Source organism: Gordonia sp. SCSIO 19800, from assembly GCF_018132775.1.
GTDB classification, from domain to species: Bacteria; Actinomycetota; Actinomycetes; order Mycobacteriales; family Mycobacteriaceae; genus Gordonia; species Gordonia hongkongensis.
On the sequence record NZ_JAGRQM010000008.1, the window covers coordinates 1 to 115,343 of the forward strand.

Consider the following 115,343-nt stretch of genomic DNA (forward strand, 5'->3'; position numbering starts at 1 on the left):
AAGAAAGAAATCATCCGATGCCTCAAACGCTACGTCGCCCGCGAACTCTACAAAGCCTTCACCACCGACCTCGGAGCACTTGACAATCTATAGGACCATCTCGTCGCTACCGCTCCTCGCACCTCAGGGAGCAGGGGGTCGACTCCCTCGCACCTCAGGGAGCAGGGGGTCGACTCCCTCGCACCTCAGGGTCCGGGGGTTATGCGGTTCTTTCGGATCAGGGAGCAGGGCGGAGCGGCGATCAGGTCCCGAGGATCTTCGCTTTCTGCGCGGCGAACTCGGCTTCGGTGAGAATGCCCTGCTGGTACAGGGCTCCGAGCTCCTTCAGCGCCGAGATCGTGTCCGTCGGACTCGATGCGGGCGCTTGCGGCTGAGGTGGCTGGGCGTACTGGGGTTGTACGTACTGCTGTTGCGGCTGTGGGTCCTGGGCGGCGGCACCCTGCTGGGCCCACCGGCTCGCCTGGCGCCGGGACACCCGATTGCTCACCGCTGTCGCGGTTCCGGAGATGACAGCGGTGCGTGCGACACCGCGGAGAAGTCCTGGCATGTCGGTCCTTTCAGGATTCGATTCGGTTGTCGGCGGCATCGAGCTGCTCCAGTAACGCGTCCACCGGAATCCGGCCCGATGCGACGAGCTGTCCACCGCCGTTACGGACGGCTGTGGCGAACGGCGCGGCCCAGGCGTTCTCCCAGACGACAACGGCCGCACTGGAGCCCGGGTCGATGATCGCGGCTGCCTCCGCGAGATCGGAATCGTCGAGCAACGAGGTCGCCGCGCCGTCGAAGATCGCGAAATCAGCGCCGAGCGAGTTGATCTCGAGCCGGGCGACCGTACCGTCGGCGTCCTTGGTGATGAAGACGATGTCGATCAGTCGCACGATCCCGCGGTCGATCAGATCGATGAGGTGTGGAAGTGCCTCACCGGTCGGCTGCTTGCCCGTCCACTCGACCACGATGTAGTCGATGGGTCCGAGTTCGCGGTCAGCCGTCTGGTCGACACCTGCTTGGTCGTCCAATTCCTTCTCCCTGTCTCGTGCCGGCGATGTGACCGTCTGCAACGAGCCCCGGTCACGACCTCAGATCCACCACCGAACGTCCCGGTTGCGCCTCGTACAGTTCGCCGATCTCACTGGCGTACTTGGTCGCAATCGGCTTGCGGCGCAACTTCATCGTGGGGGTGAGCTCGTCGCCGCCGGGATCCCAGGCAGTCGGCACGATGGTAAATCGTTTGACCTGCTCCACGCGGGACAGTGACCGATTTCCGGCACGGATTGCCACCGCCACCTCGTCCACCACATCGGGGTGCGAGGACAACTCGGTCAGGTCGGCACCGGACAGGTCGAGTCGCTTGGCTCGCGCGGCCGCCGCATCCGGGTCGAGAACCACGAGCGCGGACACATAGGGCCGGCCGTCGCCGATCGCCGCGACCTGACCGATCAGCGACGACGCCGCCTTCATCGCGTTCTCGATGTTGTTGGGCGACATGTTCTTCCCGGACTCGTTGATCATCAGTTCCTTCTTGCGGTCGACGATGGTCACGTTGCCGTCACCGTCGATCGTCGCGATGTCACCGGTCGACAGCCAGCCGTCGGCATCGATCGTCTCGGCCGTCTTGTCGGGCTGTTTGCGGTAACCGCGCATCACGACCGGTCCGCGGACGAGGAGCTCTCCGTCGTCGGCCAGTCGCACCTCCATGCCGCGCACCGGTTTGCCGACGGTGCCGATCCGGAGGTTGTCGCTGGTCGTCATCGTCGAGACGCCAGTCGTCTCCGACATCCCCCCAGACCTCGAGAACCGGAATACCGAGTCCCAGGAAGAACTTCAGCACCTCCGGTGGGATCGCGGCCGCACCCGATCCGGCGAAGGAGACCTGATCGAGGCCCAGCGCGGAACGGACCTTGTGCAGCACAAGGCGATCGGCGAGACCGTGTGTGAGACCGCCGGAGCCCTTGCCGTCGATCTGGGCCTGCGCCGCCGAGGCCCCGGCGCGGAACGCCCAGTCGGCGAGCGCCTTCTTGACCGGGCTGGACTCCTCGGCGAGCTTCGCCTCGATCCCCGCTCGGATCTTCTGCCACACCCGCGGCACCCCGAAGAAGAACGTCGGGTGCACGTCGGGAAGGGCCGCGGCGATCTCCCGGGGATCAGGCACCGTGGTGATCTGGATGCCGCGCATCATGTTCGCGGCGTGGGAGGAGACCCGGTCGGCGATGTGCGCTGCCGGTAGATACGAGATGGCCCGGTCGTCGAAGCCCGCCTGAACGATCTCGGCGAGCGCCGTCATCTCGGCGACGATGTTGCGATGGGTGATCTCGACGCCCTTCGGCGGGCCGGTGGTGCCCGAGGTGTAGATCAGGGTCGCGAGGTCCTCGGGTTCCACCGCCTGCCACGTCGCGGTGAAGTCGAATCCGGCCGGCGGCGGGGACTGTTCGAGATCGGCCAGCGACAACGCGCCCGTCGCGACGCCGTCGACGACGATCCTGGTGGACACCCCGGTCGCCGCGGCGGTGATCGCGGGCAGGAACACCTGCTCGGTGACGACGACGGAGTTCTCCGCTTTGCCGAAGAGGTACTCGATCTGTTGGGGCGAACTGGTGTTGTAGATCGAGAAGGGAACCGCGCCGAGGTGCAGCGCCGCGGCGTCGACGAGGTGGAACTCGGGGCGGTTCGTCAGCATGATCCCGACGGTGTCACCGCGCTTGACCCCCAGGGCCGCGAGCCCACCGGCGATGGCTTCGACGCGCGCGGCGTACTCCGCCCACGTGATCTCCTGCAGCCCGCCGACCGTACGGATGGCGACGGCGTCGGGCCGTACGGTGACCGTCTGCTGGAACGCGGCGGGCAGTGTCGCCACTGCGACACCGGTCTGATGGGGGAACGTGATGGTCTCTGCAGCGGTCATGACAGTCCTCGACTGGCCGGAGTGATGTGTTGCACGTCACATTAGCCAGTCCGGGCGTGTGTCACGGCCGGTTCCGGTGAATGGTGAACGGTTGACAAAAACCCCAGATCAGGACGGTTTGTCGAGCGAAGGACGCTCGGTCAGCGACTCGAGATTCCAGGCGCCGCCACCGGTCAGTTCGAGCAGGTCGGTGTGATGCTGGTCGGTGGTGCTCCGGTGACTCACCGACACCAGGATCGTCTCCGGCAGCTCCGTGCGGATGAGCGAGTACAGCGAGTACTCCAGCCCCTCGTCCACGGCCGAGGTCGCCTCGTCCATGAACACGGCCTGCGGCCGGGTCAACAGGATGCGCGCGAAGGCGACGCGCTGCTGCTCGCCCGGGGAGAGCACCTTGACCCAGTCCTCCTCGTCGTGGAGCCGGTCGACCAGATGCGGGAGGAAGACCTTCTCGAGCGCCGCCTTGATGGCCTCGTCGCCGACGTCGTCGGGCAGTGCCGGGTAGGCGACCGCCGTGCGCAGATCCCCCAGCGGGATATAGGGCATCTGCGACAGGAACAGGGTGTGCTCTCCCGGCGGTCGGGTGAACTCGCCGTCGATGAAGGGCCACAGTCCGGCGAGGCCGCGGAGCAGTGTCGTCTTGCCCGAGCCCGACCGCCCTTTGACGACGAGAGCGGCCCCGGGTACCAGGGAGAGGTTGAGCCCGCTGATGAGTTCGTCGCCGCTCGGGGTCTTCACGTCGACGTCCGAGAGGGCAACGGCGCGTTCCCGATCCACGGTCGTGACCTGGGCCATGGTCCGCGACCGTGCATCGGCGTCGGCGAGACCGTCGAGACGGATGATCGACGCGCGAAGAGCGGTGAAATCGTCGTAGGCGTTCCGGAAGAACGAGAGTGCGTCGTGCATCTCGCCGAAGGCGCGGGCGGTCTGCGTCATGTCACCGAGCTTGATCTGACCGTCGAAGAACCGCGGTGCCTGCACGAGAAGTGGGAACACCACCGCGAGCTGCGACGCGCTGAAGTTCCATCCGACGAACGCCAGCTGCACATGGATGATCTGCCAGAAGTTCTTCACGACCGCACGGAATCGAGTCATCAGGTTGTTGTGTTCGACGCGCTCGCCGCTGTAGAAGGCGACGTTCTCCGCGCTGTCACGGACGCGGACGAGTGCGTAGCGGAAGTTCGCGGTGAGGCGTTCGCGCCAGAAGTTCAGTCGGATCAGCGGGCGTCCGATGGCGAACGCGACCACGCTGGCGACGAGAACGTAGACCAGGACCAGCCACATCATCATGCGCGGGATCTCGACCCCGAACAGCGTGACCGGCCCGGACAGGTCCCAGAGCACGACCGAGAACGACACGATGGACGCACACGCCGGGAGCACACCGTTCGTCGAGACCCCACCGCCGCCCCAGAACAACGACGAGCCGACGGTGGCGATGTTGGTGATGTCGGCCTCGATACGCTGGTCCGGGTTGTCGACCCCGGGGTGGATGTCGACGGCCCGTCGCTGCGGATCCGACTTACCGCGCCCGAATCGTCTGCGCCGTAACAGTCCCGCGCTGAGGTCGACGAACCGGTTGCGGTAGAAGGCACGGCCGGACATCCAGTCGGCGGTCGCCCCTTCGGTCAGCCAGTAGCGGAGCCGGATCTCGAAAGCCGCACCGACATAGATCTCGACCATGGTGCGGACGACGTGAGTGGCGGCGAGGATGCCGAAGATCGTAATCGAGTGCCAGAACGCGTCTTTGCCGATCTGGAGCATCTCCGCCCCCTGTGGCCCGCCCGTCGCGATGCCCTCGGCCGCGGTCTGCAGAGACGTGTACAGGTCGTTGCTCCAGTAGCTGAACAGGACGCTCAGCCGCACACCGAGCAACGAGAGCAGGGTGAGGACGACGACCAGCGCCCACGCCCAGACCCGAGTTCTCGGGTCGGTGAAGAACCCCCCGATCACCCGCCACAGCGGGCCGCCCCACCGGCTGAACCGCGACAGCAGGTAGCCGATCACCAGGATGGCCACGGCCGAGATCGCGAACGCGATCGCCAACCACTCCAGACTGGCCCACACCTCGTTGCCCCAGTCGATGCTGTACTCCACGCACACTCCTCGCGTCGGATGGCCCGGCGGCGGGCATCACGGTCGACAAACCCCGGTCGATCGCAGCGAGGACCCCGTCGCCACAACGGGTCCGGGCCTCAACGATGATCCGGCGCAGTTTAACCCGGCGTTCACCCGGTGTCCGGGCAACCGCGTCGACGGAGCGCCGACCGGTCGCCGGGAGCGCGGAATGTCGGTTTTGCCGAGCGGTTCTGGTGACGTCAGCCCAGCGGGCGCAGCACCGCACCCTGCTGGAGCGCCGCGGTCGAGACCGACTCCGAGAAGCGACCGTCGGCATCGCCGACGCTGACGAGATAGCCCGCGTCGGTGTACTCCACGCCGCTCACCTCGAAAGTGAGTTGGCACCCGTCGTCGCCGCGGAGGAACACCGACAGCGTGGTGGTCGCCACATCGCCACCGGCCGCGTCGTAGAGGACGACCGGTGCGCCGCGGGCGAGGGTGCCGCCCCCGGGCAGGGTGGCGACCTCGGTCAGACAATCCGCAACGACCCCGCCCTTGGCGGTGAACGTGGGCGCGGTCAGGAGTCCGGCGACGACCGCGACGCCCACGATGACCGCGAAGACGATCATCGCGGCGGCGGTCGCGACGATGACCGGGACCCGCGTGCGCCGCTGCCATGTCCGGCGCGGCAGCGGCGGGCCGGGGTCCAGCCACATCTCGGGTGCGGGGCCGTACCCCGGGGTCATCGACCCGCCCGTGCCGCGATCCATCAGCTTCCCCTGCAGACCCGTGCGGTCACTTCTTGGGCGGGAAGTACTTGATGAGCGCTTCTTGCACGACCGACGTCGCGAGAGTGCCGTCGCGCATCCAGAACCGGCCCGATCCCATCCCGCGTGACCCGGTGGCAACCGGTGACCGCGTGGCGTACAGCAGCCAGTCGTCGAACCGGAACTCGCGGTGGAACCACATCGAGTGATTGACGGTCGCGGCGAACAACCGGTCCATGCCCCAGGAGAGGCCGTGGGTGGTGATGATCGAGTCCAGTACCGTGGTGTCGGAGGCGTAACACATTGCGGCGACGTGCATCACGGGGTCGTCGGGCATCGTGCCGTCGGCCTTCATCCACACCCGGTTGTCGGTCAGCTTCTCCCCCGCCTCCTTCGCCTTCCAGCTCGGATCGTTCGCGAAACGGATGTCGATGGGGTGCAACGCATTCACGAAGGCCGCGATACGGTCCTCGTAGCCCTTGAAATGCTCACCGAGAGTGGGTAATTCCTCCGGATAGGGCACCTGGGGGATCTCCACCGCGTGCTCGAGCCCAGAAGTGTTGTCCTGGAACGCGACCAGCATCGTGAAGATCTCTTCGCCGTCCTGCTTGGCAGTCACCTGACGATTGGCGAACGACCTGCCGTCGCGGAACCGGTCGACGTGGTACTCCAACGGTTTGGTGACATCACCGCCACGGATGAAGTGCGCGTGCAGCGCGTGGATCGGCGGGTTGCCCCGACTCAGACTCCGGGCCGCCGCGACGACCCCCTGGCCGAGCAACTGACCGCCGAACGTCCGGGCGGTGACCTGCTCGGGATGGTGCCCGATGAACAGGTCGTCACCCTGACGTTCGACGTCGAGCAATGCGAGCAGCTTGCCGAGATCCCCGGCCTGGTCCACGGTCATGCCTCACACCCTAGAACCCGGACGCGGCTGCGTCGTGCACCGGCCCGAGCAGGAGCGGACGCGGTCAGTGGTCCTGCTCGCCGATCCGGTGCACGTGGATCAGGTTGGTCGAACCCACCGTCCCGGGCGGGGCCCCGGCCACGATCACCACGACGTCACCCTCACTGAGGCGCCCGATACGCAGCAGCTGATGGTCGACCTGGTCGATCATGTGGTCGGTCGTGTCCACGTGGTCGACGATGAACGTCTCGGTTCCCCAGCTCAACGCGAGCTGGCTGCGGACAGCCTGGGTCGGCGTGAACGCCAGCAACGGGAGGCGCGAGTGCAGACGGGCCAGTCGACGCACGGTGTCCCCGGATTGGGTGAACGCGACCAGCGCCTTCACCTCGAGGCGCTCGCCGATGTCGCGGGCCGCGTAGGAGATGACACCGCGCTTGGTACGGGGCACGTGGGACAGCGGCGGCACGTCGCGGGGGCCGGTCTCGACCGCCCGGCAGATCCGGTCCATGGTCCGCACCGTCTCGAGCGGGTACTTGCCCACCGACGTCTCGCCGGACAGCATGACCGCGTCGGCACCGTCGAGCACCGCGTTCGCAACATCGGAGGCCTCGGCCCGGGTCGGCCGCGAGTTCTCGATCATCGAGTCGAGCATCTGCGTCGCCACGATCACCGGCTTCGCGTTCTCGCGGGCCATCTGGATGGCCCGCTTCTGGACGAGCGGGACCTCTTCGAGCGGGAGTTCGACGCCCAGGTCACCACGGGCGACCATGATCGCGTCGAAGGCCAGCACGATGGCCTCGAGGTTCTCGATCGCCTCGGGCTTCTCGAGCTTCGCGATGACCGGCACCCGGCGGCCGACGCGGTCCATCACCTCGTGGACCAGTTCGATGTCGGACGGGCTGCGCACGAAGGAGAGCGCCACCATGTCCACGCCCAGTTCGAGGGCGAATTCGAGGTCTGCGATGTCCTTCTCCGACATCGCCGGCACCGAGACACTCATCCCGGGCAGCGACAGCCCTTTGTTGTTGCTGACCGGGCCGCCCTCGGTCACGGTGCAGAGCACGTCGTTGCCCTCGACCGCGGACACGGCGAGGCCGACCTTGCCGTCGTCGACGAGCAGGCGGTCGCCGGGGCTCGCGTCCTCGGCGAGCTGCTTGTAGGTGGTCGAGACGCGGTCGTGGTCGCCCACGACGTCGTCGACGGTGATGCGCACCTGCTCGCCGGTCTCCCAGACGGTCGAGCCGTCACAACCGTCGAAACGGCCGAGCCGGATCTTGGGGCCCTGTAGGTCGGCGAGGACGCCGACGGCTTTCTCCGTGGTGTCCGAGGCCTTGCGGACGCGCGCATAGACGGCCGCATGGTCCTCATGCGTGCCGTGGCTGAAGTTCATCCGGGCCACGTCCATGCCGCTTTCGACGAGCTCTTTCAGTCGCTCGTCGCTCGCGGTGGCGGGGCCCAGGGTGCAGACGATTTTGGTTCGGCGTGTCACAAGAACACCTTAGTCCCGTCCATGGTCCATCTCCATGTCGCCGACGACATGTCACCGGCCCGCCACCGGCTGTTACCGCTGGTGGCGAGCCGCTACCGCCGAGTATGAAATTTACTTAACTTGTTGCGGCCGCGTGTGTTCGACCGAGCCCGTCGGGTGGCGACGAGGGCCTGCTCAGCGCACCGACAGGGGCAGGGACGCCGGACGGACCGGAGACGGGAGGTCGGACTCGCCGACCAGGAACTCGTCGACCGCACGCGCGGTCGAGCGACCCTCCGCGATCGCCCACACCACCAACGACGCGCCGCGGTGGGCGTCACCGCAGACGAACACGCCCGGGGCGTCGGTCTGCCAGTCGCTCCCGCAGGAGATCACGCCGCGCCGGTTCGGCTCGATCTCGAGATCGGTCAGCAGCGTCCCACCCCGTACCCCGGCGAACCCGATCGCGAACAGGGCCAGCTCGCAGGGGATCTCGAATTCCTCACTCACCGGCGTGATCTCGCGGCGACCGTCGGCGTCGCGCGTCACCTCGACCTCGGCGAGCACCATCGTCGTGACGTTGCCGTCCTCGTCACCCTCGAATCGCTGCACCGCGACCTGGTGCAACCGTTCGCCGCCTTCGTCGTGTGCGCTCGAGGTCCGCATGATCAACGGCCATGTCGGCCACGGCGACCGTTCGTCGTCGCGCTGCCCGGGCAGTTCCGGGTTGTAGTCGAGTTGCACGACCGAGGCCGCGCCCTGACGGTGCGCCGTACCCAGGCAGTCGGCTCCCGTGTCACCACCGCCGATGATCACCACGTGCTTGCCCGCGGCGGTGATGGGTGACGGCCCGTCGCCCTCGCACTCCTTGTTGGCGGGCACGAGATGCTCCATGGCGAGGTGGATGCCGTTCAGCTCCCGCCCCGGCACCGGGTTGTCGCGTGCCTCCATCGCACCGATGGCCAGGACCACCGCGTCGTGCTTCGCATGTAGATCAGCCACGGACAGGTCGGCCCCCACGTCGCAGTTGGTGACGAAGGTCGTTCCCTCCGCCCGCATCTGGGCGATACGCCGGTCGATGTCGGACTTCTGCAGCTTGTACTCCGGGATGCCGTAGCGCAGCAACCCGCCGAGACGGTCGTCGCGCTCGTAGACGGTGACGTCGTGACCGGCCCGGGTGAGCTGCTGTGCCGCAGCCAGTCCCGCGGGTCCCGAGCCGACGACCCCGACCGACTTGCCGGTCGTGGACTCGGGCGGCTCGGGCCCGATGATGCCTTCGGCCCACGACTCGTAGGCGATGGTCTTCTCGATGCGCTTGATGGTCACGCTGCCGCCGGTCGCCGGTTCGGAGATCGACAGCACGCAGGCGGACTCGCACGGCGCCGGGCACACCATCCCGGTGAACTCCGGGAAGTTGTTGGTCGCGTGCAGCCTGCTGCTCGCGGCATCCCACCGGCCGCGCCGGACGAGGTCGTTCCACTCCGGGATGAGATTGCCCAGTGGGCAACCCGCGGTTCCGGAGTGACAGAACGGGATACCGCAGTCCATACACCGGCGGGCCTGTCCGCTGACCTCGTCGAGAACCTTGATCGGATTGTCGGCGTGTTCGTAGACATCGTCCCAGTCCTGGACGCGTTCGGCGACCGGACGGTACTTAGCCTCTTTCTTCGGGACCTCCAGGAACCCGCGCGGGTCAGCCACGTGCCGCCTCCATGATCGCTGAATCGACGTCGCGCCCTTCGGCTTCGGCCATCCGGGCCGCGTCGAGGACACGCTTGTAATCGGTGGGCATCACCTTGGTGAACGCCAGGCAGCGTCGAGGCCAGTCGGCCAGTATCGACGCGCCGATCGCGGAACCGGTCAATTCCGTGTGCGTGGCGATGGTGTGCTTGAGCCAGGCGAGGTCCTCCGGGTCAGGACGCAGGAGTTCGACCATGGCCATGTTGACCTTCGCGGGATCGAGGTCGTGGACGAACGCGATACCACCCGACATGCCGGCCGCGAGATTGCGTCCCGTCGGTCCGAGGACGACCACCCGGCCACCGGTCATGTACTCGCAGGCGTGGTCGCCCACTCCTTCGACGACCGCCGTCGCACCCGAGTTGCGTACCGAGAAGCGTTCGCCCACTCGGCCTCTGAGGTACACCTCACCGGAGGTCGCCCCGTAGAGGATCGTGTTGCCGGCGATCACCTGGTCCTCGGCGACGAACAGCGAGTCGGGATTCGGCGTGACGACGATCTTGCCGCCGCACAGCCCCTTTCCGACGTAGTCGTTGGTGTCACCGGTCAACCGGATCGTCACGCCCGGCGGCAGGAAGGCTCCGAGCGACTGCCCGGCCGAACCCTCGAGCCTGACCGTGATCGTGTCCTCGGCGAGGCCGTCGGCCCCGTACCGCCGGGTCACCTCCGAACCGAGCAGGGTGCCGACCGTCCGGTTCACGTTGCGCACCGGCAACTCCAGGGTCACCGGGTGTGCGTCCTCGAGTGCACCCTCGGCGAGCTGGATCAGCGTCTGGTCCAGCGCGCGCTCGAGGCCGTGTTCCTGGCCCCGCACCCGACGACTCGGACCCTTGTCCTCGACCTTGCGGAAGATCGGGCTGAGGTCGAGCCCCTTGGACTTCCAGTGCGCGACCGCGGCGTCGGTGTGCAGACGCTGCGACTGCCCGATGGCGTCGTCGAGCGTGCGATAACCCAACTGCGCCAGATACTTCCGGACGTCCTCGGCGATGAAGCGGAAGAAGTTGACCAGATGGTCGACCTGACCGGTGAAGCGGGACCGCAACAGCGGGTTCTGGGTGGCGACGCCGACCGGGCACGTGTCGAGGTGACAGACGCGCATCATGATGCACCCGGCGACGATCAGCGGCGCGGTCGAGAACCCGTATTCCTCGGCGCCCAGCAAGGCCGCGGTGATGACATCGCGCCCGGTGCGCAGCGCCCCGTCGCACTGCACCGTGATGCGGTCGCGCAGGCCGTTCAACATCAGCGTCTGCTGGGCGTCGGCGAGGCCGATCTCCCACGGCGTGCCGGCGTGTTTGAGCGAGGTGAGCGGCGACGCGCCGGTGCCGCCGTCGTGCCCGGAGATGAGGACGACGTCGGCGTGCGCCTTCGACACTCCGGTCGCGACCGTCCCCACGCCCACCGCACTGACCAGCTTCACGTGGATGCGTGCCTGCGAGTTCGCGTTCTTCAGGTCGTGGATCAGCTGGGCTAGGTCCTCGATCGAGTAGATGTCGTGGTGCGGCGGCGGCGAGATCAGCGCGACACCCGGCGTCGAATGCCGGGTCTTCGCGATCCACGGATACACCTTGTAGGCCGGGAGCTGGCCGCCCTCACCGGGTTTGGCACCCTGCGCCATCTTGATCTGAATGTCGGTGGCGTTGATGAGGTAGTCGCTGGTCACGCCGAACCGGCCCGACGCGACCTGCTTGACCGCGCTGCGGCGTTCCGGATCGTACAGACGCTCCACGTCCTCGCCGCCCTCCCCGGAGTTCGAGCGGCCGCCGATCCGGTTCATGGCCATCGCGATGGTCTCGTGGGCCTCCGCGGAGATCGAGCCGTAACTCATCGCGCCGGTGTTGAAGCGCTTCATGATGTCCTCGACCGGCTCCACCTCGTCGAGCGGGATCGGTTCGCGCGCATCGAGATCGAAGTCGAACAGTCCGCGCAGGGTGCCGCCCTCACGCGAGAGCCGGTCGACCTCGTCGGAGTACTGCTGGAAGATCTCGGCCCGGCCGGTCTTGGTGGCGTGCTGCAGCAGGAAGATGGTCTCGGGCGAGAACAGGTGCAATTCGCCCTCGCGGCGGTACTGGTACTCGCCGCCGACCTCGAGCCGACGGTAGACCTGTTCGGTGGGGTTCTCCGGGAAGGCCCGGTGGTGGCGGATGCGCACCTCCTCGGCCAGTTCGTCGAGTCCGACGCCCTCGATCCGCGACACCGTACGGGTGAAGTACTCGCGCACCACCTCCGACGACAATCCCACGGCCTCGAAAGCCTGTGCCGCGGTGTAGGAGCTGATGGTCGAGATGCCCATCTTGCTCATCACCTTCAACACGCCCTTGCCGAGCGCCTCCAGATAGTTGCCGATCGCCTTGGCCCGGGTCACCCCGGTCAGCTCACCCTCGGCGATCAGGTCTTCGATGGTCTCGAGCGCCAGGTAGGGATTGACCGCGGCCGCCCCGAAACCGATCAGGGTGGCGATGTGGTGGACCTCGCGGGCATCGCCGGACTCCACCACCAGCGCGACCCGCGTCCGCTCCTTGGTGCGGACCAGGTGGTGGTGCACCGCCGAGGTGGCCAGCAGCGACGGGATGGGCGCGTGCTCGGCGTCGGTGAGCCGGTCGGAGATCACGAGCGTCGTGTGCCCCTCGGCGATCGCCTGACTGGCGCGCAGCCGGAGGTCCTCGAGCGCCGCGGCGAGACCCGCACCGCCCTCGGACACCTCGTAGAGCGCCCGGAGCACCTTCGCCGACAGACCGGGATTGTCCCCGTCGTCGTTGATGTGGACGAGTTTGGCCAGCTCGGCGTTGTCCAGCACCGGCCAGTGCACCATGATCTGGCGGCACGACGCCGCGGTCGGCCGCAGCAGGTTCTGCTCCGGGCCCATCACGCGGCTCATCGACGTGACGATCTCCTCGCGGATCGCATCCAGCGGCGGATTCGTGACCTGGGCGAACAGCTCGACGAAGTAGTCGTAGAGCAGCCGCGAACGCTGCGACAGCACGGCGACCGGGGTGTCGGTGCCCATCGATCCGAGGGGTTCGTAGCCCGACGCCGCCATCGGGGTCAGGAGTACGCGCAGATCCTCCTCGGTGTAACCGAAGGAGATCTGCCGGCGGACGACGGTGTCGTGGTTGGGCTGGAAGACCGGCCGGTCCGGGAGCGTCGCGATGTCGAGCAATCCGGCGTGCAACCACTCGTCGTACGCCTCGGCGTTCATGAGCTCGCCCTTGAGTTCCTCGTCCGGGATGATCCGGCCCTGCTCGGTGTCGACGAGGAACATGCGGCCGGGTTCGAGCCGGCCCTTGCTGATCACGTCGTCGACCGGGACGTCGAGCACACCGGACTCGGAGGCGAGGATGACCCGGCCGTCGCGTGTCTGCCACCACCGGCCCGGGCGCAGTCCGTTGCGGTCGAGGACCGCGCCGACGACCGTGCCGTCGGTGAACGTGACGCACGCGGGACCGTCCCAGGCCTCCATGATCGAGGAGTTGAACTGCAGGAACGCCCGACGACGGGGATCCATGTCGGGCACGTTCTCCCACGCCTCGGGCACCATCATCATCACCGCGTGGTGGACGTCCCGACCGCCGAGGTGCAGGAGCTCGAGGACCTCGTCGAGCGACGCCGAGTCGGAGGCCTCGGGCGTGCAGATCGGGAACGCGCGCTTGAGATCGCCGGGGATGAGGTCGGTCTCGAGGAGCGCCTCGCGGGCACGCATCCGGTTCCGGTTGCCGCGCACGGTGTTGATCTCGCCGTTGTGCGCCACGAACCGAAAGGGGTGCGCGAGCGGCCACGACGGGAAGGTGTTGGTGGAGAACCGGGAGTGCACGATGGCGATCGCACTGAGGCAGCGATCATCTCGCAGATCCTCGTAGTACAGCGGGAGCTGCATCGTGGTGAGCATGCCCTTGTAGACCATCGTTCGACTCGACAGCGATGGGAAGTACAGCCCGGTGCCGGCTTCGTCGATCTCCAGTGTCACCCGTTCGGCCTGCTTGCGGAACGGGTAGATGAAGCGGTCGAGAGCGAGCCCGGCGATGCGGTCGGCGCCAGGCGCCGGGTCGACGGTGACGAACAGCTGCATCATGTACGGCATGCACGCGACGGCCGTTCCGCCGACGTCGGCGTGTTCGTGGTCGACGGGGAGGTCCCGCCAGCCGAGTACGGTGATGCCCTCGTCGGCGGCGAGGGCCTCGACCCGTTCGATCGCCGCGCGGCGGAGATCGGGGTCCATGGGCAGGAAGCACGTTCCCGCGGCGTAGCTGTTCGATCCGTCCGCGGCGGGCTCGGGAAGGTCGAAGTCGACGGTGTCGCGCAGCAACTCGTCGGGGAGTTGGATCAGAATTCCCGCGCCGTCACCGCTGTTGGTCTCCGCCCCGGCCGCACCGCGATGCTCGAGGTTCTCCAGCGCCAGCAACCCGTCGGCGACGATCGAATGCGAACGGCGACCGTGGATGTCGGTGACCATGGCCACACCACACGAATCGACCTCGGCCTCCGGGTCGTACAGACCCTGCTTGGCCGGCAGCGCAGAAAACAGCATCACTACCTCCACTCGAACCGAGAACCGGCTCGCTGCTGAGTGTCCAATGGGACAGCACTGGCCCGTGGAGCATTGCGCGGCGTACGAATGACCGTGCCGAGATCGGTACCGGGCTGAGTCAGAACCGTTGAGCGCTCACGTGCTCTGGAACGGTCGGTACCGGGCGGAGGGATCGCGCACCGTGAGATCCGATCCTATCCGAACACCCGGGGAGGCGTCGTCACCCGCGACCTGTGACCCTGCCGACGGATCAGCGCGTGGCAGGACCGAACGTCAGGACTTGTCTGCGTCAGACGAACCGGCACCGGCACCCGGTGTGGTGTCGGTGGGGGTGTCCGTCGGGATGTCGGTATCCGACTCCTCAGCGGGATCGGCGGTGTCGGTGACCGCGTCGGCGTCGGTGTCCGGGGCTGCGTCGGGAACCGAGTCGGTGGTCGAGTCGTCCTCGTCGGTCGACTTCTCGACTGCGTCCATGTCGTCGGGCTCGGGGTCCGCGGTCTCGTCGGCAGCCGGTTCGTCCCCCGGCGACGTCGCCGTCTCCGGCTGAGCCGGCTCGTCGACCGCCTCCTCGCCACCGGCCTCGACGGTGTCCTCGCCTGGATCGACCGGACCGTCGGCAACCGGCTGCGGTTCGGTGGACGAGTCGGTGTCCGGTTCGGCGCCCGGCTCCGCATCGCTGCCCGCGGTCACGGGGTGTGCGGCCGCGACCGGGTCATCCGTGTCGGCGGTGTCGTCGGTGGACGGCTCCCCCACCGCGCCCGCCTTCCGACCCTGGTCGTCGGAATCGAAGAGGGATGATCCCGCTGCACCCGTCGCCACCCCGGCGGCGGCCGCCGGACTCGGCTCCGGTTCGATGTCCTCGTCGTACCAGTCGTCGACGTACCCGGCGACACCTTGCTCCGCGAGCTCCGCGGCACGGTCGTCGTGATACATCTCCAGTCCCTGTTCGCGTCCCTTGGGCGCGACCACGAAATAGACGACGGCGGCGAGGAACACCAACGCCGCGGTGAAAAGGTTCGGTCGGATGCCCGCGATGTCGTTGGCGACGGCCGCGCGATCGTCGCGCAGCAACTCGATGAAGAACCGGCCCAGGCAGTAGCCCGCCACGTACAGCGCGAACAACCGGCCGTGCCCGATGCGGAAGTACCGGTCGACGACCACCAGGAGCACGACGACGAGCACGTTCCACAGCAGCTCGTAGAGGAAGGTCGGATGGACCACCGCGACCACGACGCCGTTGGACACGCCGTCGATCAGTCCGGGGTCGGAGTACCCGGCGGCGTTCTCGCGTTCGTAGATCTCGAGGCCCCACGGGAGTGTGGTCTCGCGTCCGTAGAGCTCCTGGTTGAAGTAGTTGCCCAGGCGACCGATGGCCTGTGCCAACAGGATCGGCGGCGCGATGGCGTCGCCGAAGGCCGGTAGTCGGATGCCCCGGCGTCGGGCGCCGATCCACGCGCCCACCGCACCGAGCGCGACCGCGCCCCAAATACCGAGTCCGCCGTCCCAGATCTTCAGTGCGTCGATCGGTTCCTTCAGCGCATCGGCACCGAAGTACGTCTTCCAATCGGTGATGAGATGGTAGAGCCGGCCACCGATGAGGCCGAACGGAACCGCCCAGATCGCGACGTCGAGAACTTCGCCGTCCTGGCCGCCGCGGGCCATCCATCGGCGGTTGCCCCACCAGACCGCGACGATGATGCCGACGATGATGCACAACGCGTACGCGCGTAGCGGGAAGGGTCCGATCTCCCACACGCCCTGAGGCGGACTCGGGAGGTAGGCGAGCATCGTCGAGGTCGGCGCGATCACGCTGTCACCCTAGCCGACCGGATGGGACGTTCGACCTGTCGACCGGGACCCGCCGCGTCGATCACGAGAGCGCATTCGGTTCAGACAGACGCCCGACGCGAGCGGACCCCTTCGGCCAGTTCGGAGACGAGCGAGGCCAACCGGTCCTGGCCCGCGTTCGCCGCGGTCACCAGCGCCGAGCCCACGATGACTCCATCTGCGTACGAGGCGATCTGGGCCGCCTGCTCGCGGTTGCGAACGCCGAGCCCGACGCCGATCGGGATGTCGGAGTACTCGCGAACCCGCGCGCACAGCTCGGGAGCCATGTCCGACACGGCATCTCGCGCACCGGTGACACCCATCGTGGAGGCCGCGTAGACGAAACCCCGGGACGCATCGACGGTGAGGGCGATCCGCTCAGTCGTCGACGACGGGGCGACGAGGTAGATGCGGTCGAGCCCGTGCCGGTCGGCCGCCTCGTGCCACTCCGCGCCCTCTTCGGGGATCAGGTTCGGGGTGATGAGTCCGGCACCGCCGGCCGCCGCCAGATCGCGGGCGAAATTCTCGACGCCGTACTTGAGAACCGGGTTCCAGTAGCTCATGACCACCGCGTTGCCGCCGGCGGAGGTGATGGCCTCGACGGCGGTGAACACGTCACGGACACGCACACCGTTGGTCAGTGCCTGGTCGGCGGCGTCCTGGATCGTCGGGCCGTCCATCACCGGGTCGGAGTAGGGCACGCCGACCTCGATGATGTCGCATCCGGCGTCGACCATCGTCCGGAACGAGGTCAGCGACTCGTCGACGGTCGGGAAACCGACCGGGAGGTAACCGATCAGTGCACTGCGACCCTCGTCCCGGCAGCGGGCGAACACGGGGCCGAGCTTCGACGGGATCGACTGTGTGCTCATGCCTGCTCTCCGGGCTTCTGGACGTCCGACGATTCCGACAGGGTGGCCTCGTCCTGGGACGGCGGGGCGTCGAACAGCCCGAACCAGCGGGCGGCGGTGTCCACGTCCTTGTCGCCGCGGCCGGACAGGCTGACGACGATGATCGCGCCCTCCCCCAGTTCCTGCCCGAGCTTCAGGGCGCCGGCGACCGCATGGGCCGACTCGACCGCGGGGATGATGCCCTCGCGGCGGCTGAGCAACGCGAGGGCGTCCATCGCCTCGGTGTCGGTGATCGGCCGGTACTCCGCCCGTCCGGCGTCCTTGAGATAGGCGTGCTCGGGCCCGACCCCCGGGTAGTCCAGGCCGGCCGAGATCGAATGGGATTCGATGGTCTGACCGTCGTCATCCTGAAGCAGGTAGGAGTACGCGCCCTGGAATGCTCCGGGTGTACCACCGGTGAAAGTTGCTGCGTGGCGGCCGGTCTCGACCCCGTCGCCGGCGGCCTCGAAGCCGACGAGCCGGACGCCCTCGTCGTCGATGAACGGATGGAAGATGCCGATCGCGTTGGAACCACCGCCGACGCAGGCGGTCACCGCGTCGGGCAGGCGTCCGGCCTTCTCCAGGATCTGCACGCGCGCCTCGAGCCCGACGACGCGCTGCAGATCGCGAACCATGACCGGGAACGGGTGCGGCCCGGCCGCGGTACCGAAGCAGTAATACGTGTTGTGCGCGTTGGTGACCCAGTCACGCATGGCCTCGTTGATCGCGTCCTTCAGCGTCGCCGAACCGTTGTCGACGGCGATCACCTCCGCACCGAGGAGTCGCATGCGGGCGACGTTGAGCGCCTGGCGATCTGTGTCGACCCGGCCCATGTAGATCACGCACTCGAGACCGAGGAGCGCGCACGCGGTCGCGGTGGCGACCCCGTGCTGTCCGGCGCCGGTCTCGGCGATGACGCGGTGCTTGCCCATCCGCTGGGCCAGGAGCGCCTGTCCGAGAACGTTGTTGATCTTGTGCGAGCCCGTGTGGTTGAGGTCCTCGCGCTTGAGGAAGATCCGCGCCCCGCCGGCGTGCTCGGACAGGCGTTTCGCCTCGTACAGCGGCGACGGGCGGCCGGCGTAGTCGCGCTGCAGGCGGTCCAGTTCGGCAAGGAAATCGTCGTCGGCGCGGACCTTCTGGAAGGTCGTGGTCACCTCGTCGATGACGGCCATCAGCGCCTCGGGTACATGGCGCCCGCCGTAGACACCGAAGTGCCCGTGCTCGTCGGGTTCGATCGAGGTACGAGTGGTGAGCCCGACGCTCGCGGTGGGCAGCGGAGTCGCCTCGACGGCGTCGGTGCGGACGGAATCAGGATGAGCGGTCACTTCAACTCACAGACGATCGGGCCGACAGGCTCACGCGGACCGATGCCGGCCCGGACGCATTGTCAGCGAACAGGTTTCGGGCACGACGGGTGCGTGCCCGCGGTGACGAGTTCACGGACCGCGGCACGCGGGTCGCCACTCGTGACGAGACCTTCGCCGACGAGGACCGCATCGGCGCCGGCACCGGCGTAGGCCAGCAGATCGGCGGTGCCGCGCACACCCGACTCGGCGATGCGGATGGTCTCCGTGGGCAGACCGGGTGCAATGCGCGAGAAGGTGTCCCGCTCGACCTGCAGGGTCTTGAGATTGCGCGCGTTCACGCCGACGACCGATGCGCCGGCTTCGAGGGCACGGCTGGCCTCCTCCTCGGTGTGCACTTCGACGAGCGCGGTCATTCCCAGGCTCTCGGTGCGGTCGAGGAGTGAGGCGAGCACGTTCTGCTCGAGGGCGGCGACGATCAACAGGATGACGTCGGCGCCATGGGCACGAGCCTCGTGGATCTGATACGTGCCGACGATGAAGTCTTTGCGCAACACCGGGATGTCGACCGCGGCGCGGACGGCGTCGAGGTCGGCGAGCGAGCCGCGGAACCGGCGTTCCTCGGTGAGCACGCTGATGATGCGCGCGCCGCCGTCTTCGTATGCGCGGGCGAGTTCGGCGGGGTCCCCGATGCTGGCGAGTTCGCCTTTCGACGGACTGGCGCGCTTGACCTCGGCGATGACACCGATTCCGGGCTGACGCAGGGCGGCCAGCGCATCCTTGGGGGCGGGAGCCTTGGCGGAGGCCGCTTTGACCGAGGCGAAGTCGACGACGGCCTCACGTGCCGCGACGTCGGCTTTCACTCCCTCGATGATCGATTCGAGAACGTTGGGCACGCTCACAGCGACTTGCTCCCTTCTCCCTCGACGTGTGTTCTCAGGGTAGACGGGCCGTTCGGGCCGGTTGCGTCCGGGTTGGCCGATCTGTGACCTCATCGCGCTGATGCGTCCATCGTCGGAGTCTGCGGCCGGGCGTCGCCGGCGCCGACCCGTCATCGGCTTGAGGTTCAGCGACGGTCGGGGTCGTTCGGGTCGGTCGGGTCGAAGCCGGTGTCGAGCGCGTCCCACATCATCCGCTCGTTCGCTCCGGGCGGCGTCGGATCCGCCGCCGGGCCGGGGTCGTCCGCCCGACCGCTCGTTCCCGGCTTCGCCGAACCGGATCGGGTCGCGCCTGGCTCCGCGGCCGCGGCGTCCTCGTTCTGCTCCGCGGCCTTGCGACGCTCGTAGTCGGCGAAGATCTCGGTCTCGATCTCTTCGCGGCGAGCGGCCGGGGTGGTGTATTTCGACGATCGGGTGGCGCCCTTCGCGACGCGGAGCAGCATGACCGCTGCACCGACCGCACTCAAGGTGCCGGCGAGCACGACCACCGCGGCGAGGGGGTTGGTGTCGACGAAGAGCACGATGTAGCGATCGGGGATGCTGCCCGCCTCGGCGGCGTACGCAGAGTCGGTGCCCCCGGTGATCAGCGAGATCGCCGGGAACGCGGCCAGGAGCCCGCCGACGGCGACCAGTATCGCCACGACGCGCAGCGCCCAGCCGCGCACCGACAACGCGGCGGCGATGCCCGCCAGGTAGACCAATGCGAGCGGGGTCAGCCACGGGCTCCAGTCCGCGCCGCTGACCTCGAACGCCCGCTGCGGGGACAATCCGTCCTCGGCGGAGACGGTGGCCCACGTCAGCCGGCTCGCCCCCCAGAACGCAGCCGCCGCCACCGCCATCAGCAGGGCCGCGACGACCTGGCGGCGCCGGACGGACTTGCGGCGGACCGCCTCGGCGTCAGGACCTGCCGCGGCTCCGTCTTCAGCAGAGGTCATGAGTTCTCACCCACCCGTCGCATCGTCGAGGCGGCCGCGACCGCGTTGAGCACCGCGGTGGCCTTGTTACGCGCCTCGTTGTACTCGTACTCCGGCTCGCTGTCGGCCACCACCCCACCGCCCGCCTGGACGAACGCCTTGCCGCGCGCGAGAAGTGCGGTGCGGATGGCGATGGCGGTGTCGGCGTTGCCGGCGAAGTCGAGGTAGCCGACGATCCCGCCATAAAGCCCGCGGCGGGTCATCTCGTGCTCGTCGATGAGTTCCATCGCCCGCACCTTCGGTGCGCCGGTGAGGGTTCCGGCCGGGAAGCACGCCGTCACGGCGTCGAGGGCATGCTTGTCGTCGCGGAGGGTCCCCGACACGGTCGAGACGAGATGCATGACGTGGCTGTAGCGCTCGATGTGCCGGTAGTCGCTGACCTTGACCGTGCCGGGTACGCAGACACGTCCGAGGTCGTTGCGCCCGAGGTCCACCAGCATCAGGTGCTCGGCGTTCTCCTTCTCGTCCTCGATCAGTCCCTTGCCGAGCAGTTGGTCTTCCTCCTCGGTCGCGCCGCGCCAGCGGGTGCCCGCGATCGGGTGTGTGGTCGCCACCCCGTCGGCCACGGTGACCAGTGCCTCGGGGCTGCTGCCGACGATGGTGAACGGTTTGCGTGCGATCGCGTCGGGCGAGCCGGTGTCGCTGTGCTCCTCGGTGCCGGGCATCCGCAGCAGGTACATGTACGGACTCGGATTGGACGCGCGCAGCACGCGATAGACGTCGAGCGGGTCGGCGTCGGAGTCCATCTCGAAGCGCATCGACGGCACGACCTGGAAGGCCTCGCCGGCCTCGATCTCGCCGACGAGATCGGTGACGATCTCGCTGTACTCCGCGAGCGATCGCTGCGCGGCGAACTCGGGCCGCGGGCGGTCGAAGGTCGACACCGTCGACGGCGCGGGTGCGGCGAGCGCTTCGGTCATCCGGTCCAGCCGGTCGAGTGCGTCGGCGTAGGCGTCCTCGACCCGCTCGTCGGAGCCGTCCCAGTTGACCGCGTTGGCGATGAGCGTGATCGTGCCCTCATGATGGTCGACCGCGGCGAGGTCGGTGGCCAGCACCATCATCATGTCCGGGAGGCCCAGATCGTCGACCGTGGTCTCGGGCAGACGCTCGAGCCGGCGGACCATGTCGTAGGCCATGAAGCCGACGAATCCGCCGGTCAGCGGCGGCATCCCGGGGAGCGGGTCGGTCTGCAGGAGGCGCAACGACTCCGCGAGGACCTCGAGCGCGTCGCCGCCCTCGGGTGCGCCGACGGGCACCGACCCCCACCAGTGCGCCTGTCCGTCGACGACGGTCAGGGCCGACGGTGCGCCCGCGCCGATGAACGACCATCGGGACCAGGACCGCCCGTTCTCGGCGGACTCCAGCAGGAAGGTCCCCGGACGGTCGCCCGCGAGTTTGCGATAGGCCGACAGCGGCGTCTCGGAGTCGGCGAGGACCTTGCGCGTCACCGGTACGACGCGGTGATCGCGCGCGAGGTCGAGGAACTCGGCGAGAGTCGTGGTGTCGGCGGCCCCGCCGGTGGTGGCCGTCATCCGAGCGGCTCGCCGCCGACGCCCCACTGATTTCGCGGAACCTCCGTGATCGTCACCCAGACCGAGTCGGGGTTCTTGCCGGTTGCCTTGGCGTAGGCCTCGGTGACCGCGGCTATCGTCTCGCGCTTGACGCGATCCGACAGTCCCGGCGTCTGCGAGATCTGGATGAGGGGCATGGACGCACCGCCTTTCGAAGGTCTCGAGCTGTGGCGTGTCCCGGGAGTTCGCACCCGGGACTCGTGTCTCGTGGTCTATTCTGCTGGGTCCGGCGAACCCTGCCCGGATTCGGGCCCGGACCCGGACGCCGCGTCGATCCCGAACGCCAGCGACTCGGTGTCGAAGCAACTGTGATTGCCGGTGTGGCAGGCCGCGCCCACCTGATCGACGATCAGCAGCACGGTGTCGCCGTCGCAGTCGATGCGGGCGTCGTGCACATACTGCGTGTGCCCGCTGGTCTCCCCCTTCACCCAGTACTCCTGGCGTGACCGCGAGTAGTAGGTCCCCTTCCGGGTGGCGAGCGTGCGTTCGAGCGCGACGTCGTCCATCCAGGCGACCATCAGCACCGTCCCGGTGCTGCGTTCCTGCGCCACCGCGGTGAACAGGCCGTCGGCGTTGCGTTTGAGGCGGGCGGCGAGAGCGGGATCGAGTGCCATCAGCGACCTTCCGGGTCGGTGCGGGAGGGGACGCGTCGTGTCATCGGACGGTGATCCCGGCGTCGCGCATGGCCGTCTTCACCTCGGCCACGGTGAGTTCGCCGAAGTGGAAGACCGAGGCCGCGAGAACCGCGTCGGCGCCCGCCTGCACCGCCGGCGCGAAATCGTCGATACTGCCGGCGCCGCCGCTGGCGATGACCGGCACCGACACCGCGGCGCGTACGGCCGTCAGCATGCGCAGGTCGAAGCCCTGTTTGGTGCCGTCGGCGTCCATCGAGTTGAGCAGGATCTCGCCGACACCGAGGTCCTGGCCACGGACCGCCCACTCGACCGCGTCGATCCCGGTGCCCTTACGGCCGCCGTGGGTGGTGACCTCCCAGCCCGACGGCGTGGGTTCCGCACCTTCGGGAACGGTCCGGGCGTCGACGGACAGCACGATGCACTGCGAACCGAAGCGCCGGCTCATCTCGGCGAGCACCTCCGGCCGGGCGATGGCCGCGGTGTTGACGCTGACCTTGTCGGCCCCGGCGCGCAGCATGGTGTCGACGTCGTCGACGGTCCGGATGCCCCCGCCGACGGTGAGCGGGATGAACACCTGATCGGCGGTGCGCTTCACCACGTCGATCATCGTCGAGCGCCCCGAGCTCGACGCGGTCACGTCGAGGAAGGTCAGTTCGTCCGCGCCTTCGCGGTCGTAGCGCTCGGCCAGCTCGACCGGGTCGCCGGCGTCGCGCAGGTTGGCGAAGTTGACGCCTTTGACCACGCGGCCGTCGTCGACGTCGAGGCACGGGATGACCCGGGTCGCCAGCGTCATCGTCGGGTCTCCTTCGGGGTGGTGGATTCTGGGGTGATGACGTCTGCCGTCCATTCCGGGATCGTCTCGCCGATGACACGCATCAGACCGGCGTGCACGGTCGGGGTACCGGCGACCAGCGACGGCGACGCCACGGTCCACGGACGGCCGGCGATGTCGGTCGCCACACCGCCGGCGGCCCGGACCAGCGCCGCTCCTGCCGCGTTGTCCCAGGGGTGCCGGCCGAAGGCGATCGCCCCGCCGAACACGCCGGCCGCGGTGAACGCCATGTCCACACCCGTCGACCCGGTCATCCGGATCCGGGCGGCACGCGTGCTGAGTTCGCGCAGGAGGTCGGCCCGGCGCGCGCCCGGGTAGCGGCCACCGCCGCGGGCATCGAACGGACCGAAGGCGATGGCTGCCTCGGCGAGTTCCATGTCGGGGGCCGGCGGGACGGCTACGCCGTTCAGCAGCAGCGGACCGTCGGCGTGTGCGGCGTACCGGCGTCCCACGAGCGGCAGCCAGGTCATCCCGAGCGTGGCCTCGCCGTCGACCACCAGACCGAGGAGGATCCCGGTGAGCGGCATCCCCGCGGAGTAGTTGAAGGTGCCGTCGATCGGGTCGAGCACCCACACCGGACCGTCGACGACGTCGGCGCCGCCGAATTCCTCGCCGTGGACCGGGATCTGGGTCCGGTCGGCGAGCTCGGCCCCGATGTGGCGCTCGAGGTCGAGGTCCACCTGCGTGGCGAAGTCGGTGCCGCCCTTGTTGATCGCACTCGGCGCACCCTGACCGTCGACGAAGCGATCGACGGCGGCGTCGAGGATCGACCCGGCGGTGTCGAGCAGCCGGGGCAGGTCGAGGGTGGAGTCCGCCGCGCTCATCAGACCCCGGCGACCGCGGTCAACGCCTCCGGCAGCGTGAATCGACCCGCATAGAGTGCCTTGCCGACGATGGCGCCCTCCACACCCTGGCCGGTGAGGCCGGCGATCGCGACCAGATCGTCGATGGCCGAGACGCCGCCCGAGGCCACGAGGGGGGCGTCGGTGGCCGCGGCGACCTCGGCGAGGAGATCGAGGTTCGGGCCCTGCAGCGTGCCGTCCTTGGAGACGTCGGTGACCACATAGCGGGCGCATCCGTCTCGATTCAACCGCTCGAGGACCTCCCAGAGATCGCCTCCGTCGGTGACCCAGCCCCGCCCGCGCAACCGGTAGGAACTGCCGTCGCGGATCACGTCCAGACCGACCGCGATGCGGTCCCCGTGCTCGGCGATCGCGCGGGCACACCACTCCGGGTTCTCCAGGGCGGCGGTACCGAGGTTCACGCGCGTGCACCCGGTGGCGAGGGCGGCGGCCAACGAATCGTCGTCGCGGATACCGCCGGACAGTTCGACCTTCACGTCGAGTTCACCGACCACGCCGGCCAGCAGCTCGCGATTGTCGCCGCGGCCGAACGCGGCGTCGAGGTCGACGAGATGGATCCACTCCGCACCGTCCCGCTGCCACGCCAGCGCCGCGTCGCGCGGCGAACCATACGACGTCTCGGTGCCGGCCGCGCCCTGGACCAGGCGGACCGCCTGCCCGTCGGCGACGTCGACGGCGGGAAGGAGTTCGAGGGTGCTACCCATGGGTGAATCTGTCCTGTCTGTTCTGGATCGAGCGCGGTTCTTGATCGAGCGAGTCGGCGGTGGACGTGATCGGGGTGGGGTCAGGCGGGGTGGTGACAGTCGCGCGCCGCGATCAGGTCTGTCCGGGCGCGGTCGACCATGCGGTTGGCAACGGTACCGATCGCGGCGATCATCGCCGCCACCGCCACCAGCGCGGCGACCAGTCCGGCGATCGGCGACCAGTGCGCACACAGCGCGATGATCGGGACGGACACGATCAGGACCAGCACTCCCGCACCGAGAGCGTAGAAGGCGAGCTTGGCGATCGAGAAACCGGAGGACGCCGAGGACGCGCCCGCCGCGTCGGACCCGGACGGTCGCCCGACGGGTCCGTCGCCGTACCCGGCGTCGTCCGGGCGCGGCGTGCCGTCGGTCACGAGAGTCCCCGAACCCAGTTCTCCAGCAGGTGCGCACCGGCGTCGCCGGACTTCTCCGGATGGAACTGGGTCGCCGACAGCGGCCCGTTCTCCACCGCGGCGAGGAACGGTCCACCATGTTCGGCCCAGGTCAGCTTGGGCGCGGTCAACGGCGAACCCTCGTTGTCCATCTCCCAGGTCTGCGCGGCGTAGGAATGCACGAAGTAGAAGCGGGTGTCGGCGTCGAGCCCGTCGAAGAGCACGGTGCCCTCGGGTGCGTCGACCGTGTTCCAGCCCATGTGCGGCAGAACGGGAGCGGGCAACTGGGTCACACTGCCCGGCCACTCCCCGCAGCCCTCCGCCTCGACGCCGAACTCGACGCCGCGCTCGAACAGGATCTGCATGCCCACGCAGATGCCCAGGACCGGGCGGCCGCCCGCCAATCGTCGCCCGACGATCCGGTCGCCCTTGACCGCGCGCAGGCCTTCCATGCAGGCGGCGAACGCGCCGACGCCGGGCACGACGAGGCCGGTGGCGTTCAGGGCCGTGTCGAAGTCGGAGGTGACCGTCACCTGTGCCCCGGTCCGCTCGAGCGCACGCTGCGCGGACCGCAGGTTGCCCGAGCCGTAATCGAGGATCGTGACGTCGGCGACGCTCACAGCGCGCCCTTCGTCGACGGCACACCGGTCACGCGGGCGTCGTATTCCGTCGCCGCGCGCAACGCGCGGGCCACGGCCTTGAACTCCGCCTCGGTGATGTGGTGCTGGTCACGGCCGTAGAGGACCCGCACGTGCAGCGCGATACGGGCGTTGAGCGCGATCGACTCGAACACGTGCCGGTTGATGACGGTCGAGTACGGGACACCCGGGTAGCCACCGATCACGGCGGTCAGCATGTGCTCGGGCTCGCCGGTGTGGACGCAGTACGGGCGGCCCGACACGTCGACGACGGCCTGGGCGAGGGTCTCGTCCATCGGGATCCAGGAATCGCCGAAGCGACGGATGCCCTTCTTGTCACCGAGCGCCTGGCCGAGAGCCTGGCCGAGCACGATCGCGGTGTCCTCGATGGTGTGGTGGCCCTCGACCTCGATGTCGCCCTTCGCCTCGACGGTGAGATCGAAGCTGCCGTGCTGACCGAAGGCGGTGAGCATGTGATCGAAGAACGCGATGCCGGTCGATATGTTCGTCACGCCGGTGCCGTCGAGATTCAGCTCGACGGAGATCGACGACTCCCTGGTGCTCCGTTCGACCTTCGCGACACGGGGCGCGGGGTTGGTCGCAGAGGGGGTGCTCACTGAGTGTTCTCCAGATCTGTGGTGGCGAGCGTGCGGCTGACGTCGAGGAAGGCGTCGTTCTCATGCGCGAGACCGATGGTCACCCGCAGGTGACCGGCTATGCCGACGTCCCGGATGAGGACGCCCTGGTCGAGGTAACGCTGCCACGTTGCCGCAGCATCCCGGAACCGTCCGAACAGCACGAAGTTGGCGTCGGAGTCGATGACGCGGTACCCGAAGGCGGTCAGCGCCGCGACCACGCGCTCGCGTTCGGACCGGATCGCGGCGACACCGGCGAGAGTGTCGTCGCTGTGGCGCAATGCGGCTCGCGCGGCGGCCTGGGTCAGCACGGACAGGTGGTACGGGAGCCGCACCAGCTGGATCGCGTCGACGACGGCGGGTGCTGCGGCGAGGTAACCGAGTCGGCCGCCGGCGAAGGCGAAGGCCTTGCTCATCGTGCGGCTGACGACGACCTTGGCCGGGAACTCGTTTATGAGCTCGACGGCACTCGGAGCCGCCGAGAACTCGGCGTAGGCCTCGTCGACGATCACGATGCCCGGAGCCGCCTCGACGATGCGACGCAGGTCCGCGAGCGGGATCGAACCGCCGGTCGGGTTGTTCGGCGACGTCACGAAGACGACGTCCGGCTCGCGGTTCGCGACTTCGGCGACCGCGTAGTCGGTGTCGAGCGAGAAGTCGCCCGCCCGCGCCGCGACCAGCCAGGTGGTGTCGGTGCCGTCGGAGATGATCGGATGCATCGAATACGACGGCACGAACCCGAGCGCACTGCGGCCGGGACCGCCGAAGGCCTGCAGCAGTTGCTGCAGAACCTCGTTGGAACCGTTTGCCGCCCACAGGTTCTCGACGCCGAGCTGCACACCGGTGGCCCGGGTCAGGTAGGCGGCGAGGTCGACACGGAGGGCGACGGCATCGCGATCGGGATAGCGGTGCAACTCAGCGGCGGCCTCGCGCACCGACGCGGCGACATCGTCGATCAGGGCCGGCGACGGCGCGTGCGGGTTCTCGTTGGTGTTGAGGATCACCGGAACCCTGAGTTGCGGTGCGCCATAAGCGCTCTTGCCACGGAGGTTCTCACGTAGCGGCAGGTCGTCGACGGTGATCGAGCTGCCCGGGGTTGCCGTCACCGGATCGGCGGCCGTCACCGGCCCGCGCTCCCGACGAAGCGCTGCTTCACCGCATCACCGTGACCGGGCAGGTCCTCGGCATCGGCGAGGGTCACCACCTTGTCGGCGACCTCGCGCAGCGCGGCCTCGTCGTAGTCGATGACGTGGACGCCCTTGAGGAAGGTCTGCACCGACAACCCGGAGGCGAAGCGCGCCGAACCCGACGTCGGCAGAACGTGATTGGAGCCCGCACAGTAGTCACCGAGGCTGACCGGCGCGTAGGGCCCGACGAAGATCGCGCCCGCGTTGTGCACCCGATCGGCGACCGCGGCCGCGTCCCGGGTCTGGATCTCGAGGTGTTCGGCCGCATAGGCATCGACGACGGCGAGCCCCGCGTCGAGATCGTCGACGAGGACGACGCCCGACTGCTCCCCCGACAGCGCGGTGGTCACGCGTTCGCGGTGCTTGGTGGCCGCGACCTGCTGCTCGAGAGCCTCGTCGACGGCGTCGGCGAGTTCGGCGCTGTCGGTCACGAGCACCGACGCCGCGAGGACGTCGTGCTCGGCCTGGCTGATGAGGTCGGAGGCGAGGATGCCCGCGTCCGCCGAGTCGTCGGCGAGGATCGCGATCTCAGTGGGTCCGGCCTCGGAGTCGATGCCCACCACGCTGCGGCACAGACGCTTGGCCGCGGTGACGTAGATGTTGCCCGGGCCGGTGATGAGGTCGACAGGGTCGAGAACGGCATTCGGCTCGTCCGCGGATTCCGTGTCGGCGCCACCGTAGGCGAGCAGGGCCACGCCCTGGGCACCGCCGACCGCCCACACCTCGTCGACGCCGAGGAGCGCACAGGCGGCGAGGATGGTCGGGTGCGGCCACCCGCCGAAGTCCTTCTGCGGAGGCGAGGCGACGACCAGCGAGCCGACCCCGGCCTCCTGGGCGGGGACGACGTTCATGATGACCGACGACGGATAGACGGCGTTTCCGCCCGGGACGTACAGGCCGACGCGGCGCACCGGAATCCACTTCTCGCTGACGACGCCGCCGTCGACGACCTGGGTGCGGGTGGTCTCCCGTCGCTGGTCGGCGTGCACCTTGCGGGCGCGGATGATCGACTCGCGCAGCGCCTCGGCGACCTGCGGGTCGAGCCCGGCCAGAGCATCGGCGATGACCCGAGCGGGCACCCGCACCGACGCGGGTCGGACACCGTCGAACTTCTCGCCGTAGTCGAGCGCAGAACTGCTGCCGTTCTCCGCCACCGCATGCACGACCGGTGTCACCGTGTCGAGGACGGCATTGACATCGGTACCCCCGCGGGGCAGCGCACGACGCAACTCGGCGAGTGTCGGCGTGCTACCGCGCAGGTCAATTCGGGCGAGCATGATCTCTCCTGGTGGCTGCTGATTTACCCAACAAGGATACGTGTCGGGTGCCAGCGGGTTTCTGGTGCGGGTTGTCACCCGAGAACGTCGGGGCAGTTCGATCCGGCATGCGGACGAATCTGCCCCCCGTCCTTCAACCGGCCGTTCGCCAGGACCGAGTTGTCCGACGTCGAGGTCCGAACCGGCGACGCGGGGCTGAACCTACGGTGCCGGGATGTCCAGACCGAGGTCCAGGACGGTGACGGAGTGCGTCAGCGCGCCGACGGCCAGGTAGTCGACGCCGGTGCGGGCATAGTCGGCCGCGACGTCGAGCGACAGGCCTCCCGAGCTCTCCAGCTTGGTGCCCGGCGAACGGGTGTTGCGGCGCTGGACGGCCATCTGGGTCTCCCACGGCTCGAAGTTGTCCAGCAGGACCAACTGCGGTTCGAGTCCGAGGACCTCGTCGAGCTGGGCCAGCGAGTCGACCTCGACCTCGACCGGTAGGCCCGGCGCCGCCGCCCGGACCGCCTCCAACGCCGCGGCGACCGAACCCGCGGCGACGACGTGGTTGTCCTTGATGAGGGCGGCGTCGCCGAGCCCCATCCGATGGTTGACTCCCCCGCCGGCACGAACCGCGTACTTCTGCAGATGCCGAAGACCCGGAAGTGTCTTGCGCGAGTCGCGGATTCGGGCGTCCGTACCCTCCACCGCCGCCACCCAGGCCGCGGTGGTCGTGGCGATCCCCGACAGGTGCGAGATCAGGTTGAGCGCCGTGCGTTCCGCGGTCAGCAGCGCTCGCGTCGGGGCGTGGACGGCGAGTACGACAGCGCCTGGTTCGACGCGGGTTCCATCGTCGACGCGCGACGTGATCGTGTACTCGCCAGCGCCGATCACCTCGTCGAAGACCGCCTCGACCACCGGGACGCCCGCGATCACGCCGTGCGCGCGACTGACGATCGCCGCGTCGACGACCGCGTCGGCGGGCACCGTGGACGCGGTCGTGACGTCGGGCCCGTATCGCAGATCCTCGTCGAGCGCGGTCCGGATCAGCGCGCGGACCTCGTCGGTGACCGCGGCGCCGAGTTCACCGCCCGCGGCCTGGCCGACGAAGCCATCGCCCGGCGAGGTCGTCGAGGGAGCCGGGTTGCTCACTCGCCCGATCCGGGGTTGCCGATCGCGATCATGCGCTCGACGCTCTTGCGCGCCTTCTCGGCGACATCGGCGTCGACGAACACCTCGTCGCGACCCTCCCGTAGGCACCGGAGCATGGCCGCCGGGGTGATCATCTTCATGTAGGGGCACGATGCCCGTTCGTTGACCGCCTGGAAGTCGACACCCGGTGCGGCCTTGCGCAACTGGTGCAGCATCCCGACCTCGGTGGCGACGAGCACCTGCTTCGCGCCAGTTTCGCGCGCGGCGTCGAGCATGCCGCCCGTGGACAGGATCTTCACCTTCTCCTCGGGCACGAAACCCTCGCCGGCCAGATACAGCGCCGAGGTCGCGCAACCGCATTCGGGGTGGATGAACAGGTCGGCGTCCGGGTGCGAGTTCGCCTGCGCGGTCAGCTCGTCACCGTTGATGCCGGCGTGCACGTGGCATTCGCCCGCCCAGATGTGGATGTTGTCGCGGCCGGTCTCGCGCTTGACGTGCGCGCCGAGGAACTGGTCCGGCAGGAACAGGACATCGCGGTCGGGATCGATCGACGCGACCACGTCGACCGCGTTCGACGACGTGCAGCAGATGTCGGTGAGGCCCTTCACCTCGGCGGTGGTGTTCACGTAGGACACCACCAGCGCATCGGGGAACTCAGCCTTCCAGGCCCGGAGTTCGTCCGCGGTGATCGAGTCGGCCAGCGAGCATCCGGCGCGCTCGTCGGGGATCAGGACCCGCTTCTCGGGGCTCAGGATCTTGGCGGTCTCGGCCATGAAGTGAACGCCGCAGAAGATGATCTCGTCGGAGTCGACCTCGGCGGCGATCCGCGAGAGGGCAAGGGAGTCGCCGACGTGGTCGGCCACATCCTGGATGGCCGGGAGCTGGTAGTTGTGCGCGAGCAGCGTCGCGTTGCGCGCCTTGGCGAGGCGGCGGACCTCGTCCGCCCACTCCTGCGTCGGCTCCACGCCGGTGTAGCCGCCCGGCGCGTCGTACCACGTCGCATCGACGAGCGCCGAGTCCTCGACTGCGGGCGCGGTCATCGACGTGTGGCGATCACTGGTGATGCTCATCTACCACTCCTCTGGCTACCCGGCGACGAGTTCCGTCCCCGGGACGCTGGTTCCCCAGATCACGGGCCGTGTGTCCGAGGCAGGTTTTCGACTCATGGTCGAAAACACTGTGCATCGTAACATTCGCCACACTCACGGCATTCCCATGACCTCGTCGCCGGCGTTCTCGGCCCGCGATTCAGGCGGACGACGAGTTCAGCCACACATCAGCGCGTCGAGGTAGCGCTCGGTGAATCGCGACTGCGCAACCCGCCCGATCGGCCCACCCAGACGCGTGAACCAACGCCCCGGACGCGAGAAGGCGACGACGTGCCCGACCACGGTGTCGTCGTCGAGCCATTCCACCCAGAAGCGCTCTTCGCCGATCTCGGGATGGCCGGGCAGCGTGCCGTACGCGAAGCCGTGCTCGCGCGGGGCGTCGATCACCTCGACGACCCGGCACCGGGCGGTGATCGCGAGGGGGCCGAGACCGGCACGCAGGTCGACGTCGGCGTCGACAGTGGCCGCCGGCGTCGATTCGTCGACGCCGAAGCCGGCACGACGATGCATGTCCCAGTTCATGATTCGCCGGCCGGCCGTGGAGAAGCAGGCAGCTCCCGAGCCGATGACCCGTGACCGGCGCAGATGGTGATAACCGGGCGGGAGCGTCCCGGCCGTCGCCCCGACCTCGGGATAGGTGAGACCCGATCGGTTCGCGGTCACCCGACTCGTGCCACCTCGGCGTCGAGCACGAGCGCCAGATCGTCGAGTGAGGTACCCAGCGCGCGAGCAAGCGCCGCGATCGTGGCGAAAGCGGGCGTCGGCATGCGTCCGGTCTCGATCTTGCGCAGGGTCTCCGGCGAGATACCCGCGCCCGACGCCACGTCGCCCAGCGGACGATCGCCGCGCAGCTCGCGGAGACGGGCGCCGAGCCGGCGGCCGGCCGCGATCTGTTCCGGGGTCAGGGGGTTACGCACCATGTGGCGATCTTAGCGGGTCCGGTATACAAATACCGAGACGCGGTGGTATTTGTATACCGACCAGCGATCCGAAAGAACGCAATGACCACGAGAGGACGGGAATGGTCGAACTGAAGTCGCCTGCCGAGGTGGCCGCCATGGGAGTGACGGGGGCGTTCATCGCAGATCTCCTCGACGACCTCGCCGGACGCGCCGACGTCGGGGTCAACCTCCTCGAGCTCGAGGAACGCGCGCGGAAGCTCGTCAACGACCGCGGTGCTCAGTCCTGCTACTGGGACTACTCGCCGTCCTTTGGCCGCGGCCCGTTCCGCAATGTGATCTGCCTGTCGGTGAACGACGCTGTCCTGCACGGACTCCCGCACGATTACGTCCTCGCCGACGGAGACCTGCTCTCGATGGACATCGCCGTCGCCATCGACGGCTGGGTGGCCGACTCCGCGCGCAGCGTCATCGTCGGCACCCCACAGCCCGACGATCAGCGCCTCGTCGCGGCCACGGAAGAAGCACTGGCCGCAGCCATCGACGCCGCTCGTCCGGGCGGTCGGCTCGGCGACATCTCGGCCGCGATCGGAGCGGTCGCCGCCGCACACGGGTATCGGGTCAACACCGAGTTCGGCGGACACGGACTCGGCCGCACCATGCACGAGGATCCCCACGTCGCCAACGTGGGCCGGGCCGGACGTGGCATGAAACTACGCCCCGGCCTGACCCTCGCGCTCGAACCGTGGTTCACGCTCGGTTCCGAGCGCATCAAGTTCGACGCCGACGGGTGGACCATCCGGTCGTTCGACGGCTCCCGCGGCGCGCACAGCGAACACACGATCGCCGTCACCGATGGCGAGGCGCTGGTCCTCACGGCGCACGGGGGCGGGTAGTCGAGGTCACCAGGTGGCTTCGACACGGCGCCTCGACCTCGACGCGCTCCTTCGTCGCTTGCTCGGCCCGGCGGCTTCGCTCGGAGCCGGCTCAACCAGCAGGGGGTCGCCGACTCCTCCAGCGGAGGTCACCAGCACAACCAGCATGGGGCGCCGGCTCAACCAGCCGGGTGTCGCCGACACAACCAGCCGGGGCTCGCCAGCACAACCAGCGGGGGGTAACCGGCTCAACCAGCCGGGGGTCACCAGCACGTCCGGCGGGGGCTCTCCAATCTCAACCAGCGGGGGTCACCAGCAGGGCGCACCCTACAATCGGGCGCATGCCATCCGCCGGGTCCGAGCCACCCATCGCCGACGGTGCGACCCTCCGGGTGGAAGTGCTGAGCGTCGTCTTCCAGATCCGCGTACCCCAGACCCGGAACACGCCGGACACCGACGACCCGTCGTTGTGCGTCCTGTTGTCGCGGTCCGCCGACGGCGTGTGGACACTTCCCGGCGGCGGGGTCGGCGCCGAGGAGACGTTGTCGGCGAGCGCACGCCGGCTCGTCGCGGACGCGCTCGACGTCCGTGAGATCGCGCATCTGGAACAACTGTCGGTCTTCTCCGACCCGCACCGGGTGCCCACGGTCCGCACCATCGCGTCGACCTACATGGGCCTCGTGCCCTCCGACGCCGAGGCGACACCCCCCGACGCCGCGGGCTGGTTCGCCGTCGACGGATTACCGCCCCTGGCCTTCGATCACGCCGGGATCGTCGAGGCCGCCCGGCATCGACTCGCGGCCAAACTCTCCTACACGAACATCGCGTTCGCGCTGGCCCCCGCCCGTTTCCCGATGTCGGCGCTGTCGGAGATCTACTGCGCCGCACTGGGTTATCCCGTGGACACGACCAACCTGCTCCGCATCCTGAGCCGGCGCGCGGTGGTGGTCGCCACCGGGACCGTCGGCAAGACCGGCCGTAACGGGGGTCGCCCGCCGGCGCTCTACGCCTTCGCGGAGAAGGAGTTGCGCGTCACGGATGAGTTCGCGACGCTGCGCCCACCGATGTGAACACGCCCGCCGGCAGCTCGTCGGACTCGAGATCTCCGACGCCCAGATCGGCTGTCCGCGAGGACAACACGCAGACGAGGTACACCACGGCGAACGCGAACGGGGCGCAGATGAGCAGCGTCCACGGCTCGCTCGAGCCGGACCGCGTCGCGCCGTCGAGCCACAGCTCCGGCGCGACCCGGTAGACGGCGTCGACCGGCAGCGCGGTCGGATCGTCGTCGAACCGCAGGCCCGCGACCCACATCCCGACCGACGCCGCAAGCGCCGAACCTGCCACCGTCGCGAGGGCGGGCCACACGAATCCGGCGACCCCGCGCCACGTCCGGGCCGCAAACCACACGACGATGGCGGTGACCGCGCCGTAGGCGAACATCGTCAGGGCGAAGGCGCCCACGCCGGCGAAGTCGGCGGGGATGTCCTCGCGACGCAGACCCTCGAACGCGACGCCGGTGGTCGGCGGGGTGAGGAGCGCCCAGACCACCCCGGCGACCACGCCGATCAGGGCCACGCCGACGGCGACCGCGGCCAGTCGCGAGACCGTGCGGACCGGCGGTTTCACCGGCGACCCAGCTCCGACGAGTCAACCGTCCCGTGCCTCGAGCAGCGGGCATCCCATCCGTCGGGCCGCACCTGGACCACCATCCGGCGACCGCACTGCCCACAGAAGCGAGGGGGTTCGAGACCCAACCGGGCGGCCGGCGGCACGGCGTCGGGAGCCTGCAGTTCCAGTTCGAGTCCGGTGAACACACCGAACCGGCACGGCTCGGCGAGAGGACCCGGGACGGTGTCGATCATGAGAACACGCTACCCATCGCTGCGACGAACCCGTCAGATCGTGTCGTTCAACGACTTGATCGGCATGGACAGATCACTGAGCAGATCGAGGTCGTCCTCGGCGGGCCGGCCGAGGGTCGTCAGGTAGTTGCCGACGATGACGGCGTTGATGCCGCCGAGGATGCCCTGTTTGGCCCCCAGGTCGCCGAGCGTGATCTCACGACCGCCCGCGAAGCGCAGGATGGTGCGCGGCAGCGCCAGACGGAAGGCGGCCACCGACTTGAGGGCCTCCGCGGCGGGGAGCACGTCGAGATCGCCGAACGGGGTGCCGGGCCGCGGGTTCAGGAAGTTCAGCGGCACCTCGTCGGGCTCGAGCGTCGCCAGTTCGGCGGCGAACTCGGCCCGTTGCTCCAGGGACTCGCCCATACCGAGGATGCCGCCGCAGCAGACCTCCATGCCCGCCTCCCGGACCATGCGCAGGGTGTCCCAGCGCTCCTCCCACGTGTGGGTCGTCACCACGTTCGGGAAGTGGCTGCGCGCGGTCTCGAGATTGTGGTTGTAACGGTGCACGCCCATGTCGCGGAGCTGGTCGACCTGCTCCTGGGTGAGCATGCCCAGGCTGCACGCGATCTGGATGTCGACCTCGTTGCGGATAGCCTCGATACCTGCCGCGACCTGACTGAGCAGCCGCTTGTCGGGACCGCGGACCGCCGCGACGATGCAGAACTCGGTCGCACCGGTCTTCGCGGTCTGCTTGGCCGCCTCGACGAGGGAGGGGATGTCGATCCACGCACTTCGTACCGGCGAGGCGAAAAGTCCGGACTGGGAACAGAAATGGCAGTCTTCCGGGCACCCGCCGGTCTTCAGCGAGATGATGCCCTCGACCTCGACCTCGGGCCCGCACCAGCGCATCCGCACATCGTGGGCGAGCTGGAGCAGTTCGGTCAGACGGTCGTCGGGCAACCGCAGAACCCGGTGAACCTGCTCCTGATCGAGCGGCTCGCCGCGGTCGAGCACCTGGTCACGGGCGATGGCGAGGATGTCGTCCGACGCCGGTGCCGAGGTGGCGGCGTCGACTGTTGCCTGGGTCACTGGTGATACTCCTTGGATGATTGTTCCGCTGCGGGAACGTGTTTCGGCGTCCGGACGAGCTGTTCCGGATGGCTGGGAGAAAGGGTCGCGAGCCACTCGTCGTCGAACCACGACGCTGCGTGGCGGCGGAACTCGTCGGGTTCGAGGTGCGCGGCGCCGGCGGGCAGGACCCCGACGACCGGCACCCCGGTCACCCGTGGGAGATCGGTGCGGTTGCACCGCATCGCGAGGTCGGGATCGTCCGGCCACCAACCGATCACGAGCCCGGCGGGACGCAGACCGCGCGCCCGCACCGCGTTCACGGTGAGTTCGGCGTGATTCAGCGCGCCCAGCCCCGGCGCCACCACGACCAGCACACCGTCGACGGTGTCGGGAACGAGAGTGGCCGCGGCGATGTCGAGGATCGTGGCCGACTCCCCCAGTCGCACCAGCACTCCGCCGGCGCCCTCGACGAGGGTCAGGTCGTGTGACGCGGCCAGATCGTCCACGGCGCGGACGATCACCGCCGGATCGGCCAGTGGCATCCCGGCGCGGCGCGCGGCGGTGTCGGGCGCGAGGGGTTCCGGGTAGCGGTAGAGCTCGACCGCGGTGACGTCGCCCGCCAGGCGTTGCACCTCGGCGAGGTCGCCGGGTTCGTTCGGACCGACGCCGGTCTGGACGGGTTTGCAGACTGCGACGCGCCCTTCGTGGCTCGTCGCTATCGCTCCTCGCACCTCAGGGAGCAGAGGATGGGCAGACGCTTGCGCTCCTCGCACCTCAGGGAGCAGAGGATGGGCAGACGCTTGCGCTCCTCGCACCTCAGGGAGCAGAGGGTGGGCAGACGCTAACGCTCCTCGCACCTCAGGGAGCAGGGGGTCGGCCACCTCAGGGAGCAGAGGATCGGCCACCTCAGGGAGCAGGCAGGCAGCGGCGAGTGCCGCGGTCACGACGGTCTTCCCGACGTCGGTCGAGGTCCCGGTGACGGCGAGGACCCTGCCGCGGCGTGCGGCGATCACCGCGCACCGACTTCGCGCAGCGCGGCGTCGACGACGGCGGCCACGTGGTCGAGGGCAGCGGCATCGAGGTCGGCGCGCACCGTGATCCGCAGCCTCGAAGTCCCGACCGGGACCGAGGGCGGACGGAAACACCCGACGAGGACGCCACGGTCCCGGCACGCGGCAGCAGCCGCCACCGCGCGTTGCGGATCCCCGACGACGATCGAGATGACCGCCGCGGCGGGCTCTTCGACGCCACACGCGAGCGCCAGGCGACGGGCGTTGTCGCGCAGTCGGTCCGGCAACCCGGGTTGCGCCCGCAGGATCGCCAGGGCGGCATGCGCGGCGCCGACCGCGGCCGGGTTCAGGCCGGTGTCGAATATGAAGGTGCGGGCGCAGTCGACGAGGTGCGAGCGCAGCAGCTCTGACCCGAGGACCACACCGCCCTGCGCGCCGAGCGATTTCGACAGCACGGTCGTGACGACGAGATCGGGAGCACCCGAAAGTCCCTGTTCGGCGACGAGTCCGCGACCACCCGGACCACGTACCCCGAGAGCGTGGGCCTCGTCCACGAGCAGGACGGCCCCGTGCGCGCGTGCCGCGGCATACAGATCCGCGACCGGCGCCGGTTCACCGTCGATGCTGTACACCGAATCGGTGACGACGAGCGCCCGGGCCTCGGTACGTTCGGCGAGGGCCCGCCGGACCGCCTCGTGATCGCCGCGGTCGACGACCACAACCCGAGCACGCGACAACCGGCAACCGTCGATCAGCGACGCATGGGTGCCGGTGTCGCTGACGATCAGGTCGCCGCGCGTCGCCAGCGCGGTGATCGCACCGACATTCGCCAGGTAACCGGACGAGAAGACGAGTGCCGCATCGAATCCGAGGAAGTCGGCGAGATCGTGCTCGAGATCGATGTGTGCCTGGGTGGTGCCGACGACGAGGCGCGACGCCGTCGAGCCACCTCCCCACCGTTCCGCGGCGGCCCGCGCACCGGCGATCACCGCGGGGTGGGTCGACAACCCGAGGTAGTCGTTGGAACCGAGGTTGATCTCGTCGCCGGCCGCCCTGCGGACGTGTGGGCTGCGATGCAGGCCGGCCTCGGCGCGCGCACGGGCGGCGCCGGCCAGCCACGCCAGACCGATCTCTCCCCCGCCGCTGACCCGCGCATCGCCGTCGACCCTCGAATCCGGCTGCACCTGAATCGAAGTCATAACCGCACCACTGCCGGCTCGCGATCGCCGACCGTGGCGTGCACGGCAGCGGACACTCCGCGCACGATCACCCCGATGTCCTCGGGTGTGCAGATGAACGGCGGCATCGTGTAGACGAGATTGCGGAACGGCCGCAGCCATGCCCCGGCCTCGACGGCCGCGTCGGTGGCCGCCACCATGTCGACCGGGCGATCGAGTTCGACGACGCCGATCGCGCCGAGGACCCGCACATCGACGACGCCGTGGCGATCACGCAGCGGTTCGAGTCCGTCGCGGAGCCCCCGCTCGATCGCCGAGACCCGCTCGGCCCAGGGCGTTTCCAGCAGCAGTTCGATCGCTGCGACGGCCACCGCGCAGGCCAGCGGGTTGGCCATGAAGGTCGGGCCGTGCGCGAGTCCGCCCGCCTCCCCCGCACTGATCACCTGAGCGATCTCGGACGTGCACAGGGTCGCGGCGAGCGTGAGGTAGCCACCGGTGAGCGCCTTGCCGACACACATGATGTCGGGCGCGACGCCGGCGCCCGGCGCCGCGTCGGCCCCCGGGGCGGCGTCGGCCGCGAACAACGTTCCGGTACGGCCGAATCCGGTCGCGATCTCGTCGAAGATCAGCAGGACGTCGTGGCGGTCACAGATCTCCCGGAGCGCACGCAGATATGCCGCGTCGTGGAATCGCATGCCGCCCGCGCCCTGGACCACGGGTTCGACGATGACCGCGGCGAGCTCGTCGCGGTGCGCGCGCACGGTGCGCTCGAACTCGGCGACGTAGTCGGGCCGGAACTCGGCCGGCGGGGCGTCGACGAAGATCTGTTGTGCGAGAACACCCTTCCACATCGCGTGCATGCCGCCGTCGGGATCGCAGACGCTCATCGGGGTGAAGGTGTCGCCGTGGTAGCCGCCACGCCAGGTGAGCAGACGCGTGCGGCCGGACCGACCGCGGCTGCGCCAGTACTGCAGCGCCATCTTGACCGCCACCTCGACCGACACCGACCCCGAGTCGCAGAAGAACACCTTCTCCAGGCCGGCCGGGGTGATCTCGACGAGGAGCTGCGCCAGCCGGGTGGCCGGTTCGTGGGTCAGGCCGCCGAACATGACGTGCGACATCCGACCGAGCTGAGCGGCCGCGGCGGCGTCGAGTCGGGGGTGTCCATAACCGTGGATCGCCGCCCACCAGGAGCTCATCCCGTCGACCACCGATCGGCCGTCCGCGAGTTCGAGGCGGACACCCGAGGCCGAGGCCACGACCAACGGCCGGGTGGCCGCCGGCAGCGCACCGTAGGGGTGCCAGATGTGGTCGGCGTCGATGCGACTGATCGCGTCGTGATCCATGAGGCACCTCCCGGCCTGTCGTTAGGCAGTCCTGAACACCGTCCAGGGTCCTGAACACCGTCCAGGGTCCTGAACACCGTACAGGGCGTCCTGAACGCTGTACAGGCCCGGGGTTCGATGCCCACTGCCGGGTCATTACGCTGACGCGGGTGAGCAACAGTCGCACCGACGTTCTGCGCGCCGCCCGCGACATCCTGGGCGAGCACAGCCTGGCCGACCTGTCGATGCGACGCCTCGCCACCGAACTCGGCGTCCGTCCCAACGCGCTGTACTGGCACTTTCCCAACAAGCAGACCTTGCTGGCCGCACTCGCCGACGACATCCTGGGTGCGGTCGCCATCCCCGACACCTCGCTGGCCTGGGACGAGCGCCTCGATCTGCTCGCGACCGACATGCGCAGTGCGCTCCTCGGAGTGCCCGACAGTGCCGAGGTCGTGTCCTCGAGCTGGGCGAGCGGCCTGTCGTCGAAAGCCATCACCGCTGACATCATCGCCGCCGGCACGGCCGGTGGTCTGTCCGTCCGCAACGCCGAGGCGGTCAGCACCGCACTGTGTCAGCTGGTCATCGGGCTCACCATCGAGGAACAGACGCGCGCGCAGATGGAGCGTCTGGGTGTCACCGGGCCGTCGGGTCGCGACTTCGCGGGCGAGTTCCGCGACGGGCTGGCCATCATCCTCGACGGAGCCCGGACGCGCCGCTCGCGGTGAACCCCGCGCGGCCCCGCAGACCGGTGCGCGAGTGTCGCGGTCGTCCGAATCGGTGTTTCACAGCTTCGACGAGTACATTGCTAGCCGGTCATCCCGGCCCCGAGACCGATCTGTCCCCCACCGGAAAGAACACGCCCTGTGGCATCGACGACGCGAGTAGTGGCGCCGGAGTCGTCCCCCTCGACGCCGACAACGCCCGCATACCGCACCGACCTCGACGGCCTGCGCGGTATCGCCATCGCCCTCGTCGCCTGCTTTCACGTGTGGTTCGGCAAGGTCTCCGGCGGCGTCGACGTCTTCCTCACCCTCTCGGGATACTTCTTCGTCGGGTCGCTGCTGCGGCACGCGATCACGAGCCAGGCTCCGCACGTCTCGTTCCGCGACACCCTCAACCCGTGGCCACGTCTCAAACGGCTCCTCAAACGGCTTCTACCGGCGCTGCTCACCGTCCTGATCGCGGTCACGGCGCTGACCCTGCTGATCCTCCCGCAGACCCGGTGGGCCAATGTCGGCCGCGAGGTCATCGCGAGCGCGCTGTACTACCAGAACTGGTATCTCGCGCAGAACTCCCAGGACTACCTCGCCGCGAGTTCGGCGAACAGCCCCTTGCAGCACATCTGGTCGATGTCGGTGCAGGGCCAGTTCTTCGTCCTGACCCTGCTCGTCGCCCTCGCGTTCGCGGCGTTGCTCAAGGTCGGTGCCCGCGTCGCCCGGCCGTTCGCCGACCCGCGGGTCATCAGGTTCCTCGTCGGCGGCGCGGTGTTGGTCGTCGCACTCGCGTCCTTCTACTGGGCGCACCGCGGCCTGGCGATCAACCAGCCGTACAACTACTACGACACGATCTCCCGTCTGTGGGAACCGCTGGCCGGCGGCCTGCTCGCGATCTGGTTGCCGTCCCTGCGAATCCCGAACTGGCTGCGCAACATCGCGACCGTCTTCGCTCTTGCGCTGATCGTCAGCTGCGGGTTCTGGATCGACGGTGTCAACGCCTACCCCGGTCCGATGGCGCTGGTGCCGGTCGGCGCGACGCTGCTGATCATCTGGGCGGGCGCGACGGCGTTGCAGAAGCCACCTCGGGGGTCCCATGCCGCGGCCACCGAGATGCCCGTCACGAACCGCTGGCTCGCGAGCAGGTGGCCGGTCTGGCTCGGGACCATCGCGTATTCGCTGTACCTGTGGCACTGGCCGCTGCTGATCTTCTATCTGACCTGGCGCGACAAGAACCATGCCAACTTCGTCGAGGGCGTGCTCATCCTCGCGGCGTCGGTCGGGCTCGCGTGGCTCACCAAGCGCTACATCGAGGACCCGCTGCGCGGCGGCGATCGTTCGGCGCTGAGCCGCGGCCGCCGCGACGGACGGTCGCGGTGGCTGTCGTACACGTCGGTCGTCACCTCGATCCTCGTGGTGGCGACGCTCGTCACCGGCGTCGGCATCACCGTGTGGGAGCGGCACGTCGCGAACATCGTCGTCGACACCAAGAACCTCGACCCGAGGTCGTACCCGGGGGCCCGAGCACTGCTCGACGGCTGGCCGGTGCCCGCCCTCGACCCACAACCGTCGGCGCTGGAGGTCATCAAGGACTTCCCCGAGACCTCCACCGACGGGTACATGAGCGACTTCACCGACAACGAGATCCACGTCGGCACCTACGGCGATCCGACCGCGACGCGCACCATCGCGCTCGCCGGCGGGTCGCATGCCGAGATGTGGATCTCGGCGCTGGACACCCTCGGCAAGCGCAACGGTTTCAAGGTGAAGACCTACCTCAAGATGGGGTGCCCGCTGTCGACGAACCGGGTACCCAAACAGCGCGGCGTGCCCTACCCGGAGTGCTACGACTGGGGACAGCGCGTCATCGATCGCGTCATCGCGGACAAGCCGGACGCCGTCCTGACGAACTCGACCCGTCCGCGGGACTACGAACCCGGCGACTGGGTGCCACCGGACTACGTGCCGATCTTCGACCGTTTCCTCGACGCCGGTGTCCCGGTGTTCGGTATGCGGGACACCCCGTGGCCGAAGAACGCGAAGGGCACCATCGACACCCCGATCTGCCTCGCCGACGGCGGCGACGCCGAGAGCTGCGGGTCGCGCCGCAGTGCTGTCCTCTCACCCGCGGACCCGGCGACGGAGCTGGCCGCCACGCGACCCGACTTCCACCCTCTCGACATGTCCGACGGCATCTGCGACGCCGAGCGGTGCCCGGCGATCGTCGGCAACATCACCGTCTACAAAGACCCGCACCACCTGAGTGCGACCTACGTCCGCAGCCTCACCGACGAGCTGGGGCGCCAGATGGAGGCACAACTGCCGTGGGCCGGTCCCGCGGTACCGTGACGGCCGGCGGAAGCTGCGGGCCTCCTCAGGGAGCGATAGGTGGGGCAGCCCACATCTGACCCGACCGGCCGCGTCCTGAGATGACCGGCCGCGGCAACGCGACTAGGGTCGACCCATGACGTCGCCGAAGGCGGGTAAGACCGAACCGCCAGCCCCCGGTGAACAGCCTGGCGATCCCGACTCCTCCCCCGATCCCGACACCACCGCGGAGTCCGGCGACCCGGTGCCGATGCCGACCGACCCGATCCAGGCCGAGGCGCTGGTCCAACCGGAGCCGGCGCCGATCCCGGTGTGGCCGGGCACCCCGTATCCCCTCGGGGCCACCTACGACGGCGTGGGAACGAACTTCTCGCTGTTCTCCGAGGTGGCCGAGGCCGTCGAGCTGTGCCTGATCGACCGCGAGGGTCATGAGCGTCGAATCCGGCTCGAAGAGGTCGACGGCTACTGCTGGCACTGCTACCTGCCCAACGTCGGTCCCGGCCAGTTCTACGGCTTCCGCGTCTACGGACCGTACGACCCGTCGCAGGGACTGCGATGCGACCCGAGCAAGCTGCTGCTCGACCCGTACGGCAAGGCCTTCCACGGCGACTTCGACGGCGACGCGTCGCTGTTCTCCTACCCGCTCCCGACGCCGCCCGACGAGGCCGCGGACGGCAACGGTGACGACGCCGACGAGACCCCCGCGACCGAGGCGGCCGACACCGGCGACGACGTCGCGGTGGACGACGCCGACGAGGCGACCGCGCACGCTGCCGAACAAGACGATGCGGCCGATCCCGCCGCCGGCGAGGTCGCACCCACCGAGGCAGGACAGGCCGACGCCGACGCCGCCCCTGCCGAGGACGAGAACCTCCCCGATGCCGGTCCCGACCCCGAACCGGTCAACCCGATGCCGCAGCTGGACTCACTCGGGCACACCATGGTCTCGGTCGTGATCAACCCCTACTTCGACTGGCAGAACGACCGGTCGCCCAACCGTCCGTACCACCAGACGGTGATCTACGAGGCGCACGTCAAGGGCATGACCGCGACCCATCCCGACATCCCCGAGTACCTGCGCGGCACGTACGCGGGACTCTGCCATCCGGTGATCATCGACCACCTCAAGGAATTGGGCATCACGGCCATCGAACTGATGCCCGTGCACCAGTTCATGCAGGACTTCGTCCTGCGCGACCAGGGTCTCCGAAACTATTGGGGCTACAACACCTTCGGGTTCCTGGCACCACACATCGAGTACTCGTCGAACCCGGACCAGCCGGCCAGCGCGGTGACCGAGTTCAAGGCGATGGTGCGCGAGTTCCACAACGCCGGCATCGAGGTCATCCTCGACGTCGTCTACAACCACACCGCCGAGGGCAACCACCTCGGGCCCACCGTGTCCTTCCGTGGCATCGACAACGCCGCCTACTACCGGCTCGTCGACGGCGACCCCGAGATGTACATGGACTACACCGGAACCGGCAACAGTCTCAACGGTCGTCATCCGCACACGCTCCAGCTCATCATGGACTCACTGCGGTACTGGATCCTCGAGATGCACGTCGACGGGTTCCGTTTCGACCTCGCGTCCACGCTGGCCCGCGAACTGCACGACGTCGATCGTCTGTCGGCGTTCTTCGATCTGGTGCAACAGGACCCGGTGGTCAGTCAGGTGAAACTGATCGCCGAACCCTGGGACATCGGCGAGGGCGGCTATCAGGTGGGCAACTTCCCGCCGCTGTGGACCGAATGGAACGGCAAGTACCGCGACACCGTGCGCGACTACTGGCGCGGCGAGCCGTCCACCCTGGGCGAGTTCGCCTCCCGGCTCACCGGGTCGTCGGACCTGTACGAGGCGACCGGCCGGCGGCCGCTCGCGAGCATCAACTTCGTGATCGCGCACGACGGCTTCACGCTGCGGGACCTGGTGTCCTACAACGAGAAACACAACATGGCCAACGGTGAGGACAACCGGGACGGCGAGAGCCACAACCGGTCGTGGAACTGCGGGGTCGAGGGACCCACCGACGATCCCGAGATCAACGCACTGCGCGCGCGGCAGCAGCGGAACATCCTGGCGACGCTGTTCCTGTCGCAGGGAACGCCGATGCTGGCGCACGGCGACGAGATCGGGCGTACCCAGCAGGGCAACAACAACGTCTACTGCCAGGACTCCGAATTGTCCTGGATGGACTGGACACTCGCCGAGGAGAACGCCGACCTGCTGGCGTTCACCCGCAAGGCCATCGCGCTGCGCACCCGGCATCCGGTGTTCCGGCGTCGTAAGTTCTTCGGCGGGAAGCCGATCCGATGGGGCGACCAGGCACTCGACATCGCGTGGCTCACCCCCGCCGGCCAGGAGATGACCGCCGAGGACTGGGACAGCGGGTTCGGCAAGAGCCTCGCCGTGTTCCTCAACGGAAACGGACTCGGCGAGAAGGACGAACGCGGCGAGCTGGTCGTCGACGACTCCTTCTTCATCTGCTTCAACGCCCACTACGAGGACCTGGACTTCACCCTCCCGCCGACGTGGTACGGCAACGAGTGGGTCGGCGAACTGGACACGACGCATCCCGTGGGGGACAGCGAACTGACGGCCTCCGCCGGCGAGTCGGTGTCCGTCGGCGCCCGCTCCGTACTGGTCCTGCGAAAGACCTCGTGACTCGTATGAGCAACCGCCCGACCCCGCACGCGACGTACCGGCTCCAACTACACGGCGACTTCGGATTCGCCGATGCCACAGCGCATCTCGACCACCTCGTCGAGTTGGGGATCAGCCACGTCTACCTCTCCCCGATCGGTACGGCGTCGGCCGGGTCGACGCACGGCTACGACTGGTTGCCGCCGCCGGCGGTCTCCGCCGTGCTGGGCGGGATCGACGGGTTGCGCGAACTGCGTTCCGCCGCAGCCCGACGCGGGCTGGGTCTGATCATCGACATCGTCCCCAATCACACCGGGGTCGCCGACGCACTCGCCAACCCGTGGTTCGCCGACCTGCTCCGCCACGGCCCGGCATCGGAGTACGCGAACTATTTCGACGCCGACTTCGGCGACGACAACGGCGCCGACGGGAAGCTGGCCCTGCCGATCGTCGCCGCCGACGGGGACCTGAGCCCGCTCGAGATCGACGAGCACGGGAATCTGCGGTACTACGATCACGCGTTCCCGATCGCCCCGGGCACCGGCGACGGAACACCGGGCGAGGTCCACTCCCGTCAGCACTATCGGCTCGTGCCATGGAACAGCGGCCTGATCGGCTACCGGCGGTTCTTCACGGTCAACGAACTCGCCGGTCTGCGCCAGGAGGACCCGGAGGTCTACGACGCGACGCACCACTGGCTGCGTGAGTTGCTCGACGCCGACCTCATCGACGGTGTGCGCGTGGATCATCCGGACGGTCTGTGGGACCCCCAGGACTATCTGCGCCGACTTCGTGCGGACGTCGGGGACGATCGTCTCCTCTACATCGAGAAGATCCTGGCGCCGGACGAGCCCCTCGAACCGACACTGCCGGTCGAGGGCACCACCGGGTACGACCACATGCGCGTGATCGATGCCGTGTTCGTGGCGCCGGCCGGCGTCGCCCAGCTCACCGAGCTACACGAACGGATCACCGGCGAGAGCGGTGATGCGCGGTGGGTGGAGGCCGCCGAGCACGATCGCAAACTCCGCACCGTGCGGGAGTCGTTCCCGGCGGAGCTCAGACGTCTCGTACGCGCCGTCATCGCGCGCGTCGAGGGATCACCGGCCGCGGATCCGGACGTGATCGCCACCGCCTGCGCCGAACTGATCGCCGCGCTCGGGGTCTACCGGGCGGACTACCCGTCGTTGCGTCCACGCCTGCTCGCCGTCGCCACCGGGATCGCCGAGGCGAAACCCGAACTGCGTGCCGCGATCGACCTCATCGTGCGGCAGACGGCGGTGCCCGGTGAGGCGACATCGAGGCTGGCGCAGACCTGCGGGGCGGTGACCGCGAAGAGTGTCGAGGACAGCTTGTTCTATCGGACGGCCCGGCTCGTCTCCGCCCAGGAGGTCGGTGGCGATCCCGCGAATCCCGTGCTGTCGCTGGCCGACTTCCACCACCACAACACCGAGCGCGCGGCACAGTGGCCGCTGGCCATGACGGCCACGTCCACGCACGACACCAAACGCGGTGAGGACGTGCGCGCGCGGATCGCGGTGCTCGCCCAGATCCCCGACCGCTGGTCCCAGCTCGTCGACAAGGTCTGGCGCGAGACCGACGTGCCGGATGACCTGACCGGTTACTTCCTCCTGCAGAACATCGTCGGGGTCTGGCCCACCGGCGCCCCGGTCACCGACGAGTTGCGGGGCCGGTTGATCGAGTACGCCCGGAAGGCGACTCGCGAGGCCGGGCTGCGCACCACGTGGACAGAGGTGAACGAGGAGTTCGAGACCGCAGTCGAGACCTGGATCGGCCAGGTCACCAGCGGGGACGTCGCATCCTCGGTCGCCGCACTCGTCGACCGCATCAGACCGGCGTGGGAGCAGGAAGCGCTGGCGCGCAAGGCGATCGCGATCCTCGGGCCCGGGGTCCCCGACATCTATCAGGGCACCGAGTGGTGGGAGGACTCCCTCGTCGATCCCGACAATCGACGACCGGTCGACTTCGGCCGGTCGACCGAGCACCCGAAGACCCGACTCGTCCAGGAAGCTCTACGTGCCCGGGCCGCGCATCCCGATGCGTTCGGCGTTGCGGGCACCTATCAACGGCTGACCGCCGACGGGCCCGCCGCCGACCACACCATCGCGTTCGTGCGCGGCACCGGCGACACCCCCTCGGTCGTCGTGGTGACCGCCCGGTTCACCCACAACCTCGACCACGATGCCGCGGCCGCGACGTCGATCACCCTGCCGCCGGGCTTCCGGTGGCGCGACGACCGAACGGAATCGGTGTACGAGGGATCGGTCGACCTCGCCTCGGCCCGTGGCGAACACCCCGTGGCGATACTCGTCCGGACGTGACGTCCACCCACCACTGATGGACGAGCGCGCCCCCGAATCGGAGGCGCGCTCGTCCATTACCGGTGAGTGTGTCAGCCCGGTTCAGCCGCCCGGCGCGGGCTGCGGTGCCGGCGACGGCTGGGGTGCCGGCGCACCTGCGGCGCCGGGCAGCGACTGCGACGGATCGATCTGACCGCTGGGGCTCCCCGGCGGCCCGTCGACCTCGGACACCAGCCACTTGCCGTCTTCCTTGCTGAGGTCCAAGCGGAAGACCATCAGGCTGGTACCGCCGCTGGGCAACTTGACGCTGCGGCCGGTCACCTCCGCCATCACCACGGTCTTGGCGGTGTCGGCATCGACGGTCTCGACGGCGACCACGCTGATCGTCGAGGACACCTCGATGTTCAGGGACTCCACATTGGCCTCGGTGTCGGCCCGTTCCTGCTCGAGGCGGTTGCGCAACTCCCCCGTCGACAGCGGACCCAGCAGTTCCTTCGAGTTGCCCGCGTTGTCGGCGTTGAGCGTCGTCACGAGCTTCGTGACGAAGTCGGCCGAGGCCGCCTTGGAGTCGGCGAACGCGTCGGCCTCTCGCTGGAGGTCGTAGGCGCGCCAGCCGAAGAACGCCACCAGCGCGATGAGGGCGACCGCGACGATGGCGGCGAGAACCTTCTTGATCCCGCCGCCGGTGACCGTGAACGAGATCTCGCGCCGATCCGAACCCGCCTTCGATGATGCTGCCGGCAACGGGTCACCCGCGGCACCGGAGGCGTCGGCACCGTCGGTCTGGGACGTGCTCGCCACCGTGCCGGTTCCGCTCCGTCGAGCCGACTTCCCCCGCGGCGTCGCCGCGGTCCCGGCGTCGTTCGTGTCCTCCGCGCTCGTCGCCCCATCGGTGTGATCGGCTGCGACAGCCCCGCTCTCGGGCGACGTGCTGTCGGCCTTCTCGTCCGTTGGATTCATATCGGGATCAGTACGATCTGGGTCATTCCGGTCAGTCATCTACAGGTCACACAACTTGTCTGTCGTCGTCGAGTGGCCGTCAGTCGTCGAGCGGCCCATCACTTGTCGAGCGGAACGGTACGGGCGTTCGGGTCGTAACCCGGCGGCGGTCCCGCGGTGTCGTCGCCCGGTGGCCGCGGCGCATTGGCCGAGCCACGGATCTGCTGACGCGGATCCTCGGTCACACAGTACAGATTGGTCGGGATGGTCAGCTCGAGGATCTGCGTCGGCCGCCGCGGCGTCACCGGGTAGTTGCAGCTCGGACGCGGGTACACCGACCCGAAGGCCCACCACGCACCGTCGTGGAACATGGTGAGGCTCTTGACACTGGCATCGCGGATCGCGGGGAACAGCGTCGCGAGCGCCGGCGCACGCAACGCACCCTGCTCGGCGATGTCGACGAACTGCTTCGTCACATCGGTGATCGGATCCGTCAACTGGTTGATCGACCCGGCCAGGCTCGTGAACTGCGAGGGACCCCGGTCGAGGAGCTCGCGGAGTTCCTTGTCGGAGGCAGCCGCCGAGTTGACCAGCGAACTCAATCCCGCCACCGTCGTGCCGAGGTCGGGCTGGATCTGTGCCGTCGTCTTGAAGATGGTCCCCGCGTTCTGGATGAACTTGGTGGTCTCCGGCAGTGCGGTGTACAGCTTCGCGAAGATCGTGCCACCGGAGTCGAAGATGACGGACAGGTCGTTCGTGCCGTCCTCGTCGTAGAGGGCGATCTTCAGATTGTCCACGGCGGAACGGAGTTTGGCCGGATCGATCTGGTTGATCAGTTCCAGCGAGGACTCGAGCAGCTGCGAGAACGGCACGGTGACCTCGGTCTGGTCGGCCCGGATGACGTCCCCGTCCTCCAGGTAGGGGCCATCGGAGGTGTCCGGCTGGAAGTCGACGTACTGCTCGCCCGCAGCCGACAGACCCAGTGCCGCAACAGTGGTGTCGCGGTTGATTCTGTACCGGTCCTCGACCGTGACGACGACCTCCACCGAATCCGGTTGCACCCGAACGGTGTCGACGTCGCCGATGCGCGCGCCGCGCAGCGTGACCCCGGACGTCTCCTGCAGACCGCCGGAGATCGGGAACTGGATGGTGAGCTTGTACTTGTCGGCGAACGGCTGCCACCGCAGGATGCCCAGGGCGAGATAGCTGAGTCCGACGACCATGACCAGTACCAGGGCGATGTTGCCCACGAGTACCGAATTCCGGCGTAGGACACCGAATATGCCGCTCATCCGCAACACCCCCTCGTCCCCGTGATCCGCGCCAGCAGACGGGTCAGTGTCTGCTGCAACGCCGCCGAACCCTCGTCCACGTCCTGGATCTCGGGCAGTCTGCTCGCCGAGTCGAAGCCGACACCCGGGCTGAGCCAGTAGACCTTCGACGACACCGCCGCCGCGCTACCCGGTGTGGACTTGACCCACTTCGGTGTGAGCTCGTGCAGGTTGTCGGCCAGCGATCCGAGCGGACCGGCGGCCTGCCGGAGCCCGGCCAGCACCGTCGACAGATGGCCCAGCATCTCGACCAGGTTGTCCTGATCGCTGTCGAGGAAGTCGTTGGTGGCCGCGGTGACCTGCTGGGTCTTGTCCAGGGTGGTCAGGATCGTGGCGATCTGCCCGTTCAGCGACTCGAGCGCCGGACCCAGTTTGTTGATCGACGCCATGATCTGCGCACGCCCGTCGGCGAGCTGACCGCTGAGCACCCGCGTGGCGGCCAGCGACCGATCGACCGCCGCCGAACTCTCGTTCAGCTTCCGGATGCCGGTGGTCAGGCCCCGGATCGCGCCGTTGAGATCCGACGGGTTCGTCGCGACCGCGCTGCTCAGCTCGGTGAGGATGATCGTCAACGAGTTCAGCGAACCGCTGTCCACGACTCCGCTCATGCTGATCAGCAGATCCTCGACCGTCGCCGCGGCCGACGTCGGACCGGTGAGCGTGTCCCCGTCCACCATCAGACCGTCGCGCGCCTCGATCGGCGGCAGCAGGGCGACGAAGACGTCGCCCAGCGGTGTGGCCTGGCGGAGTTCGGCGCCGGTCCCGACCGGGAGCTTGGTCTTCTTGCTGACCTGCATGGTCACCACGGCGGTGTAGTCCTTGGCGACGAGGTCGGTGACCTGCCCGACATCGGTTCCGTTCAGCTTCACCTTCGCCTGCGCCGGCAGGTTGAGCGCGTTGGCGAAGTTCGCGGTGATCGTGATCGAGTCACCGATGCCGCCCGGTGCGGGCAGCGGGATCTGCTCCACCGTGAGACTCGGGAGGAGTCCGCAACCGGTGAGCCCCATGAGCGCCGCGAGCAGCACCGCCATGACCCCGCCTCGGCGGACCCGGCCGTGGGATCGCGCCGGGCGCCCGGGACCGTCCGAACGGTTCAGCGAATCCATTGTCGCCGTTCTCATTTCGTCAGCTCCAGCATCGCCGAGTAGATACCGAGGTCGGGACCGAAGTCCTTGAGCTTGCCCGTTCGGCAACCGTCCTTCTGCAGGTTGATCGCCTCACAGAACTCGGCGAGGAGTTCGTTGTCGAGGAGCGTCTTGTCGAGCAGCACCTGCGCGCGCCACGCGCCCTGTTCGGCCGAGATCGAGTTGCTCAGGTTCTGGAAGAGCAGCGGGCCGACGTCGATCGTCTCGACGACCTGCCGCGAGTAGTCGCCGAGGTTGGCGGTCAGTGCGGCCAACCGGTCGAACGACACCGACATGGTGTTGGTGTTGTTCTGCAGGAACACGGTGGTGTTCTGCAGCGTCTGATTCAGGTTGGCCAGGGTGGCGAGCAGACCGGGTGCCTGATCGCCCAGCAGCTGCGAGACCTGGTTGACCGACTCGGAGAACGCCGTCATCTTCGGATAGTTCTGCACGAGGGTGGTGGTCAGGCCCTCGATGGTCTCGAGGATGTCGACGAGGGCATCGCTGTTGCCCGCCACCACATCCGACGCCCCTCCGAGTTCGTCGAGCGCCGCCCGGATCTCCTCGCCGTTGCCGGTGGCGATGCCGGAGGTGATGTCGATCATCTCCGCGAGCGGGCCGGGTCCTTCTCCCTCACCCTTGAGGGCCACCACCAGACCGTCGATGGCGTCGAACAGTTCGCCGACCGACACCGGGGCCTTCGTCTCCTTCAGGACCGACCCGTCCTCGAGCTTCGGTCCGCCGTCGTAGGCGGGTGACAGCTCGACGTGGCGGGTGGTGACGATCGAGGTGTTGACGATCGCCGCCGTGGCGTCGGCCGGGACGGGGACGTCGCTGTCGATCGTCATGGTCACCTTGACGCGCTCGCCCTGCGGTTCCACCGCGGTGACCTGACCGACCGGCATGCCGAGGACGGCTACGTCGTTGCTCACGTAGAGCCCGGCGACGTTGTCGAAGTAGGCAGTCACCTCGATGGCCTGGCCGACCGCCGCCTTCCAGCTACCCGGGATCATCGAACAGCCGGAGAGACCGAGGATGCCGAGCAGCGCGACCCCGACCAGCAGGATCGGGCGGCGGAGTCCGTGGGCGTGCATCGTCGTACCTGCCGTCGTGTCCGGGCTCATCGTTTCCGGGCTCAGCATCCGTCCACCACCCGGGCCAGGCACAGCCAGTTGTCGGGGAAGATGCCCCACGGCAGATAGCCGTTCGCGTAGGGCCCGTCGCCGATGACGTTGTTGGTCAGGCGCGCGGTGACCGGGAGGATCTCCAGCAACTTGCGGAGGTTGTTGCGGTTCTTCTCCAGGCCCTGGGTGATCGTGTTCAGGTTCGCCATGATGGGCGCGAACTGGTTGGCGTTCTCACCGGCCACCGCGGTCGCCTGCTCGGTGAGTTCGGCGATGCCGTCGAGCATCCGGGTGACCAGCTCTTCACGCGCGACGATCTTCTGGGTCAGGTCGCGTCCCTGACCCACGATCACGGCGAGCTGGGCCTGATTGTCGTTGACGATGTTGGTGATCGTCTTGGTGTCGGCGATCAATTGGTTGATCTGGTCCTTGCGATTGGTGATGACCTTCGACATCTGGGTGAGCGCCTCGAAGGTCGGCTCGGTGATCGCCGGTACGCCGGCGAGCTGCCGGTTGAGGGTGCGGATGCTCTCGGAGAGCGTCCGGTCGTCGATCCCGGTCAGGATCGGCGCGCCCGCCTCGATGGTGCGCTGGAGATCGTAGGGCACGGCGGTCTTCGCGATGTGACCGTCGGGTGCATCCTCCGACGAATCCCCCAGCGACACATCGATGTAGCGCTGACCCAGCAGCGTCGACATCTTGATCTCGGCAGAACCGTTGGACGTCACCCGGACGTCGCTGTCGACCTTCATGGTGATGGCCACGTGCTGTCCGGCGAGTTCGGTGTCGGTGACCTCACCGACGTCGATACCGGCGACGCGGACCTTGTCCCCCGGCCGGATACCGCCGGCCTGGGCGAAGTCGCCGGTGAGGGTCTTCTTGCCCAGATGCGCGGTCGCGAGAGCGGTCACGCCGAGCAACAGGGCGACGATGACCACGGCGCCGATCACGCCGAACCACACGCGCCGGTTGTCACGGAAACTCCTGCGGAACCAGCTCATCGGCACACCACCGAGTGATTCGTGCCGCCGATCTTGTTGAAGATCCCGGGCGGTAGCAGGACGTCGCCGATCGCGACGTCGAGATCACATGCATAGATGTTCAAGTAAGCGCCCTCACCGAGCACGAGCGGGAAATGACCGAGGAAGATCGGCGCGTCGACCGCCATCCGATCGAGTTTGGAGCCATTGCTGATCAGCGTGTTGGTCGCGATCCGGCCGTCCGTGGCGGCGTCGGCCAGACTCTGCCGGCTCTCACTCAGCACGTCGGCGAATCCGCTTGCGGTGCGCCCGATGTCGGTCACCGCACTACCGAACGCCGCCGAGTTCGAGTTGAGGTTGGCGATCAGCGCCGACATCGATTCGATGACGGTGCCCAGCTGGCCGCCCTGGCGCGACAGGTCGCGCATGACCGCGCTCAGGTTGTTGATGATCGCGCCGAGCACGACGTCCCGGTTGCCGTGTCCTCCGCGAGGCGGCCGACTTCGGCGACCGTATAGCTCAAGGACACCGAGTTGCCCTGGAACGCCTGGATCAGGCCCTCGGACAGGGCGTTGACCTGTTCCGGGGCGAGAGTCTCGAAGACCGGCTGGAACCCGGCGAGCAACGTGGTGACGTCGAAGGAGTCCTCGGAGGGCAGCTCGAGCGTCGACCCCGGGTCGAGGGGCCGGCTCTCCCGGTCCGGGACCAGCGTCAGGTTCAGATATCGCTGCCCGATGAGGTTCTGGTAGCGGATCGCCCCCCGCGTGTTGGTGTAGACCTGCTGGTTGTCCTGCACCTCGAACGTGACCCGGGCGCGGCCGTCGGCCAATTCGATCTGGTCCACACGACCGACGCGGACACCGGCCATCCGGACGTCGTCGCCCGCGGCGAGACCCGACGCGTCACCGAAGTAGGTGGTGTAGCTGTTCGTCGTCCCCGGCACCGAGCGCTCCAGCGTCGAGAAGATCACGTAGGTGACCAGCAACGCGGCGATCCCGAAGATGGTGAAACCGATCAGCGGTTTGCGGATCGACCCCGAAGCCGCGTTCATCGTCCTCCTCCTTGACCTTCGCCGCCCCGGCCCGCCTCGGCGGCGTTGCGCACGTCGAGCGTCTGGACCAGCGGTCCCAGCATGATCGTGTCCGCTGCCGACGGGGTACGGCGCAGGACGGTGCCGAGCGTCTTGTTGTCGGCATCGGTGGTGACGTTGCCGACCGGCTTGTTACGGCGCATCCCGTCGGAGGGATAGATCGCCAGCGGACCCGACATCGTCGGTCCCGTGCCCGTGCCGGGACCCACGCAGCCCGGGCCGCGCAGGGTGCCGTAGGGGCCGCCGTCGTACACCGGGCAGTTCTGCCGGGTGTAGCGCTGGAAGGCGCCGAAGCTGACGCCGATGTTGAGCTGCACGTGGCCATTGGTGCCGGTGAACACCGTCAGCACCCGGGCGGCCAGGTTGTTCAGTGCGATCACGCCCTGCGGCAGCGAGTTCGGCTCGAGGACGAGCGCACCCAGCATCCGGTTCAGATCGGTCACCAGACGCTGACCGCTGTCGCCGTTGCGCGCGAACAGCAACTGGGTCTGATCGAGCAGGCCCTCGCTCGCTGTGAGCACCGCGGTCAGGTCACGCTGCTTCTCCGCGATGGTGATCGCCGGGATCACGCTTCGGCCCAGGGTGTCCAGCAGTTGCGGCGTCGATTGCGAGAGGCCGGTGAGCGCGGCGTCGAAGTTGTCGAAACCCGGGGGCGCGCCCGGCGGGAACTGGGCGTTGATCGAGTCGATGTAGTTCCGCAGCACGGGTACGAACGACCCGAACACCGAGCCGCCGCCCTTGAGCGCGTCGGCGATGACGCCGAGCACCTGCGCCAGTTCCTCCGGCGGCACCGCGTCGAGGATCTGCTTCAGCTCGTTCTGGGCGTCCTGCAGCTTGATCGTCTCGAGCGAGTCGTCGGCCGGGATCACGTCGCCGGCGGACAGCCGGTCGTCACCCACCTCGGCGGGCGGCACCAGCTCGACGGAGTTGACGCCGAACAGGTTCGACGGAACCGTACGCGCGGTCACCGAGGCGGGAATGCCATCGGCCTGCGCCGGTTCGATGTCGATGGCGACGTTCTTGATCAACCTGGCAGCGGCCGGATCGCGATCGCCTCGAGGGCGTCGATCTCCTCGGCGATGCGCATCGAGCCCAACTGTGCGGTGAACCGGCACCCCGACTGCGCGGTGAACGCGGTCGCGGCGAGCAGCGGTGCGATCTCGCGGGTCGTCGCGAAGGCGGACAGCCCGCCGGTCACCGGGGACATGCCGAGCAGGTTGAGGGCGGTGTAGCCCTCGATTCCCACGGTCGCGCCGCCCATGATGCCGAGGATCACCATGACGCCCACGGTGCCGCCACCGACGACGATGGCGCCGTTGCCCCAGGCCACGTCGGCGAGGAGGCGCCACACCTCTTTGCTGTAGTGACGGAACGCCAGCGGCACCGCGGCGATCGAGCGGACCAGGAAGGTGATCAGATGGCCCATCGCGGCGAGCGCATCGCGCGGACCGCGATACACCGCCTTGGCGGCCTCGAGCGGCCGCAGGGCCGGAGGTACATACCGTGACGCGGTCATCTCACACCACCCTCGACGGGAACAGGATCGCGAACAGCTGCGTGAGGATCACGTTCACCGTGAACAACAGCAGGACCGAGTTGACGACTGCGGCGTTCACCGAGTTGGCCACACCTGCGGGCCCGCCCTTCGTCGAGAGGCCGCGATCGCAGGCGACGATGGCCACGATCGCGCCGAATATGACGGCTTTGGCCAACGCGAACATGAGGTCGGCGGTGGTGGCGAAGGACGCGAAGGTGCCGGTGTAGCTACCCGGCGTGCCGCCCTGGAAGTAGACGTTGAAGACGTAGCCGGTGATGAACCCGACGAAGCAGACGAACCCGCAGAGCAAGAAGCTGACGACCATCGTCGCGAGCAGTCGCGGTGAGATCAGGCGCTCGATGGGGTTGACGCCCATGACGCGCATCGCGTCGATCTCGTCGCGGATGGTGCGGGATCCGAGGTCTGCGGCGATCGCCGAGCCGACGGCGCCCGCGAGGAGCAGCGACGTCACCAGCGGTGCACCCTGCCGGATCACACCGAGACCCGTTGCCGCGCCGGAGAACGACGTTGCGCCGACCTGACCGGCGATGTTGGACACCTGGATCGACACGATGACGCCGATCGGGATGGCGACCAGGAGGGTCGGGAAGACCGAGGTGCTAGCCATGAAGGCGCACTGACGGATGAACTCCCCGAACGGGAACCGTCGCTTGAAGAGATCGACGAAGAGGGTCCGGAACACCTCGACGAACATGCCGAGCTGGCGACCGAAAGTGTCGAACGAGGCGACGACATGGCCGTCCACCCACGACCGCACCGCCCCCGGCCTCTTGCGACCCACCTCCTCGTCGTCCGAGGTGACTGCGTTAGTGCTCAATCCCTGCCCTTGCGTCTCGGCTTACCCGTTCACCGGCCGTCAGGTCGCGATGGCGCGTGTCGACGTCGACGCGCGTTCTCGTTCCCGCAGACCCGCTTCGCGTGCCCCCCGTGGGCATGAGCGCCGCGGGTAACATACCCCATTCCCCTCGTCCGAATGTGTCCGGCCTCACACTAGCGCCCGACTGCACCTGTCCGAGGTCCGACATACCTTGCATGATGTGACGAATCCCCCGACCGCTGCCGCTGTTGCCCAGAGCACAATAACTTGGTCGGACGACCAGCGGGAACAAAACCTACCACTTCGTTCCAATGTGGAGCCCTTCCGATCACCGCGATCACTGGGCGAAGTCCGGGTCTGGGCACCGAACGCGCAGGTCGTCGAGCTGGTGATCGGGTCGTCCGCGCAGGACCCGGCCGCGGACCGGATCGCCATGACGGCAGCCGCGGGCGGGTGGTGGCACGTGGACACCGCACCGGGAACCGAACCCGTCGGGGAACTGCGCTACGGATTCTCGATCGACGGCGGACCGGTGCGTCCTGATCCGCGGGCCGTGCGCCTGCCGGACGGGGTGCACGAACTGTCGGCGTTGTTCACCGTCGACGACGCCGGCTGGACCGACGCCGACTGGACCGGTCGCGACATCCGGGGAGCGGTGGTCTATGAGCTCCACCTCGGCACCTTCACCCCCGAGGGCACGCTCGACTCCGCCATCGGCCGGCTCGACCATCTCGTCGACCTGGGGGTCGACTTCGTCGAGCTGATGCCGGTCAACGCGTTCAACGGGGTTCACAACTGGGGCTACGACGGCGTCGGCTGGTACGCGGTGCAGGAGACCTACGGCGGACCGGCGGCGCTGGCCCGGTTCGTCGACGCCTGTCACGCCCGGGGACTCGGTGTCGTCCTCGACGTCGTCTACAACCATCTCGGTCCGTCCGGCAACTACCTACCCGACTTCGGGCCCTACCTCTCCGAGGGCGTCACATCCTGGGGATCGTCGGTCAACCTGTCCGATCCGGACTCCGACGAGGTCCGTGCGTTCATCGCCGGTACGGCCCTGCGGTGGTTCACCGAGTTCCACGTCGACGCCCTGCGCCTCGACGCGGTGCACGCGCTGGCCGATCACCGCGCCGTGCACATCCTGGAAGAACTCGCCGCCGCCACCGACGATCTCGCCGTCGAACTCGGACGGCCGCTGTCATTGATCGCCGAGAGCGACCTCAACGATCCCCGCATGATCTCCCCGCGCAGCGTCAGCGGACTCGGACTCGCCGCGCAGTGGGACGACGACATCCACCACGCGATCCACACGCTGGTGTCGGGCGAACGGCAGGGCTACTACCGCGACTTCGGAAGCTACGGCTGCCTGCAGAAGGTTCTCACCGGCGGGTTCTTCCACGACGGCACCTATTCGTCGTTCCGCAAACGCCGTCACGGACGACCTATCCCGACCGACCGGCTGCCCGCGTCGGCCCTCCTCGCCTACACCTGCAACCACGATCAGATCGGCAATCGGGCGATCGGCGACCGCCCGAGCGCCTACCTCGACGGCGGGCAGCTGGCAATCAAGGCGGCGCTGGTCCTGCTGTCCCCGTTCACCCCGATGCTGTTCATGGGTGAGGAGTGGGCGGCCGCGACACCGTTCCAGTTCTTCACCTCCCACCCGGAGCCCGAACTGGGCCGAGCCACCGCGGAGGGGCGCAAATCGGAATTCGCCGAGCACGGCTGGGACAGCGACGACGTGCCCGATCCGCAGGACCCGGCGACGTTCGAGCGGTCGAAGCTGGACTGGACCGAACTCGACGATCCCGCGCACGCGCGCGTGCTCGAGTTCTACCGAGCCCTCATCGCCTTGCGGAAAGCCGAAGCCGCACTGTCCGATCCGGCCTTCTCGTCGGTGTCCGTCGACTTCGACGAGGCGGCCGGATGGTTCGCGATGCACCGCGGGGACTGGTCCGTGGTGTGCGTGCCCGGGGACGAACCGGCCACCGTGCCCCTCGTACTCGACGTCGAGATGGCTTGGGAGCCGGCCCGTTCCGACGGCGCCGGATTCACCTCGCCGGGCCACAACGTGGTCATCGGCCGCCGCGGCAACGTCTCCTAGCCCGAAGCCGCGTGTACCGCGGCTTCGGGCCATGGATCGGGGGGTGGGGTCAGACGGCGTCGCCGCCGTCGATGCTGCCGAAGTCGCCGACCTCGACGTTGCCCTCGTCGTCGACGGCGGTGTCGAAGGTGCCGTCGCCGTCGGTGTCGGCGACGGCGATGTCGGTGTAGCCGTCGGCGTCGGTGTCGGCTTCGATGATGTCGATCTCGCCGTCGGCATTGGTGTCGTAGGCGATGGAGTCGGCCTGGCCGTCGCCGTCGGTGTCGAGGATGGCGTCGGTGGTGCCGTCACCGTCGACATCGGTGAGTGCGGCGTCGACGGCTCCGTCGCCATCGGTGTCGATCAGAACGGCGTCGGCGGGGATCTCGGTGCTCATGGGGTTGTCCTTCCAAGTGACGAGGCGCTGTGGTGGTGCACTGCCTCTGGGCGGTTCATGTACTTGGAGGCGGCACCGGATGCGAATGTTCCCGTGGTCTGGTGAGTCATCCGAATGGTCGACGCCGGAGTTTCGCGGCCCCGATTCTCAGGTCAGGTAGGCGTACGCCGGACTACCCGGCTCGAGCCGCTCACAGTGCAGCCGGGAATGGGCCATCCGGTCCATCAGGTCGCCGAGCCCGTCGCGGTGTCCCAGCTCGACGCCGACGAGGGCGGCGCCGGTCTCCCGATTGTTGCGTTTCACGTACTCGAACAGCGTGATGTCGTCGTCGGGTCCGAGAACCTCGTCGAGGAAACGCCGCAGCGCACCCGGCTCCTGTGGGAAGTCGACCAGGAAGTAGTGCTTGAGTCCCCGGTGCACCAGCGAGCGCTCGATGATCTCGCCGTACCGGGACACGTCGTTGTTGCCGCCGGAGACCAGGCACACCACGGTGGAGTCCGCGGGCAGCTGCAGTTTGTCGAGGATCGCGACGGCGAGCGCCCCCGCGGGTTCGGCGATGATGCCCTCGTTCTGGTAGAGCCCGAGCATCGCGGAGCAGATGGCGCCTTCATCGACGTGGGTGATGTGCGCGGTTCCCGGCACGGGGGCGTGGCGTTCGTCGGGTACCACGCGTGCGGAGGGGGCGTCGGTGATGCTCGCCAGCACCGGGTGATCGGTCACGGTCGCGCCCATCTCCGACAGCACCCGGTGCCCGATGGTCCCGATGCGCTTCACCGCTGCCCCGTCGACGAACGGGTCGATCTCGGCGAGGGTCACCGGTCCCCCGTTGACGAGGGCGGCGCTCAGCGACACCGCGCCGGTCGGTTCGACACCGACGATCGTGACGTCCTCGGACAGGCCGCGAAAATAGGTGGCCATCCCGGCCAGGCATCCCCCGCCGCCGACCGGTGCGACCACGACGTCGGGAACACGACCGAGCTGTTCGACGATCTCGTGCGCGATGGTCCCCTGACCGGCCGCGGTCCGCGGGTCGTCGAATGCGTGAATCCACGCGGACCCGGTACGCATCACGTCGTCCTGAGCAGCGGCCGCGGCGGCGTCGTAGGTGTCGCCGACGGCCCTGAGATCGACGAAGTCACCACCGTGCCAACGGATTCGATCTCGTTTCTGCTTGGGCGTGGTGGTCGGGACATAGATGCGTCCGGGCACCTGCATGCTCCGGCATGCGAACGCGACCCCCTGGGCGTGATTGCCGGCGCTGGCCGCGACGACGCCACGCGACAGCTCCTCGGCGGACAGCTGCGCCATCACGTTGTAGGCACCGCGCAGTTTGTAGGAACGGACGGCCTGGAGGTCCTCGCGCTTGAGGAAGATCTCGGCCCCGGTGTCGGCGGACAGCCGCGGGCAGATCTCGAGCGGGGTACGCGCCACCGCGTCGGCGATACGGATCGATGCGGCTTCGATCGCGTCTACCGACAACGCCTGTTGATGGACCGGGACGTGGTGCGTACTCACGACAGCCATGTTCTCACTGTCTGCCGGTGATCCGATGTCGCGGGTTCCGACGCCCGTCCGCGACCGCGTCGTGGGTCGTGGCATGGCGGCGCCGGACGAATCAGCGTCGCGGCACATTCGCGCACCCGATGGCGTAACACTGGACGGGTGCGTTTGACAGCGGGCCGGACGGGAATCTTCCCGACGACCGTCTCGCCCAGCCATCGCCGACGGCGACCAGCCTCACCGACCAGGGAGCAGCCATGACAACTCGTCGAACCTTCCCACCCCGCACGCGACGCCTGTCGCGACTGGCCGCGCTCGGCGCGGCCGCCTCCCTGGCGGTCGGGCTCGCAGCCGCCGTCGACCCCGCCCCGGCCTCGGCCGCCCCCGTGTGTGCGGGTGCCGGACAGCCGGCGCGACTCGTCGGGTCGGTGCCCGGCGCGGCGCTCGAGGGCCTGACCGTCGACGCCGCCGGACGCCTCTACACCACCGACCTGATCACCGGTCGCGTGTATCGCCTGGCCGGACCGGGCGCACCTGCGGTTCCGATCGCACGCGTGCCGGGCGGGAGCGGAGCGGGCGCGCTGGCGTGGACCCCCGGCGGCACCCTGCTGGTCGGATACGGCGCCGACCCGCGTGTCTTCGTGGGCGACGCGCTGCGACACGCATCCATCGCCCGGCTCGACATCAACACCCGCGCACTGCGGCCCTGGGTGACGGGACTCTCGGCGGCCAACGGGATGGACGTGTCGGCGCGCGGAAATGTGTACGCCACCAACGACTTCGGCAATCTCATCGGTCGGGTGAGCCCCACCGGCGCCGTGCAGGCTGCCTGGGGAGCGCTGCCGAGCGCGAACGGAGCAGTTCTCGGACGCGGCGACGGGTGGCTGTACGTGTCGAGGACCTTCGTGAACCCGGGCGTCAGCCGGATCTCCACCGCGAATCCGCGCGTCGTGCAGAACCTGCTCAACGTCGGTGCGCCGTCGACGCCGGACGGACTGACCCTCGATTCACGCGACCGACCGGTGGTGCCGTTCAACGCGACGGGTGAGATCGTGCGCGTGACGGCGCCCGGAAGCTACTGCGTGCTCGCGACGGGCCTACCGACCTCGAGCATCGTGTCCTACGGGCGAGGCGACCGCGGGTTCTCGGCCGGACGTCTCTTCCGCGCCGGATTCGACGGACGGATCTACGAGATCCCCGGCGGGTTCGATGCCGGCGCGACGGCCGCCGTCCCAGGCAGGTAGCGCTCGCCCCACCACACCGCGAGCAGCGTCAATCCGCTCGCCCAGGCGGTGACCGCGAGTGAGCCGAGGAGAACGAGGCTGACCAGTGCCACCACGACCGCGGCGGCGACGGCGTGCGCCTTGTGGACCGGCCACTGCGCACCCAGGACATCGACGGTGCGGGGCTGTCGCGATGCCGGACGACCGGGGTCGACGTCGATCAGAGTCGCCATGTCGGATCACTCCCTCACTGGCCGGGTGCGCTGGACGTGCCGTCGAGTGTAGCGCAGAACGAACGAAAATGTTCGGCGACCCGAATCCTGGGTCACGGCCGGGTGAAGTCGGTCGAGCAGGCGACCCTCACTTCAGCCGCGTCAACTCAGACAGCTTGGTCCCAGGAGGGCTTTGAGGTCGCCCATCAGCGCCGAACTCGGGGCCACACGTAACGACTCGGTCAGTTTCAGCTGGGTCTGCCGCTTGTCGCTGACGAGCGTCACGTGCACGTCGGCCATGCCGGGATGCCGGGTCAGCACCTGCTTGAGCGCCGCCACGCGGTCGGGGGTGCAGAGTCGCGCCGACAGTGTCAGGGCCACCGGTTTGGTCGCCCCCGCGGTTTCCAGATCCGGCACCGCGAGATCGTTCGCGCTGATCATCATGCTGTCGTCGCGCAGGTTGACGCGCGCCTTGATCAGGACGATGTTGTCGGCGACGATGTCCATCCCGTACGCGACGTAGGCCCGCGGGAAGAAGTACACCTCGACTCCACCGACCATGTCCTCGAGGGTCACTGCGGCCCACGGCTCGCCCTTCTTGTTCACCCGCCGGGTCACCGAGGAGATGATGCCGCCGATGGTGATCTGGGCGCCGTCGGCGACGTTGCCCTCGAGGAGCGTCGAGATCGAGGTGTCGGTGTGCGCGGCGATCGCATGCTCGACGCCGCTGAGCGGATGGCCGGACACGTACAGCCCCAGCATCTCCCGCTCGATGGCGAGCTTGTGCTTGGTGTCCCATTCTTCTTCGGGCACCTTGACCGCGAACACCTCGGCCATCGAGTCGTCGGCACCGCCGGCGTCGCCGAAGAGGTCGAACTGTCCGATCGCCTCGGCCTTCTTGGTTCCGATGACCGATTCGACGGCCTCCCCGTGTACGAGGAACAGACCCTTGCGCGGGTGTCCGAGTGAGTCGAAGGCGCCGGCCTTGATCAGCGACTCGGTCACCTTCTTGCTGCAGGCGGTGACGTCGATCTTGCCGAGGTAGTCGGAGAAGTTGGTGAATTTTCCCTTCTCCTCGCGCGCGGCGATGATCGAACCGACGACGCCGGAGCCGACGTTGCGGATCGCGGCGAGACCGAATCGGATGTCCTTGCCAACCGCGGCGAAGTTCCGCTGCGACTCGTTGACGTCGGGCGGCAGCACGGTGATCCCGAGCTTGCGACAGTCGGCCAGGTAGATCGCGGCCTTGTCCTTGTCGTCGCCGACCGAGGTCAAAAGGCCGGCCATGTACTCGGCGGGATAGTTCGCCTTGAGGTACGCGGTCCAGAAGGACACCAGCCCGTAGCCGGCGGCGTGCGACTTGTTGAACGCGTAGCCGGCGAACGGCAGGACGGTGTCCCACAGCGCGGTGATCGCGGCCTGGGAGAAACCGTTGTTGCGCATGCCCTCCGCGAAACCGTCGTAGGCCTCGTCGAGGATCTCCTTCTTCTTCTTGCCCATCGCGCGACGCAGCAGGTCGGCCTGTCCGAGCGAGTACCCGGCGACCTTCTGCGCGATCTGCATGATCTGCTCTTGGTAGACGATGAGACCGTAGGTCTCCGACAGGATCTCCTTGAGCGGCTCCTCCAGCTCGGGATGGATCGGCCGGATCTCCTGCAGACCGTTCTTGCGCTTGGCGTAGTCGGTGTGGGCGTTCACACCCATCGGGCCGGGACGGTACAGCGCGAGCACGGCGACGATGTCCTCGAACCCGGTGGGCTGCATCATCTTCAGGAGTTCGCGCATGGCGGCGCCGTCGAGCTGGAACACCCCGAGGGTGTCACCACGGGCGAGCAGTTCGTAGGTCTTCTCGTCTTCGAGCGGCAGCGAGTCGAGGTCGAGATCGATTCCCCGGTTGAGCTTGATGTTCTCCAGGGCGTCACCGATGACGGTGAGGTTGCGCAGACCCAGGAAGTCCATCTTCAGCAGGCCGATCGCCTCACACGACGGGTAGTCCCAGCCGGTGATGATGGCGCCGTCCTGCGCGCGCTTCCACACCGGGATCGCGTCGGTCAGCGGCTCCGAGGACATGATCACCGCACACGCGTGCACACCGGCGTTGCGGATCAGACCCTCCAGTCCGATCGCGGTGTCGTAGATCTTCTTGACGTCCGGATCGGTCTCGATGAGCGTGCGGACCTCGGCGGCCTCGTTGTAGCGCTCGTGTTCGGGGTTGGTGATACCCCAGACCGGGATGTCCTTGGCCATGATGGGCGGCGGCAGCGCCTTGGTGATGCGGTCGGCGATCGCGAATCCCGGCTGACCGAACTGGACGCGCGCCGAGTCCTTGATCGCGGCCTTCGTCTTGATGGTGCCGAACGTGATGACCTGGGCCACCTTGTCGCTGCCCCACCGGTCGGTCGCGTACCGCACCATCTCGCCTCGACGACGGTCGTCGAAGTCGATGTCGATGTCGGGCATCGACACCCGCTCGGGGTTGAGGAACCGCTCGAAGAGCAGGCCGTGCGGGATCGGGTCGATGTTGGTGATGCCCAGCGCCCAGGCCACGAGCGAACCGGCCGCCGAGCCACGGCCCGGGCCGACCCGGATGCCGACCTCGAGAGCGTGGCGGATGAGGTCGCCGACGACGAGGAAGTAGGCCGGGAACCCCATCTGGATGATGACGTCGAGTTCGTAGTTGGCGCGCTGCAGGTATTCCTCGGGCACCTCGGTGCCGGCGAAACGGCGCTCCGCGAGTCCCTTCGCGACCTCCTTGCGCAGGAACGTCTGCTGCGTCTCACCGTCGGGGACCGGGAAGACCGGCATCCGGTCGCGGTGGGTGAAGACCTCTTTGTAGGACTCGACGCGCTCGCCGATCTCCAGGGTGTTGTCACACGCCCCGGGGACGATCGAGTCCCACTGCTCGCGCATCTCGGCCGCGGACTTCAGGTAGTAACCGTCGCCGTCGAACTTGAACCGGGTCGGATCGGAGAGGGTCTTGCCGGTCTGCACGCACAGCAGCGCCTCGTGCGCCGCGGCGTGCTCCTTGGTCACGTAGTGGCAGTCGTTCGTGACGATCGGCTTGATGCCCAGCTTGCGACCGATCTCGAGCAGACCGTCGCGCACGCGCCGCTCGATCTCGAGCCCGTGCTCCATGAGTTCGAGGTAGAAGTTGTCTTTGCCGAAGATCTCCTGCCACTTCGCCGCGGCCTCGAGCGCCTCGCGGTCGTGGCCGAGCCGGAGTCGGGTCTGCACCTCACCGGACGGGCATCCCGTCGTCGCGATGATCCCCTCGGCGTGCTCGGCGATCAGGTCCACGTCCATCCGCGACCACTTGCCGAGCTGCCCCTCGATCGACGCGAGGGACGACAGCTTGAACAGGTTGCGCAGCCCGGTCGCGTTCTCGGCGACCATCGTCATGTGGGTGTACGCACCCGAGCCGGAGACGTCGTCGCTCTTCTGATCGCGGGTGCCCCACTGGATTCGTTTGGTGTCGAATCGCGAGCCGGGGGCGATGTAGGCCTCGATGCCGATGATCGGCTTGATGTCGTTCTTGACCGCCGTGTTGTAGAACTCGCTGGCGCCGAACATGTTTCCGTGGTCGGTCATGCCGATCGCGGTCATCCCCAGACGTTTTGCCTCGGCGAACAACGGGGACACCTTCGCCGCACCGTCGAGCATGGAGTACTCGGTGTGGTTGTGCAGGTGTACAAACGAGTCCGTCACGGCGCCTCTTCTGTCGAGATCAGTCGGTAGATGTCGGGTCAGTCGTCAGATGTCGGTTCGGTCGGCGGTCATCGGCACCCGGAGAGTGCGCCCGAAGGCGGTCGGGCGGGTCCGAGTCCGGGTCCACTCTAGGCGCGTGCACCGACACCGCCGGGCTCCCACTCCGCGTCGTGACGGATGGGACAGCTGTGGTAGCGGAGCCGGTTCGCTCACCGCGCTCACAGGGCCATGAACACGATGACGATCGCGACCAGCAACACCACGGCGACGATCGCCAGCACGATGGGCAACCGGTTCGACGACGACGGCGTCGATGAAGTCGGACCCGCCGGCCCGGCCCAGCCCCGGGCACCCTGACCGGGCAGCCCGCCGGGTCCCGCGGCATCCAGGCCGCGCGGCGGGGTGCCGGCCGGTGTCGGGCCGACGCCGCCCGGGCGGCTCCGGTCGGGCCGCAGGTGGTCGTTGCTCTGCCGGAACGGATTCGACGGCAGGTGCTGCCACACCGCCGGATCGGCACCGGTCGTCGGCCTCGATCTCGGGCCGCGCCCGGGCACCCGCGAGCCCGGCGCGGGGCCGGAGGACGGCGTGGCCGCACCCGGTGGGGCGTTCGGCGGACCGCCCCGCGCCGGGGCCGCGCGCTGCGTCGCTTCATGTGCCGGGTCCACGTTCGCCGCGGGACGGCCGGGCCCGGGTCGGCGGGGCTCGGCCGGCCCCGGCCGTGATCGACGTTCCGCGGGTGGTCGGTCGGGGGTCGCGGCGCGACCGGCGGGCGGCGGTGTCGGCCGGTCGAACCGTCCCGGCATGTCCGGCGTGCGCGGACCCGGGACGGCGCCGCCGGCCATCCGACCGGGGAGGCCGCGGACCGTCTCCGCGTCGAGGTCGGCGGCCGACCTCGGCCGCACGTTCCGCAGACCCGTCGCCAGCGCATCGGCGAACTCCCGGCAGCTGGCGAAGCGCTCGTCCGGGGACTTCGCCATCGCACGCGCGATGACCGCGTCGGCGTCGGGCGAGAGTCCGGGCACGAGCTCGGAAACCCGCGGTACGGGTTCTTTCAGATGTGCTCCGATGACGGCGCCGTTGTCGCGGTCGTCGAAGGGCACGCGTCCGGTGAGCAGGTGGAAAGTGGTGGCCGCCAGCGAATACTGGTCGGTCCGGCCACCGAGTCGACGACCCGTCAGCTGCTCCGGCGACGCGTACGACAGCGTGGCGAGGACCGTGCCGACCGAGGTGAGCGCCTCGGTCTCGTCGGACAGTTTGGCGACCCCGAAGTCGGTCAGCAGGACCCGCTGCTCGTCGAACGACGAATCCTCGTCGACCTCGGCGAGCAAGATGTTGGCGGGTTTCACATCGCGGTGCAGCAGTCCGCGCCGGTTGGCGTGGTCGATCCCCCGCGCCACCTCCGACACGATGTGCACCACGCGACGCGGGGCGAGGCGGCCGCGTCCGGCGAGTTCGCGCGCACAGTCGGTTCCCGGGACGTACTGCATGGCGATCCAGAGCAGATCGGCCTCCGCCGACTTGTCCGGCCTCGACGCCACCGGCACACTCGCACGTCCGCGGTTGAACACGGTGACGATGTTCGGGTGGTCGAGCGTGGCCGCGACCTCCGCCTCACGCAGGAACCGCCGGCGAAAGTTGCTGTCCGTGAGCCCGGCCGAGGCCTTCAGCACCTTCAGGGCGTCGTACCGGGGCAGCTCCGGATGCCGGGCGAGGAAGACCGCACCCATGCCGCCGCTGCCGAGTACCCGTTCGACGCGGTACCCGGCGACGAGGGTTCCCGGCTCGAGCACTCCCCCAATCTAGCGGTGTGTCTCGGAAATAGTCGATCGAACGGCCTGGTCGCGGGAGGCCTCAGGCCCGCTCGCTCCGCTCCCGGCGCCTCGTGAGGTCAGGTCGCGCGCAGGACCTCGAGCGCGTGCTGCAGGTCCTCGGGGTATGACGAGGTGAACTCCACCTGTCGGCCGTCGGCCGGATGGGCGAACCCGAGCGACCGCGCGTGCAGCCATTGGCGTTCCAGACCCAGCTTCTTGCCCAGCACCGGATCGGCGCCGTACGTGGGATCACCGCAGCACGGATGGTGGAGGGCCGAGAAGTGAACCCGGATCTGGTGTGTGCGACCGGTTTCGAGGTGAACGTCCAGCAGCGACGCCGACGCGAACATCTCCAGGGTGTCGTAGTGGGTGACACTCGGTTTGCCGTTCGCGGTCACCGCGAACTTCCAGTCGTTGCCGCGGTGGCGGCCGATCGGCGCATCGATGGTCCCCGACGGCGGATCGAGGTGCCCCTGGACGAGCGCGTGGTAACCCTTGTGTACGGTCCGCTGTTTGAACGCCCGCTTGAGCAACATGTACGCCCGTTCGGACACCGCGACCACCATGACCCCCGACGTGCCGACATCGAGACGGTGGACGATCCCTTGACGTTCGTGCGCTCCCGAGGTCGAGATCCGGAAACCCGCAGCCGCGAGGGCCCCGATGACCGTCGGGCCGCTCCAGCCCAGCGAGGGATGCGCGGCGACACCCACCGGCTTGTCGACGACGACGATGTCGGAGTCGTGGTAGATGACCTCGAGGTCCTCGACCGGGGTCGGCTCGACGCGCAGCGGCTCCTCCGGTTCGGGCAGCGTGACGTGCAGCATCGTGCCCGCGGCGAGTTTGTGCGACTTCCCCACCGCCACGCCGTCGACGACGACGTCGCCCTCCTCGGCCAGGGTGGCGACGACGGTGCGCGACAGCCCGAGCATCCGGGAGACACCGGCGTCCACGCGCATCCCGTCGAGGCCGTCGGGCACCGGCAGGAACCGCGATTCACGCATGCGCGCCGCCCTCGGTGCCGGCCGGGTCGCGCTGCTCGCGGCGGGCCGCCCAGCCCGTGCGGGTGCCGTCGTAGTCGAAACCGAGCGCGGAGAGGACGACCAGGAGGATCGCGCCGCACACCACGGCGGAGTCGGCGACGTTGAACACCGGCCACCACCCCACCGACACGAAGTCGACGACATGGCCCTGAAGTGGTTGCGGGGCACGGAAGATGCGGTCCGTCAGGTTGCCGATGGCGCCGCCGAGCACGAGGGCCAGACCCGCCACCCACCACCAGGAGCGCAGCCGGCTGCTGTAGCGGATGATCACGAGCACGACCACCAGGGCGATGATCGACAGCACCCAGGTGTATCCGGTGGCCATGGAGAAGGCCGCGCCGCTGTTGCGGACCAGACGCAGCGTGACGAAGTCGCCGATGATCTCCACCGGGCGCATCGGGTCGATCGCGGCGACCGCGATCGATTTCGTCAGCTGGTCGAGTCCCAGGACCACGAGCGCGACGCCGAGCACCACGATCGTCGCCGTCGGCACCCGACGGCCGGGACGTGCGGCGGCGTCGGTGTCATCGGGTCCGCGGTCGGCCCCGGGTTCGACACGGTCGGGCGGGTCCACGTGCTCTCGATCCGTCAGGGGTTGGTCATCCACAGCATCATTGTCCACGACACGTCGAATACGCTGGCTACCCGTGTCCCCGCATCCCCGTCGCCTCCGGTCCGTCGTCTCGTCGATCGGGGCGGTGACCGCGCTGTCCGTACTGGTCGCGGGATGCGCATCGGGTCCCGACGAGACGCCCGGCGCTCCTACGGCGAGCACATCGGCGGGCTGCAGCACCGACTCGCCGTCCCGCGCCGCCGGTGCGGCGCCGGTCCCGATCGCACCGGCAACGGTGACGATCGTCGACGCGGGAACCGGGGAGCGCCGCGTGCCGACGGCCGCGCCGGACGTCGCGACCGCCCAGTCGGTGACCCTGGTGACGACCTCGGAGGTTGCGTCGCCGGGCACCTCGGACGCGCAGACCGTCGAGATGCCGCTGACCGCGCGGTTCGAGTGCGCCGACCCCGCCGACCTCGAACTCGACCTCGGCACGGTCACGTCCCCCGACACGACGCTGAACGACGAACTGTCGGCGATGGCCGGCGCGAAAGCCGGTCTCACGCTCGGTCCGGGCCTGGCGCCGGTGTCGCTGCGGATCGCGCCGCCGGAGCCGGCCGGCGGCGAGGCGCGACTGGCGGTCGAGCAGGCGCTGGTGTCGGCGTTCAACGCCGCGGTCGTGCTCCCGACCGAACCGGTCGCGGTGGGTGCGACGTGGCGGAGCGAGCGGGTGATCGCGGCCGCGGCGACCGTCACCCAGACCATCGAGGCACGGCTCACCGCCTGGGACGGCAACCGATTGACCATCGAGTACACCGCCGACGAGACCCCGGTGAACTCGGTGTTCGCGATCCCCGGCGGCAGTGACAGCCTCACCATCAGCCGCTACAGCTACTCCGGTCAGGGGTCGGTGACCGTCGACCTGACCCGGGGGCTGCCCATCGCCGGCGAGGCCACCTATCGGGGCGCCCGCGAGTTGGTCGGCGCGGACCCGAACCGGCCGCTGGTGCAGCGGACCGGACTGGCCGTGGCCTGGCGCTGAACGCCGACGGCCCCGGGTCACCGACTTCGGTCGGCGACGCGGGGCCGCGGATCATGCTGTGCGGCGAGTGGTCAGCTCGCGGGAGCGCACATGGCGCTCTCGACCTGGTAGAGGCCGAGGAGGTTGCACACGGTCTCGTTCGAGAGCTTCCAGCGTCCGTCGTCGAAGACGATGGTCGACTCGGCGTTGGTCGGCGGGTTGCCCGCGGTCTCGATCCGGACCTTGACGCGGGCCTTGTTCGGGCCGGCGCTGATCACGGGGTTGACGAGGACCCAGTCGACGTCGGAGTTCTCGGCACGCGCCTTGACCAGCTCGTCGAAGATCGCCGGGTCCTTCTCCGAACCCTCGACCAGTTCGACCTTCTCGGCCCGCGGGATGTCGGGGTCGACGGCCTGATCCACCATCTCGTTGAGGGCGGCAATCGACGGCGGGTTACTGCCGTCGGTGATCTCGGAGCCATCGCCGCTCGCGGCGGCGGTGGTGCTGGTGAGTGTCGGTGCGGGCGGGGCGTCGCTGTCGTCACTCCCGCAGGCCGCGACGGTGGTCATCAACGCGGCCGCGATCATGGTCGCGCCCAGAAACTTCCGATACTTCAACGATCTCCCTCACTGTGTTCTCGGGCATGGGGTGCGCCGGCGGGCGCTCTCGTACCGCGATGCCGGACGTGTCTGCCGGGTTCGACCCGACCGGACGTGTCTGCCGGGGTGTACCCCCAGCCGGACGTGTGTGCCGGGTTCCCCCCGGCGACGGCCCACACCACTATGCCAAACGGCAGGCACCAGGGGTCCCCGGTGCCCGGCGACACGCGTCGACGATCCGTCCGGCCGGCGGCGCCGAGCAGGCAACGCTTGACGGGCCGACCTGGTTCCGGTGACCCTTGGGCACCATGACAGGCACCCCGCCCGCGGCCGCCGGAGTCACCGTGCTGATCAGCACCGGAGGCACGATCGCCGCCCAGACCACCGACGACGGCGCGGTCCCGGCGCTCGGCTCGGCCGCTCTCCTCTCCGCCGCCGGGAAAGTCACCATCGGGACCGACATCGGGGCCGGGGACGACGGGACGTCGCGCACTCCGTCGGCCACCCGCACCGTCGACCTCATGTCGGTGGACAGTTCCGCGATGACCGTCGCCGACCAGTTCGCGGTGGTCCGCGCAATCGCCGACGCCCTGACCGACCCCGCCGTCCGCGGCGTGGTGGTCACGCACGGGACCGACACGATGGAGGAGACGGCCTACCTCGCCGACCTGTACGCCGCCGACGAGCGGCCGGTCGTGTTCACCGGGGCCATGCTGCCGTCTGATTCTCCTCGCGCCGACGGGCCGTCGAATCTCGCCGCCGCGTTGGCCGCGATCGACGACCCGGCCGCTCGCGGTCGAGGAGTCCTCGTGGCCATGGGGGGCCGGCTCCTGCCGGCACGCGGGTTGTTCAAGGTCTCCACCACCGACCCGGCGGCCTTCGACACCGTGCAGGGCACCCGTCGGGCCGACGACCCGCCGGTGCCGCGACGAGTGCTCGCCGGACCGATACCGGTGGGCCGGCCGGCACGCGTCGATGCCTTCACCCTCTACCCGGGCGTGTCACCGGGACTGATCGCCGCGTCCGTCGCGCAGAACGCCGCCGGCGTGGTCCTCGCGGCGACCGGCTCCGGGAACACCCACCCGGACATCACCGCCGAGGTGGCACTCGCCGTCCAGCGCGGGGTGACCGTCGTCGTCACCAGCCGCGTCCCGTACGGCGAGGTGACCGCGACCTACGGCGGGGGCGGCGGCGCAGTCGATCTGCGGCGGGCCGGGGCGATCGTGTCACCCTGGCTGCGCGCACCGCAGGCGCGCATGGCGCTCATCGCACTGCTGACCTCGGGTCACGATCTCGAATTGATCACCGATTTCTTTGTCGCACAACAGGACTGATTGCTGCCACCGGCACCCGCCGGGTGGCGGTCACGGCCGGTCGATACCGTGCCCGATCGGTCAACCGTCGCCCGGAAGATCCCACTCGAGGCTGTCGAGCGGATCCGCCGGACGGAGGTTCGGATCGTCGACCGGAAACGTGCGCGTGCGCCCCGGCCCGCTCGTGCGGGTCTCGAATCGCACGGTCACGACCCCGTGTCCACTCCCCTGAACCCAGCCGTGCCCGTGGTCGGGGTGGGTCACGTCGGCGCCGGGGCCGAAGCGGCCGACCGGCATCGAACTTCCCCCCGGCGCGAACCGCGGGGATTCGGGCGCCGAGTCCGCCACCTGGACGATCGGCGCCTCGGCCCCGGCCGGGTCCGGTGACGTCGCCACCTCGGCGCGACCCCCCGCTTCCGCACCGTGGCCTGCGGCGGTGTCGTGGTGGGTGGTCTCGACATCGGCCGGCCCCTCGCTGCCCAGCTCGTCGAAGAGGGCGTACTGCTGCACCGCGGTCAACCCCGAGAAGCTGACGCCGACAAGGCGAATCGCCCCGATGGAACGCGGATCGAGCGCGAGCCGCTGCGCCGTCCGCTCGAGGTCGTCGAAGTCGGTGGTGGCCGCCGCGGTCGTCGCCGAGCGCGTCAGGATCGACATGTCGGATCTCTTCAGTTTCAGTACGACGGTGCGCGCTCCCCGGCCGTCGGTGAGCAGTCGGCGGTGAGCTCCGGCGGCGGCCTTGCGGATGGCGGGACGCAGCGCGTCGAGTTCGACGATGTCCTCGGCGAAGGTGGACTCGGCGCTGATCTGCTTCGAGGAGGCACGTTCGGCGACCGGCCGGTCGTCGATGCCGTGGGCAAGGCGATGCAACGCGGGACCGACGGTGGCGCCCAGCACGGAGGCCACCTCGACCGGCGACATCGCCGCGAGGTCACCGATGGTCGCGATCCCCAGCCGCGCCAGCCGATCGCCGGACACGGGCCCGATGCCCCACAGCTTGCGGACCGGGAGCGAATGCAGGAACTCCAGCTGGCCGGACGGTGGGATCACCATCACCCCATCGGGTTTGGCCATCCCCGAGGCGATCTTCGCGAGTTGTTTGCCGCTTCCGAGCCCGACCGACGCGGCGAGTCCGACCTCGCTCCGGATCCGGGATCGGAGCTCCTCGGCGAACTCGCCGGCCGCGTCGACGGTCGCCCCCGCGAGTTCTTCCGGCTCGCCGAACGCCTCGTCGAACGACAGCGTCTCGATGACCGGAACCGCTTCGCGCACAATGGCGAAGACACGTTTGCTGACCGTGCTGTACACCGATCCGCGCGGCGGGATGACCACGCCGCTCGGCCCGATGAGCCGACGCGCCTGGTGCATCGGCATCGCCGAGCCGGCACCGAACACGCGCGCCTCGTAGCTGGCGCCGGCGACCACCCCGCGCCCACCGGACCCGCCGACCAATACCGGGCGGCCACGCAGCGTCGGGCGGGTGAGCTGTTCAACGGAGGCGAAGAACGCGTCCATGTCGAGGTGCATCACCCAGCGCGGGCTGCGTTCGAACCCCCGCCCCGACACCGCACCGACCGGGCGCGACGGTTCGGGTTCGAGGCGTGACACCTCACCGAGTCTAGTGAGCAGCGGTGACGGCGAAGACGGGGATCAGCCCGGCGTGGGCGGCGAGATCTTCGTCCGACGACGCGAGCTCGAGGCCCGCGGGCAGGAACCGCCCGACCTCCCACCCCCAGCGGCGCAGGTACTCCCGGATGACCGGCGGCCGAAGGGCGGGGTCGATTTCGGTGAGGGTGACGACGGCTCGACGTCGGCCACGGCGAAGTTCCACCGTGCCGGCCACGCGCGCGTTGCGCACCCACTGCGTGTCGCCCCGGACGGCCACCAGGTACTCCGCCCCGTCGAGCCGCAGGACGTTGACCGGGACTCGCTGCGGCGTGCCGGTCTTCCGGCCGACGACGGTGAGCGTCTGCGCCCCGGCCAGGTTGACCCCGCGGTCGGCGAGCCAGCGCACCGCGCGGTTGAAGGCGGCGTCGAATCCGCTCGGGGCCTTGTAATGGGTGGTCGCGGTCATGACGGGCCTTTCGTCGAGGTGACACTTTCGAGAGCGGTGCTCTCGCAGTTGAGTATGCAGCCACGCCGCCAGAAAATCAAGAGCACCGCTCTCGGTTTGTGGCAGGATCGTCGCATGGCCACCGGACGAACGCGCGCGGAGAACCGCGCGATGATGACCGACGAGATCCGTCGACTGGGACGCGAACACCTGACCACCTACGGCGCCGCCGGGCTCTCGTTGCGCGCCATCGCCCGCGACTTGGGCGTCGTCTCCTCGGCGGTGTACCGGTACGTCCCGAGCCGCGACGAGTTGCTGACCATGTTGCTGGTGGAGGCCTACACCGATGTCGCGGACGCCGTCGATGCCGCGGCCGATTCCATCGCCACCTCCCGACGGCGCGATCGACTCGCGGCCGCGGCCGCGGCCGCGCGGACCTGGGCTCTCGCCGAGCCGTCCCGATGGGCGCTGATCTACGGAAGCCCGGTGCCCGGTTACTCCGCCCCCGGCGAGCGGACCATCGGGCCCGGCACACGCATTCCCGTGCGGCTGCTCCGCGAGTGCTCGGCCGCCCACGCCGAAGGCCTGCTACGCGCCGACCTCCCCTCTCCCACACCGGATGTCGCCGCGGACATGGACGCGATCCGCGATGAGTTCGACCTCGACACCCCCGCCGCGGTCCTGGCCGCGGCCACCACGTTGTGGGCCGTACTCGTCGGCGCGATCAGCCTGGAGACCTTCGGCCAGTACGGGACCGACACCTTCGCGCATCCCGAGCAGCTCTTCCGGCTCCAGATCGAGCAGACACTGTCGGGCCTGTTCGCCTGAGATCGGACAGAGTGCGGTATTCGTACCGGTTTCCGGTACAGATCCCGCACTCCGCGCGGTGGGTGGATCAGCGGGTGACCGGCCGACGGAGCTCGACCCCGACGAGCTTGTCGGGGTTGCGCATCACGTAGATGTCGACGATCAGGCCATCGACGACGCGGAGGGTGATCGCGGTCTGCAGCCGGCCGTCGAAGTAGAGGATCATCCCGGGCTGACCGTTGAAGACCACGAACTCGGCGCGGTAATCCTCGAGCACGGCACCGATCCGGGCGAACCCCGAGAGCACCCGCATCACCGCGGGCGCCCCGCGCATGGGCTGCCGTACCGCGGTGGTCTTGCCGTTGCTGTCCGAGGTCAGCACCACCTCCGGTGCCATGAGGGCGATGAGGGCGTCCGCGTCGCCCGACTCGGCCGCGTCGAGGAACGTCTCGACGACCTCCGCGGCGCGGGCACGGTCCATCGGATCGAACCGGGGGCGCCGACGCTCGACGAACGACCGGCCCCGTTCCGCGAGCATCCCCACCTCGTCGAGCGACCAGGACAGCATCGTGGCGATCGTGTCGTCGGCGAATCCGAAGACCTCACTCAGGACGTACACCGTCCGCTCAGCGGGCTCGAGTTCTTCCAGAACGAGCAGCATCGCGGTCGACGCGAACTCCGCGAGACCCGCGTCGGCGAGGACGTCGCCGTCGAACCGGATGGGATCGGGCAGCCAGGGTCCGACGTAGTCCCCGGCAACACGTCGACGCGCAGTGAGCGTCTCGAGCGCGCGCCGGGCGACCTGCGCGATGAGGTGCGCTCGGGCCGACCCGGGGCCGAACGCGTCCACCGGCGCGCTCGCCGGATGATCCCAGAGACAGTGTCGGACAACATGATCGGCGTCCACAGCCGAGCCCAGGATCTCGTAGGCCACCGTGAACAGCAGCGGTTCGAACGCGGCGGATCGCGCCGGGATCGGGTCCACGTCCATGCGGGTCATCGGGGTCTGCCCCCTCGTATATGGTTCGGCGGCGAACGACGCGCTCGGGTGTGTGCTCACCCCGCGGGGCCGGGTCGCGGCAGTCTCCACACCGTACGTGGCGCAGCACCACCAGGGTGCGACTGTTGCGAGTGGTGTCCCAGATCGTCTCGTCCGACCTCCCCGCGCGGCCGACGACGACACCGCGCGAACACCCGGCCGGGATGTCCGCGCGGTGCCCGGGTCAGCGGATCAGTTCGCCTTCGTCACGTCGGCGGTCACACCGTCGCCCAGTTCGATGCTGCCCGCGTCACCATCGCCGGTCACGTCGAACCGCACCGCGAGCACCTCGCCGGCGATCAGGTCGGCGTGCGTCCTCGCCCAGTCCAGACGTTCGGCCGGTACGACGAGTCGCACCGTGATCCGGTCGGAGACGTCCAGTCCCAGGGTGCGGCGCGCATCCTGTAGCTCGCGAACCCGGTCCTTCGCCCACCCCTCGGCCTCGAGTTCGGGCGTGACCGCCGTGTCGAGGACGACCAGGCCGTTCCCGCCCGGCAGCTCCGCGGTCGAGTCCGGTTCGACGGCCACCAGCCGTCGGGTGAACTCCCCGTCGTGGAGTTCGATGCCGTCGGCGACGATGATCTCGGACCCGTCGGCGCCCTCGCCCGCAGTCCAGTTGCCCGACTTCACCGCCTTGATCGCACGCTGCACGTCCTTACCCAGGCGGGGGCCGGCAGCACGCGCGTTGACCGCGATCTCGTAACGCCCGTACTCGCTGGCATCGGCCGCCAGAGTCACGTCCTTGACGTTCATCTCGTCCTTGATCAGGTCGACGAACGGCTCGAGCGCGGCCGCGGTCGGCGAGGCCACCGTCAGACCCGACAGGGGCAGCCGGACCCGCAGCTTGTTGGCCTTGCGGACGCTCGACGCTGTCGAGCACACCGCCTGGACCTGGTCCATCGCCATGACCAGGTCGGCATCGGCCGGCAGCTCATCGCTCGTCGGCCAGTCCGTCAGGTGCACCGACCGCTCCCCGGTGAGACCCCGCCAGATGGCCTCGGTCGCCAGCGGAAGCAGCGGCGAGGCCAGCCGGCAGGCGACCTCGAGCACGGTGTAGAGGGTGTCGAAGGCGTCGGTGTCCTCGTCCTGGCCGGCCCAGAAGCGTGCCCGGGAACGACGCACGTACCAGTTGGTGAGCGACTCGACGAACTCACGGAAGGCGTCGCACGCCCCCGCGATGTCGTAGGTGTCGAGCGCCGCGGTCATCGTGTCGCGGGTCGTCGCCAGCTTGGCCAGGATGTAGCGGTCGAGCACATGCTGCGAGTCGGTCCGCCAGGTCGCCGGGCGCTCGGCGTAGAGCTGCAGGAAGCTGTAGGCGTTCCACAGCGGCAGAAGCGCCTGACGCACCCCTTCCCGGATACCTCGCTCCGTCACGACGAGGTTGCCGCCGCGCAGGATCGGCGAGGCCATCAGGAACCACCGCATCGCGTCCGATCCGTCGCGATCGAAGACCTCGTTGACGTCGGGGTAGTTGCGCTTCGACTTCGACATCTTCTGCCCGTCGTCACCCAGCACGATCCCGTGCGCAGCAACGGTTTTGAAGGCCGGCCGGTCGAACAGCGCGGTGGCCAGCACGTGCAGCGTGTAGAACCAGCCACGGGTCTGCCCGTTGTACTCGACGATGAAATCGCCCGGGTTGTGGGCCGGGGCGTGCGCGGAGTCACCACCGTCGAACCAGTCCCGGTTCTCGAACGGATAGTGCACCTGGGCGAACGGCATCGAACCCGACTCGAACCAGCAGTCGAGGACCTCGGGTACCCGACGCATGGTCGACTTCCCGCTCGGGTCATCGGGATTGGGCCGGGTGAGGTCGTCGATGAACGGCCGGTGCAGGTTGTCCGGACGCACCCCGAAGTCGCGCTCCAGGTCGTCCAGCGAACCGTAGACGTCGACGCGCGGGAACTCCGGGTCGTCGGACACCCAGACCGGCAGGGGCGCACCCCAATACCGGTTGCGGCTGATGTTCCAATCCCGGGCGCCTTCGAGCCACTTGCCGAACTGCCCGTCCCGGATGTGCTCGGGCACCCAGGTGATCTGCTTGTTCAGTTCGACCATGCGGTCGCGGAACTGCGTCACCGCGACGAACCACGACGGCACCGCCATGTAGATCAGTGGCTGGCCCGACCGCCACGAGTGCGGGTAGGAGTGCTCGATGGTCTCGTGCCGCAGGATGCGCCCGATTTCCTTCAGGTCCTTGATGATCACCGGGTTTGCGTCGAAGACCATCAGGCCCTCGTACGGCGGGACCTGCGCGGTGAAGCGTCCGCCCGGGTCGAGCGGTTGCACAACCTCGATGCCGTTGGCGGTCGCGAGGTCCATGTCCTCCTCGCCGAAAGCCGGTGCGAGGTGCACGATCCCGGTGCCGCTGTCGGTGGTCACGTAGTCGCCCAGCAGCACCCGGTGCGAGTTCGGGTGACCGGCGAAGAAGTCGAAGGGAGGCGCGTACGACAGATCCGCCAGATCCGCTCCGCGGTGCGTGCCGAGCACCTCCGGATCGGCGACCTCCTTGGCGTACGCACCGAGCAGCGCCTCGGCCAGCAGGTACTCCCGGCCGTCGGCGGCCTTCACGTGGGCGTAGGTGACTTCGGGGTTCACCGCGATCGCGAGGTTCGACGGCAGGGTCCACGGGGTCGTCGTCCAGATGAGCGCGTTGACACCGTCGAGGGAGGACAGCGGACCGTCGGGCACCGAGAGCGGCATCGTGACGGTGACCGCCGGGTCCTGGCGCATCCGATAGGCGTCGTCGAGTTTCGACTCCTGGTTGGACAACGGCGTCTGCTCGTACCAGCTGTAGGGCAGCACTCGATATCCCTGGTAGATGAGCCCCTTGTCGTAGAGCGCCTTGAACGCCCACATCACCGACTCCATGAAGTCGAGATCGAGTGTCTTGTAGTCGTTGTCGAAGTCGACCCAGCGGGCCTGGCGGGTCACGTAGTCACGCCACTCCCCCGTGTACCGCAGCACCGAGTCGCGGCAGTACTCGTTGAACTTCGCCATGCCCATCTTCTCGATCTCCGACTTGTCGGTGATCCCGAGCTGGCGTTCGGCCTCCAGCTCGGCAGGCAGACCGTGTGTGTCCCAGCCGAATCGGCGGTCCACCTTCTTGCCACGCATGGTCTGGTACCGGGGTACCAGATCCTTGACGTAACCGGTCAGCAGGTGACCGTAGTGCGGCAGGCCGTTCGCGAACGGCGGACCGTCGTAGAAGACGAACTCCTCGGCGTCGGCCCGGTTCTCGATCGACGCGGCGAAGGTCGAATCGGAGTCCCAGTACTGCAGGACCCGCTGTTCCACGGATGGGAAGTCGGGGGCGCTGCGCCCAGTGCCCCCGGTCATGTCGACCTTGGGATACACCCGCCCGGACTGAGTGGGGGCGGACTGGGTGGGGTCGGTCGCGTCGCTCACGGCTCGTCTCCTCGTGCCTGGTGATGTCTCATCGGCACGGGGACGCACACCGGAGGTCTGCGCGGTACCACCCCGCTTGCGTCGGAGATCCGACGCCACTCGACGAATCGCGACGGTTGGTGACCGTACGATCCTGTGGCTGTCACGGGCCACGCCCGCCCGGTTCTACTGAGAGTCACGCATTCGCACCGTCCACTGGACGCCGCACTCGATGACACCGTTCTTCCGGGTGCTCCCCGGTGATGGCCGGATCAACGCGTGAACCAGTGTAGCGACGACCGACCCGGTCGGGCCAATGGGTTGTCGACCGGTGTGCGGCCACCCGGGTGCGCTCAGTCCGGCGGCGGATGCCAGTTCGGATCAAGCGGATCGAAATCCGCACGCCGACGACGCGGCGCGGACTCATCGGGACTTGTTGTCCAGTCGTCCGGGCCGGCGGCGTCGCCGCCCGGCACGTCGTCGGGGGCCCACCCCGAGGACTGCGGGTCGAACGGACGCGGAGCCGACGGCGGGCCGACCGGAGGCCGTTGGCCCCTGGTCGGAGGCGCGCCGGCTTGCGGAGGACCGAATTGCCCCTGCTGCGGCCGGGCCTGCTGCTGTGTCCACGATGGTTGACCGACCCCGGGTTGTCGGCTCTGCGGTCCTACACCGGGCGGTCGGGAACCCGGCGGCGGGCCGGGGCGACCCTGGGCACCACCGGCGACATCGACACCGGTGGGCGAGGCCCCGCGGGGCGGCCCGTCACCACTCGGACTGTCGCCGCCGACCGAACGCAGATAGTCCTCGAGGTTGCCCTCACGACGCTCGGGAGCAGGACGATTCGGCGGGACCGAACCAGCGGGCGCGGCCATTCCGGGGTCGAAGGCCCCGGGCCGATAGCCGGCTGGCTCGGAATCGCCGACACCGGGGGCGTCGGCGGCGGGGTACCGACGCGTCGGTGTATCGTCGCCGCGATCGCCGGCCGGGTCGTGCCGGGTGACAGCGTCGTCATCGGCGTCGTGCGACGGATCGGTGTCGCGACCGGCGCCCGGGACCATGTCTTCCAGTGACCGGGCCGCTTCGCCCTTGCGACCGGCGAACACGTCCACCAGGAGGAAGCCGAGGCCCACCAGACAGACCACGATGCAGGCCACGGCCAGCCACACGGTCCCGGTGATGAGACCGAGGATGAGCAGCACGAACCCCAGAAGGGTCGCGGCCAGCGCCAAGGTCAGCACATCACCAGCCTAGTGCGCACCGATCCGCCCAGGTCAGCTGGGTGAGTAGCTGCTGAATCCACCGTTACCCGGATCGTTCGAGAACGACTGATCGGGTCGGCCGCCCTCGACAGGCGCCGCGCTGCCACGCTGCTGGAGTTCCTCGAGCTGGGATTCGAGGTAGGTCTTCAGACGCGTACGGTATTCACGCTCGAAGGTCTTGAGCTGCTCGATCCGGCCTTCCAGCACACCGCGCTGCTGGTTGATCGTGCCCATGATCTCGCTGTGCTTGCGCTCGGCGTCGCTCTGCAGGGCATCAGCACGTTCCTGTGCCTGCCGCAACTGCGCCTCCGACCGCGTCTGCGCGTCGGCGAGGATCGCCTCCGAGCGCTGCCGGGCATCGGCGAGCATGGCATCGGACTTGGTCTGCGCCTCGGAGACCAGCGTGTCGGCGCGCGTCTGGGCGTCGGACAGCATCGCGTCGGCGTCGGCGCGTGCGCTGCCGGTGAGCCGGTCCGCGGTGTCCTGGGCGAGCGCGAGAACGCGTGCGGCACGCACGTTGGCGTCGTCGTTGGTCGCCTGCGGAGCCGGCGTCGGCGCCGGGGCGGGCGGCTCGGGTGCCGCGGCGGGCTTGGCGAACATCTGGGTCCGGTCGTCCGCCTGGGCGCCACCACCGGAACGGGCATCGGCGAGCTCGCTCTCGAGCTCCTCGACGCGCTGCTTGAGGTCGGTGTTCTCTTCGATCAGCCGTGCGAGTTCGGCTTCGACGAAGTCGAGGAACTGATCGACCTCGTCCTCGTTGTAACCGCGCTTACCGATGGGCGGTTTGCTGAACGCGACGTTGTGCACATCAGCTGGAGTCAGCCGCATGTCGGTTCCCCTCATGTCTGGTGGTGAACTTGTGTTCAGTTGGCGGGCCGTCCAACCCGGATCGCGCGACGGTGAGTCGTTCGACCGATACAGGTTGTCACTAACTATTCATACCAGTCAAAAATTGTAACTGGCGTCCAATCCTGTCACACGCGAACCGTTGGTCGCATCTCTGCGATGCGCTGTTGAAATGAAACAGTCATCCGAAGATGACTTATAACGGTAGACCATCGCCGTGGCACGGGGTACCCGCCGCCCGATCGGGTGCGCCCGCCGGGGACGGACCCTTCGTGACGCGCCCTCCGCAACCTCAGGGAGCAGGGGGACGCGCCCGCAAGTTCCCGGGGCTCCTCAGGGAGCAGGGGGACGCGCCCTCCGCAAGCTCCGGGACCCGGCGTCAGGGGCGGACGAGGTGTCCGGCGATCGCGAGCGACTCGGCCAGGGCGTCGGCGCGTAGGCCGTTGACGATGTTCATGCCGATGATCACGACGAGCATCACGATCATGAGCGACAGGTCGAGCCGGATGGGACCGAGTGGGATCGGGGGGAGAACGCGACGCAGCGCCTTGATCGGGGGGTCGGTCACGGTGAAGACCATCTCGATGACGACCACCGCGATCCCGGTGGGACGCCACTCACGCGCGAAGGTCCGGACCAGTTCGACCACCAGCCGGCCCAGGAGGAGCAACCAGAAGATCAGCAGGAGGTAGTACAAGACGCTCAACAAAATCGCAGCCACGCGTCAAGAGTGCCTGAACATCTCGGACGACGGCGAACCGAGGTACCCGACGCCGGTCAGGAGTGGTTGTAAAAGCCCGTCTCGGCGATCTTGCGGCGGTCTTCGGGCGACACGTCGACGTCGGCGGGCGACAGCAGGAACACCTTGGTGGCCACCTTGTCGAACGATCCGCGCAGCGCGAACGCAAGACCCGCGGCGAAGTCGACGAGGCGCTTGGCGTCGTCGTTGCTCATGTCGACGAGGTCCATGATGACCGGGTTGCCGTCGCGGAAACGCTCCCCGATGGTACGGGCTTCGCTGTAGTCCGACGGGCGCAGCGTGGTGATCTTCTGCAGCGGGCTGTCGGCGAAGACGCGCTCGAGTTCGCGGGGGTCGGCACCCGTCGACCGCGGCGCGGTGGCAGCGCGCAGGGCGGCGCTCGACGAACGCTGCAGCGGTTCGAGGCGGGCGGGCGCCCGCATCGGCCCCTCGCCCACCGCGCGACTGCCGGCGTAGGCGAACTCCGCCGCGTACTCCGGGGCCAGGTCGAAGCCGGCGTCGTAGTGGCGGTCGGACAGCTCGTCGCGGTACGCGATCTCGTCGCGGTAGCCGGCGTCCCGGAACGACGGCTCGTATCCGGGATCGTAGGAGGAGTCACCGTAGTAGTCGTCACGGTAGGCGCGCTCACGAGACCGCTCCCGCAGCGGCGGGGCCGACTCCTCGAGGTAGTCGTCCTCGTACTCGCTGGGCGGCACCATGCCGAAGTAAGCCTTGAACTTCTGCATCGTGGTCATTGACGGCCTCTCTGGTAGTGCGACGCCGGTTGCTGCCGTGCCGGATGGTGCATCTGTGGTCAGTGAGCTAACTGCGCTTCGTGTGTCACTTGGTTCTGGTGTTACCAATGTGATTACTGAGAGATTAGCGGCCGATCGCCCATGATCGCGGTTCCGACACGCACGCATGTCGAGCCCGCGGCGACCGCCTCCTCCATGTCCCCGGACATGCCCGCGGACAGTTCGACGGCGCCGTCGAATCGCCCGCGGAACGCCTCGTGGATGCGTGCGGCCTCGGCCATCCTGTGCCCGGGTTCGCCGTCCAGCGGGGCGATCACCATGAGCCCGCGCAACCGCAGTGAGTCGGCCTCGACGACCCGATCGGCCAGAGCCGGGAGATCGTCTTCGACGACGCCGCCGCGTTGCGGATCGCCGTCGAGGCTGACCTGGAGCAGCATGTCGAGCGGATCAGCGCGCTCCCCCTCGTCGAGTGCCGCGACCGCGGCACGGTCCAGCGCGTCGACGACCTTCGGGCGGTCGACGGAGTGCACCGCGCGCGCCCACCGCGCCACCGACCGGGCCTTCTTGGACTGCACCGAACCGATCATGTCGAACACGGGGACGTCGCCGGGCTCCGGGGACTCCCAGTCCCTGAGCACCTCCGCCACCTTCCGGCCGGCCTCGGGTTCGCGCGACTCGCCGAACGCGCGCTCCCCCAGCTGCAGCAACCGACGGACGTCATCCGCGGGAAAGAACTTCGTGACCACGAGGAGGTGACAGGAGCCCGCCGGCCGATGGGCGGCCTCGACCGCGGCGTCGAGGCGCCGACGCACAGCGGCCAACCGTTCCCCCAGCTCGGCGGTGCGCGCATCAGATGACCCGGTCATGTCCCCATCCTTCTCGCCACCGGGTCACTCCCCGAGCGGGCGCCGCTCACCGGGTGCATCGTCGCCGTGTGCATCGCCATCGGGGTCCATCCAGATGACCGAGGCCAGGCGGCCCGTGGGTGCGCCCCGGCGATGGCTGAACAGGCTCGGGTCGGCGATGGTGTCCCGCGGGTCGACCGCGACTCCGGCGACGCCGGCCTCGAGCAACTGCCGCCGCAAGCCGGCACGCAGGTCGAGACCGGCCGTGCCCTTCTTGGTACGCACGGCGCTGCCCGGCAGATGCTTCTCTACGTCGGCCTGCATGTCGGCGGGCACCTCATAGTGGTCTCCGCTCGCGGCAGGACCGAGGAAGGCGCCGATGGACCCGATCCGGGCGCCGAGTTCGACCATTGCGCGCAGGGTGGCGGGCACGATGCCGATCCGGGCGCCGACGCGGCCCGCATGGACCCCCGCGATCACACCGGCGTCGTCGTCGCTGAGGAGTACCGGGACGCAGTCGGCGGACAGCACGGCGAGGGCGAGACCGGGCGTGGTCGTGACCAGCGCGTCGGTGGCGGGCACCGGCTCGGGAACCGGTCCGTCGACCACGGTGACGTTGCGACTGTGGATCTGTTCCATCCAGACCACCGACCCGGCCGCCACCCCGATCTGCTCGGCCAGCCGAATCCTGTTCGCCGCCACGGCTTCCGGATCGTCTCCGACGTGATCACCGAGATTGAACGAATCGTACGGTGACACCGAGACCCCGCCGGCACGGGTGGTGATGACACGACGCACCCGCATGCGCGGGCTCAGCGCTTCATGAACGACGGCACGTCGACATCGTCGTCGTCGAGCCGAACGGTGTTGCGGCGGGGCGGCTCCGGCTCCTGCTCGAACGGATCGCCCGCACCCTTCGGCATGTCCCCGAAGAGCGGATCGTTCTTCGGCGGCGACGCCACGGCGCCGGCCTGGCCCTGACCGACCGCGGAACGCCCCGCGGCGGCCGGGACGTCGGTCCGCTTCTTGGGTGAGCCACCGTCGAAGCCGGCGGCGATGACCGTGACCCGGACCTCGTCACCGAGGTTGTCGTCGATCACCGTGCCGAAGATGATGTTGGCGTCCTCGTGCGCGGCCTCCTGCACCTGGGTCGCGGCGTTGTGGATCTCGAACAGACCCAGGTCGCTGCCACCGGCGATCGAGATCAGCACACCGCGGGCGCCTTCCATCGAGGCCTCGAGCAGCGGCGAGTTGATCGCGGACTCGGCGGCCTTGCGCGCACGCTCCTCGCCGCGGGCCGAACCGATGCCCATCAGCGCGCTGCCGGCATCGCTCATGACGCCCTTGACGTCGGCGAAGTCGACGTTGATCAGGCCCGGCGTCGTGATGAGGTCGGTGATGCCCTGCACGCCGTTGAGGAGCACCTCGTCGGCACTGCGGAACGCGTCCATCAGGCTGACCTGTGCGTCGCCGAGCTGCAGCAGACGGTCGTTCGGGATCACGATCAGCGTGTCGCAGGACTCGCGCAGAGCGGTGATGCCCGCCTCGGCCTGTCCGCCGCGCCGCTTGCCCTCGAAGGCGAACGGCCGGGTGACCACGCCGACGGTGAGCGCACCGAGCTTACGCGCGATCGACGCGACCACGGGTGCACCACCCGTTCCGGTCCCGCCGCCCTCGCCCGCGGTCACGAAGACCATGTCGGCGCCCTTGAGCAGTTCCTCGATCTCGTCGCGCGCGTCCTCGGCGGCGCGGCGACCGACCTCGGGATCGGCACCGGCGCCGAGACCCCGTGTCGAGTCGCGCCCGACATCGAGCTTGACGTCGGCGTCGCTCATCAACAACGCCTGGGCGTCGGTGTTGATCGCGATGAACTCGACTCCCTTGAGTCCCTGTTCGATCATGCGGTTGACGGCATTCACGCCGCCACCGCCGATGCCGACGACCTTGATGACGGCCAGGTAGTTGTGCGGTGGCGTCATGCGCTCGCCTTCCTTGTGTGGTCGATCTCGTTGTTCGAGTTCTGGTCTCGATATGTCCTGTGTGAACCGGCCGGTCCACGTCCCGCTCGCGACAAACCCTAAACCTGAACCATAGATTTAGAGTTATGTCAAGTAACTCGTTGTGGTGATGACGCTAGGCATCGCAGGCCCCGGTATCCAGATCCGCGCTCGGCGTGTCGGGAAGTCGTGGCGAAATCCGCCGGAACCCTCAGCTTTTCACCGCCCCACGGGGGTCGTCCGGTTCCGTCTCGCGGGTCCGCCTCACCCCGACCGGTGATTTCGGGGTCGGCCGGATCCGGCGTGCGTCACCGATAGGCCGGGAACTCGGGACTCGACACGTTGTACATCCGCGCCTCGCGGGTGAGCAGATGCGTCAGTGTGCGGGCCTTCTCGGCGCCGCGGTCGCTGTCCCCCCACACCACGGTGCGCTTCTCCGACAGCGTGAACTCGATGTCGACCGGCGAGGTCGCGGTCACCCGGATGACCTGCCGCGCCAACGATTCGGGCAAGCCCGCCACCGCCGCGATGGTCTCCCTGGTGGTCGGGTCCGCCGGCCCCGGGTTCGGGGTGTCGAGAACCGGGAGCTTGAGCACCTCGGGCGGGACGCCCTGCGTGCGGTCGTAGTCGAGGAACGCCACCCCGGACTTGTCGAGCACGTGGACGTCGTCGCCGTTGTTCACGATCACGACCGGGACCCGCTCGACGACGGTGATGGTCAGCGACGAGGGGTAACTCCGCTGCACGCGCGCCGATTCGACGGACGGGATGGTGGCGACACGCTGCGCGACCGCCCGGGTGTCGACCTGCAGCAGCGGGGTGCCCGACGGCACTGCCGCGACCCGCAGGATCTCGTCGGCCGGAATCGACCCGTTGTCGCGGACGTCGGTGCCGCGCACCGACATCAGCGGCGTGAGGTAGGCGATGAGCACCAACCCGACGCCGGCCGCGACCACCATGAGCGTGCCGAGGACCACGCGCGACCGGCGGCGCTGCGGCCAGCGGATCACGACACCCGCCCCGTCCGGCCGTCGGAGTCCGCCGGGCCGTCGGTCGGAGTCGCGCCCGAACCCGTCACGGTGGCGGTGTCGGCGGTCGTCGAGGTCGAGGCCAGGGCGTCGAGGATCTCCGGACCCTGCATGGTGATGTCGCCCGCCCCCAGGGTCAGCACGACATCCCCGGACCGCGCCAGTCGCGCGACCTGCGCGGCCAGCCGCGACAGGTCCGGGGCGAAAATCCCCGGCACGGTCAGCTTGTCGGAGATCGTGCGCCCGCTGACTCCCGGGATCGGGGCCTCACGGGCCCCGTACACATCGGCGACGACCACTGCGTCGGCGAGGTCGAGAGCAGCGGCGAACTCATCGGCGAACTCGACGGTGCGTGAGTAGAGGTGCGGCTGGAACACCGCGATCACGCGCCCGCGCAAACCGCTCGGCCCGCCGCGGGCGGACACCATGTCCTGCGCCGCCGAGAGCACGGCCCGCACCTCGGTCGGATGATGGGCGTAGTCGTCGATGACCTCGACGCCGCCGCGCCGGCCGCGGAACTCGAAGCGGCGGTGGACACCGCCGAACGCGCCGATCCCGGCCACGATGGCGTCGAGCCGTCCGGCCCCGGTCGATGGGTCGGATGTCGCGACGCCGGGCTGCGCACCCACCCGGGCGGCACCGATCACCGCGGCGATCGCGTTGAGCGCCATGTGCTCGCCCGGGAGCGGGAGGACGATCGGTCGATCCTCGACATCCGGGCAGAGCGGGGAGGTGAACCGGACCGTGGCGGCTCCGCCGCCTCCGCGCGGCTCCCAGGACGTCATGGTCGCGACGTTGCGGACGGTCGGCGCCAGCGCGGCGTGGGTCCCCCGTCCGTATCCAAGGACCTCCACCCCGCGCGCGGTGAGCGACTCGGCGACGCGGCCGGCCAGGGCGGCCGAGCCCGGGTCGTCGAGGCACACGACGAGCGACCCGCCGCCCGCGATGCGCGCGACGAACCGGTCGAACACCTCGACATAGGCCTCGATGGAACCGAAGAAGTCGAGGTGGTCGGCGTCGATGTTGGTGACGACGACGACGTCGGGTGTGTACTCCAGCAGCGAGCCGTCGCTCTCGTCGGCCTCGGCGACGAAGATCGGGTCGCCACCGTGGTGGGCGTTGGTCCCCGACTCGTTCAGCTCGCCGCCGATCGCGAACGACGGGTCGGTCCCGGCATGCTGCAGCGCGACGACCGCCATCGAGGTCGTGGAGGTCTTGCCGTGGGTGCCCGCGATCAGCAGGCTGCGCTGACCCGCCATCAGCTGGGCCAGGACGCGGGGCCGTAGGAGGATCGGGATGCCGCGCGACCGTGCCGCCACGAGTTCGGGATTGGTCTTGGGGATCGCGGCGTGAGTGGTCACCACGACAGACGGGCCACCGGGGATCTGGTCGAGCGCCGACGGATCGTGCCCGACCTGCACCCGGGCGCCGCGGGTCCGGAGTTCGAGGATGCCGCGACTGTTCTTGGCATCCGACCCCGACACCTGTCCCCCGCGGGCCAGCAGGATCCGGGCCAGTCCCGACATCCCGGCGCCGCCGATGCCGACCATGTGGACGCGGCTCAGCTCATCGGGCAGCGACCCCGGAGCCGATGCCGTCTCGTCCGTCTCCGTCGCTTCGCTCACGGCCTCATCGTTCACAGGCCGACCTCCCACTGCGACGACGTCCAGCCCGGAAATCCTGCGCGAGTTCGATGGCGGCGGTGGCCACCGCTGCCGCGGCGTCCCGATGCCCGGTGCCCGCAGCAGCGATCGACATCTCGTGCAGCCGAGTTGTATCCGTCAGCAGCGCAGGCACTTCGCGGGCAACCCAGTCGGCGTCCACCGTCGCATCGTCGACGAGCAGTCCCCCGCCCGCCTCCACGACCGGGAGCGCATTCAGTCGTTGTTCGCCGTTCCCGTGCGGCAGCGGGACATAGATCGCGGGCAACCCGGTCGCCGACACCTCGGCGACGGTCATCGCGCCGGACCGGCACATCACGAGATCCGCGGCGGCGTACGCGAGATCCATCCGTTTGAGATACCCGACGGCGCGGTAGGGCGGCGCGTCGTCGACGACGGCGGGGTCGATCGAGTTCTTGGGACCGTAGGCGTGCAGCACGCCGATGCCGGCCTCACCCAATGTCTTCGCCGCGCCCGACACGGCGTCGTTGAGTCGTTGCGCGCCCTGCGAGCCGCCGAAGACGAGCAGCGTCGGCGCATCGTCGTCGAGTCCGAAGTAGTGGCGCGCCTTCGCCCGCAGGGCGGGCCGGTCCAGTTCGGCGAGGACACCGCGCACCGGGATTCCGACGACCGTCGCATCGAGCCCGGAACCGTCGACCGCCGCCAGAACCCGATCGGCGAACCGGGCACCGACCTTGTTGGCGATGCCGGCCGAGGCATTGGCCTCATGGATGACGATCGGGATCCGATTGCGTCGGCGCAGGTGCATCTGCGCCGCGAGGTACGCCGGCACGGAGACGTAGCCACCGAAACCGATGACCACGTCGGCGTCCACCTCGTCGAGAACCTTGCGGGTGGCGGCCACCGAACCCAGCAGACGGCCGGGGGTGCGCGCCAGGTCGAGGCCGGGTTTGCGCGGCAACGGCACCGGCGGGATCAGCTGCAGGTCGTATCCGCGTTCCGGGACGAGATCGACTTCGAGGCCCCGACTGGTACCCAGCGCCGTGATACGGGCCGTCGGATCGATGCGACTGACCGCGTCGGCGACGGCGAGGGCGGGTTCGATGTGACCGGCCGTGCCGCCGCCTGCGACCACCACCGACAACGGCCGGCCGTTCGGCCGTCCGGTCGTATCAGCTTGTACCGCACCCGAACTCACCGGCGTCGTCACTCCATTTCAGCTTTCGATCACAATCGTCGCGGGCTTCTGGCCGGGAGATCTCCCGTCGCGGGCCCGCACCTCAGCCGCCCCGGCCGCCGGTCACCGACGGCCGGCGCCGCGTACATACGGCCCGCTCGCTCCGCTCCCGGCGCCGCGTACATACGGCCCGCTCGCTCCGCTCCCGGCGCCGCGTACATACGACCCGCTCCCCCGATACCCGACACCGTAGTCGACGCCGCTCCGCGAAGAAGTCCCCGGCCGGGCCCGCCCGCGCGGGACACCCGCCCGGCCGGAGGCCGCCGACCGGGCTCCTCGGGTGTCGCCGGCACCGGATCGCGTCGACGACCGACCCTGCCGCCGCTCGTCCCGCGCGGACTGCGACGGGGCGGCACGCCGCTGCGACGTCTCGGCGGCACGCCGCCAGGGCAACGGGAAGCGTCGACGGCCACGTCCGGCATCGGCCGACGGCGCGGGCCCGCTCGGCGGACGGCGACGCGACTGCGGTCCCCGGCCGCCGCGACCGGCACCGGCCGTCGGACGCGGACCGGCCGTGCGACGCTGGTCCAGTCGATCGCGCAGCGACTCCGCCCGTGTCTGCCGGTAGGCCACCGGCGTCGGCAGGCGCAGCCACCGTGCCACGCGGCTCGGCGACCCGCCGGTGAGCGTCGCGACCGCCTCGGGTTCGTGCCTCGCGGCGTTGGCGAGCAGACCGAGCATCGCGAGGACGGTCAGCGTCGACGTGCCACCGGCCGAGATCAGCGGCAGCTGGATTCCGGTCACCGGCAGCAATCCGATGACGTAGCCGATGTTGATGAACGCCTGCGCGGTGATCAGCACCGTGATGGTCGCCGACATCAGGCGCAGGAAGGGATCGGTCGACCGGGATGCGATCCGGAAGCCGATGTAGGCGAGGACGACGAACAGGAACACCACCATGAGCCCGCCGAGGAGCCCGAGCTCCTCGCCGATGATCGCGAAGATGAAGTCGTTGTGCGCGTTCGGAAGATAGTTCCACTTGGCACTCGACTGGCCGAGGCCCACGCCGAAGACCCCGCCGTTCGCGAGCGCGTAGGTCGCCTGGCGCGCCTGATAGCCGGCCCCCTGCGGGTCGTCGACGTTGCCGAGGAAGCTCATCACGCGCTGCGAGCGGTAGCCCTCGGCCAGGGCGAGGATCACGGCGAGCGCGATGCCGGACACCGCGAACGAGACGAAGACCTTGACCGGCAGTCCCGCGAACCACAACAGCGCACCGACGATGATCGCGATGGTGATCGTCGTCGACAGGTTCGGCTCGAGGATGATGAGCAGGCACACGAGCATGGCCACCGGGACGAGCGGGACCAGCAGCTCGCGCAGGGAGGCGTTGTCCCGCCGGCGCGAGGCCAGCAGGTGCGCACCCCAGATACACAACGCGACCTTCACCAGCTCCGACGGCTGCACCGACAGGCCGTAGATGACGAACCAGCGGCGTGCGCCCTGACTGAGCGTGCCCACGCCGGGGATGAGGACCAGCGCCAGGAGCACCACCGCGACGAACATCGCGGGAGCGGCGAACCGTCGGAGCAGCCGCACCGGAATCCGCAGCATGAAGTAGAAGACCACCAGGCCGAGCAGGGCGAAGATCACCTGCGTGGCGAACAGCCCGTACGCCGAACCCTCTTTGGAATACCCCTCGACCGACGACGCCGAGAGCACCATCACCAGGCCGAATGTGGTGAGCAGGAACGACATCGTGAGAATCAGCTGATACGACGCCAGCGGACGTGCCAACAGGTTGCGGATGGCGTCGAGCACGATCGCCGGGATCGACGCGGCGTTCGCTGCTGCCGCACCCGCGGAGCGGCCCGAGGCGTCGTCCGGTGCCGACCTGCCACCGGTCCCGCGCTTCACGCTCTGCCGTTCGTTTTTCGTGCGCGTCCGGCCACCGGCGTCCCCGCCGGTCTCGACATCAGCGCTCCCGTTGTCGGCAGGGACACCATCGTCTCCCACGCCGGCGAGACCGCTGCGGTCATCGGCATCGTCGACGGGGTCGTTGTCTGCGGCCGGGTTCCGGCTGCTCATCCGACTCAGCGTCCGGTGTCGGGCGAGCCGGCGATCCGACGCGCGGCGGCGGCGAACGCGTCACCGCGCGCGCCGTATCCGGCGAACATGTCCAGCGAGGCCGCCGCGGGTGCGAGCAGCACGGCGTCGGGCGCGGACGGGCTCGCCTCCGCGAGCACCCACGCCTCCTCGACGGCCCGGTCCATGACCGCCACCGATGTCGAGGAGCCCGTCCCCGGGAGATCAACTGCTGAGGCTTGGGGACCGGCCTGTCCCGGACGATGCACGTTCACCGTGCCATCGTCCCCTGTGAATACTGTGACTGTTGGGACTTCTGGGGCGTGTCGCGCGATCGCCTCGATCACCAGGTCTCGGTCACGGCCGATCGCGACCACCCCGGCCAGCCGACTGCCCACCGCGGTGAGCATCTCGTCCATCGACGCACCCTTGAGCAGACCGCCCGCGATCAGCACGACTCGGTCGAAGGCGGCGACCGCCGCCTTGGCTGCGTGGGGGTTGGTGGCCTTGGAGTCGTCGACGAAGTCGATCCCGTTCCGCGAGGCGACGACCTCGCCGCGATGACCGGCCGGCCGGAAGGACGCCAGCCCCGCCCGTATCGCCTCCGGCCCGATGCCGGCCGCGAGCGCGAGAGCCGACGCGGCCAGCGCATCGGCGACACCCGACGGTCCGGCCGGGCGCACCTCGTCGGCGTCGTATAACCGGCCCGCGTCGAAGGCGCGGTCGATCAGCACACCGTCCGCGACGCCGAGCTGTCCGGGCTGCGGCTCGCGCAGCGTGAAACCGATGCGGCGGCCCGCGGCGGGCAGGCCGGACGCGACCGGGTCGTCGAGTCCGACGACACTCACCGCACCGCGCAGCGCTCCCGCCTTGGCAAGTGCGTACGCCTCGAAGGTCCCGTGCCAGTCGAGGTGATCCTCGGCCACGTTCAGCACGACTCCCGCATGCGGACGGACCGACGGCGCCCAATGCAGCTGGAATGACGACAGTTCCGCACACAGCACGTCCACCCGGGGCTCGGCCTGCATCGCGTCGAGCACCGGGAGCCCGATGTTGCCGCAGGCCGCACCCGTGCGGCCCGATGCCTCGACGATCCCGGCGAGCATCGACGTGGTCGTCGTCTTGCCGTTGGTGCCGGTCACGACAAGCCAGGTGCGTGGTTCGCCCAGCAGTCCCGCGACGTCCACGCGCCAGGCCAGTTCGACCTCGCCCCAGACCGGTACGCCGGCGGTGGCCGCGGCCGCCACCAGGTGGTGGGTGGGCGCGAAGCCGGGTGACACGATCACGACCGTGGCCGTCGCCAGTCGCCCGGGACCGGTGAGCAGATCCGCGACGGCAACCGGCTCGACGCCCTGCGACATCAGTTCGGCGACCCCGGCGACCGCCGCAGCCGCGGCGTTCCGGTCGACGGGCGGCGCGTCAGCACCGGCGAACCGGTCGTCGGCGAGCAGGACATGCGCGCCGAGCGTCACCAGGAACCGGGTGGCGGACAACCCCGCGGTCCCGGCCCCGCCGACCACCACGGTCCGGCCGGCCAGTTCGCGCGGGTCGGGCCCCCCGGGGGTCGGGACCGCCGCCGGGCGATCAGCCATTGGTGGTCAGGAACTCGCCGTAGAACAGCGACAGGCCGAGCGCACAGGCGATGGCGGTGAGCAACCAGAATCTGATGATCACCGTGGTCTCCGCCCAGCCACCGAGTTCGAAGTGGTGATGGAACGGCGCCATCCGGAACACGCGACGACCGGTGGTCCGGAAGAAGGCGATCTGGATCACCACCGACATGATCTCGGCGACGAACAGCGCGCCGATGACGACCGCGAGCAACTCCGTTCGCGTGGTGATCGACAGACCGGCGAGCATGCCGCCGAGGGCGAGCGAGCCGGTGTCGCCCATGAAGATCTTGGCGGGCGCCGCATTCCACCAGAGGAAGCCGAGGCAGGCGCCGCCGCCGGCCACGGCGATGAGCGCGAGGTCGAGGGGGTCACGGACCTGGTAGCAGCCGGTGGGGATCTCGCTCGGTGGTTTCGCGCCGCCCGCACAGGCGTTGACGAACTGGAAGAAGGTGACCAGGACGTAGGAGCCCAGGACCATCGCCATCGAGCCGGCGGCCAGGCCGTCGAGTCCGTCGGTGAAGTTCACCGCATTCGACCAGGCCGCGACCACCAGCCAGCAGAACACCACGAACACGACCGACCCGAGCGTGATCGCATCGATGTCGCGGACGTAGGACAGGTTCGTGCTCGCCGGCGTGTAGCCGTAGTCGTTGCGGAACTGCAGCACCAGGATGCCGAAGAGGATGGCGGCGATGAACTGCCCGATGGACTTCGCGGTCTTGTTCAGACCGAGATTGCGATGCTTGCGGATCTTGATGATGTCGTCGAGGAACCCGACGACGCCCAACGCGGTCGCCAGCCCCAGAACGAGCAGTCCGGAGGCGGTCGGCCCGTTCCCGGCATCGGTGAAGACCCCGACGAGGTGGGCGCCGAAATAGCCGGCCCAGAGGGCGGCCAGGATCGCGACGCCGCCCATCGACGGGGTCCCGCGCTTGGTCTGGTGGCTCTGTGGGCCCTCGACCCGGATCTCCTGCCCGAAGCCCTGCCGGGAGAACACCTTGATGAGGACCGGCGTCAGCAGGATCGACACCGCGATCGCGATCGCCCCCGCGAGGAGTATCTGTGTCACCGCGTTGCCCCCGCATCCTCTCCGTACGCGACCGGTCTGTTCCCGACCGCGATCTTCCCGAACCTGCCTGACACCCCGCGGCGGAGCGGCATCGTCGGCCCACTCACGCCCGCGCGAGCGCTCACGGTGCCGCCTCGTCGCCGGCAGGGGCGTCGACGACCCGCCATCCGCCCCGCTCGGACCACGCGGTGATCACGGAGTCGAGATCGGCGCCGGCCGCGGCCAGCAGGATGACGTCGCCGGCGGTGGGCTGCCAGTCCGGTTCGGTGTCGGCGAGTCGGGCGGCGGCGTCGACGGACTCGACGATAAGCGCCTCGTCACCCCACGAACCCTCCATGACCGCGCCCTGGTGCAGCGCGTGCACCGATCGTGAATCCCCCACGCAGAGAGTCTTGTCGACGGCCAGTCGGACCGCCAGGCGACCCAGCAGATCGTGTTCGACGACGCGCTGGTTCTCGGTCAGGCCGGCCGGCGAGGCCAGCTCGGCGATGACCGCCCAGGTGCGGCCGGCGCCGGCGGACTCGGCGAGGCGCCGGATCAGCCGGCGGGCGTCGTCGACCGACACCGGCGCATCGCCGCGGATGACCGTCACCGCTCCGGTGGTCATCGTTCGCTCTCCGCGACCGCACCCGGAGCCTCGGCTGCGCGGGACTCGAGCGCACGGGCGACGACCTCTCGATCGTCGAACGGATGCTTCACGCCGTCGATCTCCTGTCCTGCCTCGTGTCCCTTGCCGGCGACCAGCACGACGTCGCCGGGCCGTGCCCAGGCGACGGCCGCCTCGATCGCGGCGGCGCGATCGCCGATCTCCCGGATCGGTTCCGCGCCGCGGGGGCGTTCGGTTCCGGGCACGGCCTGTGCACCGGCGAGCACCTCGGCCCGGATCGCACCCGGGTCCTCGGTACGCGGGTTGTCGTCGGTCACGACCACGAGTTCGGCACCGCGCGCGGCCGCTTCCCCCATCAGCGGCCGTTTGCCGGTGTCGCGATCGCCGCCGGCACCGACGACGATGGCCACCCGTCCGGTCGTCTGCCCGCGCAGTGTCGCCAGCACCGCCTCGATCGCGCCCGGCTTGTGCGCGTAGTCGACGAGGGCCAGGAACGGCTGTCCACGATCGATGCGCTGTAGGCGTCCCGGGACGCTCACCGACGCGACCGCCTCGAGTGCGGTGGGCACCGGCACCCCGGCGGCGTGTGCCACGGCGACGGCCAGGAGCCCGTTGGCCACGTTGTACCGGCCGGGCAATGGGATGAGGAGCTCGTGCTCACCGTCCGGCTCGGTGAACGGGGTGCGTGACGAGCCGTCGTCGGCGAGCGACGACTCACCCGCATGCCAGTGGGCCGACGTCGGCCCGGTGGACACCAGGACCGGTTGCAGATGGGCAGCTTCGCCCGGCCGCCGGGCGAGCTCGGCCATTCGCCGACCCCACTCGTCGTCGACGCACACGACCGCCCGGACCGCGTGCGTCGGGGCGGACGGGACGAACAACTGGGCCTTTGCGTCGAAGTAGGCGCGCATCGTGAGGTGGAAGTCGAGGTGGTCCTGCGAGAGGTTGGTGAACGCGCCGATCGCGAAATGCGCACCGTCGACGCGACCGAGCGCCAGCGCATGACTCGACACCTCCATGACGACGATGTCGACGCCGTCCTCGAGCATCGCTGCGAGCAGGGCCTGCAGGGTCGGCGCCTCCGGCGTGGTCAGCGAACTCGGTTGGGCGACGCCGTTCACGCGGGTCTCGACGGTGCCGATGAGCCCTACCGAGTGCCCGGCGGCCAGCAGGGCGGCCTCGACCAGATAGGACGTGGTGGTCTTGCCCGACGTGCCGGTGATGCCGATCAGCTTGAGTCGTTGGGACGGATTGCCGTACACGCGGGCGCTGACATTGCCGAGAACCGTGCGGGGAGCGGGATGGATGAGGACCGCGACGGCCGTCTCCGGCGGCAGGACGCGAGCCAGTTCGGCCCGGCCGGCGGGGTCGGTGAGGATGGCCGTCGCACCGGCCGCCACGGCCTGATCGGCGAACTTCGCGCCGTGCGTGCTGGCCCCGGGCAGAGCGGCGAACAGGTCACCGGGCCGGACGTCCTGCGCCCGCAGGACGACCCCGGTCACCTGGGTCTCGGCGTCGGCGCCGCCGACCAGGTCGAGTCGGGCCCCGGTGGCGGTGGACAACACGGACACCGGTGTCGGCGTGACATGACGCGGACGGATGGGTCCGCCACTCCGGTCGGGTGATGGTCGACGAGACGCCATCGGTGCTCCTCGCCTCCTCGGTTCTTCTCTCGGCGTTTCCCACGGGCGAGCGAACATGCTCGCTCCTCGGGACTGTGCTGGTCGTGCGGGACTGCTCGGTACGGGTGTCGGTGTCAGGACGTCGGACCGGGCTGTGCCGCGAGGTGCGTCGGTGCCTCGTCGGGAGGCGCAGAATCGCACTCACGATACCGACCCGCCCCGACGCCACAGCACACGGTGCGCCCGTGGCCGCACCTGTCCGGGTGTCCGGCTGATCGGCGACGGACTCCGCGGGCGCTACCGTGCGGTCAGGGTCAGCCGGGGCGTCGGCGCGGACAGCGGCACCTGGGCGCGCTGGAGCATCCACGACGTGATGGTGGAGAACAGCGGAGCCGCCGACTGACCGCCCGACCCGTCGGAACTGCGCCGTGGATTGTCGAGCATGATCCCGACGACGTAGCGCGGGTTGTCGGCCGGGGCGATGCCCGCGAACGTGATGTTGTACCGCGAGTTCGAGTAGCACCCACAGGATGGATCGACCTGCTGCGCGGTGCCGGTCTTGCCGCTCACCTGGTAGCCGTCGACGGCCGCCTTGGTCCCGGTGCCCTGTTGCTCACCGGTCGGGTCGTCCTGCACCACCGACCGGAACATGTCCCGGACGGTCCGGGCGGTGGACTCGCTCACCACCCGGACGGGTTGGGGCCGCGCCCGGTCGTCGGGCGCCGACCCGTCCCGCTGCTCCGACGCCAGGATGCGCGGCGGAATGCGCAGGCCGTCGTTGGCGATCGCCTGGTACATCGCGGTCATCTGCAGCAGCGACATCGAAAGGCCCTGTCCGATGGGCAGGTTGGCGAACGAGCCACCGGACCACTGACTCAGGGCGGGAACCTCTCCCGCGCTCTCCGCGGGCAGGCCGACCCCGGTTCGCTGACCGAGACCGAATTTCTTGACCATGTCGGCGAAGCGCTCCTCGCCGATCCGCTGCGCGAGCATCAGGGTGCCGACGTTCGACGACTTACCGAAGATGCCGGTGGTCGTGTACGGCTCGACCCCGTGCTCCCAGGCGTCGCGCACCGTCACCCCTGCCATCCGGATGCTGCCCGGAACACGGTGCACCGTCTCGGGCCGGGTGATGCCGTATTCGACGGCGGCCGCGGCGGCGATGAGCTTGTTGACCGACCCCGGCTCGAACGGCGAGGTGACGGCGGGGTTGCCCAGCTCGGCATCGGGCTGATCGGACAACGGGATGGATGCGTTGAACGTCCCGTCGTTCGCCATCGCCAGCACCTCACCGGTCTTGGCATCGAGCACCACGGCCGACGCGCCCTGCGCACCCGATGCCTGCTTGGCCTTCATGACCTGGCTCTGGACGAACCACTGGATGTCGGAGTCGAGGGTGAGGCGTACCGTCGCCCCGTTGAGAGCCGGGTGCACGTTGCGCATGCTGCCGGGGATGACGGCCCCGTCCGATCCCCGGTCGTAGGTCCGCGAGCCGTCCGTCCCGGACAGGATCGAGTCCAGCGACGCCTCGAGCCCGATGAGTCCGTTGCCGTCGTAGTTCACGTCGCCGACCACGTTCGCCGCCAGCGACCCACCCGGGTACAGGCGGATGCTCTGCGGGTCGGCACCGACCTCCGGGAAGTCCTCGGTGATCCGGGACGCGACGTCGGGGCTCACGGACCGCGCGAGGTACACGAAAGTGTCTTCGCCGGTGACCTTCTCGAGGAGATCCTCCTCGCTGATCGAACCACCGAGGGCCACCGACACCCCCTTCGCGATCTCCTCGAGCCTGGTCTCGACGTCGGGAAGCGCGGGGTTCTTGCGGTGCTCTTCCTCGATCGTCTTGCGAACGGCCTTGGGCAGGAACGTCAACGACCGCGCTTCGTCGGTGTAGGCCAGCGGGCGCCCGTTGCGGTCGAGGATCGCACCGCGCTTGGCGGTGAGGACCTGCGTGTACTCGCGCTGCTGTGCGGCCTCGGCAGAGATCGAACTCGCCTGCACCGTGTGGACGACGATCATCTTGACCGCGACGGCGAGAACGACCAGCAGGACAACCACGCCGGCCGCGCGCGCACGGAAGACGAAACCCTGCGGCCCACGGCCGTTCCGCCCGCCGGACCCCTTCCGATCCGATCCTCCCGACCCCGCTCCGGGTCCACGCCCGGGTCGGCGTCCCGGACGCGACGGGCCGGCGCCGAGCCGCTCGAAGGTCGCACGTGTCATGGTCGTCAATTGTTCACCGCTTCAACGTGGTTACCCCGGATTTGACCCCGGCGGGTTGGAGATGGCGCCGGAGATCCAGCGCACTTCGAAAGCGCGGATCGGGGCGAACTCACGGGGTGGGCACCACATTCGGCGCCGGAGTCGGGGTCGACGGCGCGGCCGGGGGCACGGCACCGGCCCCGGAGGGAGCCGGACTCGCACCGGACGGGAGCGGATTCGCGCCCGGCGGTGCGGTCTGCGACGGAGACGGTCCGCCGGCCGCCGGTTCGCCGGATGCCGGTTGCGACGATGTGGGTTGCGACGGTGTGGATTGCGGTGTGGACGTCCCACCCGCCTCGGGTCCCGCGGAACCCGATCCGCCGCCCAGCCCGATCGAGTCGTCGACCTGGCTCGGGTCGATCGATTCCGCGGGATCCGGTGCGGTATCGGGATTCAGGCTCCCCATCGGACGCCCGGACGCGGGCTCCGGCTTGCCCACCACCCGCGGGCGTCGCGGGTCGTCGACGATCATCCGAGCGGGGTTGTCGGCGGGGATCATGCCGAGACGTGCTGCCTTGTCCGACAATTCAGGCGCCGAGTTGCCCGATTCGTACGTGCGCTTGAGCGCGTCGCGCTGATCGATGAGGGACTGGTTCTGCGTCCGCTCGATTCCCAGCTTGTAGGAATCCTGCGCCGCCTTGGTCGACAACCACAGGCTGAGACCGAGTCCGAGGACGAGCAACGCGATCACCGGCACGACAAACGGGGTGTGCTGCAGTCGCTCTCGCAGGGACACCCCGGTCATGGACAGTCCGCCGCCGGTACGACGCGGCGGCGTGGCACGACCCGCCGCGGAGCGTCGGTGTCGACGGTCGAGTGCCCGCTGGGCGGCCCTCGATCGCGTCGCACGTTCGGACTCGATGCGGGTTCGGCGTGACCGTCGCGAATCGCGCTCGTCGCCGGCGGACCGCGACGGGGCCTCGTGCAGGATGGTCATGCTCAGCCCTTCTTCTCGACTCGTTCGATCGCGCGGACACGTACCGGCGCCGAGCGCGGGTTGGTGGCCAGTTCGTTCTCGTCCGGACGTTCGGCGCCCCGCGTGACGAGACGGAATTCCGGTGCCGTGCCGGGCAACTCGACCGGGAGCCCGGGAGGTGAGGTGGACGATGTGCGCGTCGCGAACTCGCGCTTGACGATCCGATCCTCGAGAGACTGGTAACTCATCACGGCGATCCGTCCGCCCACGGCGAGCGCGTCCAGCGCAGCGGGCAAAGCCTCACGCAGGACGTCCAATTCATGGTTGACCTCGATGCGCAGCGCCTGGAACGTCCGCTTCGCCGGGTGCCCGCCGGTCCGCCTGGTGGCGGCCGGGATGGCGTCGTAGAGCAGTTCGACGAGACGCGCGCTGGTCGTGAAGGGCTCCTTGTCCCGCTCCCGCAGGACCGCCGAGGCGATCCGGCCGGCGAAGCGCTCCTCCCCGTAATCGGAGAGCACACGGGCCAATTCGCCGTGCGAGTACGTGTTGAGCACGTCGGCGGCGGTGAGCGGGTCGTCGGCGTTCATGCGCATGTCGAGCGGCGCATCCACCGCATAGGCGAAACCGCGTCCGGCCTGGTCCAGCTGCATCGACGACACCCCGAGATCGAACAGTGCGGCATCGATGACCGACTCCCCCGCTGCGTCCATCACGTCGCGGATCTCGTGAAAGGTGGCCTGGTGCAGCGAGATCCGGTCGGAGTACGACGCCAGGCGCTCGCGGGCGATCTCGAGTGCCGAGGCGTCCCGATCGATGCCGACCACGCGGACGTTCGGGAACGACTCGAGAACCAGTTGACTGTGCCCGCCCGCGCCGAGCGTGGCGTCGAGGAAGACGCGCGGATCGTCGGAATCCAGCGCGGGGGCCAGCAGTTCGACGATGCGCGCACCCATGACGGGGATGTGGCCGAACTCGCCGGACCGACGCGGTTCGTCCTCGGCATCGACCATGATGAAGACCCCCCATCGGCATGTATGCGGTATCGGCGGTGGGCGGATGCCTCGGATCGGCGAGAGCAGGCGGTCGGATGGAGCGGGGTCCCGACCCGATCACGCACCTGGCGTTGGGGAAGTACGCCAGGGTCGCCACCGGGCCGGGGCCTCGTGCCACCCGAAGCCGCTGGGCACCGAACTCGCCCATCGGTTGCTGTCTCTTCGGTCGGTTTCTGGTCGGTTGCTGTCGTTGGTGTTGCTGTCTCGGCGGTGTGGCGGGCCGGTCCTCCGGCTACAGCACCGCGTTCAGCGCGGCGGAGTTGGCGGCCGAGAAGTTCTCCTCGTGCCGCGTCTGGTACTCGTTCCATGCGGCCGAGTCCCAGATCTCGAGGTGATCGAAGCTGCCGAACACCACGCACTCCTTGGACAACCCCGCGTACACGCGATGGTCGCCGGACAGGCTGATCCTGCCCTGACCGTCCGGTCGCTGCTCTTCCGAACCGGCGAAGAACGTCCGCTGGAACGCGCGCAGATCAGGGTCGTTCCGAGACGCCTCGACGATCCGAGCGGCTATCGCGTCGAACTCTTCGGTCCGGTACACCGACAAGCTGTGATCTTGACCTTTGGTGACCACTACCCCTCCTGCCAGTGCATCGCGGAACTTGGCGGGCAACGTGAGCCGCCCCTTGTCGTCCAATTTGGGCGTGTAGGTACCGACGAATCGCACGGACACGTCGACACCTCCTGCCCACCGGGTTCCGCGTCGTATCTCGCCTCACCCAGTGCTGCCACAGTACCCCACTTTCCACCACTTTCCACCCCCACCGCCCCCGCATTCACCCACTGACAGCAAATTCCCAGTTCAAGGAGCTCAAGATGACGGTGAACGCGCGTGTCGCCGGCGCGTCATGGGCGGAAAGAAGGGCAACAAGCGTGTGACCAGAGATACCGATGAGGTCAGAGAGGCGGGAAACCCAGGCGTAAATCCTCTAGTGGGGCAAAGTGGGGCGACCCGGTGGGGAGAAGTGGGGATCGCCGGTGGGGAGAAGTGGTGATCGCCGGTGGGGAGAAGTGGGGATCGCCAGTACGGAAGCGCGAGGACCGCTGACTGGGCGTCCGATCCCGTCGACCGTGCGCCCGAATCCGTCGACCGTGCGCCCGAATCCGTCGACCGTGCGCCCAACCCGTTCAGCGTGCTCTGGAGAGCGATCGAGGACATGAAAGAGCCGCGTGCCCGAAGGCACGCGGCTCAGTCGTATGCGGAGTTGTGGGAGTCGGTCAGCCGATCGACGAACGCGGAGTCGGGATCAGCGGATCACTCCTGCTCGAACCGACGATTGAATCGCTCCTCCATGCGTTCCGACAGCTTGCGCTTGCCGCCGGACGACCCCGATTGCTTCTTGCCGGACCTGGTCGACGACGAGCCCGCCTCGGCGGTGTTGTTGTCTCCCCAGAGAGCGAAGAGGCCGGCCCCGAACATCACCAGGAAGCCCAGGAGGCTCACGATCGGGAATCCGCCGATGTTGATGTTGACGATGAGTCCGCCGACCAGCATCACCAGGCCGACGACGAAGACCGCTGCCGCCTGCAGGCGACGACGACCGCTCGACTTCCCAAGGCGCCGACGCTTGACACTGGACGCAAACTTGGGGTCTTCCGCGTACAGCGCGCTCTCGATCTGTTCGAGCATGCGTTGCTCGTGCTCCGAAAGTGGCACCGACCCTCCTTCTCACTGATCCGTGACGCCGACGAAGGTCACCCGCGACCGGAAAGGCGTCTGCGCCTATATCGTCCCATGATACGAGGTGAAATCGACCGCGACCACCATTACTCGCTGTTGCCGACGACCGGGCGGTGCCAGAAACCGCAAAGTGTGGCCGGATTCACGCCGTCGCGCCGATCTGCGGCGCTTCGGCACCGAGTTTTCCTTGCTCGTAGGCGATGACCATCGTCTCGACCCGACGCAGGAAGTCGAGGACGAGCAGCCGCATGCCGGCGACGCTGTCGGGGTCGATCGTGCGGATGATCCCGGACTCGATCTTCATCCGAACCGGCGACAGCGCGGCGAACCGGGCGGCGATCGGCGCCAGCTCTGGGGCGACCACACCGATGCGGGTCCAGGCGTTCGACGTCCTGCGCCGCACGGTCCCGACCGGTTCGTGCACGGCGAGGGCCGCGCCCGAGGCGCGGAGGGCAACGAGGTACAGCTGACGGAACCGCTCGACGTCGTCGTCGACGCCGTCGGCATTGTCGAAGAGCACGTGTGCACGCTCGAGGAGATCGCGCGCTCGACCGACCATCACCGGGTCGACGGGCGCCGCGTGGGTGAGAGCCGTGGCGCTGCGGTGTCTGGCCATGTCGTCCTCCTCGTGCGTATGGGCTGTGTCCGGCGGCAGACGCTTCCCTCGTCCGCCGCCGGACCGTGTCGTCGGATGAACGCGAACAGCTTGCGGAGGCACATTCATCGAACATCCGTTCGACACGTTCAATATAGCTATCCCGGCGTCGGCGTTCAAGACATCTGTGACCCGAAACCCCCGCCGGGGAGTACAACGCCACCACCTGCGGGCCGATTCCTGCCGAGTGTGCATCATCGATAGGACAATTCCCGGAAGTGGCCTGCGACGCGATGCCCCCGGCAGAGGGCGGCCCGCCCCAGCGGCAGCCGACCTCGTCCGCAGGTCGACGACGCAGGACGAACGATGCAGAGAACGGAAATCCGTTGACCATCCGCCTGGTGAGCCTGAGTGGCCAGGACGCCCGGGCCTGGCTCGAGCCGGCCCTGGAGATCTACGTGACCGCGATGAATTATCCGCGCGGTACGGAGATCCATCGGGCCGGGCTCTGGCGCGAACACATCGCGCGGCCCGGATGGCGTGCGGTGGGCGCGGTCGAGACGGTGACCCCATACGAGGCGCGGACCATGCCGGCCGCGCGGCGCCGGGTCGGTCCACCGGTCGGCTTCGGACCCGACGACCTGCTCGTCGGCATCGCCTACGGCTACACCGGCGCGACCGGTCAGTGGTGGAACCAGCAGCTGCGGCTCGGACTCCGCCAGACGGGCCGACCGCCCGAGACGGTCGAGGCGATCGCGCGCGATTACTTCGAGCTCACCGAGCTGCACGTCCACCCGACCGCCCAGGGCCGTGGGATCGGACAGGCGCTCCTCGCCCGGCTGCTGGCCGATCGGCCCGAACGCCATGTGCTGCTGTCGACCCCGGAGATCCCCGCCGAGGACAACCGCGCGTGGTCGTTGTACCGGCGGATGGGTTTCACCGACGTCCTGCGCCACTTCACCTTCACCGGCGATCCGCGTCCGTTCGCGTTCCTCGGCCGTCCGCTCCCCCTGAAACTGCAACCCCCGGCCGCCGCCCGCCGCGCCGGTACCGGGAGCTGACGATGCACGGCACCCGGCGTGACGCCGTCGTCATCGGCGCGGGCCACAACGGCCTGATCGCCGCGGCCTACCTGGCACAGGCCGGACGGGATGTGGAGGTACTCGAGCGGGACGACATCCCCGGCGGCGCGGTCTCCACCGTCGAACGGTTCCCCGGCCATCGGGTCGACCGGGGGTCGTCGTCGCATCTGATGATCCGTCACTCCCCCGTCCTCGACGACCTCGACCTCGCCGCGCACGGCCTGCGCTACGTCGACTGCGATCCGTGGGCGTTCGTCCCGGCCACCGCGACCGCCCCGCCGATCGTCTTCCGCACCGACCTCGACGCGACGTGTGCTTCCATCGAGAACGCCTGCGGTGCAGCCGATGCCGCCGCATATCGACGGTTCGTGGAGACGTGGACGCCGCGGGCGCGGGCGGTCATGGATGCGTTCTACCAACCCGCGACGATGGGGAAGTTCGGCCGGGCCTTCGGCGGGCTCGGCGGCACCGCCGCCACGGCACGCACGGGGTTGTTCGGCCGGCGCGGCGGCCGGGTGCTGAACCTGACCGCCGAGTTGATGGCCTCCGGCGATTCCCTCCTCGACGAGTATTTCGAGTCCGAACAGCTCAAGGCCGGACTCGCGTGGTTCGGCGCCCAGTCCGGACCGCCCATGAGCGCACCGGGCACGGCGCCGATGATCGGATTCGCCGCACTCATGCACCGAATCCCGCCCGGACGCGCGATCGGGGGCAGCGGCGCCCTCACCGAGGCCCTCGTGCACCGAATCCACCAGGACGGCGGCCGTGTCTCCTGCGGCGACCCCGCGGTCTCCGTCGCCCGCTGCGGCGACCACTGGCGGGTGCTCACCGGCACGGGTCAATCCCGTTGTGCCGCAACAGTCATCCACGCCTGCCACGTGCTCACCACGCTCGACCTCCTCGCCGCCGGCGGTTTCGACGCGGGCGTCATCGACCGCTGGCGACGCGCCATCGTCGTGGGCAGCGGGATCGGGATGGCGGTTCGCCTGGGGACGACCGGCCTGCCCGACTACCAGGGGCTGCCCGGCGACCTGCCCGAGCACGGCGTCCATTCGGCTCTCGGACTGCTGGTCACCGACCGCGCCCACCTCACCCGAGCCCATGCCGCGGCGTCGGTGGGCGAGCTCCCGCCGCGCCCGGCTGTGGTCGCGATGAGCTATTCGGCGATCGATCCGACGCTCGCGCCCCCGGGCCGCTCCGTCATCAATCTCTGGGCACAGTGGCATCCGTACCGGCTGGCCGACGGCGACTGGCCGGCCGCGGCGGACCGCGCCGCGAAGGCCGTCGTCGACGAGGTGGACCGCCACGCGCCCGGTTTCGCCGAGTCGGTCGCGCATCGGTACGTCCAGACGCCGCGAGATCTGGCCGATGAGCTGGGCCTGATCGGCGGCAACATCATGCATGTCGAGATGTCCATCGACCAGATGTTCATGTGGCGTCCCACCCCCGACCTCGCCGGACACCGCGTCCCCGGTGCCGACGGCCTGCTCCTCGCCGGAGCGTCGACTCACCCCGGCGGAGGTGTCACCGGCGCGAGCGGTTACATCGCCGCCCACCTGGCGCTGCGACGCGGGCGTCGGGGTCTCGGCCGTCGGCCCTGACACCGCCGACACCCGACGCGGCGCGGTGTGACGGGTGCCCCGCGGTCCGGCCGGGGTCTGGCACGATGAGCACCGTGCGTTCGTCGAATCCCGTACCGGGTGCGCCCGGGTCCCGCCGAGCCCGGCGCCTGTTGCCGTCCGCGGTGGCCGTCGCTCTCGTCGCCCTCTCCCCGCTGATGGCCGGTTGTCTCGAACGGTCGACGACGGTGGGAGATCGCTACTCGGGGAGCGTCGTCGTGGCGACCACCCCGGACAATCCGCGCGGGACACCGCAGTTCGACCTCCCCGAGTCGATGGTGGGGCAGGTCTCGGTGACCGACTACAAACAGGTGCCCGATCGTCCCGAGGCGCCGTCGTCTCCGGGCGCCGGACCCGAGAACACGGCGGATTCCCCCTCCCCCTCCGAGCCCGCCGGAAACGACGAGGCCGGCGCGGACGAGAACCCCGCCGAGGACGATCCCGCCACGCGCGTCGGAACGCGGGCGTCGTTCAGCGATCTCACCGCGGGACAGTTCGCCCAGCTGGGCGACATCGTGGCCGACGCCTACGGCGACACCTCGCTGACGATGGACCTCACCGCCAAGCGCAGCGGGGAGGTGGTGCGGTTCCGCGGCGACGCCGATCTGACCGAGCTGGTCCCGGACCGCGACTACGTGCAGCTGACCGTCACCTTCGGCGGTCCGGTGACCGCGACGAACGGCGAGCAGGTCGGCGAGTCCACCGTGACCTGGACCCCTGCTCCGGGTGAACCGTCGGACTTCAGCGCCGATGCCACCTATCCGGACCCGGCGACCGCCGCGGTCAGCAGTTGGTCGTGGTTCGTCGCGTTGCTGTGCGTCGTGGTCGTCCTGGTGATCGTCCGGATCGCCTACTCCAAGCGGTATCGCGGACCGCGGCCCGGACGTCCGGTCGCGGCGAAGACAAACCCTTCGTCGATCTCGGGTGAAGGACTCGCGGCTGCCGCCGATCCCGTGTCGGGTCCGTCATCGGCATCGCCGCCCGCGGATCGAAAGCCACCCGCGGGCACATGATGCCGCGCCGGACCGGCGTCGACACCGGTCCGGCGGAACAGCTTCGGCCGTTCAGGCCGGGACGTGCAGCGCGGCGTCGACGTCCACGCCGAGTCGGCCCAGGACCTCCGTCGTGGCCTTGGCGAAGTTCAGACTGCAGAAATGCAGGCACGGCGCACCCTCGGCGACGAGTCGCTGTGCCATCTCGGTGGCGAAGTCGATGCCGACGGCACGGACCGACGCGCGGTCCTCCTCGGCGCCGTTGCCCGCCGCTTTGGCGAACCGCTCCTCGACGTCGGGCGGGATCACCGATCCCGACAGCTCGACCATGCGACGGACGGTGGCCAGCGACGTCACCGGCATGATGCCCGGGATGATCGGCTTGAGTCCCTGCTCGGGGTCGGCGGCCGCGACCCGGTCGCGCAGCCGCAAGTAGTGCTCGACGTCGAAGAACATCTGGGTGATGGAGTACTCGGCCCCGGCCCGCAACTTGCTGACGAGTGTGCGGGTGTCGTGTTCGATGTCGGGCGACCGGTGATGCGTCTCCGGGAACGACGCCACCCCCACGTGGAAGTCGCCGAGGGTATCGATGAGCCGGACCAGTTGCTCGGCGTACTCGACGCCGTCGGGATGGGCGACCCACTCGCCGAGCGGATCGCCGGGCGGATCGCCGCGGAGCGCGAGGATGTTGGTGATGCCCTGGTCGGCGTAGGCACCGACGAGCGCGCGCAGTTCCGCGACGCTGTGATTGACGGCGGTCAGGTGGGCCACCGGCAGCAGCGTGGTCTGTGCGGCGAGCTCACCGGTGATGCGCACCGTGCGATCCCGCGTCGAACCGCCGGCACCGTAGGTCATCGAGACGAACGCCGGGGACAACCGCTCGAAGATGCGCACCGCCCGCCACAGCCGGGACTCGGCCTCGGCGTCACGCGGCGGGAAGAACTCGACCGAGAACGGGACCGGGCCGCGGTGCGGAGCGGACAGGCGTTCGACGATCGAGGGTGCGGGAGCGGTTGGGGTCACCCGCACAGTGTACGGAGCAGGTCGCATAGCCTGGCAGGGTGACCTCCACGATCCCCACGCCCAACTCGCTCGATGCGGTTCCGGGCGCCGTCGAGGCCGAATTACGCGCCTTCTTCGACGACGCGGTCCCGGCCGCCGCCGCGATCGCACCGGTGGTCGGTGAGGCGGCCGAACTGATCCGGGAGTTCGTTCTGCGAGGAGGCAAACGCATCCGACCGGTCTTCGCCTTCGCCGGGTGGCGCTGCGGGACGTCGTCGTCGGACCGTGCCGTCGCCGGGGCCGCAGCCGAGGACGACGCCCCCGGCCCGCGGGACGCGCTGCGCGTCTGCGCCGCACTCGAACTCGTGCAGGCCTGCGCCCTGATCCACGACGACATCATCGACCGGTCGGACACCCGGCGCGGGTACCCGACCGTGCACCGGGAGTTCGAGTCACGGCACGCGAGCGCGGAGTGGGCCGGGGACTCCGGCGCCCACGGGGTCGCGGCCGCGATCCTCGCCGGCGACTTCGCGCTCGCCTGGGCGGACGACCTGGTCCACGGTCACCGGCCGGGGGTTTCGACAGGCTCGACCGGCGGGGACCGCTCCACCGGCAGGGACCGCTCAACCGGCAGGGACGGCGACCACCCGCTGCCCGCGGAGGTGGGCGCGACGTGGGCGGCGATGCGGACCGAGGTGCTCGGCGGCCAGTTCCTGGACATCGTGAACGAGGCCGGCGGCGACGACTCGACCGAGGCCGCCTACCGGGTGATGGAGTTCAAAACCGCCGCCTACACCGTCGCGCGACCACTCGAGCTGGGTGCGCGACTCGCCGGTGCGTCCGAGCAGCTGGTGTCGACGCTGCGTGCGATCGGGCACGACCTCGGCATCGCCTTCCAGCTCCGCGACGATCTGCTCGGCGTCTTCGGCGATCCCGAACGCACGGGTAAACCGTCCGGGGACGATCTGGTCTCGGACAAGCACACGGCCCTGCGCGCGATCGCGCTGCAACGCGCCGATGCGGCCGACCCGGCCCTCGGCGCGCGGTTGCGCTCCTACTTCGGCCGCCGGCTCGACAGCGACGAATTGGGTTCCGCGCGAGACCTGTTCGTCGAGCTCGGCGCGGTGGCCGAGGTGGAGAACTCGATCGACGAGCTGTTGGGGTCGGCGTTGACCGCACTCGACGCCGCCGACATCGGCGACGACATCCGTGCCGAGCTGATCGCGGTCGCCGATCGCGTCGCGCACCGTCAGGCGTGAGCACTTCCGTGACAGGCGCCGCCACGGCCGGTCGGGGCGATCTGATCCTCGGCGCGATCGGGTCCGTGCTGGTCTGTCTCGGCAGCTTCGGGGTCGGCGACCCGCCGCGCAACTCCGCTCTTCTCTCCGATCTGGGTCTGAGTTGGATCACGTACGGGCACGGCAAGAACGTCTTCGGGACGCTGTTCTGGCTGGGCGTGTTCCTCATGGTGTTCGGGTGGGTCCGGCTGGGGCGTCGGATCATCTCCTCCACCACCGACACCGCGCCGACGACGCGGACGCTGAGCCGATGGGTGCTCGTGTGGACCGCTCCCCTGCTCGTCGCGGTGCCGGTGTACTCGCGCGACGTCTACGCCTATCTCGCCCAGGGCGCGGTGTTCGGCGCCGGTTTCGACCCGTATGCCGACGGTCCCGCCCACCTGCCCGGTCCGCTCGTCGACAGCATGGCGCAGGTCTGGGCGACCACGACGGCACCGTACGGCCCCTTCTTCATGGGCATGCTGCGCGTCGTCACCGAGATCACCGGCGACCAGGTCGTCCTCGGCGTGCTGGCCATCCGGCTGGTGCTGCTGCCCGGACTCTTCCTGTCCCTCTGGGCGATACCCCGATTGGCGGAGCGGTTCGGGGCCTCCCCGCAAGCCGGGCTGTGGCTGGTGCTGTTCAACCCGCTGGTCCTGATCCATCTCGTGGCGGGACCGCACGTGGAGCTGCTGATGATGGGCGTCCTCGTCACCGGGATCGTCCTGGTGGTCGACGGCCGGCACGTGGTGGGCGCAGCCGTCCTGGCGCTCGCGGTGTCGATCAAGATCACCGCCGGCATCGCACTGCCGTTCGTCTTGTGGATCTGGCTGTCGCACATCCGTTCCCGGCGACCGGTGACCGCCCGCGACGTGGTGACGGTGTTCGCATCCATCGTCGGGATCGCGGTCGCGGTGTTCGGCCTGTGGACCCTGGTGATCGGTTTGGGACTCGGCTGGCTCACCGGCCTGGGGTGGGCCGACGTCATCATCAACTGGTTCACCATTCCCACCCTCGCCGCCCATGTCGTGACCCTCGTCGCGGCGCCGTTCGTCGCCCTCAATCTGCAACCGGTGCTGGAGGTCACGCGGGCAATCGGTTCGGTGGTCCTCGCGGTCACGCTGGTCGCGCTCTGGTGGCGCCACCGCCACGACGTGCGGGACGCGGTCGCCGGGATGGCGTGGGCGATGCTGGCTGTACTCCTGCTCGAGCCGTCGACGCTGCCCTGGTACTACACGTGGGTGCTGGTGATCGCCGTGGCCTTCGACCTGCCGATGTGGGTGCGGGCCACGGTCGTCGGTGCCTCGACGTTCCTGCTGATCGTGTTCCAGCCCGACGACGCGATCGTCTTCTACAAACCTGTCGAGGTGACGCTGGCGGCCGCACTGGCCGGCGTCGCGGCCTGGTCGCTGACCCGTCGGGACCCGTTGCAGCTGGGCCGGTTCGGGAGGTGGGCGTGGGGCGCGACCCCGGCCGGCGAGGGCACTCTCGCGTCGGATGTCCTCGCGGAGACGGGCGTCGAGGAGTCGGGGCGCGCCGAGGCCGAGCACCGGGAGTCCGGACCCCGGGGGTTCGGGGCCGGGGCGTCGCTCAGAAAGCCTGGGCCTGCGCCCGGCGGATGACCTCGCGGGCGAGATCCGTGTGCAGCGCTGCCGCCGGGTGGAGTCCGAGATCTTCCTGCTCGGTGAACAGCCACTCCATCACCTCGTCGCGCGTGTAACCGCCGTCGATCAGGACCGCCACGAGCCCGTAGAAGTGTTTCGCGACGCCGCCCTCGTCCACGAAGAGCGCCGGAATCGCCGGGTATCCGTTGTGGGAGACCGCGAGCAGGTGATGGTCACGGATGAGTGTCCGCACCCGGTTGGTCGACACCCCGAGGCGGTCGGCGACATCGTCGATCGACAGGAACTCGGTGTCGGAAGGCAGAGTGTCAGGCGACAACGGTAGGGAACCCACGTCGAAAGGGTAGCCGGTAGTCGGGAGCGGGAGAAACCGTCGGGTCGCGACGACATGACGAACGAGACCCGCGAACGCCCCGGCGGCGACGCCCTCGGTCGGCATCGTGCCGATGCTCTCGACCGGCCCGGGCTGCAGGTAGATTCGGCAGCGTGAACTCCCCCGTCGACACGATGCTCGGGACCGTCCTCGAGGACCGGTACCGGATCGACGCGCCCATCGCGCGAGGCGGCATGTCGGCGGTCTACCTCGCCGTCGACCTGCGGCTGGGACGCGACGTGGCGGTGAAGGTGATGGACTCCCGGTACTCGGGAGACCCACAGTTCTTGCGCCGCTTCGAGTTCGAGGCACGCGCGGTCGCCGGCCTCAAACATCCCGGGCTCGTCTCGGTGTACGACCAGGGCATCGACGACGGCATCGCGTTCCTGGTGATGGAACTGGTCGACGGGGGCAGCCTGCGCGAACTGTTGCGCGAGCGCGGCCCGATGCCACCCCATGCCGTCGTCGCGGTGGCCGCGCCGGTACTCGGCGGGCTCGGCACCGCACATGCCGCGGGTCTGGTGCACCGGGACGTGAAACCCGAGAACGTGCTCATCTCCGACGAGGGCGAGGTGAAGGTCGCGGACTTCGGACTGGTGCGAGCCGTGGCCGAGGCCGGGGTGACCTCGGCCAGCGTGATCCTCGGGACCGCTGCCTACCTCTCCCCCGAACAGGTCGAGTCCACCCACGCCGACGCTCGCAGCGATGTCTACTCCATGGGTGTGATGATGTTCGAACTCCTCACGGGCAGAACACCTTTCTCGGGCGACTCACCCCTGGCCCTCGCCTACCAGCGACTCAGCTTCGACGTGCCGGCGCCGGGCGACGTGATCCCGGGGGTGCCGGAGGAGTTCGACGAGATCGTGCTGCGCGCGACCGAACGCGACCCCGCCGATCGATATGCCGACGGCTTCGACATGCAACGGGCCCTGCTCGCCGTCGCCGACGAACTCGACCTCCCGCCGTTCACGGTGCCCGCGCCGCGCCGGTCGGCCGAGCGTCAGACGGTGTCGCGCTACCGGGGCCCCGATCCCGGCGGCCATGGCACCCGGGTCCAGTCGGTGCCCGGCCCGGCGCGGCCTGCGGACACAGCCACACCCGTGGAGCGACCTGCGGCCGAGCGCGACGACGTCGGCTCCGCGCCGCGTCCGGTGACCCGTCGTACCTCACGGCCGATGGCCGTCGAGCCCGAACTCATCGGCGGCAGCCGGCTCGGCGCGCTGGTCTGGATAGTCGTCGTGCTGGTGCTGGTCGGCGGCCTCGGCGCCCTCGGTTTCTGGGTCGGCAGCACGTTCCTGGCGATCGGCTGATGCCCTGCTCCCTCAGCCGCGCAGCATCTCCGCGACGAGGAACGCCAGCTCGAGCGACTGCTGCGTGTTCAACCGCGGATCGCAGGCGGTCTCGTAGCGTCCCCCGAGGTCGAGATCCGAGATCTCCTGTGCGCCACCGAGACATTCGGTGACGTCCTCGCCGGTCAACTCGACGTGCACGCCACCGGGATGGCTGCCCAACGCGCGATGCACCTCGAAGAACCCCTGCACCTCGTCGACGATGCGGTCGAAGTGCCGGGTCTTGAAGCCGGTCGACGCCTCATGGGTGTTGCCGTGCATCGGATCGCACTGCCAGATGACCTTGTGGCCGGTCGCCTCGACGGCGCCGACGATGGCCGGCAGCACGTCGCGGACCTTGCCGTTGCCCATCCGCGCGACGAGCGTGAGTCGCCCGGGCACGTTGTGCGGATCGAGACGCTCGACGTATTCGACGGCCTGCTCGGGCGTCGTCGTGGGCCCGATCTTGACGCCGATCGGATTGCTGATGAGCTCCGCGAACGCGATGTGGGCGCCGTCGAGCTGGCGGGTCCTCTCCCCGATCCACAGGAAGTGGGCGGAGAGGTCGTAGAGGACCTTGCCGGCACCCTCGGGGTCGTCGGCCAGCCGCAGCATGGCGCGCTCGTAGTCGAGGACGAGCGCTTCGTGCGAGGCGAAGATGGAGGCGGAGTTCAGATTCGAATCGGTGACGCCGCAGGCGTCCATGAACCGCAGGCCGCGATCGATCTCGGACGCCAGGGCCTCGTAGCGTGCGCCGGCCGGTGACGTACGCACGAACTCGCGGTTCCAGTCGTGCACACGGCTCAGATCCGCCTCGGCCTGGGTGAGGGCGCGGACCAAATTCATCGCGGCCGCGGCATTCGCGTAGGCGCGCACCAGCCGGGACGGGTCGTGTGCCCGCACCGCCGCGTCGGCCACGAATCCGTTGACCATGTCGCCGCGGTAGGAGGGCAGCCCCAGGGCGTCGGTGTCGGATGATCGCGGCTTGGCGTACTGGCCTGCGATCCGGGCGACCTTGACCACCGGCATGCTGGCGCCGTAGGTGAGCACGACCGCCATCTGCAACAACGTGCGGATATTGCCCTTGATGTGCGGTTCGGTGTTGTCGGCGAACGTCTCCGCACAGTCACCGCCCTGCAGGAGGAATGCACGCCCCTCGGCGACGTCGGCCAGCTGCGCGGCGAGCGTCTGGACCTCGGCGGGCATACAGATCGGCGGGACCGACTCGAGGACGGTCCGCATCTTGCGCGCCTCGTCGGCCGGCCAGCTCGGCTGCTGTACCGCCGGGCGGCTGATCGCGTCGTCGAAACGCGTCTGGAGATCCCCCGGAAGCGGCGGGAGCTCGGGAAGGTCGTCGATCGGAACGTCTACGGTCCAGTTCACCACCCGTCCAGGGTAGAGGAGACGTGGGGAGTGGATTCGTCCGCGGGTCAGACGCGGGCCTTCTCGATCGCCTCCCACCGGCGCAGGTTGTGCCGGGCGTCGCTCAGCGCGTCGTGCGCGTCCGACGGCGTGGGCGGCAGCGCCGGTCGGCCCGCGGCCTCCCAGTGCTGCCGCAGCTCACGGGTGAACCGCGGGATCTCACGCGGCAGCGCGGTCATGGGACCCCACAATTGGCACAGCACGACATGGTCGTAAGCGCCCACCCAGGCCCACAGCTCGATGTCGGAGCCGTCGGCGGTGAGGAACTCGAGGAGATCTTCCCGGATGCGTCGACGGTCCCGCCACGCGGACGACGACGGCGAGGGCAGTTTCGGCAGCACGTTGGCCCGCACCCAGTCCCCCGCCCGGCCGGGGTCGAAATCGGTCGACACCGCGTAGAACTCGCGGCCGTCCTCACCGACGACCCCGATCGAGACCAGCTCGATGGTGGTGCCGTCCTCGATGAACTCCGAGTCGTAGAAGAAACGCATGGGTCAAGTATTCACACACACTCGTGCCGACCCGCTCACCGCGCACCGTTTCGCCATACCGCCCTCCGGCTGTCTACCCTGGTATTTCGTGCGCTCCAGGTCCGTGCTGGCGACCGCTCTCCTGGCGGCGTCGATCATCGCGCGGCTCGTCTGGGACACGCTGACCGTGAACGGCAGGAACTTCGTGGACCTGCACGTTTACCGCGACGGTTCGGCGGGTCTCGCCGACGGGTCGCTCTATCTCTTCACCTACGCCGGTGAGACCGACTTCGCCCTGCCCTTCACGTATCCGCCGTTCGCGGCCGTCGTGTTGTACCCGTTGTCGCTCGTGCCATGGGACCTGGTGGCCATCGGCTGGCAGCTCGCGACGTTCGGAGCTCTGTACACCTGCGTCGTCCTCGCCTTACGCCTGTGCGGGTCGACGACCGACGTCTACGCCGTGGCCGCACTCTGGACCGCCCCCGCGATCTGGTGCGAACCGGTCCGGGTCACGCTGGACTACGGCCAGATCAACGTCTTCCTGATGCTGGGCACCCTGCTGGCGGTCACCTGGGCGCGCAGCGACCGCGGGGTGCTCGCCGGCGGCGCACTCATCGGTCTGATGGCCGGGGTCAAGCTCACCCCGGCGATCTCCGGGCTCTGGTATCTCGCCGCCCGCAAACCCCTGGGCGCCCTGGCCGCCGCGGTCGCCTTCGTCTTCACCGTCCTCGGTTGCCTGCTGCTCTTCCCCGACGTCACCCGCACCTACTACGGGACCCTGCTCGGCGATGCCGAGCGCATCGGTCCCGTCGAGGCGGTGATCAATCAGAGCCTGCGTGGCACCCTGTCCCGCTTCGTGGGCTTCGACGTGGGGTCGGGCTGGATCTGGATGGTCGGCGTCCTGGTCGCGGTCGTGGTGGCGGTGTTCGCCGGCCGTGCGGTGTCCGACGCCCTCGGCATCCTGCTGGTGGTCCAGCTCTTCGGACTCCTGGTGTCGCCGATCTCGTGGGTGCATCACTGGGTGTGGATCATCCCGCTGGGAATCTGGCTCGTGCACGGCACCGGTTCGCGGCGCCGGGGCGCGCGGGCGGTCCTCGGGATGTGGATCGTGGTCGCGGGCCTCGGGATTCCGTGGTTGCTCCGGGTCACGATAGAGTAC

The 115,343-nt window shown here is 69.1% G+C and carries 95 protein-coding genes and 4 pseudogenes (1 of these 99 running past the window's edge); 18 read left to right on the top strand and 81 right to left on the bottom strand.

Going from position 1 to position 115,343, the window contains the following annotated elements:
* Window positions 1-241 precede the first annotated feature (241 nt).
* The 29 genes and pseudogenes from KB201_RS11145 to KB201_RS11285 all read right to left on the bottom strand — a co-directional run bounded on the left by KB201_RS11145 (window position 242) and on the right by KB201_RS11285 (window position 32,230).
* Window positions 242-547, bottom strand: coding sequence for an SHOCT domain-containing protein (locus KB201_RS11145; RefSeq protein ID WP_078112865.1), 306 nt, complete (start codon window positions 545-547; stop codon window positions 242-244).
* A gap of 10 nt (window positions 548-557) precedes the next feature.
* On the bottom strand, window positions 558-1,016 hold the full coding sequence (locus KB201_RS11150) for a DUF6325 family protein (RefSeq protein WP_058251776.1): 459 nt from the start codon (window positions 1,014-1,016) through the stop codon (window positions 558-560).
* Between the two features lie 52 nt (window positions 1,017-1,068).
* Window positions 1,069-2,899 (bottom strand): annotated as a pseudogene (locus KB201_RS11155) (long-chain fatty acid--CoA ligase).
* Between the two features lie 108 nt (window positions 2,900-3,007).
* Window positions 3,008-4,993 (bottom strand): ABC transporter ATP-binding protein/permease, encoded by a 1,986-nt coding sequence (locus KB201_RS11160; RefSeq protein ID WP_078112863.1) that lies wholly within the window; start codon window positions 4,991-4,993, stop codon window positions 3,008-3,010.
* 221 nt (window positions 4,994-5,214) lie between these two features.
* Window positions 5,215-5,724, bottom strand: coding sequence for a hypothetical protein (locus KB201_RS11165; protein WP_249145343.1), 510 nt, complete (start codon window positions 5,722-5,724; stop codon window positions 5,215-5,217).
* Window positions 5,725-5,749: 25 nt separating this feature from the next.
* Window positions 5,750-6,628: an acyl-CoA thioesterase II gene (locus tag KB201_RS11170; protein WP_065632354.1), complete on the bottom strand. Its 879-nt coding sequence runs from the start codon at window positions 6,626-6,628 to the stop codon at window positions 5,750-5,752.
* A 64-nt stretch (window positions 6,629-6,692) separates the two neighbouring features.
* Entirely contained in the window at window positions 6,693-8,117 is a 1,425-nt protein-coding gene (gene pyk / locus KB201_RS11175) for a pyruvate kinase (protein ID WP_065632353.1), read from the bottom strand.
* A gap of 174 nt (window positions 8,118-8,291) precedes the next feature.
* Window positions 8,292-9,797, bottom strand: a complete 1,506-nt coding sequence (locus KB201_RS11180) for a glutamate synthase subunit beta (protein ID WP_078112862.1) — start codon at window positions 9,795-9,797, stop codon at window positions 8,292-8,294.
* Window positions 9,790-14,361 (bottom strand): glutamate synthase large subunit, encoded by a 4,572-nt coding sequence (gene gltB, locus KB201_RS11185; protein WP_078112861.1) that lies wholly within the window; start codon window positions 14,359-14,361, stop codon window positions 9,790-9,792. Before gltB ends, KB201_RS11180 begins: the two co-directional genes overlap by 8 nt.
* Before the next feature lie 273 nt (window positions 14,362-14,634).
* Window positions 14,635-16,170 (bottom strand): prolipoprotein diacylglyceryl transferase, encoded by a 1,536-nt coding sequence (lgt, locus tag KB201_RS11190; RefSeq protein ID WP_307848063.1) that lies wholly within the window; start codon window positions 16,168-16,170, stop codon window positions 14,635-14,637.
* A gap of 80 nt (window positions 16,171-16,250) precedes the next feature.
* Window positions 16,251-17,060 (bottom strand): tryptophan synthase subunit alpha, encoded by an 810-nt coding sequence (trpA, locus tag KB201_RS11195; protein WP_211539296.1) that lies wholly within the window; start codon window positions 17,058-17,060, stop codon window positions 16,251-16,253.
* Window positions 17,057-18,403 carry a tryptophan synthase subunit beta gene (trpB, locus tag KB201_RS11200; RefSeq protein ID WP_211539297.1) on the bottom strand — a complete coding sequence of 449 codons (1,347 nt, stop codon included), beginning with the start codon at window positions 18,401-18,403 and terminating at the stop codon, window positions 17,057-17,059. Before trpB ends, trpA begins: the two co-directional genes overlap by 4 nt.
* A gap of 62 nt (window positions 18,404-18,465) precedes the next feature.
* Window positions 18,466-19,284, bottom strand: coding sequence for an indole-3-glycerol phosphate synthase TrpC (gene trpC, locus KB201_RS11205; protein ID WP_065632347.1), 819 nt, complete (start codon window positions 19,282-19,284; stop codon window positions 18,466-18,468).
* 164 nt (window positions 19,285-19,448) lie between these two features.
* Window positions 19,449-20,255: a TIGR02234 family membrane protein gene (locus tag KB201_RS11210; RefSeq protein ID WP_211539298.1), complete on the bottom strand. Its 807-nt coding sequence runs from the start codon at window positions 20,253-20,255 to the stop codon at window positions 19,449-19,451.
* Window positions 20,252-21,826, bottom strand: a complete 1,575-nt coding sequence (locus KB201_RS11215; protein ID WP_137808506.1) for an anthranilate synthase component I — start codon at window positions 21,824-21,826, stop codon at window positions 20,252-20,254. The genes KB201_RS11210 and KB201_RS11215 overlap by 4 nt, the downstream gene beginning before the upstream one ends.
* On the bottom strand, window positions 21,823-22,002 hold the full coding sequence (locus KB201_RS11220) for a tautomerase family protein (protein WP_004021167.1): 180 nt from the start codon (window positions 22,000-22,002) through the stop codon (window positions 21,823-21,825). Before KB201_RS11220 ends, KB201_RS11215 begins: the two co-directional genes overlap by 4 nt.
* Before the next feature lie 75 nt (window positions 22,003-22,077).
* Complete coding sequence (gene hisI, locus KB201_RS11225) at window positions 22,078-22,479, bottom strand: phosphoribosyl-AMP cyclohydrolase (RefSeq protein WP_211539299.1); 402 nt, start codon at window positions 22,477-22,479, stop codon at window positions 22,078-22,080.
* Window positions 22,480-22,519: 40 nt separating this feature from the next.
* Window positions 22,520-23,293, bottom strand: a complete 774-nt coding sequence (gene hisF / locus KB201_RS11230; RefSeq protein ID WP_211539300.1) for an imidazole glycerol phosphate synthase subunit HisF — start codon at window positions 23,291-23,293, stop codon at window positions 22,520-22,522.
* Window positions 23,290-24,156 carry an inositol monophosphatase family protein gene (locus KB201_RS11235; protein WP_068970344.1) on the bottom strand — a complete coding sequence of 289 codons (867 nt, stop codon included), beginning with the start codon at window positions 24,154-24,156 and terminating at the stop codon, window positions 23,290-23,292. The genes hisF and KB201_RS11235 overlap by 4 nt, the downstream gene beginning before the upstream one ends.
* Window positions 24,156-24,899: a bifunctional 1-(5-phosphoribosyl)-5-((5-phosphoribosylamino)methylideneamino)imidazole-4-carboxamide isomerase/phosphoribosylanthranilate isomerase PriA gene (priA, locus tag KB201_RS11240; RefSeq protein WP_058251759.1), complete on the bottom strand. Its 744-nt coding sequence runs from the start codon at window positions 24,897-24,899 to the stop codon at window positions 24,156-24,158. Before priA ends, KB201_RS11235 begins: the two co-directional genes overlap by 1 nt.
* An 80-nt stretch (window positions 24,900-24,979) precedes the next feature.
* Window positions 24,980-25,315, bottom strand: a complete 336-nt coding sequence (locus KB201_RS11245; protein ID WP_211539301.1) for a hypothetical protein — start codon at window positions 25,313-25,315, stop codon at window positions 24,980-24,982.
* Window positions 25,312-25,953: an imidazole glycerol phosphate synthase subunit HisH gene (gene hisH / locus KB201_RS11250; protein WP_068970342.1), complete on the bottom strand. Its 642-nt coding sequence runs from the start codon at window positions 25,951-25,953 to the stop codon at window positions 25,312-25,314. The genes KB201_RS11245 and hisH overlap by 4 nt, the downstream gene beginning before the upstream one ends.
* Window positions 25,950-26,588, bottom strand: a complete 639-nt coding sequence (gene hisB / locus KB201_RS11255; protein WP_055476578.1) for an imidazoleglycerol-phosphate dehydratase HisB — start codon at window positions 26,586-26,588, stop codon at window positions 25,950-25,952. Before hisB ends, hisH begins: the two co-directional genes overlap by 4 nt.
* On the bottom strand, window positions 26,585-27,730 hold the full coding sequence (locus KB201_RS11260) for a histidinol-phosphate transaminase (RefSeq protein ID WP_211539302.1): 1,146 nt from the start codon (window positions 27,728-27,730) through the stop codon (window positions 26,585-26,587). Before KB201_RS11260 ends, hisB begins: the two co-directional genes overlap by 4 nt.
* Complete coding sequence (hisD, locus tag KB201_RS11265; RefSeq protein ID WP_211539303.1) at window positions 27,727-29,070, bottom strand: histidinol dehydrogenase; 1,344 nt, start codon at window positions 29,068-29,070, stop codon at window positions 27,727-27,729. Before hisD ends, KB201_RS11260 begins: the two co-directional genes overlap by 4 nt.
* Window positions 29,071-29,271: 201 nt before the next feature.
* On the bottom strand, window positions 29,272-30,201 hold the full coding sequence (gene nadC, locus KB201_RS11270; RefSeq protein WP_211539304.1) for a carboxylating nicotinate-nucleotide diphosphorylase: 930 nt from the start codon (window positions 30,199-30,201) through the stop codon (window positions 29,272-29,274).
* Window positions 30,198-31,271: a quinolinate synthase NadA gene (gene nadA, locus KB201_RS11275; RefSeq protein WP_211539305.1), complete on the bottom strand. Its 1,074-nt coding sequence runs from the start codon at window positions 31,269-31,271 to the stop codon at window positions 30,198-30,200. The genes nadC and nadA overlap by 4 nt, the downstream gene beginning before the upstream one ends.
* A 195-nt stretch (window positions 31,272-31,466) precedes the next feature.
* A complete protein-coding gene (locus KB201_RS11280) occupies window positions 31,467-31,973 on the bottom strand; it encodes a DUF1990 family protein (protein ID WP_211539306.1) in 507 nt (168 codons plus the stop codon).
* Entirely contained in the window at window positions 31,970-32,230 is a 261-nt protein-coding gene (locus KB201_RS11285) for a helix-turn-helix domain-containing protein (protein WP_055476572.1), read from the bottom strand. The genes KB201_RS11280 and KB201_RS11285 overlap by 4 nt, the downstream gene beginning before the upstream one ends.
* 101 nt (window positions 32,231-32,331) lie before the next feature.
* On the opposite strand from KB201_RS11285, the gene map reads away from it, so the two are divergent.
* Both map and KB201_RS11295 read left to right on the top strand, forming a co-directional pair.
* Window positions 32,332-33,105 carry a type I methionyl aminopeptidase gene (gene map / locus KB201_RS11290; protein ID WP_211539307.1) on the top strand — a complete coding sequence of 258 codons (774 nt, stop codon included), beginning with the start codon at window positions 32,332-32,334 and terminating at the stop codon, window positions 33,103-33,105.
* A 320-nt stretch (window positions 33,106-33,425) separates the two neighbouring features.
* A complete protein-coding gene (locus tag KB201_RS11295; protein WP_249145344.1) occupies window positions 33,426-34,154 on the top strand; it encodes an NUDIX domain-containing protein in 729 nt (242 codons plus the stop codon).
* Here the strand turns inward: KB201_RS11295 and KB201_RS11300 are convergent.
* From KB201_RS11300 to KB201_RS11325, 6 genes are all read right to left on the bottom strand, one after another.
* The gene (locus tag KB201_RS11300) at window positions 34,117-34,713 is read right to left on the bottom strand and encodes a DUF2567 domain-containing protein (RefSeq protein ID WP_211539308.1); all 597 of its coding nucleotides are present in this window, start codon (window positions 34,711-34,713) and stop codon (window positions 34,117-34,119) included. The genes KB201_RS11295 and KB201_RS11300 overlap by 38 nt on opposite strands.
* Window positions 34,710-34,949, bottom strand: a complete 240-nt coding sequence (locus tag KB201_RS11305) for a hypothetical protein (RefSeq protein ID WP_055476568.1) — start codon at window positions 34,947-34,949, stop codon at window positions 34,710-34,712. Before KB201_RS11305 ends, KB201_RS11300 begins: the two co-directional genes overlap by 4 nt.
* Window positions 34,950-34,982: 33 nt before the next feature.
* Window positions 34,983-36,020 (bottom strand): biotin synthase BioB, encoded by a 1,038-nt coding sequence (gene bioB, locus KB201_RS11310; protein WP_211539309.1) that lies wholly within the window; start codon window positions 36,018-36,020, stop codon window positions 34,983-34,985.
* Window positions 36,017-36,745 carry an ATP-dependent dethiobiotin synthetase BioD gene (gene bioD, locus KB201_RS11315; RefSeq protein ID WP_249145355.1) on the bottom strand — a complete coding sequence of 243 codons (729 nt, stop codon included), beginning with the start codon at window positions 36,743-36,745 and terminating at the stop codon, window positions 36,017-36,019. Before bioD ends, bioB begins: the two co-directional genes overlap by 4 nt.
* A 266-nt stretch (window positions 36,746-37,011) precedes the next feature.
* A complete protein-coding gene (locus tag KB201_RS11320) occupies window positions 37,012-38,211 on the bottom strand; it encodes an 8-amino-7-oxononanoate synthase (protein ID WP_211539310.1) in 1,200 nt (399 codons plus the stop codon).
* On the bottom strand, window positions 38,208-39,536 hold the full coding sequence (locus KB201_RS11325) for an adenosylmethionine--8-amino-7-oxononanoate transaminase (RefSeq protein WP_211539311.1): 1,329 nt from the start codon (window positions 39,534-39,536) through the stop codon (window positions 38,208-38,210). The genes KB201_RS11320 and KB201_RS11325 overlap by 4 nt, the downstream gene beginning before the upstream one ends.
* Before the next feature lie 149 nt (window positions 39,537-39,685).
* Here KB201_RS11325 and KB201_RS11330 point away from each other — a divergent pair, with 149 nt between their 5' ends.
* From KB201_RS11330 to treY, 4 genes are all read left to right on the top strand, one after another.
* Window positions 39,686-40,243: a TetR family transcriptional regulator gene (locus KB201_RS11330; RefSeq protein ID WP_078112856.1), complete on the top strand. Its 558-nt coding sequence runs from the start codon at window positions 39,686-39,688 to the stop codon at window positions 40,241-40,243.
* A 159-nt stretch (window positions 40,244-40,402) separates the two neighbouring features.
* Entirely contained in the window at window positions 40,403-42,580 is a 2,178-nt protein-coding gene (locus KB201_RS11335) for an acyltransferase family protein (protein ID WP_078112855.1), read from the top strand.
* Between the two features lie 115 nt (window positions 42,581-42,695).
* Window positions 42,696-45,224 (top strand): glycogen debranching protein GlgX, encoded by a 2,529-nt coding sequence (gene glgX, locus KB201_RS11340; protein WP_078112854.1) that lies wholly within the window; start codon window positions 42,696-42,698, stop codon window positions 45,222-45,224.
* 5 nt (window positions 45,225-45,229) lie between these two features.
* Entirely contained in the window at window positions 45,230-47,545 is a 2,316-nt protein-coding gene (treY, locus tag KB201_RS11345; RefSeq protein ID WP_078112853.1) for a malto-oligosyltrehalose synthase, read from the top strand.
* Window positions 47,546-47,626: 81 nt separating this feature from the next.
* On the opposite strand, the gene KB201_RS11350 is transcribed toward treY, so the two are convergent.
* The 9 genes and pseudogenes from KB201_RS11350 to KB201_RS11390 form a co-directional block, all read right to left on the bottom strand.
* Window positions 47,627-48,484, bottom strand: a complete 858-nt coding sequence (locus KB201_RS11350; RefSeq protein ID WP_374193915.1) for a hypothetical protein — start codon at window positions 48,482-48,484, stop codon at window positions 47,627-47,629.
* 98 nt (window positions 48,485-48,582) lie between these two features.
* On the bottom strand, window positions 48,583-49,755 hold the full coding sequence (locus tag KB201_RS11355) for an MlaD family protein (protein ID WP_078112851.1): 1,173 nt from the start codon (window positions 49,753-49,755) through the stop codon (window positions 48,583-48,585).
* Window positions 49,752-50,900, bottom strand: a complete 1,149-nt coding sequence (locus KB201_RS11360) for an MlaD family protein (protein WP_078112850.1) — start codon at window positions 50,898-50,900, stop codon at window positions 49,752-49,754. The genes KB201_RS11355 and KB201_RS11360 overlap by 4 nt, the downstream gene beginning before the upstream one ends.
* 11 nt (window positions 50,901-50,911) lie before the next feature.
* The gene (locus KB201_RS11365; protein ID WP_078112849.1) at window positions 50,912-52,012 is read right to left on the bottom strand and encodes an MCE family protein; all 1,101 of its coding nucleotides are present in this window, start codon (window positions 52,010-52,012) and stop codon (window positions 50,912-50,914) included.
* A gap of 41 nt (window positions 52,013-52,053) precedes the next feature.
* Window positions 52,054-53,043: an MCE family protein gene (locus KB201_RS11370; RefSeq protein ID WP_078112880.1), complete on the bottom strand. Its 990-nt coding sequence runs from the start codon at window positions 53,041-53,043 to the stop codon at window positions 52,054-52,056.
* Window positions 53,040-54,073, bottom strand: a pseudogene (locus tag KB201_RS11375) (MCE family protein). The gene KB201_RS11370 and the pseudogene KB201_RS11375 overlap by 4 nt, the downstream one beginning before the upstream one ends.
* Window positions 54,070-55,164: pseudogene (locus tag KB201_RS11380) on the bottom strand (MCE family protein); the annotation flags it as partial. The pseudogenes KB201_RS11375 and KB201_RS11380, both read right to left, overlap by 4 nt.
* Window positions 55,143-55,628 (bottom strand): annotated as a pseudogene (locus KB201_RS11385) (MlaE family ABC transporter permease); the annotation flags it as partial. The pseudogenes KB201_RS11380 and KB201_RS11385, both read right to left, overlap by 22 nt.
* A 1-nt stretch (window position 55,629) precedes the next feature.
* On the bottom strand, window positions 55,630-56,487 hold the full coding sequence (locus tag KB201_RS11390; protein WP_211539312.1) for an ABC transporter permease: 858 nt from the start codon (window positions 56,485-56,487) through the stop codon (window positions 55,630-55,632).
* A 313-nt stretch (window positions 56,488-56,800) separates the two neighbouring features.
* Between KB201_RS11390 and treZ the strand changes: the two genes are divergently transcribed.
* Window positions 56,801-58,591 (top strand): malto-oligosyltrehalose trehalohydrolase, encoded by a 1,791-nt coding sequence (gene treZ / locus KB201_RS11395; RefSeq protein WP_078112847.1) that lies wholly within the window; start codon window positions 56,801-56,803, stop codon window positions 58,589-58,591.
* A 49-nt stretch (window positions 58,592-58,640) separates the two neighbouring features.
* Here treZ and KB201_RS11400 read toward each other — a convergent pair whose 3' ends face one another.
* Both KB201_RS11400 and ilvA read right to left on the bottom strand, forming a co-directional pair.
* On the bottom strand, window positions 58,641-58,967 hold the full coding sequence (locus KB201_RS11400; RefSeq protein WP_065629118.1) for a hypothetical protein: 327 nt from the start codon (window positions 58,965-58,967) through the stop codon (window positions 58,641-58,643).
* 147 nt (window positions 58,968-59,114) lie between these two features.
* Entirely contained in the window at window positions 59,115-60,491 is a 1,377-nt protein-coding gene (ilvA, locus tag KB201_RS11405; protein ID WP_078112879.1) for a threonine ammonia-lyase IlvA, read from the bottom strand.
* A gap of 233 nt (window positions 60,492-60,724) precedes the next feature.
* On the opposite strand from ilvA, the gene KB201_RS11410 reads away from it, so the two are divergent.
* Window positions 60,725-61,711, top strand: coding sequence for an SMP-30/gluconolactonase/LRE family protein (locus tag KB201_RS11410; protein ID WP_078112846.1), 987 nt, complete (start codon window positions 60,725-60,727; stop codon window positions 61,709-61,711).
* Here KB201_RS11410 and KB201_RS11415 read toward each other — a convergent pair.
* From KB201_RS11415 to lspA, 5 genes are all read right to left on the bottom strand, one after another.
* Entirely contained in the window at window positions 61,654-61,923 is a 270-nt protein-coding gene (locus KB201_RS11415; protein ID WP_055476140.1) for a hypothetical protein, read from the bottom strand. The two genes, KB201_RS11410 and KB201_RS11415, sit on opposite strands and share 58 nt — an antisense overlap.
* Before the next feature lie 141 nt (window positions 61,924-62,064).
* Complete coding sequence (gene dnaE / locus KB201_RS11420; RefSeq protein WP_058251733.1) at window positions 62,065-65,607, bottom strand: DNA polymerase III subunit alpha; 3,543 nt, start codon at window positions 65,605-65,607, stop codon at window positions 62,065-62,067.
* 218 nt (window positions 65,608-65,825) lie between these two features.
* Complete coding sequence (locus tag KB201_RS25070) at window positions 65,826-67,397, bottom strand: serine/threonine-protein kinase (RefSeq protein ID WP_137808492.1); 1,572 nt, start codon at window positions 67,395-67,397, stop codon at window positions 65,826-65,828.
* A 98-nt stretch (window positions 67,398-67,495) separates the two neighbouring features.
* Window positions 67,496-68,422: an RluA family pseudouridine synthase gene (locus KB201_RS11430; protein WP_211539313.1), complete on the bottom strand. Its 927-nt coding sequence runs from the start codon at window positions 68,420-68,422 to the stop codon at window positions 67,496-67,498.
* Window positions 68,415-69,068 carry a signal peptidase II gene (gene lspA / locus KB201_RS11435; protein ID WP_307848064.1) on the bottom strand — a complete coding sequence of 218 codons (654 nt, stop codon included), beginning with the start codon at window positions 69,066-69,068 and terminating at the stop codon, window positions 68,415-68,417. The genes KB201_RS11430 and lspA overlap by 8 nt, the downstream gene beginning before the upstream one ends.
* A 40-nt stretch (window positions 69,069-69,108) precedes the next feature.
* Here lspA and KB201_RS11440 point away from each other — a divergent pair, with 40 nt between their 5' ends.
* On the top strand, window positions 69,109-70,056 hold the full coding sequence (locus tag KB201_RS11440) for a hypothetical protein (protein ID WP_078112843.1): 948 nt from the start codon (window positions 69,109-69,111) through the stop codon (window positions 70,054-70,056).
* A 71-nt stretch (window positions 70,057-70,127) separates the two neighbouring features.
* Here the strand turns inward: KB201_RS11440 and KB201_RS11445 are convergent, their stop codons facing one another.
* Complete coding sequence (locus KB201_RS11445) at window positions 70,128-70,604, bottom strand: hypothetical protein (RefSeq protein WP_171011519.1); 477 nt, start codon at window positions 70,602-70,604, stop codon at window positions 70,128-70,130.
* Between the two features lie 338 nt (window positions 70,605-70,942).
* On the opposite strand from KB201_RS11445, the gene KB201_RS11450 reads away from it, so the two are divergent.
* Window positions 70,943-71,968 (top strand): asparaginase, encoded by a 1,026-nt coding sequence (locus KB201_RS11450; RefSeq protein ID WP_211539315.1) that lies wholly within the window; start codon window positions 70,943-70,945, stop codon window positions 71,966-71,968.
* Between the two features lie 60 nt (window positions 71,969-72,028).
* Here KB201_RS11450 and KB201_RS11455 read toward each other — a convergent pair whose 3' ends face one another.
* Together KB201_RS11455 and KB201_RS11460 are read right to left on the bottom strand one after the other, a co-directional pair.
* Window positions 72,029-73,474 carry a DNA polymerase IV gene (locus KB201_RS11455; RefSeq protein WP_211539360.1) on the bottom strand — a complete coding sequence of 482 codons (1,446 nt, stop codon included), beginning with the start codon at window positions 73,472-73,474 and terminating at the stop codon, window positions 72,029-72,031.
* 91 nt (window positions 73,475-73,565) lie between these two features.
* Window positions 73,566-74,021, bottom strand: a complete 456-nt coding sequence (locus tag KB201_RS11460; protein ID WP_211539316.1) for a nitroreductase/quinone reductase family protein — start codon at window positions 74,019-74,021, stop codon at window positions 73,566-73,568.
* Window positions 74,022-74,135: 114 nt separating this feature from the next.
* On the opposite strand from KB201_RS11460, the gene KB201_RS11465 reads away from it, so the two are divergent.
* Window positions 74,136-74,828, top strand: a complete 693-nt coding sequence (locus KB201_RS11465) for a TetR/AcrR family transcriptional regulator (RefSeq protein ID WP_078112836.1) — start codon at window positions 74,136-74,138, stop codon at window positions 74,826-74,828.
* A 67-nt stretch (window positions 74,829-74,895) separates the two neighbouring features.
* On the opposite strand, the gene KB201_RS11470 is transcribed toward KB201_RS11465, so the two are convergent.
* From KB201_RS11470 to KB201_RS11580, 23 genes are all read right to left on the bottom strand, one after another.
* Window positions 74,896-75,807, bottom strand: coding sequence for an RNA polymerase subunit sigma-24 (locus KB201_RS11470; RefSeq protein WP_211539317.1), 912 nt, complete (start codon window positions 75,805-75,807; stop codon window positions 74,896-74,898).
* A 231-nt stretch (window positions 75,808-76,038) separates the two neighbouring features.
* A complete protein-coding gene (gene ileS / locus KB201_RS11475; protein ID WP_211539318.1) occupies window positions 76,039-79,251 on the bottom strand; it encodes an isoleucine--tRNA ligase in 3,213 nt (1,070 codons plus the stop codon).
* 332 nt (window positions 79,252-79,583) lie between these two features.
* Window positions 79,584-80,468 (bottom strand): hypothetical protein, encoded by an 885-nt coding sequence (locus KB201_RS11480; protein WP_058251722.1) that lies wholly within the window; start codon window positions 80,466-80,468, stop codon window positions 79,584-79,586.
* A 33-nt stretch (window positions 80,469-80,501) separates the two neighbouring features.
* Window positions 80,502-81,317, bottom strand: coding sequence for a DivIVA domain-containing protein (locus KB201_RS11485; RefSeq protein WP_058251721.1), 816 nt, complete (start codon window positions 81,315-81,317; stop codon window positions 80,502-80,504).
* 397 nt (window positions 81,318-81,714) lie between these two features.
* A complete protein-coding gene (locus KB201_RS11490; protein WP_068970573.1) occupies window positions 81,715-82,056 on the bottom strand; it encodes a YggT family protein in 342 nt (113 codons plus the stop codon).
* A gap of 56 nt (window positions 82,057-82,112) precedes the next feature.
* Window positions 82,113-82,829 carry a cell division protein SepF gene (locus KB201_RS11495; protein ID WP_068970572.1) on the bottom strand — a complete coding sequence of 239 codons (717 nt, stop codon included), beginning with the start codon at window positions 82,827-82,829 and terminating at the stop codon, window positions 82,113-82,115.
* A 113-nt stretch (window positions 82,830-82,942) separates the two neighbouring features.
* Window positions 82,943-83,695, bottom strand: a complete 753-nt coding sequence (locus KB201_RS11500; protein ID WP_211539319.1) for a YggS family pyridoxal phosphate-dependent enzyme — start codon at window positions 83,693-83,695, stop codon at window positions 82,943-82,945.
* Between the two features lie 24 nt (window positions 83,696-83,719).
* Window positions 83,720-84,478, bottom strand: a complete 759-nt coding sequence (pgeF, locus tag KB201_RS11505) for a peptidoglycan editing factor PgeF (RefSeq protein ID WP_058251717.1) — start codon at window positions 84,476-84,478, stop codon at window positions 83,720-83,722.
* An 8-nt stretch (window positions 84,479-84,486) separates the two neighbouring features.
* On the bottom strand, window positions 84,487-85,653 hold the full coding sequence (gene ftsZ / locus KB201_RS11510; protein WP_058251716.1) for a cell division protein FtsZ: 1,167 nt from the start codon (window positions 85,651-85,653) through the stop codon (window positions 84,487-84,489).
* 326 nt (window positions 85,654-85,979) lie between these two features.
* Window positions 85,980-86,681, bottom strand: a complete 702-nt coding sequence (locus KB201_RS11515; protein ID WP_065632300.1) for a cell division protein FtsQ/DivIB — start codon at window positions 86,679-86,681, stop codon at window positions 85,980-85,982.
* On the bottom strand, window positions 86,678-88,249 hold the full coding sequence (murC, locus tag KB201_RS11520) for a UDP-N-acetylmuramate--L-alanine ligase (RefSeq protein WP_217700284.1): 1,572 nt from the start codon (window positions 88,247-88,249) through the stop codon (window positions 86,678-86,680). The genes KB201_RS11515 and murC overlap by 4 nt, the downstream gene beginning before the upstream one ends.
* Before the next feature lie 79 nt (window positions 88,250-88,328).
* The gene (gene murG / locus KB201_RS11525; protein WP_078112876.1) at window positions 88,329-89,459 is read right to left on the bottom strand and encodes an undecaprenyldiphospho-muramoylpentapeptide beta-N-acetylglucosaminyltransferase; all 1,131 of its coding nucleotides are present in this window, start codon (window positions 89,457-89,459) and stop codon (window positions 88,329-88,331) included.
* 162 nt (window positions 89,460-89,621) lie between these two features.
* Window positions 89,622-91,583 (bottom strand): putative lipid II flippase FtsW, encoded by a 1,962-nt coding sequence (ftsW, locus tag KB201_RS11530; protein ID WP_211539320.1) that lies wholly within the window; start codon window positions 91,581-91,583, stop codon window positions 89,622-89,624.
* A gap of 5 nt (window positions 91,584-91,588) precedes the next feature.
* The gene (gene murD, locus KB201_RS11535) at window positions 91,589-93,172 is read right to left on the bottom strand and encodes a UDP-N-acetylmuramoyl-L-alanine--D-glutamate ligase (protein WP_211539321.1); all 1,584 of its coding nucleotides are present in this window, start codon (window positions 93,170-93,172) and stop codon (window positions 91,589-91,591) included.
* Window positions 93,165-94,262, bottom strand: coding sequence for a phospho-N-acetylmuramoyl-pentapeptide-transferase (mraY, locus tag KB201_RS11540; protein WP_058251712.1), 1,098 nt, complete (start codon window positions 94,260-94,262; stop codon window positions 93,165-93,167). Before mraY ends, murD begins: the two co-directional genes overlap by 8 nt.
* A 121-nt stretch (window positions 94,263-94,383) precedes the next feature.
* The gene (locus KB201_RS11545; protein ID WP_058251711.1) at window positions 94,384-94,869 is read right to left on the bottom strand and encodes a hypothetical protein; all 486 of its coding nucleotides are present in this window, start codon (window positions 94,867-94,869) and stop codon (window positions 94,384-94,386) included.
* Window positions 94,866-96,512, bottom strand: coding sequence for a UDP-N-acetylmuramoyl-L-alanyl-D-glutamate--2,6-diaminopimelate ligase (locus KB201_RS11550; RefSeq protein WP_211539322.1), 1,647 nt, complete (start codon window positions 96,510-96,512; stop codon window positions 94,866-94,868). The genes KB201_RS11545 and KB201_RS11550 overlap by 4 nt, the downstream gene beginning before the upstream one ends.
* A 276-nt stretch (window positions 96,513-96,788) precedes the next feature.
* A complete protein-coding gene (locus tag KB201_RS11555) occupies window positions 96,789-98,714 on the bottom strand; it encodes a penicillin-binding protein 2 (protein ID WP_211539323.1) in 1,926 nt (641 codons plus the stop codon).
* Between the two features lie 109 nt (window positions 98,715-98,823).
* Complete coding sequence (locus KB201_RS11560) at window positions 98,824-99,690, bottom strand: hypothetical protein (protein WP_211539324.1); 867 nt, start codon at window positions 99,688-99,690, stop codon at window positions 98,824-98,826.
* 2 nt (window positions 99,691-99,692) lie between these two features.
* Entirely contained in the window at window positions 99,693-100,679 is a 987-nt protein-coding gene (gene rsmH, locus KB201_RS11565) for a 16S rRNA (cytosine(1402)-N(4))-methyltransferase RsmH (protein WP_211539325.1), read from the bottom strand.
* A 274-nt stretch (window positions 100,680-100,953) separates the two neighbouring features.
* The gene (gene mraZ / locus KB201_RS11570; protein ID WP_058251706.1) at window positions 100,954-101,394 is read right to left on the bottom strand and encodes a division/cell wall cluster transcriptional repressor MraZ; all 441 of its coding nucleotides are present in this window, start codon (window positions 101,392-101,394) and stop codon (window positions 100,954-100,956) included.
* Between the two features lie 582 nt (window positions 101,395-101,976).
* Window positions 101,977-102,378, bottom strand: coding sequence for a DUF3040 domain-containing protein (locus tag KB201_RS11575; RefSeq protein WP_065632291.1), 402 nt, complete (start codon window positions 102,376-102,378; stop codon window positions 101,977-101,979).
* A 166-nt stretch (window positions 102,379-102,544) separates the two neighbouring features.
* Entirely contained in the window at window positions 102,545-103,018 is a 474-nt protein-coding gene (locus tag KB201_RS11580; RefSeq protein WP_058251704.1) for an SAV_6107 family HEPN domain-containing protein, read from the bottom strand.
* A 365-nt stretch (window positions 103,019-103,383) separates the two neighbouring features.
* Here KB201_RS11580 and KB201_RS11585 point away from each other — a divergent pair, with 365 nt between their 5' ends.
* The 3 genes from KB201_RS11585 (at window position 103,384) to KB201_RS11595 (ending at window position 106,711) form a co-directional block, all read left to right on the top strand.
* Window positions 103,384-104,058 (top strand): N-acetyltransferase, encoded by a 675-nt coding sequence (locus tag KB201_RS11585; RefSeq protein ID WP_078112824.1) that lies wholly within the window; start codon window positions 103,384-103,386, stop codon window positions 104,056-104,058.
* A gap of 2 nt (window positions 104,059-104,060) precedes the next feature.
* Complete coding sequence (locus tag KB201_RS11590; RefSeq protein ID WP_159371054.1) at window positions 104,061-105,680, top strand: NAD(P)/FAD-dependent oxidoreductase; 1,620 nt, start codon at window positions 104,061-104,063, stop codon at window positions 105,678-105,680.
* A gap of 65 nt (window positions 105,681-105,745) precedes the next feature.
* Window positions 105,746-106,711, top strand: coding sequence for a DUF3153 domain-containing protein (locus tag KB201_RS11595; RefSeq protein WP_159371055.1), 966 nt, complete (start codon window positions 105,746-105,748; stop codon window positions 106,709-106,711).
* A gap of 51 nt (window positions 106,712-106,762) precedes the next feature.
* Here the strand turns inward: KB201_RS11595 and KB201_RS11600 are convergent, their stop codons facing one another.
* Entirely contained in the window at window positions 106,763-107,740 is a 978-nt protein-coding gene (locus KB201_RS11600) for a methylenetetrahydrofolate reductase (protein WP_058251700.1), read from the bottom strand.
* An 11-nt stretch (window positions 107,741-107,751) separates the two neighbouring features.
* Here KB201_RS11600 and KB201_RS11605 point away from each other — a divergent pair, with 11 nt between their 5' ends.
* Entirely contained in the window at window positions 107,752-108,951 is a 1,200-nt protein-coding gene (locus KB201_RS11605) for a polyprenyl synthetase family protein (RefSeq protein ID WP_211539326.1), read from the top strand.
* Window positions 108,948-110,591 carry an alpha-(1->6)-mannopyranosyltransferase A gene (locus KB201_RS11610; protein WP_211539327.1) on the top strand — a complete coding sequence of 548 codons (1,644 nt, stop codon included), beginning with the start codon at window positions 108,948-108,950 and terminating at the stop codon, window positions 110,589-110,591. Before KB201_RS11605 ends, KB201_RS11610 begins: the two co-directional genes overlap by 4 nt.
* Here the strand turns inward: KB201_RS11610 and KB201_RS11615 are convergent.
* Complete coding sequence (locus KB201_RS11615) at window positions 110,560-110,925, bottom strand: Rv2175c family DNA-binding protein (RefSeq protein WP_058251861.1); 366 nt, start codon at window positions 110,923-110,925, stop codon at window positions 110,560-110,562. The two genes, KB201_RS11610 and KB201_RS11615, sit on opposite strands and share 32 nt — an antisense overlap.
* A gap of 152 nt (window positions 110,926-111,077) precedes the next feature.
* Here KB201_RS11615 and KB201_RS11620 point away from each other — a divergent pair, with 152 nt between their 5' ends.
* Complete coding sequence (locus KB201_RS11620) at window positions 111,078-112,274, top strand: protein kinase (RefSeq protein WP_159371057.1); 1,197 nt, start codon at window positions 111,078-111,080, stop codon at window positions 112,272-112,274.
* A 12-nt stretch (window positions 112,275-112,286) separates the two neighbouring features.
* Here the strand turns inward: KB201_RS11620 and KB201_RS11625 are convergent, their stop codons facing one another.
* Both KB201_RS11625 and KB201_RS11630 read right to left on the bottom strand, forming a co-directional pair.
* The gene (locus tag KB201_RS11625; protein WP_068970557.1) at window positions 112,287-113,678 is read right to left on the bottom strand and encodes a class II 3-deoxy-7-phosphoheptulonate synthase; all 1,392 of its coding nucleotides are present in this window, start codon (window positions 113,676-113,678) and stop codon (window positions 112,287-112,289) included.
* A 44-nt stretch (window positions 113,679-113,722) separates the two neighbouring features.
* The gene (locus KB201_RS11630; RefSeq protein ID WP_058251695.1) at window positions 113,723-114,205 is read right to left on the bottom strand and encodes a polyadenylate-specific 3'-exoribonuclease AS; all 483 of its coding nucleotides are present in this window, start codon (window positions 114,203-114,205) and stop codon (window positions 113,723-113,725) included.
* Window positions 114,206-114,308: 103 nt separating this feature from the next.
* Between KB201_RS11630 and KB201_RS11635 the strand changes: the two genes are divergently transcribed.
* Window positions 114,309-115,343, top strand: partial view of a mannosyltransferase gene (locus tag KB201_RS11635; protein ID WP_211539361.1) — the 5' portion only. The gene runs 537 nt beyond the window's last position; 1,035 of the gene's 1,572 nt are visible here — the first part of the coding sequence; the start codon lies at window positions 114,309-114,311; its stop codon lies beyond the right edge, outside the window.

What these genes read in the sequence shown, in the direction of transcription:
- KB201_RS11145 (WP_078112865.1), bottom strand. Translation starts at nt 547, where the DNA reads ATGCCAGGACTTCTCCGCGGTGTCGCACGCACCGCTGTCATCTCCGGA.
- KB201_RS11165 (WP_249145343.1), bottom strand. Translation starts at nt 5,724, where the DNA reads ATGGATCGCGGCACGGGCGGGTCGATGACCCCGGGGTACGGCCCCGCA.
- KB201_RS11170 (WP_065632354.1), bottom strand. Translation starts at nt 6,628, where the DNA reads ATGACCGTGGACCAGGCCGGGGATCTCGGCAAGCTGCTCGCATTGCTC.
- gltB (WP_078112861.1), bottom strand. Translation starts at nt 14,361, where the DNA reads ATGCTGTTTTCTGCGCTGCCGGCCAAGCAGGGTCTGTACGACCCGGAG.
- trpA (WP_211539296.1), bottom strand. Translation starts at nt 17,060, where the DNA reads ATGAGCACACAGTCGATCCCGTCGAAGCTCGGCCCCGTGTTCGCCCGC.
- KB201_RS11210 (WP_211539298.1), bottom strand. Translation starts at nt 20,255, where the DNA reads ATGACCTCTGCTGAAGACGGAGCCGCGGCAGGTCCTGACGCCGAGGCG.
- KB201_RS11215 (WP_137808506.1), bottom strand. Translation starts at nt 21,826, where the DNA reads ATGACGGCCACCACCGGCGGGGCCGCCGACACCACGACTCTCGCCGAG.
- KB201_RS11220 (WP_004021167.1), bottom strand. Translation starts at nt 22,002, where the DNA reads ATGCCCCTCATCCAGATCTCGCAGACGCCGGGACTGTCGGATCGCGTC.
- hisI (WP_211539299.1), bottom strand. Translation starts at nt 22,479, where the DNA reads ATGGCACTCGATCCCGCTCTCGCCGCCCGCCTCAAACGCAACGCCGAC.
- hisF (WP_211539300.1), bottom strand. Translation starts at nt 23,293, where the DNA reads ATGACGCTGGCGACCCGGGTCATCCCGTGCCTCGACGTCGACGACGGC.
- KB201_RS11235 (WP_068970344.1), bottom strand. Translation starts at nt 24,156, where the DNA reads ATGAGCGCGGCGGACTCCACCCTCGACCTGCCCCGGCTGCTCGACACC.
- priA (WP_058251759.1), bottom strand. Translation starts at nt 24,899, where the DNA reads ATGGGTAGCACCCTCGAACTCCTTCCCGCCGTCGACGTCGCCGACGGG.
- hisD (WP_211539303.1), bottom strand. Translation starts at nt 29,070, where the DNA reads ATGCTCGCCCGAATTGACCTGCGCGGTAGCACGCCGACACTCGCCGAG.
- nadA (WP_211539305.1), bottom strand. Translation starts at nt 31,271, where the DNA reads ATGAGCATCACCAGTGATCGCCACACGTCGATGACCGCGCCCGCAGTC.
- KB201_RS11285 (WP_055476572.1), bottom strand. Translation starts at nt 32,230, where the DNA reads ATGGTGCGTAACCCCCTGACCCCGGAACAGATCGCGGCCGGCCGCCGG.
- map (WP_211539307.1), top strand. Translation starts at nt 32,332, where the DNA reads ATGGTCGAACTGAAGTCGCCTGCCGAGGTGGCCGCCATGGGAGTGACG.
- KB201_RS11295 (WP_249145344.1), top strand. Translation starts at nt 33,426, where the DNA reads ATGCCATCCGCCGGGTCCGAGCCACCCATCGCCGACGGTGCGACCCTC.
- KB201_RS11305 (WP_055476568.1), bottom strand. Translation starts at nt 34,949, where the DNA reads ATGATCGACACCGTCCCGGGTCCTCTCGCCGAGCCGTGCCGGTTCGGT.
- KB201_RS11320 (WP_211539310.1), bottom strand. Translation starts at nt 38,211, where the DNA reads ATGACTTCGATTCAGGTGCAGCCGGATTCGAGGGTCGACGGCGATGCG.
- KB201_RS11325 (WP_211539311.1), bottom strand. Translation starts at nt 39,536, where the DNA reads ATGGATCACGACGCGATCAGTCGCATCGACGCCGACCACATCTGGCAC.
- glgX (WP_078112854.1), top strand. Translation starts at nt 42,696, where the DNA reads ATGACGTCGCCGAAGGCGGGTAAGACCGAACCGCCAGCCCCCGGTGAA.
- treY (WP_078112853.1), top strand. Translation starts at nt 45,230, where the DNA reads ATGAGCAACCGCCCGACCCCGCACGCGACGTACCGGCTCCAACTACAC.
- KB201_RS11350 (WP_374193915.1), bottom strand. Translation starts at nt 48,484, where the DNA reads ATGAATCCAACGGACGAGAAGGCCGACAGCACGTCGCCCGAGAGCGGG.
- KB201_RS11355 (WP_078112851.1), bottom strand. Translation starts at nt 49,755, where the DNA reads ATGAGCGGCATATTCGGTGTCCTACGCCGGAATTCGGTACTCGTGGGC.
- KB201_RS11360 (WP_078112850.1), bottom strand. Translation starts at nt 50,900, where the DNA reads ATGGATTCGCTGAACCGTTCGGACGGTCCCGGGCGCCCGGCGCGATCC.
- KB201_RS11365 (WP_078112849.1), bottom strand. Translation starts at nt 52,012, where the DNA reads ATGCACGCCCACGGACTCCGCCGCCCGATCCTGCTGGTCGGGGTCGCG.
- KB201_RS11370 (WP_078112880.1), bottom strand. Translation starts at nt 53,043, where the DNA reads ATGAGCTGGTTCCGCAGGAGTTTCCGTGACAACCGGCGCGTGTGGTTC.
- KB201_RS11400 (WP_065629118.1), bottom strand. Translation starts at nt 58,967, where the DNA reads ATGAGCACCGAGATCCCCGCCGACGCCGTTCTGATCGACACCGATGGC.
- ilvA (WP_078112879.1), bottom strand. Translation starts at nt 60,491, where the DNA reads ATGGCTGTCGTGAGTACGCACCACGTCCCGGTCCATCAACAGGCGTTG.
- KB201_RS11410 (WP_078112846.1), top strand. Translation starts at nt 60,725, where the DNA reads ATGACAACTCGTCGAACCTTCCCACCCCGCACGCGACGCCTGTCGCGA.
- KB201_RS11415 (WP_055476140.1), bottom strand. Translation starts at nt 61,923, where the DNA reads ATGGCGACTCTGATCGACGTCGACCCCGGTCGTCCGGCATCGCGACAG.
- KB201_RS11430 (WP_211539313.1), bottom strand. Translation starts at nt 68,422, where the DNA reads ATGCGTGAATCGCGGTTCCTGCCGGTGCCCGACGGCCTCGACGGGATG.
- KB201_RS11445 (WP_171011519.1), bottom strand. Translation starts at nt 70,604, where the DNA reads ATGACCACCGTCGCGGCCTGCGGGAGTGACGACAGCGACGCCCCGCCC.
- KB201_RS11450 (WP_211539315.1), top strand. Translation starts at nt 70,943, where the DNA reads ATGACAGGCACCCCGCCCGCGGCCGCCGGAGTCACCGTGCTGATCAGC.
- KB201_RS11455 (WP_211539360.1), bottom strand. Translation starts at nt 73,474, where the DNA reads ATGCACCTCGACATGGACGCGTTCTTCGCCTCCGTTGAACAGCTCACC.
- KB201_RS11460 (WP_211539316.1), bottom strand. Translation starts at nt 74,021, where the DNA reads ATGACCGCGACCACCCATTACAAGGCCCCGAGCGGATTCGACGCCGCC.
- KB201_RS11465 (WP_078112836.1), top strand. Translation starts at nt 74,136, where the DNA reads ATGGCCACCGGACGAACGCGCGCGGAGAACCGCGCGATGATGACCGAC.
- KB201_RS11470 (WP_211539317.1), bottom strand. Translation starts at nt 75,807, where the DNA reads ATGACCCGCATGGACGTGGACCCGATCCCGGCGCGATCCGCCGCGTTC.
- KB201_RS11485 (WP_058251721.1), bottom strand. Translation starts at nt 81,317, where the DNA reads ATGCGGCTGACTCCAGCTGATGTGCACAACGTCGCGTTCAGCAAACCG.
- KB201_RS11495 (WP_068970572.1), bottom strand. Translation starts at nt 82,829, where the DNA reads ATGACCACGATGCAGAAGTTCAAGGCTTACTTCGGCATGGTGCCGCCC.
- KB201_RS11500 (WP_211539319.1), bottom strand. Translation starts at nt 83,695, where the DNA reads ATGACCGGGTCATCTGATGCGCGCACCGCCGAGCTGGGGGAACGGTTG.
- pgeF (WP_058251717.1), bottom strand. Translation starts at nt 84,478, where the DNA reads ATGCGGGTGCGTCGTGTCATCACCACCCGTGCCGGCGGGGTCTCGGTG.
- ftsZ (WP_058251716.1), bottom strand. Translation starts at nt 85,653, where the DNA reads ATGACGCCACCGCACAACTACCTGGCCGTCATCAAGGTCGTCGGCATC.
- murC (WP_217700284.1), bottom strand. Translation starts at nt 88,249, where the DNA reads ATGGTCGGCATCGGCGGCGCCGGGATGTCGGGACTGGCCCGGATCCTG.
- ftsW (WP_211539320.1), bottom strand. Translation starts at nt 91,583, where the DNA reads ATGAGCAGCCGGAACCCGGCCGCAGACAACGACCCCGTCGACGATGCC.
- murD (WP_211539321.1), bottom strand. Translation starts at nt 93,172, where the DNA reads ATGGCTGATCGCCCGGCGGCGGTCCCGACCCCCGGGGGGCCCGACCCG.
- KB201_RS11545 (WP_058251711.1), bottom strand. Translation starts at nt 94,869, where the DNA reads ATGACCACCGGAGCGGTGACGGTCATCCGCGGCGATGCGCCGGTGTCG.
- KB201_RS11550 (WP_211539322.1), bottom strand. Translation starts at nt 96,512, where the DNA reads ATGGCGTCTCGTCGACCATCACCCGACCGGAGTGGCGGACCCATCCGT.
- KB201_RS11555 (WP_211539323.1), bottom strand. Translation starts at nt 98,714, where the DNA reads ATGACACGTGCGACCTTCGAGCGGCTCGGCGCCGGCCCGTCGCGTCCG.
- KB201_RS11560 (WP_211539324.1), bottom strand. Translation starts at nt 99,690, where the DNA reads ATGACCATCCTGCACGAGGCCCCGTCGCGGTCCGCCGGCGACGAGCGC.
- rsmH (WP_211539325.1), bottom strand. Translation starts at nt 100,679, where the DNA reads ATGGTCGATGCCGAGGACGAACCGCGTCGGTCCGGCGAGTTCGGCCAC.
- KB201_RS11580 (WP_058251704.1), bottom strand. Translation starts at nt 103,018, where the DNA reads ATGGCCAGACACCGCAGCGCCACGGCTCTCACCCACGCGGCGCCCGTC.
- KB201_RS11590 (WP_159371054.1), top strand. Translation starts at nt 104,061, where the DNA reads ATGCACGGCACCCGGCGTGACGCCGTCGTCATCGGCGCGGGCCACAAC.
- KB201_RS11595 (WP_159371055.1), top strand. Translation starts at nt 105,746, where the DNA reads ATGAGCACCGTGCGTTCGTCGAATCCCGTACCGGGTGCGCCCGGGTCC.
- KB201_RS11600 (WP_058251700.1), bottom strand. Translation starts at nt 107,740, where the DNA reads ATGCGACCTGCTCCGTACACTGTGCGGGTGACCCCAACCGCTCCCGCA.
- KB201_RS11630 (WP_058251695.1), bottom strand. Translation starts at nt 114,205, where the DNA reads ATGCGTTTCTTCTACGACTCGGAGTTCATCGAGGACGGCACCACCATC.